104 protein-coding genes and 3 tRNA genes (1 of these 107 running past the window's edge) are annotated in these 113324 nt (G+C 72.3%); 41 read left to right on the top strand and 66 right to left on the bottom strand.

All coding sequences use genetic code 11. The annotated features are described in order from the left end of the window. Nucleotides 1–264, top strand: the 3' portion of a protein-coding gene (locus ACZDYF_RS06415) for a VOC family protein (protein ID WP_475054851.1). The gene continues 189 nt to the left of window position 1, outside the view; 264 of the gene's 453 nt are visible here — the last part of the coding sequence; its start codon lies beyond the left edge, outside the window; it ends in the stop codon at nt 262–264. 39 nt (nt 265–303) lie between these two features. Here the strand turns inward: ACZDYF_RS06415 and ACZDYF_RS06410 are convergent, their stop codons facing one another. Next, complete coding sequence (locus tag ACZDYF_RS06410) at nt 304–966, bottom strand: tyrosine-type recombinase/integrase (RefSeq protein WP_475054849.1); 663 nt, start codon at nt 964–966, stop codon at nt 304–306. Nucleotides 967–1038: 72 nt separating this feature from the next. Beyond that, entirely contained in the window at nt 1039–2253 is a 1215-nt protein-coding gene (locus ACZDYF_RS06405; RefSeq protein WP_364073091.1) for a Fic family protein, read from the bottom strand. A 93-nt stretch (nt 2254–2346) separates the two neighbouring features. Between ACZDYF_RS06405 and ACZDYF_RS06400 the strand changes: the two genes are divergently transcribed. Then, entirely contained in the window at nt 2347–3018 is a 672-nt protein-coding gene (locus ACZDYF_RS06400) for a YigZ family protein (protein WP_475054846.1), read from the top strand. Nucleotides 3019–3186: 168 nt separating this feature from the next. Here the strand turns inward: ACZDYF_RS06400 and ACZDYF_RS06395 are convergent, their stop codons facing one another. Both ACZDYF_RS06395 and ACZDYF_RS06390 read right to left on the bottom strand, forming a co-directional pair. After that, complete coding sequence (locus ACZDYF_RS06395) at nt 3187–4596, bottom strand: UTP--glucose-1-phosphate uridylyltransferase (protein ID WP_475054845.1); 1410 nt, start codon at nt 4594–4596, stop codon at nt 3187–3189. Between the two features lie 69 nt (nt 4597–4665). Beyond that, nucleotides 4666–5286 carry an L-threonylcarbamoyladenylate synthase gene (locus ACZDYF_RS06390; protein WP_191790403.1) on the bottom strand — a complete coding sequence of 207 codons (621 nt, stop codon included), beginning with the start codon at nt 5284–5286 and terminating at the stop codon, nt 4666–4668. A gap of 97 nt (nt 5287–5383) precedes the next feature. On the opposite strand from ACZDYF_RS06390, the gene ACZDYF_RS06385 reads away from it, so the two are divergent. Next, a complete protein-coding gene (locus ACZDYF_RS06385) occupies nt 5384–6136 on the top strand; it encodes an endonuclease/exonuclease/phosphatase family protein (RefSeq protein WP_475054843.1) in 753 nt (250 codons plus the stop codon). Nucleotides 6137–6308: 172 nt separating this feature from the next. Here the strand turns inward: ACZDYF_RS06385 and ACZDYF_RS06380 are convergent, their stop codons facing one another. Further along, a complete protein-coding gene (locus tag ACZDYF_RS06380) occupies nt 6309–8168 on the bottom strand; it encodes an FAD-dependent oxidoreductase (RefSeq protein ID WP_475054841.1) in 1860 nt (619 codons plus the stop codon). Between the two features lie 272 nt (nt 8169–8440). On the opposite strand from ACZDYF_RS06380, the gene ACZDYF_RS06375 reads away from it, so the two are divergent. The 3 genes from ACZDYF_RS06375 to ACZDYF_RS06365 all read left to right on the top strand — a co-directional run bounded on the left by ACZDYF_RS06375 (nt 8441) and on the right by ACZDYF_RS06365 (nt 10733). Beyond that, complete coding sequence (locus ACZDYF_RS06375; RefSeq protein ID WP_475055461.1) at nt 8441–9241, top strand: SDR family oxidoreductase; 801 nt, start codon at nt 8441–8443, stop codon at nt 9239–9241. A 182-nt stretch (nt 9242–9423) separates the two neighbouring features. Beyond that, nucleotides 9424–9843: a CBS domain-containing protein gene (locus ACZDYF_RS06370; RefSeq protein ID WP_191790400.1), complete on the top strand. Its 420-nt coding sequence runs from the start codon at nt 9424–9426 to the stop codon at nt 9841–9843. A gap of 125 nt (nt 9844–9968) precedes the next feature. After that, nucleotides 9969–10733 carry a GAF and ANTAR domain-containing protein gene (locus ACZDYF_RS06365; RefSeq protein WP_475054838.1) on the top strand — a complete coding sequence of 255 codons (765 nt, stop codon included), beginning with the start codon at nt 9969–9971 and terminating at the stop codon, nt 10731–10733. Nucleotides 10734–10772: 39 nt separating this feature from the next. Here ACZDYF_RS06365 and ACZDYF_RS06360 read toward each other — a convergent pair whose 3' ends face one another. The 3 genes from ACZDYF_RS06360 to ACZDYF_RS06350 all read right to left on the bottom strand — a co-directional run bounded on the left by ACZDYF_RS06360 (nt 10773) and on the right by ACZDYF_RS06350 (nt 13286). Then, nucleotides 10773–11501, bottom strand: coding sequence for a PAS and ANTAR domain-containing protein (locus tag ACZDYF_RS06360; RefSeq protein WP_191790398.1), 729 nt, complete (start codon nt 11499–11501; stop codon nt 10773–10775). Between the two features lie 127 nt (nt 11502–11628). Then, nucleotides 11629–11985, bottom strand: a complete 357-nt coding sequence (locus tag ACZDYF_RS06355; protein WP_475054835.1) for an ArsR/SmtB family transcription factor — start codon at nt 11983–11985, stop codon at nt 11629–11631. A gap of 5 nt (nt 11986–11990) precedes the next feature. Beyond that, nucleotides 11991–13286: an MFS transporter gene (locus ACZDYF_RS06350; RefSeq protein ID WP_475054833.1), complete on the bottom strand. Its 1296-nt coding sequence runs from the start codon at nt 13284–13286 to the stop codon at nt 11991–11993. Nucleotides 13287–13367: 81 nt separating this feature from the next. Between ACZDYF_RS06350 and ACZDYF_RS06345 the strand changes: the two genes are divergently transcribed. Beyond that, nucleotides 13368–13568: a hypothetical protein gene (locus tag ACZDYF_RS06345; protein WP_191790395.1), complete on the top strand. Its 201-nt coding sequence runs from the start codon at nt 13368–13370 to the stop codon at nt 13566–13568. 3 nt (nt 13569–13571) lie between these two features. Here ACZDYF_RS06345 and ACZDYF_RS06340 read toward each other — a convergent pair whose 3' ends face one another. The 5 genes from ACZDYF_RS06340 to ACZDYF_RS06320 all read right to left on the bottom strand — a co-directional run bounded on the left by ACZDYF_RS06340 (nt 13572) and on the right by ACZDYF_RS06320 (nt 17624). Next, nucleotides 13572–14033 (bottom strand): HNH endonuclease, encoded by a 462-nt coding sequence (locus ACZDYF_RS06340; protein ID WP_475054830.1) that lies wholly within the window; start codon nt 14031–14033, stop codon nt 13572–13574. Nucleotides 14034–14101: 68 nt separating this feature from the next. After that, nucleotides 14102–14200 (bottom strand) — tRNA-OTHER (locus ACZDYF_RS06335). A gap of 322 nt (nt 14201–14522) precedes the next feature. Next, nucleotides 14523–14987, bottom strand: a complete 465-nt coding sequence (locus tag ACZDYF_RS06330; RefSeq protein ID WP_475054828.1) for a Fur family transcriptional regulator — start codon at nt 14985–14987, stop codon at nt 14523–14525. Then, the gene (locus tag ACZDYF_RS06325) at nt 14984–15652 is read right to left on the bottom strand and encodes a GAP family protein (RefSeq protein ID WP_475054826.1); all 669 of its coding nucleotides are present in this window, start codon (nt 15650–15652) and stop codon (nt 14984–14986) included. Before ACZDYF_RS06325 ends, ACZDYF_RS06330 begins: the two co-directional genes overlap by 4 nt. Nucleotides 15653–15827: 175 nt before the next feature. After that, the gene (locus ACZDYF_RS06320) at nt 15828–17624 is read right to left on the bottom strand and encodes a SulP family inorganic anion transporter (RefSeq protein ID WP_475054824.1); all 1797 of its coding nucleotides are present in this window, start codon (nt 17622–17624) and stop codon (nt 15828–15830) included. 204 nt (nt 17625–17828) lie between these two features. Here ACZDYF_RS06320 and ACZDYF_RS06315 point away from each other — a divergent pair, with 204 nt between their 5' ends. Further along, nucleotides 17829–18116, top strand: coding sequence for an Ada metal-binding domain-containing protein (locus ACZDYF_RS06315; RefSeq protein WP_475054822.1), 288 nt, complete (start codon nt 17829–17831; stop codon nt 18114–18116). Between the two features lie 116 nt (nt 18117–18232). Next, nucleotides 18233–19345, top strand: a complete 1113-nt coding sequence (locus tag ACZDYF_RS06310) for a CAP domain-containing protein (RefSeq protein WP_475054820.1) — start codon at nt 18233–18235, stop codon at nt 19343–19345. Nucleotides 19346–19352: 7 nt separating this feature from the next. Here the strand turns inward: ACZDYF_RS06310 and mgtE are convergent, their stop codons facing one another. From mgtE to ACZDYF_RS06290, 4 genes are all read right to left on the bottom strand, one after another. Next, nucleotides 19353–20681, bottom strand: a complete 1329-nt coding sequence (mgtE, locus tag ACZDYF_RS06305) for a magnesium transporter (RefSeq protein ID WP_191790388.1) — start codon at nt 20679–20681, stop codon at nt 19353–19355. Nucleotides 20682–20761: 80 nt separating this feature from the next. Next, entirely contained in the window at nt 20762–21322 is a 561-nt protein-coding gene (locus ACZDYF_RS06300; protein WP_475054817.1) for a dihydrofolate reductase family protein, read from the bottom strand. A 109-nt stretch (nt 21323–21431) separates the two neighbouring features. Then, entirely contained in the window at nt 21432–23903 is a 2472-nt protein-coding gene (hrpB, locus tag ACZDYF_RS06295; RefSeq protein WP_475054816.1) for an ATP-dependent helicase HrpB, read from the bottom strand. 30 nt (nt 23904–23933) lie between these two features. Beyond that, nucleotides 23934–25622, bottom strand: coding sequence for an ammonium transporter (locus ACZDYF_RS06290; RefSeq protein WP_475054814.1), 1689 nt, complete (start codon nt 25620–25622; stop codon nt 23934–23936). 259 nt (nt 25623–25881) lie between these two features. Between ACZDYF_RS06290 and ACZDYF_RS06285 the strand changes: the two genes are divergently transcribed. Further along, nucleotides 25882–26259, top strand: a complete 378-nt coding sequence (locus ACZDYF_RS06285) for a hypothetical protein (RefSeq protein ID WP_475054812.1) — start codon at nt 25882–25884, stop codon at nt 26257–26259. A 107-nt stretch (nt 26260–26366) separates the two neighbouring features. Further along, nucleotides 26367–27326: a membrane protein insertase YidC gene (yidC, locus tag ACZDYF_RS06280; protein WP_475054810.1), complete on the top strand. Its 960-nt coding sequence runs from the start codon at nt 26367–26369 to the stop codon at nt 27324–27326. A gap of 21 nt (nt 27327–27347) precedes the next feature. Here the strand turns inward: yidC and ACZDYF_RS06275 are convergent, their stop codons facing one another. Beyond that, a complete protein-coding gene (locus ACZDYF_RS06275) occupies nt 27348–28556 on the bottom strand; it encodes a beta-ketoacyl-[acyl-carrier-protein] synthase family protein (protein ID WP_475054808.1) in 1209 nt (402 codons plus the stop codon). A 129-nt stretch (nt 28557–28685) separates the two neighbouring features. Next, nucleotides 28686–29234 carry a GNAT family N-acetyltransferase gene (locus ACZDYF_RS06270; RefSeq protein WP_475054807.1) on the bottom strand — a complete coding sequence of 183 codons (549 nt, stop codon included), beginning with the start codon at nt 29232–29234 and terminating at the stop codon, nt 28686–28688. 81 nt (nt 29235–29315) lie between these two features. Here ACZDYF_RS06270 and kynA point away from each other — a divergent pair, with 81 nt between their 5' ends. The 5 genes from kynA (at nt 29316) to helR (ending at nt 37549) form a co-directional block, all read left to right on the top strand. After that, nucleotides 29316–30179: a tryptophan 2,3-dioxygenase gene (gene kynA, locus ACZDYF_RS06265; RefSeq protein ID WP_475054806.1), complete on the top strand. Its 864-nt coding sequence runs from the start codon at nt 29316–29318 to the stop codon at nt 30177–30179. Further along, nucleotides 30176–31279 (top strand): amidohydrolase family protein, encoded by a 1104-nt coding sequence (locus ACZDYF_RS06260; protein WP_475054804.1) that lies wholly within the window; start codon nt 30176–30178, stop codon nt 31277–31279. The genes kynA and ACZDYF_RS06260 overlap by 4 nt, the downstream gene beginning before the upstream one ends. After that, on the top strand, nt 31276–32595 hold the full coding sequence (locus ACZDYF_RS06255) for a kynureninase (protein ID WP_475054802.1): 1320 nt from the start codon (nt 31276–31278) through the stop codon (nt 32593–32595). The genes ACZDYF_RS06260 and ACZDYF_RS06255 overlap by 4 nt, the downstream gene beginning before the upstream one ends. A gap of 137 nt (nt 32596–32732) precedes the next feature. Further along, complete coding sequence (locus tag ACZDYF_RS06250; protein WP_475054800.1) at nt 32733–35120, top strand: ATP-binding cassette domain-containing protein; 2388 nt, start codon at nt 32733–32735, stop codon at nt 35118–35120. A 179-nt stretch (nt 35121–35299) separates the two neighbouring features. Further along, nucleotides 35300–37549: an RNA polymerase recycling motor ATPase HelR gene (helR, locus tag ACZDYF_RS06245; RefSeq protein WP_475054799.1), complete on the top strand. Its 2250-nt coding sequence runs from the start codon at nt 35300–35302 to the stop codon at nt 37547–37549. Between the two features lie 72 nt (nt 37550–37621). On the opposite strand, the gene ACZDYF_RS06240 is transcribed toward helR, so the two are convergent. The 5 genes from ACZDYF_RS06240 to ACZDYF_RS06220 all read right to left on the bottom strand — a co-directional run bounded on the left by ACZDYF_RS06240 (nt 37622) and on the right by ACZDYF_RS06220 (nt 40652). Next, nucleotides 37622–38200 carry a Dps family protein gene (locus tag ACZDYF_RS06240; RefSeq protein WP_191790374.1) on the bottom strand — a complete coding sequence of 193 codons (579 nt, stop codon included), beginning with the start codon at nt 38198–38200 and terminating at the stop codon, nt 37622–37624. 102 nt (nt 38201–38302) lie between these two features. Next, a complete protein-coding gene (locus tag ACZDYF_RS06235; RefSeq protein WP_475054797.1) occupies nt 38303–38989 on the bottom strand; it encodes a DUF6766 family protein in 687 nt (228 codons plus the stop codon). Between the two features lie 81 nt (nt 38990–39070). Continuing rightward, nucleotides 39071–39523, bottom strand: a complete 453-nt coding sequence (locus tag ACZDYF_RS06230) for a hypothetical protein (protein WP_475054795.1) — start codon at nt 39521–39523, stop codon at nt 39071–39073. Between the two features lie 65 nt (nt 39524–39588). Beyond that, nucleotides 39589–40224 (bottom strand): transcriptional regulator, encoded by a 636-nt coding sequence (locus ACZDYF_RS06225; protein ID WP_475054793.1) that lies wholly within the window; start codon nt 40222–40224, stop codon nt 39589–39591. Next, nucleotides 40221–40652, bottom strand: a complete 432-nt coding sequence (locus ACZDYF_RS06220; RefSeq protein ID WP_475054790.1) for a DNA-binding protein — start codon at nt 40650–40652, stop codon at nt 40221–40223. Before ACZDYF_RS06220 ends, ACZDYF_RS06225 begins: the two co-directional genes overlap by 4 nt. A 57-nt stretch (nt 40653–40709) precedes the next feature. Between ACZDYF_RS06220 and ACZDYF_RS06215 the strand changes: the two genes are divergently transcribed. Both ACZDYF_RS06215 and ACZDYF_RS06210 read left to right on the top strand, forming a co-directional pair. Next, entirely contained in the window at nt 40710–41942 is a 1233-nt protein-coding gene (locus tag ACZDYF_RS06215; protein WP_475054787.1) for a PEP/pyruvate-binding domain-containing protein, read from the top strand. Next, nucleotides 41939–42541: a histidine phosphatase family protein gene (locus tag ACZDYF_RS06210; RefSeq protein WP_475054784.1), complete on the top strand. Its 603-nt coding sequence runs from the start codon at nt 41939–41941 to the stop codon at nt 42539–42541. Before ACZDYF_RS06215 ends, ACZDYF_RS06210 begins: the two co-directional genes overlap by 4 nt. A gap of 30 nt (nt 42542–42571) precedes the next feature. Here the strand turns inward: ACZDYF_RS06210 and ACZDYF_RS06205 are convergent, their stop codons facing one another. Together ACZDYF_RS06205 and ACZDYF_RS06200 are read right to left on the bottom strand one after the other, a co-directional pair. Further along, nucleotides 42572–43240 (bottom strand): response regulator transcription factor, encoded by a 669-nt coding sequence (locus ACZDYF_RS06205; RefSeq protein WP_475054781.1) that lies wholly within the window; start codon nt 43238–43240, stop codon nt 42572–42574. Next, a complete protein-coding gene (locus tag ACZDYF_RS06200; protein WP_475054777.1) occupies nt 43237–44415 on the bottom strand; it encodes a sensor histidine kinase in 1179 nt (392 codons plus the stop codon). The genes ACZDYF_RS06205 and ACZDYF_RS06200 overlap by 4 nt, the downstream gene beginning before the upstream one ends. A gap of 169 nt (nt 44416–44584) precedes the next feature. On the opposite strand from ACZDYF_RS06200, the gene ACZDYF_RS06195 reads away from it, so the two are divergent. The 6 genes from ACZDYF_RS06195 (at nt 44585) to ACZDYF_RS06170 (ending at nt 49153) form a co-directional block, all read left to right on the top strand. Further along, the gene (locus tag ACZDYF_RS06195; protein ID WP_475054774.1) at nt 44585–45535 is read left to right on the top strand and encodes an alpha/beta fold hydrolase; all 951 of its coding nucleotides are present in this window, start codon (nt 44585–44587) and stop codon (nt 45533–45535) included. Between the two features lie 171 nt (nt 45536–45706). Further along, entirely contained in the window at nt 45707–46123 is a 417-nt protein-coding gene (locus tag ACZDYF_RS06190; RefSeq protein WP_475054771.1) for a hypothetical protein, read from the top strand. A 34-nt stretch (nt 46124–46157) separates the two neighbouring features. Continuing rightward, nucleotides 46158–46439 carry a DUF2510 domain-containing protein gene (locus tag ACZDYF_RS06185; protein WP_475054768.1) on the top strand — a complete coding sequence of 94 codons (282 nt, stop codon included), beginning with the start codon at nt 46158–46160 and terminating at the stop codon, nt 46437–46439. A 116-nt stretch (nt 46440–46555) separates the two neighbouring features. Then, a complete protein-coding gene (gene arsB / locus ACZDYF_RS06180) occupies nt 46556–47674 on the top strand; it encodes an ACR3 family arsenite efflux transporter (RefSeq protein ID WP_475054766.1) in 1119 nt (372 codons plus the stop codon). After that, nucleotides 47671–48681: a metalloregulator ArsR/SmtB family transcription factor gene (locus ACZDYF_RS06175; protein WP_475054764.1), complete on the top strand. Its 1011-nt coding sequence runs from the start codon at nt 47671–47673 to the stop codon at nt 48679–48681. The genes arsB and ACZDYF_RS06175 overlap by 4 nt, the downstream gene beginning before the upstream one ends. A gap of 25 nt (nt 48682–48706) precedes the next feature. Next, a complete protein-coding gene (locus ACZDYF_RS06170) occupies nt 48707–49153 on the top strand; it encodes an arsenate reductase ArsC (protein WP_475054759.1) in 447 nt (148 codons plus the stop codon). A gap of 94 nt (nt 49154–49247) precedes the next feature. On the opposite strand, the gene ACZDYF_RS06165 is transcribed toward ACZDYF_RS06170, so the two are convergent. Then, on the bottom strand, nt 49248–50666 hold the full coding sequence (locus ACZDYF_RS06165; RefSeq protein WP_475054754.1) for an FAD-dependent oxidoreductase: 1419 nt from the start codon (nt 50664–50666) through the stop codon (nt 49248–49250). A gap of 75 nt (nt 50667–50741) precedes the next feature. Here ACZDYF_RS06165 and ACZDYF_RS06160 point away from each other — a divergent pair, with 75 nt between their 5' ends. Both ACZDYF_RS06160 and ACZDYF_RS06155 read left to right on the top strand, forming a co-directional pair. Beyond that, nucleotides 50742–51119, top strand: a complete 378-nt coding sequence (locus tag ACZDYF_RS06160) for an ArsR/SmtB family transcription factor (RefSeq protein ID WP_475054752.1) — start codon at nt 50742–50744, stop codon at nt 51117–51119. Between the two features lie 68 nt (nt 51120–51187). Continuing rightward, nucleotides 51188–51676, top strand: coding sequence for a hypothetical protein (locus tag ACZDYF_RS06155; RefSeq protein WP_475054749.1), 489 nt, complete (start codon nt 51188–51190; stop codon nt 51674–51676). Nucleotides 51677–51690: 14 nt separating this feature from the next. Here ACZDYF_RS06155 and ACZDYF_RS06150 read toward each other — a convergent pair whose 3' ends face one another. The 13 genes from ACZDYF_RS06150 to ACZDYF_RS06090 form a co-directional block, all read right to left on the bottom strand. Beyond that, nucleotides 51691–52386, bottom strand: a complete 696-nt coding sequence (locus ACZDYF_RS06150; protein WP_475054746.1) for a DUF6308 family protein — start codon at nt 52384–52386, stop codon at nt 51691–51693. Nucleotides 52387–52511: 125 nt separating this feature from the next. Next, nucleotides 52512–52946 carry a hypothetical protein gene (locus ACZDYF_RS06145; protein ID WP_475054743.1) on the bottom strand — a complete coding sequence of 145 codons (435 nt, stop codon included), beginning with the start codon at nt 52944–52946 and terminating at the stop codon, nt 52512–52514. 247 nt (nt 52947–53193) lie between these two features. Continuing rightward, nucleotides 53194–53267 (bottom strand) — tRNA-Pro (locus ACZDYF_RS06140). A 334-nt stretch (nt 53268–53601) separates the two neighbouring features. Beyond that, nucleotides 53602–55188 (bottom strand): ribosome biogenesis GTPase Der, encoded by a 1587-nt coding sequence (der, locus tag ACZDYF_RS06135; RefSeq protein ID WP_475054740.1) that lies wholly within the window; start codon nt 55186–55188, stop codon nt 53602–53604. A gap of 73 nt (nt 55189–55261) precedes the next feature. Beyond that, nucleotides 55262–55963, bottom strand: a complete 702-nt coding sequence (locus ACZDYF_RS06130) for a lysophospholipid acyltransferase family protein (RefSeq protein WP_475054737.1) — start codon at nt 55961–55963, stop codon at nt 55262–55264. Beyond that, complete coding sequence (locus ACZDYF_RS06125) at nt 55960–56769, bottom strand: (d)CMP kinase (protein WP_475054734.1); 810 nt, start codon at nt 56767–56769, stop codon at nt 55960–55962. The genes ACZDYF_RS06130 and ACZDYF_RS06125 overlap by 4 nt, the downstream gene beginning before the upstream one ends. Then, entirely contained in the window at nt 56766–57128 is a 363-nt protein-coding gene (gene aroH / locus ACZDYF_RS06120; protein WP_191790349.1) for a chorismate mutase, read from the bottom strand. The genes ACZDYF_RS06125 and aroH overlap by 4 nt, the downstream gene beginning before the upstream one ends. An 87-nt stretch (nt 57129–57215) precedes the next feature. Beyond that, entirely contained in the window at nt 57216–58178 is a 963-nt protein-coding gene (locus ACZDYF_RS06115) for a pseudouridine synthase (protein ID WP_138824506.1), read from the bottom strand. Beyond that, nucleotides 58175–58930 carry an SMC-Scp complex subunit ScpB gene (scpB, locus tag ACZDYF_RS06110; RefSeq protein ID WP_475054723.1) on the bottom strand — a complete coding sequence of 252 codons (756 nt, stop codon included), beginning with the start codon at nt 58928–58930 and terminating at the stop codon, nt 58175–58177. The genes ACZDYF_RS06115 and scpB overlap by 4 nt, the downstream gene beginning before the upstream one ends. A gap of 11 nt (nt 58931–58941) precedes the next feature. Then, nucleotides 58942–59910, bottom strand: coding sequence for a segregation and condensation protein A (locus ACZDYF_RS06105; protein WP_307824296.1), 969 nt, complete (start codon nt 59908–59910; stop codon nt 58942–58944). A gap of 145 nt (nt 59911–60055) precedes the next feature. Beyond that, complete coding sequence (locus tag ACZDYF_RS06100) at nt 60056–60871, bottom strand: ParA family protein (RefSeq protein WP_475055456.1); 816 nt, start codon at nt 60869–60871, stop codon at nt 60056–60058. A gap of 221 nt (nt 60872–61092) precedes the next feature. Next, a complete protein-coding gene (gene xerD / locus ACZDYF_RS06095; RefSeq protein WP_475054718.1) occupies nt 61093–62118 on the bottom strand; it encodes a site-specific tyrosine recombinase XerD in 1026 nt (341 codons plus the stop codon). A gap of 51 nt (nt 62119–62169) precedes the next feature. Further along, the gene (locus tag ACZDYF_RS06090) at nt 62170–63168 is read right to left on the bottom strand and encodes a heme o synthase (RefSeq protein ID WP_307824085.1); all 999 of its coding nucleotides are present in this window, start codon (nt 63166–63168) and stop codon (nt 62170–62172) included. A 414-nt stretch (nt 63169–63582) separates the two neighbouring features. Between ACZDYF_RS06090 and tkt the strand changes: the two genes are divergently transcribed. The 5 genes from tkt to pgl all read left to right on the top strand — a co-directional run bounded on the left by tkt (nt 63583) and on the right by pgl (nt 70435). Next, on the top strand, nt 63583–65745 hold the full coding sequence (tkt, locus tag ACZDYF_RS06085) for a transketolase (protein WP_191790346.1): 2163 nt from the start codon (nt 63583–63585) through the stop codon (nt 65743–65745). Between the two features lie 90 nt (nt 65746–65835). Further along, nucleotides 65836–66975 (top strand): transaldolase, encoded by a 1140-nt coding sequence (tal, locus tag ACZDYF_RS06080; RefSeq protein WP_475054715.1) that lies wholly within the window; start codon nt 65836–65838, stop codon nt 66973–66975. 148 nt (nt 66976–67123) lie between these two features. After that, nucleotides 67124–68665, top strand: a complete 1542-nt coding sequence (zwf, locus tag ACZDYF_RS06075) for a glucose-6-phosphate dehydrogenase (RefSeq protein WP_475054711.1) — start codon at nt 67124–67126, stop codon at nt 68663–68665. A gap of 67 nt (nt 68666–68732) precedes the next feature. Continuing rightward, on the top strand, nt 68733–69650 hold the full coding sequence (gene opcA / locus ACZDYF_RS06070) for a glucose-6-phosphate dehydrogenase assembly protein OpcA (protein ID WP_191790344.1): 918 nt from the start codon (nt 68733–68735) through the stop codon (nt 69648–69650). Further along, nucleotides 69647–70435 carry a 6-phosphogluconolactonase gene (pgl, locus tag ACZDYF_RS06065; protein WP_475054707.1) on the top strand — a complete coding sequence of 263 codons (789 nt, stop codon included), beginning with the start codon at nt 69647–69649 and terminating at the stop codon, nt 70433–70435. Before opcA ends, pgl begins: the two co-directional genes overlap by 4 nt. Nucleotides 70436–70600: 165 nt before the next feature. On the opposite strand, the gene ACZDYF_RS06060 is transcribed toward pgl, so the two are convergent. The 9 genes from ACZDYF_RS06060 to uvrC all read right to left on the bottom strand — a co-directional run bounded on the left by ACZDYF_RS06060 (nt 70601) and on the right by uvrC (nt 80561). Next, nucleotides 70601–70948, bottom strand: a complete 348-nt coding sequence (locus ACZDYF_RS06060) for an RNA polymerase-binding protein RbpA (protein WP_191790342.1) — start codon at nt 70946–70948, stop codon at nt 70601–70603. 77 nt (nt 70949–71025) lie between these two features. Then, a complete protein-coding gene (secG, locus tag ACZDYF_RS06055; RefSeq protein ID WP_191790341.1) occupies nt 71026–71268 on the bottom strand; it encodes a preprotein translocase subunit SecG in 243 nt (80 codons plus the stop codon). A 262-nt stretch (nt 71269–71530) separates the two neighbouring features. Then, on the bottom strand, nt 71531–72325 hold the full coding sequence (gene tpiA / locus ACZDYF_RS06050) for a triose-phosphate isomerase (RefSeq protein ID WP_191790340.1): 795 nt from the start codon (nt 72323–72325) through the stop codon (nt 71531–71533). A 43-nt stretch (nt 72326–72368) separates the two neighbouring features. Then, nucleotides 72369–73568 (bottom strand): phosphoglycerate kinase, encoded by a 1200-nt coding sequence (locus tag ACZDYF_RS06045; RefSeq protein ID WP_239527377.1) that lies wholly within the window; start codon nt 73566–73568, stop codon nt 72369–72371. Between the two features lie 132 nt (nt 73569–73700). Then, nucleotides 73701–74705: a type I glyceraldehyde-3-phosphate dehydrogenase gene (gene gap, locus ACZDYF_RS06040; protein WP_191790338.1), complete on the bottom strand. Its 1005-nt coding sequence runs from the start codon at nt 74703–74705 to the stop codon at nt 73701–73703. Nucleotides 74706–75148: 443 nt separating this feature from the next. Then, nucleotides 75149–76129, bottom strand: coding sequence for a DNA-binding protein WhiA (gene whiA, locus ACZDYF_RS06035; RefSeq protein ID WP_191790337.1), 981 nt, complete (start codon nt 76127–76129; stop codon nt 75149–75151). A 194-nt stretch (nt 76130–76323) separates the two neighbouring features. Beyond that, on the bottom strand, nt 76324–77286 hold the full coding sequence (locus ACZDYF_RS06030) for a gluconeogenesis factor YvcK family protein (protein WP_364072972.1): 963 nt from the start codon (nt 77284–77286) through the stop codon (nt 76324–76326). Nucleotides 77287–77288: 2 nt separating this feature from the next. Further along, nucleotides 77289–78227, bottom strand: coding sequence for an RNase adapter RapZ (gene rapZ, locus ACZDYF_RS06025; protein ID WP_475054700.1), 939 nt, complete (start codon nt 78225–78227; stop codon nt 77289–77291). A gap of 189 nt (nt 78228–78416) precedes the next feature. Then, the gene (gene uvrC, locus ACZDYF_RS06020) at nt 78417–80561 is read right to left on the bottom strand and encodes an excinuclease ABC subunit UvrC (protein WP_191790334.1); all 2145 of its coding nucleotides are present in this window, start codon (nt 80559–80561) and stop codon (nt 78417–78419) included. Between the two features lie 103 nt (nt 80562–80664). On the opposite strand from uvrC, the gene ACZDYF_RS06015 reads away from it, so the two are divergent. After that, nucleotides 80665–81150, top strand: a complete 486-nt coding sequence (locus ACZDYF_RS06015; RefSeq protein ID WP_475054697.1) for an OsmC family protein — start codon at nt 80665–80667, stop codon at nt 81148–81150. A gap of 61 nt (nt 81151–81211) precedes the next feature. Here the strand turns inward: ACZDYF_RS06015 and uvrA are convergent, their stop codons facing one another. After that, nucleotides 81212–84235, bottom strand: a complete 3024-nt coding sequence (gene uvrA, locus ACZDYF_RS06010; protein WP_475054693.1) for an excinuclease ABC subunit UvrA — start codon at nt 84233–84235, stop codon at nt 81212–81214. A 226-nt stretch (nt 84236–84461) separates the two neighbouring features. On the opposite strand from uvrA, the gene ACZDYF_RS06005 reads away from it, so the two are divergent. Both ACZDYF_RS06005 and ACZDYF_RS06000 read left to right on the top strand, forming a co-directional pair. Further along, nucleotides 84462–85169, top strand: a complete 708-nt coding sequence (locus ACZDYF_RS06005; protein WP_475054688.1) for an MBL fold metallo-hydrolase — start codon at nt 84462–84464, stop codon at nt 85167–85169. A gap of 70 nt (nt 85170–85239) precedes the next feature. After that, entirely contained in the window at nt 85240–85539 is a 300-nt protein-coding gene (locus ACZDYF_RS06000) for a YciI family protein (protein ID WP_475054686.1), read from the top strand. 115 nt (nt 85540–85654) lie between these two features. On the opposite strand, the gene ACZDYF_RS05995 is transcribed toward ACZDYF_RS06000, so the two are convergent. From ACZDYF_RS05995 to uvrB, 4 genes are all read right to left on the bottom strand, one after another. Continuing rightward, complete coding sequence (locus tag ACZDYF_RS05995) at nt 85655–86668, bottom strand: TerC family protein (protein ID WP_475054682.1); 1014 nt, start codon at nt 86666–86668, stop codon at nt 85655–85657. Continuing rightward, nucleotides 86668–87666: a TerC family protein gene (locus ACZDYF_RS05990; protein ID WP_475054679.1), complete on the bottom strand. Its 999-nt coding sequence runs from the start codon at nt 87664–87666 to the stop codon at nt 86668–86670. The genes ACZDYF_RS05995 and ACZDYF_RS05990 overlap by 1 nt, the downstream gene beginning before the upstream one ends. 297 nt (nt 87667–87963) lie before the next feature. Further along, nucleotides 87964–88386 (bottom strand): VOC family protein, encoded by a 423-nt coding sequence (locus ACZDYF_RS05985; protein ID WP_475054677.1) that lies wholly within the window; start codon nt 88384–88386, stop codon nt 87964–87966. A 61-nt stretch (nt 88387–88447) separates the two neighbouring features. Further along, entirely contained in the window at nt 88448–90547 is a 2100-nt protein-coding gene (gene uvrB, locus ACZDYF_RS05980; RefSeq protein WP_475054675.1) for an excinuclease ABC subunit UvrB, read from the bottom strand. Between the two features lie 247 nt (nt 90548–90794). Between uvrB and ACZDYF_RS05975 the strand changes: the two genes are divergently transcribed. Beyond that, a complete protein-coding gene (locus ACZDYF_RS05975; RefSeq protein WP_475054672.1) occupies nt 90795–92180 on the top strand; it encodes a choice-of-anchor A family protein in 1386 nt (461 codons plus the stop codon). A 67-nt stretch (nt 92181–92247) separates the two neighbouring features. Here ACZDYF_RS05975 and ACZDYF_RS05970 read toward each other — a convergent pair whose 3' ends face one another. From ACZDYF_RS05970 to ACZDYF_RS05960, 3 genes are read right to left on the bottom strand one after another with little or no spacing between them, the layout of a single operon-like run. Next, nucleotides 92248–92910: a pyroglutamyl-peptidase I gene (locus ACZDYF_RS05970; protein ID WP_475054669.1), complete on the bottom strand. Its 663-nt coding sequence runs from the start codon at nt 92908–92910 to the stop codon at nt 92248–92250. After that, on the bottom strand, nt 92907–93524 hold the full coding sequence (gene coaE, locus ACZDYF_RS05965; protein WP_191790323.1) for a dephospho-CoA kinase: 618 nt from the start codon (nt 93522–93524) through the stop codon (nt 92907–92909). Before coaE ends, ACZDYF_RS05970 begins: the two co-directional genes overlap by 4 nt. 16 nt (nt 93525–93540) lie before the next feature. Continuing rightward, complete coding sequence (locus ACZDYF_RS05960) at nt 93541–94005, bottom strand: MarR family winged helix-turn-helix transcriptional regulator (RefSeq protein ID WP_475054662.1); 465 nt, start codon at nt 94003–94005, stop codon at nt 93541–93543. A gap of 154 nt (nt 94006–94159) precedes the next feature. Here ACZDYF_RS05960 and ACZDYF_RS05955 point away from each other — a divergent pair, with 154 nt between their 5' ends. After that, the gene (locus tag ACZDYF_RS05955; RefSeq protein ID WP_475054659.1) at nt 94160–96073 is read left to right on the top strand and encodes an ABC transporter ATP-binding protein; all 1914 of its coding nucleotides are present in this window, start codon (nt 94160–94162) and stop codon (nt 96071–96073) included. Nucleotides 96074–96086: 13 nt separating this feature from the next. Here ACZDYF_RS05955 and ACZDYF_RS05950 read toward each other — a convergent pair whose 3' ends face one another. From ACZDYF_RS05950 to ACZDYF_RS05940, 3 genes are all read right to left on the bottom strand, one after another. Next, the gene (locus ACZDYF_RS05950) at nt 96087–96680 is read right to left on the bottom strand and encodes an NUDIX domain-containing protein (protein WP_475054657.1); all 594 of its coding nucleotides are present in this window, start codon (nt 96678–96680) and stop codon (nt 96087–96089) included. A gap of 143 nt (nt 96681–96823) precedes the next feature. After that, on the bottom strand, nt 96824–98296 hold the full coding sequence (gene rpsA, locus ACZDYF_RS05945; RefSeq protein WP_191790319.1) for a 30S ribosomal protein S1: 1473 nt from the start codon (nt 98294–98296) through the stop codon (nt 96824–96826). A 331-nt stretch (nt 98297–98627) separates the two neighbouring features. After that, nucleotides 98628–99653 carry a 6-phosphofructokinase gene (locus tag ACZDYF_RS05940; RefSeq protein WP_056652217.1) on the bottom strand — a complete coding sequence of 342 codons (1026 nt, stop codon included), beginning with the start codon at nt 99651–99653 and terminating at the stop codon, nt 98628–98630. A 131-nt stretch (nt 99654–99784) separates the two neighbouring features. Between ACZDYF_RS05940 and ACZDYF_RS05935 the strand changes: the two genes are divergently transcribed. Continuing rightward, entirely contained in the window at nt 99785–100594 is an 810-nt protein-coding gene (locus ACZDYF_RS05935; RefSeq protein WP_475054653.1) for a class I SAM-dependent methyltransferase, read from the top strand. 120 nt (nt 100595–100714) lie between these two features. Next, nucleotides 100715–100930 (top strand): helix-turn-helix domain-containing protein, encoded by a 216-nt coding sequence (locus tag ACZDYF_RS05930; protein ID WP_225226919.1) that lies wholly within the window; start codon nt 100715–100717, stop codon nt 100928–100930. A gap of 72 nt (nt 100931–101002) precedes the next feature. Here the strand turns inward: ACZDYF_RS05930 and polA are convergent, their stop codons facing one another. Continuing rightward, a complete protein-coding gene (gene polA / locus ACZDYF_RS05925) occupies nt 101003–103735 on the bottom strand; it encodes a DNA polymerase I (RefSeq protein WP_475054650.1) in 2733 nt (910 codons plus the stop codon). On the opposite strand from polA, the gene ACZDYF_RS05920 reads away from it, so the two are divergent. Next, nucleotides 103701–104147, top strand: a complete 447-nt coding sequence (locus ACZDYF_RS05920) for a hotdog fold thioesterase (protein WP_475054648.1) — start codon at nt 103701–103703, stop codon at nt 104145–104147. The genes polA and ACZDYF_RS05920 overlap by 35 nt on opposite strands. A gap of 71 nt (nt 104148–104218) precedes the next feature. Here the strand turns inward: ACZDYF_RS05920 and ACZDYF_RS05915 are convergent, their stop codons facing one another. Then, nucleotides 104219–104887 carry an N-acetyltransferase family protein gene (locus ACZDYF_RS05915; RefSeq protein WP_475054646.1) on the bottom strand — a complete coding sequence of 223 codons (669 nt, stop codon included), beginning with the start codon at nt 104885–104887 and terminating at the stop codon, nt 104219–104221. 219 nt (nt 104888–105106) lie between these two features. Next, entirely contained in the window at nt 105107–105805 is a 699-nt protein-coding gene (locus ACZDYF_RS05910; RefSeq protein ID WP_400273612.1) for an ANTAR domain-containing response regulator, read from the bottom strand. Between the two features lie 120 nt (nt 105806–105925). On the opposite strand from ACZDYF_RS05910, the gene ACZDYF_RS05905 reads away from it, so the two are divergent. Both ACZDYF_RS05905 and ACZDYF_RS05900 read left to right on the top strand, forming a co-directional pair. Beyond that, nucleotides 105926–105999: transfer RNA gene (locus tag ACZDYF_RS05905), tRNA-Leu, on the top strand. A 267-nt stretch (nt 106000–106266) separates the two neighbouring features. Further along, nucleotides 106267–106650 carry an ANTAR domain-containing protein gene (locus ACZDYF_RS05900; protein ID WP_475054644.1) on the top strand — a complete coding sequence of 128 codons (384 nt, stop codon included), beginning with the start codon at nt 106267–106269 and terminating at the stop codon, nt 106648–106650. Nucleotides 106651–106855: 205 nt separating this feature from the next. Here ACZDYF_RS05900 and ACZDYF_RS05895 read toward each other — a convergent pair whose 3' ends face one another. The 3 genes from ACZDYF_RS05895 to ACZDYF_RS05885 all read right to left on the bottom strand — a co-directional run bounded on the left by ACZDYF_RS05895 (nt 106856) and on the right by ACZDYF_RS05885 (nt 112917). Next, the gene (locus ACZDYF_RS05895; RefSeq protein ID WP_475054638.1) at nt 106856–109846 is read right to left on the bottom strand and encodes a glycoside hydrolase family 3 C-terminal domain-containing protein; all 2991 of its coding nucleotides are present in this window, start codon (nt 109844–109846) and stop codon (nt 106856–106858) included. A 157-nt stretch (nt 109847–110003) separates the two neighbouring features. Continuing rightward, nucleotides 110004–110417 carry a hypothetical protein gene (locus tag ACZDYF_RS05890; protein WP_191790309.1) on the bottom strand — a complete coding sequence of 138 codons (414 nt, stop codon included), beginning with the start codon at nt 110415–110417 and terminating at the stop codon, nt 110004–110006. A 130-nt stretch (nt 110418–110547) separates the two neighbouring features. Then, the gene (locus ACZDYF_RS05885; RefSeq protein WP_475054634.1) at nt 110548–112917 is read right to left on the bottom strand and encodes a glycoside hydrolase family 3 N-terminal domain-containing protein; all 2370 of its coding nucleotides are present in this window, start codon (nt 112915–112917) and stop codon (nt 110548–110550) included. Nucleotides 112918–113324 lie beyond the last annotated feature (407 nt).

Below are 113324 nucleotides of genomic sequence, written 5' to 3'. Positions count from 1 at the left end.
GCGCAGAAGCGCATGATCGACGACGTCGAGGTGGGCAGGCAGGTCGCGCCACGCCTGCGCGTCGCGTTCGAGGTGGCCGACACCGCGGCGGTCACGACCGACCTCGTCGACGCCGGGGCCTCGCTCGTGGCACCACCGGTCCGCACGCCCTGGGACTCCCTCAACGCGCGCCTGGACGCCCCTGCCGGCCTGCAGATCACGCTGTTCCAGGAGCTCGGCCCGCACTCGCCCCCCTCCCCCGCGGCCGATCCGCGCGAGGGGTGACCCTCCGCCGTCGGGCCCGTCGTGGCCCCGGCCGCGGGGCTAGGCCTGCGCCGGCTGCTCAGCCGGCTCACCCTCGGCCGGTGCGTGCCACGCCCGACGGACCTGCTCGAAGCGCGTCGGCAGCGGGGGGCGCACCCCGCCGTACCGCGCGTTGGTGCGCTGCACGAAGCGCCGCCAGGACAGCACCAGCCCCTGCTTCGTGATGGGCAGCCCGCTGGCCACCGTGATGCCGTTGTCGTGCGTGTGGTGGACCGTCAGGAGCAGTGCCCGCGGCACGGACCCCTCCAGCTCGGAGCACAGCTCGTCCCGGACGTCCATCCAGCGACGCAGGACCATGACCACGCCCGGTTCGAGGCGGTGCTCGCGCACGGTGCGGTGCTTGCCGTGCTGCACCACGACACTCCCCTCCCCCGCCTGGGGGCCCGTAGGCCCCAGGTCGAGCGAGTCGACCGTGCAGCGCAGCAGGTCGGAGTACCTGGCCCCCGTCGCACGGGTCAGACCGACGATGACCGCCAGGCGCACCATCTCCGGCTTGGTCGACGCGTACATGGCACCGACCGACAGCTCACGCCAGACCCACTCGGCCTCGTCCCGCGTCACCGGCGGGCGCGGGTAGCGCGGGGCGAGCGCCGGAGCGGGACCGTCCGGGCCGTCCCCGCCCGTCGAGGCTGGTGGGGGTGAGTCGGCAGCGTTGGTGACCATGGAAGCCATCCTAGCCGCTTGGCACACTTTTTTGATCAGAGGGTGCAGCGTGTCAGGGTCCGTCCGGGCTCGTCAGGCCTCGCGGAGCCGCCTCGTGAGGTCGTCGATCTCTCCCAGCACCTCGGTCGCCGCCCACACCCCGTGCCGCTGGGACGTCGAGAGCCGAGACAGGACCCCTGCTTCCGTGAGCCGATGGAGCGCCTCGTAGGCCGCCGCCGCCGAGGTCCCGGCGACCTGCCGGGCGAGATCCCCGTCGAGCACCGGATGGTCCAGCAACCCGTCGAGGAGCGCGGCCGCGGCCGACCCCGCCCGGGGACGCACCTCCCCCCGCCATGCCGCCGGCAGCTCGGACAGGTTGTCGGCCGAGATGCGCGCCTCGCGCGCCGCGGCCGACGCGCTCGTCGCCAGGTATCGCACGAACTGCGCCACGCGCCCGTCCCGGTAAGCGTTGACGCGGGCGAAGTACTCCCCCGTGTCCGCGAGCATGGCCGACGCGACCGGGACGACCAGGGTCGGGGCCAGCCCGCGCCGCCGCCACACGGCCCCGATCAGGGCACGTCCGATCCGCCCGTTGCCGTCGGTGAACGGGTGGATCGACTCGAACTGGGCGTGCGCGATCGCGGCCTGCGCCACCGCCGGAAGGTCGTCACGTCGCAGGAAGGCGATCAGGTCCTCCATGTACCCGGGCACGAGCTCGGGCGGCGGCGGCACGTGCACCGCGCCGCGCGGCGACCAGTCGGACCCGCCGATCCAGTTCTGCACCGTGCGGAGCGTTCCCGCGGTGGGCCCGTCGAGCGGGTCGTCCTTGAGGAGCGTCCGGTGGGCGGCGAGGAGGTCGTCGAGCTCGATCGTCCCCGCCCGGCCCGCCGCGTCGACGAGCCGAGACACCGCCCGCGCGGCCGCGACGGTGACCTGCGCGTCCTTCCCGGACTTCATGCCGATCGTCGCCCGGGCCAGGTCGGCCAGGCTCGCGTCGTGTCGCTCGATCCGCGACGAGGCGACGGCCTCCGTGCGCAGCAGGAACGTCGCGAACGACGAGAGGACGGGTCCGTGGACCGCGTCGAGGCGGGTGATGTCCACCGCGGCCCGCTCGATGTCCGCGGCCTCCTCGGCCGAGGGGACGTAGGCGAGGCCTGCGATCCGGGGCGGCAACGACACGGTGATCTCGCGCAGCATGCGGTCCTCGCGCGGACCGCGCGAGGTCGACGACCACGGCCTGACCTCGGCGCCGTGCGGCGGCCAGGCGGCGACCTCCGGAGCAGTCGTCCCGACACGTCCACCTGTCATGGCAACCCTTCCTTGTGCCTCATCACGTCAAGGTTATGCCCTCTAACCTTGACTTGGGCACTCTCAAGTCAAGGTTGGCTAGGCTGGGCGTCGATGGCTCCCCTCCCGCACTCCCCCGAGAAAGCGCCGCTCCCGTCGACGATCGCCGCCCCGGTCGAGCACGAGCTCGTGATCAAGAAGTCCCGCTTCCTCACGCTCCTGCACCCGGTCACGTCGGTCGCCGAGGCGGAGTCCGTGATCGCGCGCGTGCGCAAGGACCACTGGGACGCCCGGCACCACTGCACCGCGCTCGTCGTGGGGACGCACGCCGACCAGCAGCGCTCGAGCGACGACGGCGAGCCCTCGGGCACGGCGGGCATCCCCATGCTGGAAGTTCTGCGGCACCGGCACGTGACCGACCTCGTCGCGGTCGTCACGCGCTACTTCGGTGGGGTGCTGCTCGGCGCGGGCGGGCTCGTGCGCGCCTACTCGAACGCCGTGAGCGAGACCCTCGACCTCGCACCCGTGCTGCGGCGCGAGGTCATGGTCGAGGTCGCGGTCGACGTCCCGCACGCCGAGGCCGGCCGTATCGGCAACGTCCTCCACGAGTGGTGCCAGACCCGTGGCGCCGTCCTCGAGGGCACCGACTACGCGGGGTCGGCCACCTTCCGCCTCCTGGTCCCGCCCGCCGACCTCGCCGCGCTCGACGCGGACGTCGCGTCGGCGTCGAGCGGAGCGATCTCCCCCGCCGTGGGAGATCGACGCATCGTCGACGTCCCCGCCTGAGCGGCCCTGAGCGCACGCAGGGGCCCCTCCCGGGCCGCGTGACGTCGTCGGGCGGCAGGAACCCGCCCGACGACGCCACGCCCCTCCCACAGGCCGTCAGCGGTCCCGTGGGCCCCGCCAGGGCCCTGCCGCGTCCCGCCCACGGGCGGGACGCGGCGGATCACCGCGTCAGCGGGTCCCGATCCCCTCGGGTCCGACGTGCGCCCCGTCCGGGACGGTCGACGGCTCGCCCGCGTCCGCCAGGACCGCGTCCCCCTCGGCCACGACTCCGCGGCCGAACGTCCAGTCGCCCCGCACGGTGAGGCTGCGCGCCCCGCGCAACGACGGCGCGCCCTGCGCGAACCGGGCGTCGAAGTCACCGACGAGCTTGTAGTGCGCGCCGTCGAGGTCGATCAGCGGCGCCTCGACCTGCGCCGCGAGCGTGAAGTCGTCACCGAGCTCGTACACGTCCGAGCGCAGCAGCAGCAGGTCGCTCGTCGCCTTGACGGGCAGGAAGCGGCTGCGGTCGACCTCGATGACGGTCGATCCCTCGAAGACCTCGATCGCGGCGCCCATCGCCGACTCGATCTGGATCACGGGCGTCGAGGACGGGTCGGTGGGGTCGACCGTCTTGGGGTTGCGGATCAGGGGAAGCTCGAGGACTCCCCCGGTGCGGTCGAGCTCGGCGGACAGCGCACGCAGGTCGAGCCACAGGTTGTTCGTGTTGAAGTACCGGTGACGCTCGATGTCCCCGGCCGCAGCCAGGTCCTCCTCGGGCGTCTGTGCGGTCTCGCGCAGCACCAGGCGTCCGTCGGAGCGCCGCACGACGAGGTGGCCGCCCTTGCGGTCAGCGGGCGTGCGGCGCGCGACCTCGGCCGCGAACGGTGCACCCGACGCCGCGAACCACCCGGCCATGGCCGCGTCCGGAGCCGCACCGAGGTTGTCCGAGTTGGAGACGCTCGCGTACAGGTACCCCGCGTCCAGGAGCCGCTGGAGCGCCCCCGACGTCACGAGTGCCGTGTACAGGTCCCCGTGACCGGGCGGGCACCACTCCAGGTCGGGGTCGTCCGGCCACTCGACGGGCTCGAGGTCGTCCGCACGCAGCTTGGGCTCGCGGTTCTGCAGGAAGTCGAGCGGCAGACCGTCGACCGCGAGGTCCGGGTAGGCCGCGAGCGCCGCGAGGGTGTCGTCTCGCGTGCGGAAGCTGTTCATGAAGAGCAGCGGGAGGCGTGCGCCGGTGGCGGCGCGGGCGGCGCGGACCTGTCCGGCGATGATGTCGAGGAAGGTCAGGGGGCCGTGGCTGGTGTCGCGGACGGTGAGGAGCGACTTGGCGCGGTCCATGCCCATGGAGGTGCCGAGGCCGCCGTTGAGCTTGACGAGCGCGGTGCGGGAGAGGGCGGTGGCGGCGTCGTCGGGGCTGATGTCGAGGCCGTGGCGGTGGGTGACGTCGGTGAGGGGGTCGACGTCGGTCTCGGGGACGGTGCCGGTGGCGCCGCCGTCGAGGAGCTCGTAGAAGCGGCTGAAGACGTCGATCGCGGTGGGGTGGACGCCGGCGTCGGCCATCTTGTGCTGGGAGTGGGTGAGGCCCTGGCTGCTCATGGTGTCGATGCTAGGTCTGGGTGCCTGCTCGTGCTGGGCGGTCTCGTGGGGTGTCGGTCACGTCCGTGGTCACTCGAAGCGGGTGGGGTCTCCTGCGCCGACGCGGACGACCTCGGCGGTGCCGGAGGAGAAGTCGACGACGGTGGTGGGTTCGGTGCCGCAGTCCCCGGAGTCGACGACGGCGTCGACCTGGTGGTCGAGGGCTTCCTTGATCTCCCAGCCCTGGGTCATGGGTTCGTCCTCACCGGGCAGGAGGAGCGTGCTGGACAGCAGGGGTTCGCCGAGGGCGCGCAGGATGGCCTGGGTCACGGCGTGGTCGGGGATGCGGACGCCGACGGTCTTCTTCTTGGGGTGGGCGAGGCGTCGGGGCACCTCGGCGGTCGCGGGCAGGATGAAGGTGTAGCTGCCGGGCGTGGAGGCCTTGATGGCGCGGAAGGCCGCGTTGTCGATCTTGACGAGCTGTCCGAGCTGCGCGAAGTCGGCGCACACGAGCGTGAAGTGGTGCTTGTCGCCGAGGTGGCGGATGTCGCGGATGCGTTGGGTGGCGCTGTGGGAGTCGATGCGGGCGCCGAGCGCGTAGCAGGAGTCCGTGGGGTAGGCGATGAGGGCGTCGTCGCGCAGGAGCGTGACGATCTGGTCGATCGCGCGGGGCTGGGGGTCGACGGGGTGGACGTCGAAGTACTTGGCCATGGCGTGAGCCTAGGCCCGCCGCGGTGGGGCTGCCGCCGGGAGCCGGCTCGCGCCCGACGGCGAGCACGGCGGCGTCGGTGGGGGGAGAATCGGTGCGATGCGACTCGCGACCTTCAACATCCTGCACGGCCGGTCGACCAGCGACGACCTGGTGGACGTGGACCGCTTCGCCCGGGCGGTGGCCGATCTCGACGCGGACGTCCTGGCGCTGCAGGAGGTGGACCGCAACCAGCACCGTTCGGGACGGGCGGACCTGGCGCAGGTGGCGGCCGAGGCGATGGGCGCGGTCGAGCACCGGTTCGCCCCGACGCTCGACCGGCGTTCGGCGGACGGTCGGGCGCAGTACGGCGTGGCCCTGCTGTCGAGGTTCCCCGCGCTCGAGTGGCGGGTCCTGCCGTTGCCTCGCCGCCCGTGGTGGCGCCCCCTGCCCCGGGCGACCGACCAGCGGGCGCGCCGGTGGCGGCTCGACGAGCCGCGGGCGGCCGTGGTCGCGGTGGTGGCGACGCCGCAAGGTCCGTTGACGGTGGCGGCGACGCACCTGAGCTTCCTCGACGGGTGGGGCGAGCACCAGCTCGAGCGGCTGGTGAGGGGCTTGGCGGGGGCGCCGCGGCCGCTCGTCCTGCTGGGGGACCTGAACCTTCGGTCGGAGATCCCCGCGACGGTCACGGGGTGGAGCCCGTTGGCGGTCGCGCGGTCCTACCCGGTCTCGCACCCGACGTTGCAGATCGATCATGTCCTGGCCGACGGCGGGGTGCGCCCGCTCGCGCCGGGTCGGGCGGTCGACACCGGGTTGTCGGACCATCGGGCGGTCGTCGTCGACGTGGAGCTCGACGGCGCAGGAGGCTCCTGAGGCCCTTCCCCCACCGGGTCGAACGGGTGTTCGATCCGCGAGCCGACAGGCGCAGCTCGGCTCGAACACCTGTTCGACATCGACCGACCGGGCGCCGCATCCGGTCGAACATGTGTTCGACCGGGCATCCGCCGGTGGGCCGAGGGCACCTCTCCCCTGCACCGACCCTGCGTCAGGACGCGCCGCCGTGCGTGACCCGGACCACGGGAAGGCGCAGCGCCCCGGGGGCCGACGCCGGTACGAGGGGCCTGCGCGGCGCGACCGGGGCGACCCGCCGGTAGTCGCTCCCGAGCGGCGGCCGGGGGTCGGCCTCGCCCCGGTTGGGCCACAGCGCGACGGCCCGCTCGGCCTGCGCCGTGATCGTCAGCGACGGGTTGACGCCCAGGTTCGCGCTCACCGCCGCCCCGTCCAGGACGTGCAGCCCCTCGTGGCCGAACACCCGCTGGTACGCGTCGACGACCCCCGTCGCCGCACAGGCGCCGATCGCGCACCCGCCCAGGAAGTGCGCCGTGAGCGGCATGCCGAACGGTTCCCCGATGCTCCCGCCCGGCGCGCCGCCCATGACCCGGGCCAGCCGCCGGGCTGCCTCGTGCGCCGCCGGGATCCAGCCGGGGTTCGGGGCACCGTGGCCCTGACGTGAGGTCATGCGACGTCGCCCCGTCCACGTGCGTCTCGTGTAGGTCGTGAGCGAGTTATCGTGGCTCTGCATCACCAGGGCGATCACGGTGCGCTCGGACCAGCCCCGGAGGTCGAGCATGGCCGGGAGGCGACGGCGCTGCGCCCACAGCTCGCGCAACCACGCGCCGGGCGTGGGCGACGGGTCCTGGCGATCGCCGTCGTCGGGCTGCTCGCTGCCGGGTCCGCGCAGGCCGGGTCGGCGCAGGCCGCGAGCGCCGCGGGGCGTGACGAGGACGGTCTGCAGGAGGGCCATGGCGTTCGAGCCGCGGCCGTAGCGCACGGGTTCGACGTGCGTGTGGGCGTCGGGGTGGAAGGACGAGGTGATCGCGACGCCGCGCGTGTAGTCGGGCACGGGGGGGTCCGAGGGGTGAGGCCGGTCTGCGGTCGCACCCAGGAGCGCCTCGGAGTTGGTGCGCGTGAGCATCCCGAGCCGTGGCGAGAGGCCGGGGAGCGTGCCGGCGTCGCGCTGGGCGTGCAGGAGGCGCTGCGTGCCGTGCGCGCCCGCGGCGAGGACAACGTGCTCGGCGGTCCAGCGGGTGCGCCGGACGGACGCACGGTCGGTACGGCGGGAGGTGACCTCGTAGCCGCCCCCGGGCAGCGGGGCGATCCGCGTGACCGTCTCCAGGGCGTGGATCCTCGCCCCGCCGCGCTCGGCGAGGTGCAGGTAGTTCTTGACGAGGGTGTTCTTCGCGCCGTGGCGGCAGCCGGTCATGCACTGCCCGCACTCGAGGCAGCCGCGACGTTCGGGGCCCGCGCCGCCGAAGAACGGGTCGGGCACCCGGGCCCCGGGGGTGCCGAACAGCACCCCCACGGGAGCGGGGGTGAAGGAGCCCCCGACGCCCATCTCGCGGGCGACCAGGGCCATGGCGTCGTCGGCCGGCGTGCGGCCCGCGTACGTGACCACGCCCAGCATGCGCCGCGCCTGGTCGTAGTACGGGGCGAGCTCGGCCTTCCAGTCCGTCAGGTGGCCCCAGGCGGGGTCCGTGTAGAAGGCGTCGAGGGGCTCGTACAGCGTGTTGGCGTACACGAGCGAGCCGCCCCCCACCCCTGCGCCCGCCAGGACCAGGACGTCGCGCAGCCGGTGCACGCGCTGGATCCCGAGGCAGCCCAGGCGCGGGGCCCACAGGAAGTCGCGCAGGTGCCAGGAGGTCTTCGCGAAGTCCTCGTCGGCGAAGCGCCGGCCCGCCTCCAGGACCGCGACCCGGTAGCCCTTCTCGGTCAGGCGCAGGGCAGCCACGGAACCGCCGAAGCCCGACCCCACCACGAGGACGTCGACGTCGTGCGAGACGCCCCCGGGGTCGCGGCGCGCGTCCTCGCGCCCGTCCGCCCGCTCGTCGCAGCCTCCCTTGGTCATCGTGGCCACCTCGTTCTTCGGGCGCTCCCTCGCGCCCGGCAGGTGCTCATCCTGCCACCGCGGCGCCCACCCGTCGCCGAGCGGCCGGGTCGGCGCTCGTGCTGCGAGTCCGCGAGCGCCGTCCTAGCGTGGACTGGACCCGAGAACACCTCGCCCGCCGCGGGCCGCCGACCGGCGTGCGCGCGTGCGGCGACCTGAAGGAGGATCCAGTGACCGACCAGACCCCCGCCTTCCCCGCCCAGCAGCAGGAGCCCCCGGGCCTGACGCCCCCCATGAACCCGCTGCCCGACCACGGCGAGTCGTCCTACCGGGGCTCGGGCAGGCTCGCCGGCCTGCGGGCCCTGATCACGGGAGGCGACTCGGGCATCGGGCGTGCGGTCGCGATCGCGTTCGCACGCGAGGGGGCGGACGTCGCGATCGGCTACCTGCCCGAGGAGCAGTCCGACGCCGAGGAGACCGCGCGCTGGGTGCGCGAGGCGGGCCGCACGGCCGTCTTGCTGCCCGGGGACCTGCGCGAGGAGCCGCAGTGCCGCGCGCTCGTCGCCGACGCCGTCGAGCAGCTCGGGGGGCTGGACGTCCTCGTGAACAACGCCGGCTTCCAGATGGCTCGACGGTCCTCGATCGCCGACGTCACGACCGAGGACCTCGACCGGGTGCTCAAGACCAACCTGTACGCGCTGTTCTGGGTGACGCAGGCCGCGCTCGAGCACCTGGGGGAGGGCGCGTCGATCATCAACGTCTCCTCGATCCAGGCCTACCAGCCCTCCACCTCGCTCCTGGACTACGCGGCGACCAAGGCGGCGATCAACAACTTCACGGTCAACCTCGCGGCCGAGGTCGGTGAGCGCGGCATCCGCGTCAACGCGGTGGCCCCGGGACCCATCTGGACGCCGCTGCAGCCCGCGACGCAGCCGCCCGAGAAGATCGAGCAGTTCGGGGCCGACACCCCGCTCGGGCGGGCCGGGCAGCCGGCCGAGGTCGCACCGGCCTTCGTCTTCCTGGCCTCGCCCGCCGACGCGGGCTACGTCTCGGCGACCGTGCTCGGGGTCACGGGCGGCAAGCCGGTGTTCTGACGCCGCCCTCGCGACGTTCCCTCGACGCGAGGTCGGCACGGGCCCCTCACGGCGCCTGTGCCGGCCTCGCCCGTGGACCCCACGAGCCGCCCGCCTGACCGGCGCGGGCTAGGGTGGGTACCGGGCCAAGGAGCGGCTCGCCGTTCAGGGCACGGATCATGGCAGGGACCACGGAGGCGACGATGCCGACGACCATCGCACAGCTCATGTCCACGGCGTTCTGCACGGTCGAGCGCACCGCGACCGTCGCGCAGGCCGCCCGCACCATGATCGACGAGGACTCGGGTGACGCCGTCGTGCTCGACGACAGGGACGTGCTGGGCATCCTCACGGACCGCAGCATCGTGCGGGCACTGGCCGACGACGCCTCGCCGGACCACCCCGTGGGCGACCTGTGCACCGAGGACCTCGTGGTCCTGAGCCCCCAGGACCCGGCCCGGGAGGCCGTGCGGATCATGGAACGACACGCCTTGCTGCGACTGCCCGTCATGGTCGGACCGGACCTGGTGGGCATCGTCCGCCTCTCGGACCTCGTGACCGCGATCGAGCGCGGGCAGGTCACGGTCGGTGCCCGCGACACCGCGGACCTGCAGGACGCGTGAGCAGCCCCCGGGCCCCCACGCGCGGTGGCCGCCCACGGACCGCGTAGCGTTGTCCTCGACAGGTGGAGGAACGGCGCGGTCGTGCGCCGACGACCGGCCACCCCCGAGCACGAACGGGACGCACGATGACGCAGGATCTGCAGCAGACGAAGGACGACGCCCTCGCCGTCGCCACGACCGCCGAGTTCGGCACCGGGGCGAGCCCCGCCACCGCGATCGAGTCGTCGATCGCGTCGGCCGCGCGGACGCTCGCCGAGGAGCCCAGCCTCCAGGAGACGCTCGACCGCACGGTCGAGCTCGCGGTCGCGATGGTCGAGGGCTGCGACGCCGCCGGGATCTCGCTCATGACCCGCAAAGGGCGCATCGAGACCCCCGCCGCGTCGCACGACCTCGCCCGGCGCGGGGACGAGCTCCAGTACGCCCTGAACGAGGGCCCGTGCCTCGACGCGATCCGCGAGACCGACCTGGTGCGCACCAACGACCTCGCGGCCGAGCCTCGCTGGCAGCGGTGGGCCGACCAGGTCCACGCGGAGCTCGGGGTGCGCTCGATGCTGTGCGTCCAGCTCTTCACGAGCGAGACCTCGCACGGCGCCCTGAACCTGTACTCGCGCTCCACGGGCGCGTTTCCCGCCACGGCGCTGTCGATCGTCTCGACGTTCGCCGCGGTCGCCGCGGCGGCACTGACCGCCGCGCGCACCGAGGAGCAGCTCACGAGCGCCGTGCAGACCCGCACCGTGATCGGCCAGGCCCAGGGCATCCTCATGGAGCGCTACCAGCTCTCGGCGCAGCGCGCGTTCTCGGTGCTGAGCCGCGTCTCGCAGGACTCGAACGTCAAGCTCTACGACCTCGCCCGCGAGGTCGTCGAGACACGCAAGTTCCCGGTGACGTAGCCGTCGGGCCCGGGCGGGTCCCGTCCGGGCGTCGGCGGCTCAGCCCGTGACCGCTCCCTTGCGCCGGAAGAGCTGTGCGCCGCCCGGGCGGCTCACGCTGCCGGGCTCGAGGGCGGCCAGGCACGCGTCGACCCGGTCCTTGGCGCGACCGCCCAGGCCGCCGCCGGCCGCGATCGCGTCGATCAGCTCGCGTGCCACGTCGGGCAGGCGTCGGCTGCTCTCGCTCGCGTGCACGACGAGCAGGTCGAGCGCGCCGTCCGGGTCCAGCCCGTGCGAGGCCATGATGACGCCCTTGGCCTGGTCGACGACGGCGCGGTCCTGGAGACCGACCGCGACCTGGCGCGTGACCTCACGGCGCAGCGCGTCCTCGTGCGCGGCGGACGTGTCGATCATCATGCCGATCACCTCGACCACGGCCCCCGAGGCGTCGCGGCGGCCCTGACCCGTCACCGTGACGGTCCTGGTGCGCCCGCGCGCATCCACGATGCGGTGGCTGGCACTGAAGGGGCGCCCGGTGGTGCGCAGCAGCGCGAGGTCGCGCAGGACCGTGTCGCGGTCGTCGGGGTGCTTGTGCTGGACGAGGAGAGCCGCGCTCGGCACGACGGAGTCGGGCGTCAGCCCGTGCAGCAGGTAGACCTCTTCGGACCACCACCACTCGCTGGTGCGCAGGTCGACGCGGTACTGGCCGGTGGGATGGGCCCGCCCGAGGCTCAACGCCTCCGCGAGCGGGTCGCGGCGACGCCTGCGAGGGGACTGTTCGGTGGTCATGATGGCTCGCTCTCAGCACGTGCGTGTCGAGGGGCCGCTTCCTGACTCCTAGGTGCCTCACCTTAGACCGCCGCGCGCGTAGGTCAAAGCCCCGTCCATGGCGCGAGCGCCCGGCGCGAGCGGGGACTCACGCCTCGCGGACGTGGTGCGGCGGGCGCGGGTAGAGCATGTGCTCGGTGTGGTGCAGGACGTTCGTGACGAGCGCCTCGACGTGCTCGGTCGCGGGCGCGTAGTAGACGCTCGTGCCCTCGCGCCGCGACGTCACGAGATGCCCGGCGCGCAGCTTCGCGAGGTGCTGGGAGATCGCGGGGACGGGACGGTCGAGGGCCTCGGCGATCGCGGTCACCGGCATCTCGGTGCCCGTCAGCATCTGCAGCACCGCGAGGCGGGTGCGGTCGGCGAGCAGGCGCAGCACCTCGACCGCACGGTCGAGGTCGACCTCGGGGGGTGGGACGGGGAGCGAGTCACGCTGCGTGGTGGCCATCCCCCTCATGGTCCCACCCTCGCGGCGGCTCGCACGCGATCGGCGCCCGGTAGAGGCGCCTCACCGGCGACGGACCCCGGCCACAGCACGTGCGCGAGCCCGGTCGCGGCGCCCGCGACGAGGGCCAGCGCCGTCGCGGCGGCCGCCAGGCCGAGCGTCCCGAGCCACCCCGCGAGCGGGTACGTGACCAGCCAGCACGCGTGCGACGACGAGAACTGCGCGGCGAAGGCCAGGTGGAGGTGCCCTCGGTCCACCGAGCGCCGCACGAGGCGCCCGACGGGGGTCTCGACCGCCGACCACCCGGCGCCGATCGCGACCCAGGCGGCGCACACCCCGGCCACGGCGACCCCCGCGGGAGCCGCGAGCACCAGGGGGACGACGGCGCAGCCCACCGTGAGCAGGGCCGCTCCCCCGAGCATCACACGACGCTCGGGCCAGGCGCGCAGGACCCGCGGCAGGACGAGCGCGGCGGCCACCGACCCGCTGCCGCACACGGCCAGGAGGAGAGCGACGCCGTCGGGCCCCAGCCCCAGGACCGTGCGGGCGATCACGACCGTCTGGACCAGGACGAGAGCGCCCGCGGCCGCGACCGCGAGGTTCAGCGCGAGCACGGGCCGCAGCGCGGGCGTGCGCAGGAAGATCCCCGCCCCCCGGCGCACGCGCGCGCCGAACGGCCCGTCGGGCTCGGTCGCCGCGACGTGGCCGTCCGTCGTCGCGCCCGCGGCGCCGGGGACTCGCGGCAGCACGACCGTGGCCACGAGGAGCGCCGAGGCCCCGAACCCCACCGCGGTCCCCCAGAACAGCCCGGCCGGGCTCAGTGCGAGCAGGAGGACGGCCGCGAGCGCCGGGGACGCGACGGCCTCGAGGTCGTAGGCGAGCCGGGACAGGGACAGTGCGGCGGTGTAGTCGCGCTCGTCGGGCAGGACGTCGGGGACGACGGACTGGAACGTCGGCGTGAACGTCGCCGACGCGCTCTGGAGGACCAGGACGAGCACGAGGACCTGCCACACCTCCCCCACGAGGGGCAGCGCGAGAGCCACGACCAGGCGCACGAGGTCCGCGCCGACCAGGACCAGCCGCCGTGGAACCCGCGCCACGAGCGTGGCCGCGAGCGGGGCCAGGACGACGTAGGCGACCATCTTGACCGTGAAGACCGTCCCGAGGACGACGCCCGCGCGGGGGCCCGCGAGGTCGTAGGCGAGCAGGCCGAGCGCGACCGTCGCGACGCCGGTGCCCGCGAGGGCCACGACCTGCGCGGCGAACAGGCGCCGGTAGACGGGGTGCGCGAGGGCCGAGAGCATGCCCCCATCATCCTGCCTGTTTGCGCAGTCACGCAACCATGCAAGCGGTGCGGGTGGAGCCGGCCGTGGGATCCTGGAGCCGTGTCCGACCTGACGTCCCGCCGCATCCCGCCCGGTCCGATCCTCGACGCGCTGCGCACGCACCGCCACCTGCCGGACTGGGCCCTGGACGTGCCGCAGCTCGCGCTCGAGCACGCCCTGCGCCTCGCCGACGGCGACCCGCACCGGCTCGTCCTCGAGGACGACGGCACCATCCGGGTCGAGAACTCCCCGTCGCCCTGACGCTCAGCGCTTCCCGTACGGGTAGACGTCGGCGAGCACGGGCTCGAAGGGTCGCGAACGCAACGTCATGCCGGCCTCCTGGGGAGTCCGGCCCGCCTTGGCGCTGTTGCACGCCTCGCACGCCGCCACGGCGTTGAGCCAGGTCGTGGCCCCCCCCTGGCACCGGGGCACCACGTGGTCCATGGTCGTCGCAGGGCGACCGCAGTAGCCGCAACGGTGCTTGTCGCGACGCAGCAGCGCGGCGCGCGAGTACGGGACGCGGCCCGTGCGCTCGTAGACCCAGCGGGAGTGGACGTAGCGCACCAGCTCGACAGAGACCGGGCGCTGGTACGGGCCGAAGGTCTCCCCCTCGACGGCCTCCCGCACGGCCGCGACCCGGCGGTGCAGCATACGGATCGCGTGCCCGAGCGAGACACGGCCCAGGACCTGCCCGCCGCCCAGGTTGTAGATGAGGACCTCGCTCATCGACCGACTCCCTGTCTGCGACCCGCGGTACCGAGATCCTCGGCGCCGCGGGCCACCCACGTCGTCTGCGGAGAGGGCGGGAATCGAACCCGCCCCACGGGGCGCTGGTGCGCCCCGTCGCCGTCCTTGGCACATGCCTCTCCAGGGGTGCCGCCCGACTGCAGTCCGGGCGACTTGGAACCTCCACGCACACCACGGGTCCCCGTCGTGGCCAGGTTCATGTGCCTGGCTCGCCGCGCTACCACTGTGGCGCGGTCTCGTGTGCGTCAGCTCGTGCGGGCCGCCGGAGCGGCACCTCATGAGAACGGGTCAGGAGCGAGCGCCGCGCGGGCTGCCCCGACCGGCGACCGGCCTCCTGACCGGACGTGCACCACAGTAGCGGCCTGCCCCCGGGCCAGGGCAAGGGTTTTTCGGGGAGATCGCGCGCGGGTCGCGCGGACGAGCACGGTCGACCGACCCTCGTGCGTCGCGTTCCCCCCGCGGCGGACTTCACTCCCGGCAGTCCGCGCACGTGCCGGACAGCGCGACGTGCGCCGGGGCGAGCGTGAAGCCTGCCTCGGTCGAGAGCCAGGTGGTCACGGGGTCGAGCAGGTCGCCCGGCAGGTCGATGATCCGCCCGCACGAGTCGCAGATCGCGTGCAGGTGCTCGCGCACGGGTCCGCCCGGGGCCAGGTGGTAGGCGGTCGCACCACCACCGATGTGCACGTGCGTCACCACGCCCAGCGTCGTGAGCCGGTCGACCGTGCGGTAGACCGTGGCCCGGTGGATGCCCGGGTGCCGGTCGTGGACCCGGGTGCACAGCTCGTCGGCGCTCGGGTGCCCCTCCTCGGTCGCGAGGACCTCCAGGACGGCGCGGCGCGCCTCGGTCACACGGTGCCCGCCGGCCCGCAGGAGGTCGAGCGCCGCCTGGACCCGCTCGTCGGTCTGCGGCACCGCGCCCGCCGCCTCGCTCACAGCGCCGTGATCCCGTCACCGATCATCTTGGCCCCGAGCACCAGGAGCAGCACGGCCATGATGACGGCGTTGTTCTGGATCATCCAGGCCTTGAGCCCGTCGAGCAGCGTCGCTGCCCGGGCCCCCATGGCCAGGTAGATCACGACGGGGGCCGCGACCCCCAGGCTCGCCACGACGACGAACACCGCGAGGGCCCCGAGCTGCTCGGACGTCGCGGGCGTTGCGGCGGCGATCGCCGCGGCACCGGACACGACGAGCAGCAGGTTCTTGGGGTTGACCGCCCCGAGCAGGACGGCGAGGCCGAACGCCTTGACGGGCGTGAAGGCGTCGATCGCGCTCATCCACCTCGGCGGTCGGGGGCTCGCGCCCTCGTGCGGGCGTCCGCGCCACTGCGAGACCGCGAGGAGCAGCAGCAGGACGCCCAGGACGATCTTGACGACGCTCGCCCACGCCGGGGGCCCGGACGCGTCGGGCGTGGCAGCGCCGGCCACGAGCAGCACGATCGACCCGAGGGCCGCGATCCCCACGATCCACCCCAGCAGGAACGAGAAGCCGTTGGCCTTCGCCTTCCTGCTGACGAGCATCAGCACGACCGCCACGATGGGCATGGGGCTGATGAGGACCCCCACCGCGATGGGCAGGGACTGACCGACGGCTGGGCCCACGGCTCTTCCTCTCGTCGTGCGTCGCCGGTCGGCGCCGCGTCCCGGGTCTCGCGGCTGCCCGCGGGTCCGGTCATCCCGACCGTAGTGCTGCGCCCGGCCGACCGCGCGCGAAGGGCCACGGTCGACGGGCTGCGGGACGCCGCGCGGTGCGCCGGCGGCGTCGGGCAGGCGGGAGTCAGGCGGGCGACGCGCCCGCGGCGGGCTCTCCCGCGCCCCCGGCCGAGCCCGAGCCTGCGGCCGCGGCGGGCAGGAGGTCGCGCAGCGCGGTGTCGACGTCGGGGTAGGCGGGTGGCATCTCGTCCGGCCCGACGGCGCCGCGCAGGACGTCCCGCACCTGACCCACGTCGCGGGCCAGGGCCAGGCGCGCACCGACCCGGTCGAGGTCGCGGTGCAGGGTCACGAGCATCTCGGCGGCCTCGACGTCCACGAACGGCACGGTCTCGGCGTCGAGGACCACGACGCGCGGGGACGCGTCGGCGACCAGGCGCCGGACCGCCGCGCGCACGGTGTCCGCGTTGGCGAAGAACAGGCCCGACTCGACGCGCACCACGAGCGCCCCCTCGACGCCCCGGCCCCCGTCCTTGCCCGTGGCGATGCGCCGCGCGCGGTCGACCCACACGCCGTGCGAGCTGCGCACGAGCACGGCCACGTGGGGGCGTGAGGCGCGGCCGAGGAGCAGGAACAGCGAGAGGACGATCCCGAGCACGAGGCCGGGCAGGGTGTCGAACACCAGGACGCCGAGCATGGCCGCGAGCGCCGCCCAGAAGTCGTGCCGGGCCGCTCCCCCGTACAGGGCCTTGGAGCGCGGCGTCGCGAGGCGGTACAGGCGGCGCAGGGCCTTGACGTCGACGAGCTCGATCACGGCGGCGATGACGACGGCCGCGAGCGTGGCCTCGGGCAGGGACTCGAACACGGGCGTGAGGAACAGCAGCGTCAAGAGTGTCAGCGCTGCGGCGACGAGGCCCGAGACCTGGCTCTTGGCGCCCGCGCCGCCGTTGACCGCGGTCTTGGACAGGCTGCCGTTGACGACCATCCCGGACGCGAGGCCCGCGCCGAGGTTCGCGGCGCCCATGCCGACGAGCTCGCGGTTGGCGTCGATGTCGTAGCCTTCGCGCGAGGCGTACGTCTTGGCGGCACCCAGGGCCTCGGCGAAGCCCACGAGCATGACGCCCGCGGCCGGGCCGACCAGGTCGGTCCAGGTGTTCCAGTCGACGCCCGTCGGGAGGCCGAGCGCGGGGAGCCCGGCCTGGATGGGGCCGACGATGTCGACGCCGTCGTCGTCGAGCCCGAGCAGCAGGACCAGGGCGATCCCGATCCCGACCACGACGAGCGAGCCGGGCACCTTGGGCAGCCAGCGCTTGATCGCGAGGACCGCCGCGAGGGACCCCAGGCCCAGGACCACGGTCAGGGGGTGCGCCGTGCCGAGCTCGGTGAGGATCGTCCAGAGCTTCTCGAAGAAGTTCCCCTCGCCCTTGTCGACGCCCAGCAGGGCGGGCACCTGCCCGATCACGATCGTGAGCGCGAGGCCCACGATGAACCCCTTGAGCACGGGCTCGGAGATGAACGAGGCCAGGAACCCGAGGCGCGCGATGCCCGCCACCAGGCACAGGACCCCGGTCACGAGCGCGACGGCCGTGGTCAGCGCGACGAACGCGGCGTCGTCGCCGGGCCGGAAGGCGGCGACCACGCTCGCGGACAGAGCCGCGGTCGCGGACATGGGCCCCACGACCAGGTGGCGCGAGCTGCCGAACGCCGCGTACAGGATCAGCGAGGGCACCGCGGCGTACAGGCCCACGACGGGCGAGACGCCCGCGATGGTCGCGTACGCGAGCGACTCGGGCACGAGGACGGCCCACACGGTCAGGCCCGCGACCACGTCGCCCCGCAGCCAGGCCCCGCGGTATCCCTGCAGGGACGCGAACACGAACCACGGTCGCTGCGCGCGGGTGGGTGGCCTGGTGCTCGTCGGCATGCGCCCGCCTCTCGACCGTGGGCGCCGTGCGCGCCTCACGGGCGAACGTATCCGCGCGCGCCGCGGTCGGCATCAGGAAGCCCGTCCCGCCCGACGGCGCCGCTCCCCACCTCACACCCCAGCACGCCACCTCACGTCGCGCACGGCACGGGCGTCTACGAGGTCAGCACGTCCGCCCGGTCTCCCCACCCCAGGAGCGCCCCCGTGAGCACGACGCCACGGCTCTACCGACTGCTCGGACCCGACCGCGTCCCGACCCTCAGCACCGTCCCCGGGACTCTCGGCGGCCACCGACGCTCCCGGATCTACGGCCGGCTCGACTGCCCCGGCGCCGCCCGCGCGATCGCGCGCGGTGGCTACGTGGCCCATCGCGTGTTCTTCGCCGACGAGCAGACCGCGATCGCCGCCGGGTACCGGCCGTGCGCGGTGTGCCTGCGCGAGAGGTACCGCGAGTGGAGGCTCTCCCAGGCAGCCCTGGACCCGCAGGGCTGAGCGGGGCACCGAGGCGCTCGAGGCGCCGCCCGCGCGCACGAGCGACCCGGTCACGGCACAGTGGACCCGACCCGTCCTTGCCCGACCACCCGGGAGGCACCGTGCGCGCACGCCGGATGACCACGCTCCTCGTCGCGCTCACGACCCTCGTGCTGACGGTGCCGGTGGGCCTGAGCACGGGCGCACCGGCCCGGGCCTCGGGGGCCGGGGACGTGGTGGGTCTCGTGGACGGCGCGCGCTCGTCCGCGGGGCTCGCGCCCCTGGAGCACGACCCCGGGCTCGCCGGCGTCGCCCAGGCGTGGGCCGAGCGGATGGCCGCGAACGGCTCGATGAGCCACAACCCGTCGACGGGCGCGCAGATCCCTGGCGGCTGGTCCTCGTGGGGCGAGAACGTGGCGTGGTCCACCGACCCGTCGCCGTCGGGCCTGCACGCGAGCCTCATGGGCTCCCCGGGGCACCGGGCCAACATCCTGTCCTCGACGTTCACGTCGGTCGGGGTCGGGTACGCGACCGATGCCGCGGGGGGCGCCTACGTCGCCGAGGTGTTCGCCGCCTACCCCGGTGCGGCCCCTTCTGCTCCCGCGCGGCCGCCGGCGCAGGCGGCTCCCGACCGGTCGAACCGCTCGCCGGTCGCCGCGGGCACGACGGGCGGAACGGACAAAACAGGCAGGTCTGCGGCCGGCCGGCCTCGCTCCCCCCTCGGCCTGGTGCTCGGCGCCTCGGGGCCCGAGGTCCAGGCCCTCCAGGAACGACTGCGACTCCACGGCCAGGACCTCGCCGCCGACGGTGCGTACGGCCCCGCGACGTCCGCCGCGGTCGTCGCGTTCCAGGGCGCGCGGGGTCTCGCCCCGGACGGCGTCGTGGGCCCCGCGACCACGGCAGCGCTCGCCCTCGACCCGCCGCCCACCCCGGCGCCAGCACCCGCGGCTTCCGCCGGTCCCGCAGTCCCCGACGGTGCCGCGGCCGAGTCTCGCGCGACCGGCCAGCAGACGCCGGGCGACGCGACCGGCACGCGAGCCGCGGCCGCGCGGGAGACGGGCGCGACGCCGTCGGGCAGCGGGACGCCCTCCGGGAACCCGACCCCGCCGGGCGCGACGACGACTCCCGAGGTCCCGGCCTACGGCTGGGTGATCGCCGCCCTCGCGGTCCTTGCCGCGATGTCGCTGAGCGTCGTGGGCGCGCGCCGCCGGTCCGCGCAGGTCCGAGGTGCGCGGCCCCCGCAGGACTGAGCGCGCCTCAGATACCCAGGACCACCTTCGCGACCGAGAAGTAGATGACCAGCCCCAGGGTGTCGACGAACGTCGAGATGAAGGGCGCCGCGACGATCGCCGGGTCGATACCCACGCGGCGCGCCAGGATCGGGATGCTCGACCCGACCGTCGTCGCGAGCACGCACACCCCCACGACCGTGATCGCGAGCACCTGCGCGATCGACACCCCCGCGACCCAGGCCGCCGGACCGAAGCCGACCGCGGCGAGCACCGTCCCGAGCAGGAGGCCGGTGAGCATCTCGCGCCCCACGACGCGCAGCAGGTCGCCGCGGCGGATGTCACCCACCGCCAGCGCGCGGACCACGGTCGTCGCGGCCTGGGACCCTGCGTTCCCGCCCGTGCCGATGAGCAGCGGGATGAACAGCGCGAGCGCCACGACCGCGTCGAGCTCGGCCTCGAAGTAGCTCTGCACCCCGACCGTGAGGCTCGCCGCGACGATCAGCAGCAGGAGCCACACCACGCGCGCCCGCACCAGCCCCAGGACCGAGACGGTCAGGTACGGGCGGCGCAGCGGCTCCGAGCCACCCACGCGGGCAGAGTCCTCGTCGTCCTCGGCCTCGAGGATGCGCATCGCGTCGTCGACCGTGAGCACGCCCAGGAGGCGGCGTTCGTGGTCGACCACGGGCACCGCGACGTACCCGCCGTCGCGCACGACGTTGGCCGCGTGCTCCTGGTCGTCGGTCGCCTCGACCGTCACGGCCGGGGACATGACGTCCTCGACCAGGGCGTCCGGGTCGCTCACGAGCAGCCGGCGCAACGACACGACGCCCTCGACCACGCGCCCGGCACCGAGGACGGGCACGGTGTAGATCGTCTCGACGTCGTCGCCCGCCCGGCGCAGCGCGTCGAGGGCCCCCGCGACGCTCGTGCCGCGCCGCACCGACGCCACCCTGGGGGACATGCGCCTGCCCGCGCTGTCCTCGGGATACCCGAGCAGCGCGGTCGTCAGGGCCCGCTCGTCGGGCCCGAGCCCGCCCAGGAGCCGGGCCGCGACACCCGCGGGCAGCTCGTCGAGCAGCGACGCCCGGTCGTCCGGGTCGAGGGCCGCGAAGATCTCCGCGGTCGCCTCGGACCGCAACGCCTCGACGAGCTCCGCCTGGATCGCCGGGTCGAGGTCCTCGAAGACCTCGACCGCGCGCCCCTTGGGCAGCAGGCGGAACGCGACCGCGCGCCGCTGGTCGCCCAGGCGCCCGAGCTCGTCGACGACCTCCTGCGTGTCCATGCTCGCGATGCGGTGCTGCAGGTCCTCCAGGTCGTGGGGTCGCTCGGTCCGGGGCTCGGAGTGTGCGCGCATGGCCCCACCTTCTCAGGACGGCCGACCACAGGCCCGGCGGAGACGGCACGACGTGACGAGGCCCACGGCACGGGAGGGCGTCAGCTCGCGACGCGGTACCTCGTGTAGACCACGCCGCCCGTGAAGCGGCGCTCGTCGAGCAGCTCGAGGTCGAGCCGGACGCCCGCGGGGTAGAAGGACGTGCCGCCGCCCACCAGCACCGGGTGCACGAACACCCGCACCTCGTCGACGATCCCGGCCGCGAGCGCCTGCGCGGCCAGGGTCAGTCCGCCGATGCCGACCTCGCGCTCGGCGCGGTCCACGAGCGCGCGGGCGGAGACCGGGTCGAACGACCGCTCGACGCGCGTGCGCGCCAGGCCCGGGTCGTCGAGCGTGGTCGAGTACACGACCTTGTCCGCGTCGCGCCAGATGCGCGCGTAGTCACGGACGGCGGGCGACTCGTCGTCGAGCATGGCGGGGTCGTCCCACACGCGCATGACCTCGTAGACCCGGCGCCCCAGGAGGAAGGTCCCGACGGAGCGCTCGAGGTCGTCGACGAACGCGTGCACCTCCTCGTCGGGGGTGCTCCACCCGAACGAGCCGGAGGCGTCGGCGACGTAGCCGTCGAGGGACATGATGCCGGTGCAGGTCAGCCGTGCCACGGTGCGCTCCTCGCCGGGTTCCGTCGCGGTCCGTCCCAGCGTAGGCCGGTGGCCGCGCAGGCGCTGCGCCGTTCGGGGGCAGCGCCGCTCGGCGGCAGCGCGGACCCGATCAGGCCGTCGGGTCCTCGGGCCAGTCGTGCTTGGGGTAGCGGCGGCGCAGCTCGGCGCGCACCTGCGCGTACCCCGTGCCCCAGAACGACTCGAGGTCCGCGGTGATCGCGGCGGGGCGCCTGGCCGGGGAGAGCAGGTGCAGCAGCACGGGCACGCGGCCGTCGGCGACGCGGGGCGTGGCCCGCCCCCCGAAGGCGTCCTGCACCTTGACGGCGAGCACGGGCTGGTCCCCGGTGTAGTCGAGGCGGGCGCTGCGTCCCCCGGGCAGGTCGACGCGCACGGGGGCGAGCTCGTCGAGCCGGCCCGCCGCGGGCCACGGCAGCAGGCGCCGCAGGGCGCTGGTCACGTCGAGGCGCTGGAGGTCGGCGGCCTTGCGGACCTTGGCGAGGTCGGGCCCGAGCCACGCGTCGAGTCCCGTGAGCAGGGCCTGGTCGGACACGTCGGGCCACGGTTCGCCCAGGGCGCGGTGCAGGAACGCGAGCCGGTGCCTCAGCTCGCGCGCGGGCTCGCGCCAGGGCAGGACGTCGAGGCCCTCGCGCTCGAGCCCGGTCCGCAGCGCCGCGACGACCTGGTCGGCGGGCGGGTCGGCGACCTTCTGCGAGGCGATCTCGATCGCGCCGAGCCGCGTCGTGCGCCGCGCCTGGATGCGCCCGCCCGACCACGTGACGGTGTCGTCGTCGCGCAGGGCCGCGGACGCGGCCTCGTACGCGAGGTCCTCGTCGACGGGTGCGGCCGAGCGGATCGTCGCGTCGCGCCTGCCGGCGCCGCGGTCGGCGTCCGCGACGGCGAGCCAGTCGTACCCCGCGAGCGGGGACCCGGGCGGCAGCGCGGCCCCGGTGCCCGAGACCATGAGGTACGTCGACCCGTTCGGCCGCCTGCGCGCGACCCGGTCGGGGTGCGCGAGCGCGACGACGAGCCCGACCGCGAGGTCCAGGCTCAGGTCCTCGCGGCGTCCGCCCCCCGGCGCGGGAACGAGACCCTGGAGCCGCTCGGCCTGCGCGCGCCACGCCCCGCTCGCCGGGCCGCCCCGCCGGGCGTCCCGCAGGGCGGCGACGAGGTCCGCACCGCGTGCGCGCACGTCGTCGGACAGGAGGGCCACCACCTCGGCGGCGAGCCGCGGCCCGACGACGTCGCTCGCGTCCAGCAGGGCCCGCGCGAGCCGGGGGTCGGCCGGGACGCGCGCGATCTCGCGCCCCCGAGGCGTGACCGTCCCGTCCGGATGAACGGCGCCGAGCGCCTCGAGGGTCCCGCGCGCGACCGTCATCGCGGCCGCGGGCGGGGCGTCGAGGAGCGCGAGCCCCGCCCCGTCCGGGCTCCCCCAGGACGCGAGCTCGAGCGCGAACGCGACGAGGTCCGCGGTGAGGATCTCGGGCGTCGGGTGCGCGACGAGCTGGGCGTGCTCCCCCGGCGACCAGCAGCGGTACACGGCCCCCGGTCCCTCACGTCCGGCGCGCCCGGCGCGCTGCTCGGCCGCCGCACGGCTCACGCGGACCGTCACGAGACCCGCGAGGCCGCGCCGGTGGTCGGTGCGCGGCTCGCGGGACAGTCCCGCGTCGACGACCACCCGCAACCCGGGCACGGTGAGCGAGGACTCGGCGACGGCCGTGGAGACCACGACCCGGCGGCGTGGCCCGGGCGTCAGGGCCAGGTCTTGCTCGCGCGCGGGCAGGCGCCCGTGCAGAGGACGCACGTCGGCGTCCAGGCCGGACAGACGGCGCGCGACGCCGTCGACCTCGCCCGCGCCGGGCACGAAGACCAGCACGTCGCCGGACTGCTCGGTCAGCGCCCGGCGCGTGGTCGCCGCGACGTGGTCGAGGAACGCGCGCGGTACGCCGCGCTCGCCGAGCCGCGGCCCGGGCGACGGCGCCCACACCTCCTCGACGGGGAACAGGCTGCCGTCCGCGACCACGACCGGCGCGGGGAGCCCGTCGCCGAGGAGGCGCGCGGTGCGCTCGGCCTCGATCGTCGCGGACATCGCGACCAGGGCCAGGTCTGGCCGCAGGGTCGCCCGGACGTCGACCAGCAGGGCGAGGGTCAGGTCGGCGTCGAGGTGCCGCTCGTGGACCTCGTCGAGCACGACGACAGCCACCCCTGCGAGCTCCGGGTCGCGCTGGAGGCGGCGCAGCAGGACGCCGGTCGTGACGACCTCGACGCGCGTCTCGGGACCCGTCCGGGACTCCCCGCGCACCGCGAATCCCACCGTGCTCCCGACCGGCTCGCCGAGCAGGTGCGCGAGCCGGCGGGCGGCAGCCCGCGCGGCGATACGGCGCGGCTGGGTCACGACGACACGCCCCGCGGGCAGGGCGGCCGCGAGCGCCGGCGGGACGAGGGTCGTCTTGCCCGTGCCCGGCGGAGCCTGGAGCACGGCGACCCCCCGGTCCCGGACGGCGTCGGTGAGCTCGGCCAGGTGGTGGCGGACCGGGAGATCGGGCGGGGAGGCGAGCAGGCGGGCGATCGGGTCCGGGTCCACGGGGTCATTCTCCCCCGCCCCGGTCCCGGGTCAGCTCCCGGCGGCCGCCACGAGCGGGAGCACCAGGGGCGAGCGCAGCCCCACGGCGTGCTGTGTGAGGAGCGCGACGACCGCCGGCACGTCACCACGGCCCGCGCAGAGGTCGACGCGCAGGCGGCGCGCGAAGCGGGTGCGCTCGGTCGACTCGCGGAAGCGCAGGGTCGGGGCGTCGGCCACGACCTCGTTGACCTCGCAGACCTGGATGGCCCATGCCCCAGCATCCTCGAGGGCGGTCGTGAGGGCGTCGAGGTCCGCCGAGTCGAACGTCGCGGACAGCACGACGGCGTCGGTCGCCGCGGGGCCGGAGACCTCACCGGCGGCGGTCGCGGCCGCCGCTGCGGCAGAAGCCGCGCGCTCGCCGCGAGCCACCGTGCTGGACCCGACCGGGGCCGACGCCGTCCCCGTGGCGGACAGGCCCGAGACCTGCCCCAGCGTGTACGCGTTCGCCCCCTGCTCGACCTCGTCCATGCCGAACTGCTGCCCGGGCGCCACCTTGAGGCCGGCCGTCCGGTCGACCCCGAACGCGATGACCAGCGTCACCACGAACGAGAACGCGACCACGACGACCAGGGCGAGCGCCTGGGCGCCCAGCAGGTCGAGCCCCCCGCCGAAGAAGAGACCGTCGGCGCCGGCGTCGTTGATCGCGCGCTCCCCGAAGAACCCGAGCAGCAGCGAGCCCAGGATGCCGCCCACGAAGTGCACCGCGATCACGTCGAGCGCGTCGTCGAACCGGCACACCTTCTTGAGCCCGAGCGCGAACGTGCACACGACGCCCGCCGCGACCCCGATCACGAGCGCGGACAGCGTGCTGACGTATCCCGCGCAGGGGGTGATGGTCGCGAGCCCCGCGACGCCGCCCGTGACGGCACCGATCACGGTGCCCTTGCCCGTGCGCCAGCGCTCCATGAGCAGCCAGGCCCCCATGGCCGCGGCCCCCGCGACGTGCGTGTTGAGGACGGCCTGGGCCGCCACCCCGTTCCCCTGGAGCGAGCCGCCGCCGTTGAAGCCGAACCAGCCGAACCACAGGATGCCCGCGCCGGCCACGGCGAGCGGGATGGAGTGCGGGATCGACCCCGCCTCGGGCCACCCCTGCCGACGCCCGACCACGACGAGGACCGCGAGCGCCGCGGCCCCGGCCGCGGCGTGCACGACGATCCCACCCGCCCAGTCCTGCGCCCCGAGCTGCGCGAGCCAGCCGTCCGGGTTGAACAGCCAGTGCGCGACGAACGGGTAGACGAGCACGGACCACAGGGCGAGCGTCACGACCCAACCGACCGTCCGCAGGCGCCCCACCGTCGCCCCCGTGAGGAGCGCGGGCGTGATGATCGCGAACATCATCTGGAAGGCGACGAACGCGAGGGTCGGGATGGCGACGTCGCCGTCGACGACGTGCAGAGCGGGGGTCGGGGCCGTGTCGAGGCCCGTGAGCCCGAACAGGCCCAGGTCCCCCATGAAGCCGTTCCCGATGTCGTCGCTGAACGCGATGCTGTAGCCCACCAGGACCCACGTCAGCGTGATGACGGCGATCGGGACGAGGTTCTGCTGCATGATCGCGAGCACGTTGCCGCGTCGGACCAGTCCCGCGTAGAAGAGCGCGAGCCCCGGCATCATGAACAGGACGAGCGCCGCGGACACGAGCACCCAGACCGTGTCGCCGCTGTCGACCACCAGCTCGGACATGAGACCTCCCGAGGACGTCCCGGGCGCGTCGGCACGCCGGGGTGCAGGGGCGCGTCGGTCAGCACGGGCGGCGGCGCGCAGGACAGCAATGCGGATCCCCGTGGGGCGAGGACCCGGGACGTGCAGGACCCCGGTCGGGTCGGGGCTGCGGGTCCTGCGAGCATCGCACGAGCACCGCGCGCGCGACACCGGAACGGGTGGACGCCACGCTAGTCTGGGCGGGACGAGCGACCGACGACGAGCGCAGGAGGTGGGGAACGTGCGGGCAGACCATGTCGTGCGGGGCGCCACCTCGCTGCGCGCGCGCTACGACCGGCTGACCGCGACGTCCTCGGCCCGGGCCGTGGCCCTGGTGCCGCTCCTGGCGGTGCTGGCGCTCGCCGTCGGGCAGTCGTTCGGTACGTCGTCGCTGGGGGGCGTGATCTCCCTGCTCGGTGCCGCGACCCTCGCGGCCACCGCCGGGGCGCTCGGGGTCGCGCTCGCGTGCGTCGCGGTCGCGGTCCTGCTGCTGCTCGCGGTGCCCGTCGGCCCCGAGCCCGTGCCGCTGCCCGCACCTGTGCGCCAGCACAGCCCGACGACCCCCGGACGGCCCCAGCCGCGAGCGCCGGGAGCGAGCCCGCTCCCGCGCACCGCCTGACCTCCAGCACTCCCCCGAGCCGTCGTCGGCCCGGGGCACCTGCCGGTCCCTGCGGAACTGGCGCGGGAGCTCCATGCTCCCCCTCCCCTCCACCGCAGGAGTCCACCGTGCCCGTCGTCGATGCCCTCACCCATGCCCTCTCCGCGCTCGTCCACCCCATCCAGCTGGTGGTCGCCTGGATCCTCGTCCACCTCCACTCGGCGCTGACCGCGCTCGGCCTCGACCCTGCCGGGGGTGCTGCGTGGAGCCTCGCGATCGTCGGGCTGGTCGTGATCGTCAAGGTCGTGCTCCTCCCGCTCGTGGTCGTGCAGGTCAGGGGCATGCGGGCGATGCGCCAGGCATCTCCCGAGATCCGCCGGATCCAGGAGAAGTACCGGGGCACGAGCGACCCGGCGAGCCGCGACGCGGCCCGCCGCGAGCAGCAGGAGCTCATGGCGCGCACCGGCGCCAACCCGCTCGCGGGCTGCCTGCCGCTGCTCGTGCAGGCGCCGGTCCTGTTCGCGCTGTACTCGGTGCTCTCGGGGATCGGTCGCCAGGTGCCCGTCGGGGCGCTGACCGGTGACCTGGTCCGTGAGGCCGACGCCGCGACGCTCCTCGGCGCCCCCTTGTCGGGGACGTTGGCCGGGGCCTTCACGGGCGGTGCTCCTACGGGCGTCCTGGCGGGCGTCCTGGTCCCCGCCCTGCTGATCGTCGCGATGTACGCCGCGCAGGTCCTGACCCAGCGGCTGAGCGCTCGCGCCAACCCGGTCGACACCACCCCGCTGGCGCGGCAGCAGGGCATGCTCGCGTTCGTGCTGCCCGCGGTCTCCGCGGTCGTGGCGGTGGGCTTCCCCGTGGGCGTGGTCCTGTACTGGGCGACGTCGTCGCTGTGGGGGCTCGGGCAGCAGCTCGTGGTCGGTCGCCTCGTCCCGTCGGGCGACGGCGACCAGGACGTGGCGCGGGCGGCCCGTCCCGCGGCGGCCGAGGTCCCGGCCGGTGAGCCCACCGGACCCGCTGTCCCCGCGCGCGTCGGCGGGCAGCGACGGCAGCCGCGTCGCGGCACGACGAGGAAGGCCCGCCGGAGCTGATGCCGGGGCCGCCCGACGTCCTCAGTCGCGCGAGACCACGACGCTCACGCTGTGACCGCCGAACCCGAACGCGTCGACCAGCGCGTGCCGCGCCGTCGTCGGACGGGCGGTCCCGTGCACCACGTCGAGGTCGATCGCGGGGTCCGGGGTGTCGAGGTTGAGCGTGGGCGGCACCGTGCCGTCGCGCAGCGCGAGCAGCGCGACGACGACACCGAGAGATCCCGAGGCGCCGAGGAGGTGACCGGTCGCACCCTTGGTCGAGGTCACGGGCGGCGGGTCGGGCAGGGCCGACCGCAGCGCGTCGGCCTCGTTGCGGTCGCCCACCAGGGTCGAGGTCGCGTGGGCGTGGACGAGACCCAGGTCGCCGGGCGACAGCCCGGCCGAGCGCAGCGCGAGCGTCACGGTGCGGGCCTGGTTCTGGGGGTCGCCGCCCACGATGTCGTAGGCGTCCGAGGTGAGCGCGGCCCCCGAGACCACGCCCAGGACGTGGGCGCCGCGCGCCCGGGCGTGCTCCTCGGACTCCAGGACGACGACCGCCGCCCCCTCGCCCATGACGAAACCGTCGCGCGCGGCGTCGAACGGGCGCGAGGCGCGCTCGGGCTCGTCGTTGCGCGTCGACATGGCGCGTGCCTGGGCGAAGGCCGCGAGGGAGAACGCCTGCACCCCTGCCTCGACTCCCCCGCACACGACGACGTCGGCGGTCCCCGCGAGGATCATCTCGCGCGCCGTGGCGATGGCCTCGCTGCCGGCGGCGCACGCGCTGACCGGGGCCCGGGCGCCGGCCCGGGCGCCGAGGTCGATCGAGAGCCAGGCGGCGGGGCCGTTGGCCATGAGCATGGTCACGGCGTGCGGGGAGACCCGGCGGTGCCCGTCAGCGTCGAAGAGGCGGCTCTGGGCGAGGGTCGTGGCGATGCCTCCGTTCGCCGAACCGACCACCACGGCCAGACGTTCGGGGTCGACGTCCGGGCTCCCGGCGTCGGCCCACGCCTCCCGGCCCGCGACGAGCGCGAGCTGTTCGGCGCGGTCGGTGCGGCGCAGCAGCCGCACGCCGAGCGGCTCGGCGAACGCGTCGTCGACGCGCGCAGCGATCCTCACGGGCAGGTCACGTGCCCACTCGTCGGAGATCGCCCGGACGCCGTGGTCCCCGCGCACGAGGGCTTCCCAGGTCCCTCGGCCCGTCGACGACAGCGGTGTCACCGCGCCGATACCTGTCACCACTGCTCGTGTCATGGTGCCTCCCCGGTCGTGCACGCGTGCCCGGCCAGGTCGCCGCACGTGCCTGCCTGCACTGTAGGACGCGCGTCTCAGACCTGCTTCCCGCACACGGGCGAGGACTATCCGTCGGCCCCCGGGGCGTGGCTAGGGCGCGTGCGCCATGGCGCGCTGCGGACCGGCGTCACCGCCGAGGTAGCGCCCACGGTCGACGAACCCGCCGCGCGCGTAGGCACGCAGCCCGGCGACGTTCTCCTCGTTGACGGTCAGCACGACGGCCTCGAACGGCTCGCGTCCCAGGCGCTCGGCGAGCCGGGCCGCGAGCGCCGACAGGGCGGCCGCCACGGCGGTCCCGACGCCCTGCCCCTGGTACGCCCGGTCGACGAGGAACCCGCGGAACAGCACGACGTCGCCGGTCGCGGCCCCGTCGAGCAGCGCGACGACCTCGGTGGGCGCGCCGCCCGGGTGCAGGACGCCGAGCCCTGCGACCTCGTCGCCGCGCGAGACGACCAGGAGGTGGCGGCCGGGGTCCGCCTCGGCGAGGGCCACGATCTCGGCAGCCGACGAGACAAACCGGTCCTGGCCCGGTGCGGCCGTGACCCCGCGCAACCGGCCCAGCATCTCCTCGCGGGACGCCCGGTCCTGCGCGAGGTCGTCGAGAAGGAAGATGCGGGTCCGCCCGGTCTGCCTGTCCACCCGGCGACGGTACCCCGCGGCACACGCTCGCCCGGCACCGGACTCGTGGCACCCGCCGCCCGCGGCCCCTACTCTCGGGGGATGACAACGCCGTCACCGGGCAGCGAGCGCCCGCTCGAGCCCGACATCGTGACCGACCTGCGCGAGCAGATGACGTACGGCTCGTACCTGCACCTGGACACGCTCCTGGACGCGCAGGCCCCGGTCAGCGACCCCGCCCACCACGACGAGATGCTCTTCATCGTGCAGCACCAGACGACCGAGCTGTGGCTCAAGCTGGTCCTGCACGAGCTGGTCTCGGCGCGCGCGCTCATCGCGGCCGACGACCTCCAGTCCGCGCTCAAGCGCATCGCGCGGGTCAAGCACGTCCAGCGCACGCTGACCGAGCAGTGGTCGGTCCTGGCGACCCTCACGCCGAGCGAGTACGCGCAGTTCCGCGGGTTCCTGGGCCACGCGTCCGGGTTCCAGTCGTGGCAGTACCGCGCGGTCGAGTTCCTGCTGGGCAACAAGAACGCGCGCATGCTCTCGGTGTTCGACGCCGAGCCCGCGGCGCGCGCCGAGCTCGAGCGCCTGCTGCACGAGCCGAGCGTCTACGACGAGTTCCTGCGCTACCTCGCGCGGCACGGCCACGACGTGCCGGCCCGCGTGCTCGAGCGCGACGTCACGCAGGGCTACACGCTCGACCAGGACCTGGTCGAGACCTTCCGCACGATCTACGACGACCCCGAGGGCAACTGGCTCGCCTACGAGAGCTGCGAGGAGCTCGTCGACCTCGAGGACAACTTCCAGCTCTGGCGCTTTCGTCACATGAAGACCGTGCTGCGCATCATCGGGACCAAGCGCGGCACGGGCGGGTCGAGCGGCGTGGGCTTCCTCGAGAAGGCCCTCGACCTGACGTTCTTCCCCGAGCTGTTCGCGGTGCGCACCGAGATCGGCCGGGCGTGAGCGCTGGACCGGAAGAGCGCGCCGCGGTCACCTTCGCGGTCGACGCCCGCTGGGAGCGGGGCACGGGATGGACCGGCCCGACGGCGGTCGTCGCCACCCCGGGCGGCTTCCGGTCGCGCGTGGGTACCGACCCCGCCCCGACCCGTCGCCTCGAGGGCGTCCTGCTGCCCGGCTTCCGCGACGCCCACGTCCACCTGGCGCTGGTCGACGCCGGGGCCCTGCGCCAGGGCGGCCTCGCCGCGGTCGACGACCTGGGCGGCGACCCGGCGGCCCTCGCGGCGCTCGCGGTCCGCTCGGCGTCCTCCTCAGCACTGCCCGAGGTCCGCTTCGCCGGGGCGTTCCTCACGGCCCCCGGCGGCTACCCGTCGGACCGGTCGTGGGCCCCGCCGGGGTCCGTCGAGGAGGTCGCCGGCCCCGAGCAGGCCGCGGCCGCGGTCGACCGGCAGGTCGCCGCGGGGGCGAGCTTCCTCAAGGTCGCCCTGCACGCGGACGCGGGTCCCGTGCCCGACGACGCGACCCTCCGCGCGCTCGTGGGGCGGGCGCACGAGCGCGGGGTGACCGTGGTCGCGCACACCGAGGGCGCGGGCCAGGCCGAGCGGGCACTCGTGGCGGGCGTGGACCGGCTCGCGCACTGCCCCTTCAGCGAGCGGCTGCCGGGCGACTTGGTGACGGCGGCCGCACGCTCCCAGACCTGGGTCAGCACGCTCGACGTCCACGGCTGGGGCTCCCCGGCAGCCCCGTACGCGGTGGCCCTCGACAACCTCACGCGGTTCGTCGCCGCGGGCGGGACGGTCGTCTACGGGACGGACCAGGGCAACGGCCCGCTGCCCGTCGGGGTCGACGAGCGAGAGCTGACGGCGCTGCTCGCCGCCGGGCTGACACCGGAGGACCTGCTGTGCGCCCTGACGTCAGGTCCGGCACCGGTCGCACTCACGCTCGTCCCCGGGGACCGCCCGGAACCGGGCGCCCCGGCCGAGCAGGTCGCCGCGTGGCTCGCGCGGGCGGGCGTGCTCACGCCCCACGACCTGCTGGGCCGCGCACCGGCGCGCACCCTGATCAGACCCGACCCGCCCGCCCCGTCCCCAGGAGGCCGCCCATGACCAGCACCACTCCGCCCGTCCGCCCGTCGGCGGCCCCTGCGGCCGGTCCTGCCGAGCGCGCCGCAGCGCTCGACGCCGCCGACCCGCTCGCCCGGTTCCGGGACGAGTTCGTGCCCTCCGACGACGTCGTCGCCTACCTCGACGGCAACTCTCTGGGGCGTCCCACGCGCGCGAGCGCCGAGCGGCTCGCGCGCTTCGCGACCGAGCAGTGGGCCTCGCGTCTCATCCGCGGCTGGGACGAGTCCTGGTACGACCTGCCGCTCGCGATCGGCGACCGGATCGGGCAGACCGTGCTCGGCGCGGCGCCGGGCCAGACGTTCGTGGGCGACTCGACGACCGTGATCCTCTACAAGCTCGTGCGCGCGGCGCTCGACGCCCGCCCGGGGCGCACCGAGATCGTGGTCGACACCGGGAACTTCCCCACGGACCGGTTCGTGCTCCAGGGCGTCGCGGCCGAACGGGGCGCGACGCTGCGCTGGCTCTCCCCGGACCCCGACGCGGGCGTGACCCGGGACGAGGTCGCGGGCGTCGTCGGGCCGCAGACCGCGCTCGTGGTCCTCAGCCACGTCGCCTACCGGTCCGGGTTCCTCGCCGACGCGGGCACGATCACGCGCGTCGCCCACGACGCCGGGGCGCTCGTGCTGTGGGACCTGTGCCACTCCGCGGGGGCCGTGCCCGTCGCGCTCGACGCCTGGGACGTGGACCTCGCGGCGGGCTGCACCTACAAGTACCTCAACGGCGGTCCCGGGTCGCCCGCGTTCGGGTACGTGCGCGCAGAGCTCCAGTCGGCGCTGACCCAGCCGATCCAGGGCTGGATGGGCAGCGACGCGCCGTTCGAGATGGGCCCCGAGTATGCACCCCACACCGGGGTACGGAGGTTCCTGAGCGGTACGCCCGCGGTCGTCGGGATGCTCGCGATGCAGGACATGCTCGACCTGCTCGACGAGGCGGGGAACGTCGCCGGGGCCGACGCCGTGCGGGACAAGTCGGTCCGGCTCACCACGTTCGCGCTCGACCTCGTGGACGAGCTCCTGGTGCCCCTGGGGGTGCGCGTGGCCTCGCCCCGCGACCCGGCCCGGCGCGGGGGCCACGTCACGATCGACCACGCCGCGTTCGAACGCGTGATCCCTCGCCTGTGGGCGCAGGGGGTCATCCCCGACTTCCGCCGGCCCGACGGCCTGCGGCTCGGGCTCTCGCCCCTGTCGACGAGCTTCGCCGAGGTGCAGGTCGGGGTCGAGGCGATCCGCGCAGCCCTCCTCGAGGAACCCTCGCCTGGGCCTGCCGACGCTCCCGCGGACGTGGCGCCGTCGGGCTGAGCCACGCACCGCCCGGCGCACGCGGCGTCGCGCCCCCCTCGCCGCGTCGGTGCCTGGACCTAGGCTGGGGCGGACGAGAGACGACATGCCCGGCCGCAGGTTCTCGCGTGCCTGCCGACCCGACAGATGGAGAGACCATGAGCACGGTCACGAGGACGGACGAGTCGTCCGCACTGCCCCTTGCCGACAGCCACGACATGATCCGCGTGCAGGGCGCACGCGAGAACAACCTCAAGGACGTCAGCGTCGAGATCCCCAAGCGCCGGCTCACCGTCTTCACCGGTGTCTCGGGCTCGGGCAAGAGCTCCCTGGTGTTCGGCACGATCGCGGCCGAGTCGCAGCGCATGATCAACGAGACGTACAGCGCGTTCCTGCAGGGCTTCATGCCCTCGCTCTCGCGGCCCGAGGTCGACCATCTCGAGGGTCTCACGACGGCCATCATCGTCGACCAGGAGCGCATGGGGGCCAACCCGCGCTCGACGGTCGGGACCGTCACGGACGCGAACGCGATGCTGCGCATACTGTTCAGCCGCCTCGGGCAGCCGCAGATCGGCTCGCCCCAGGCGTACTCGTTCAACGTGCCCTCGGTGTCCGGCAGCGGCGCGATCACGATCGAGCGGGGTGGCAAGACGCAGGCCGAGAAGGCGACGTTCCACCAGCTCGGCGGCATGTGCCCGCGCTGCGAGGGCATGGGCAACGTCAACGACTTCGACCTGACCGCGCTCTACGACGACAGCAAGTCCCTCGACGAGGGCGCGCTCACGATCCCCGGCTACTCGATGGACGGTTGGTACGGGCGCATCTACCGCGGCTCCGGGTTCTTCGACGCGACCAAGCCGATCAGCACGTTCACCAAGCGCGAGCTGCACGACCTGCTCTACAAGGAGCCGACCAAGATCAAGGTCGACGGCATCAACGTCACGTTCGAGGGCCTGATCCCCAAGATCCAGAAGTCCTTCCTGTCCAAGGACGTCGACGCGATGCAGCCCCACATCAGGGCCTTCGTCGAGAAGGCCGTGACGTTCCAGACCTGCCCCGAGTGCCACGGGACCCGCCTGAACCCCGAGGCGCGGTCGTCGAAGATCGCGGGCAAGAGCATCGCCGACGCGTGCCAGATGCAGATCACCGACCTCGCGGAGTGGGTCCGCGGCCTCGACGAGCCGTCGATGGCCCCGCTGCTCAAGGGCCTGCAGCACCTGCTCGACTCGTTCGCCGAGATCGGGCTGGGGTACCTCTCGCTCGATCGACCGTCGGGGACCCTGTCCGGCGGCGAGGCCCAGCGCACCAAGATGATCCGGCACCTCGGCTCCTCGCTCACCGACGTCACGTACGTCTTCGACGAGCCGACCATCGGCCTGCACCCGCACGACATCGAGCGCATGAACTCCCTGCTGCTCCAGCTCCGGGACAAGGGCAACACGGTCCTCGTCGTCGAGCACAAGCCCGAGGCCATCGCGATCGCGGACCACGTCGTGGACCTGGGCCCGGGCGCGGGCACCGCGGGCGGCGAGATCGTCTTCGAGGGCACGCTCGACGGCCTCCGAGCCTCCGACACCACCACGGGCCGCCACCTCGACGACCGCGCGACGCTCAAGGAGGCCGTGCGCCCCCCGAGCGGGCAGCTCGAGATCCGGGGGGCGAGCGAGCACAACCTGCGCGACGTCGACGTCGACGTGCCGCTCGGCGTGCTGTGCGTCGTGACGGGCGTCGCCGGGTCCGGCAAGAGCTCGCTCATCCACGGGTCCGTCGCGGGGCGCGAGGGCGTCGTGGTGATCGACCAGAGCGCGATCCGCGGCTCGCGGCGCAGCAACCCCGCCACGTACACGGGCCTCCTCGACCCGATCCGCAAGGCGTTCGCCAAGGCCAACGGGGTCAAGCCCGCGCTGTTCAGCGCCAACTCCGAGGGCGCCTGCCCGGTCTGCAACGGCGCGGGCGTCATCTACACCGACCTGGGCGTCATGGCCACGGTCGAGACCACGTGCGAGGAGTGCGGCGGCAAGCGGTTCCAGGCGGCCGTGCTCGAGTACACGCTCGGCGGGCGCAACATCGCCGAGGTGCTCGCGATGTCCGTGACGGACGCCGAGAAGTTCTTCGCCGACGGCGACGGGCGCATCCCCGCGGCCCACTCGATCCTGAGCCGGCTGGTCGACGTCGGACTCGGATACCTGAGCTTGGGCCAGCCCCTCACGACGCTGTCCGGCGGTGAGCGCCAGCGCATCAAGCTCGCGACGCAGATGGGCGCCAAGGGCGACGTCTACGTCCTCGACGAGCCGACCACGGGCCTGCACCTGGCCGACGTCGAACAGCTCCTCGGGCTCCTCGACCGGCTCGTCGAGGCGGGCCGGTCGGTCATCGTGATCGAGCACCACCAGGCCGTCATGGCGCACGCGGACTGGATCATCGACCTCGGTCCGGGCGCCGGGCACGACGGTGGTCGCATCGTCTTCGAGGGCACCCCCGCGGACCTCGTCGCGGACCGCTCGACCCTCACGGGCGAGCACCTCGCGGCGTACGTGGGCGGCTGACGACCGCGGGACGGGTGGGCGCTCCGGGTGAGCGCACACGGTGAGCACGGGAGTGGCGGGCAGGTCCGCGGACCTCCCGCCACTCTCAATCTATAGCGCACCGGGGGGCTTGCGGCAAGGCCCCCGTCGGGGCGCACGATGGTCGGCCCGAGGCCAGAACGACGGAACGAGCCACAGCCATGACCCCCTCGAGCACGAGCGTGTTCGCCCTCCCTGCCCGCCTCTCCCTCAAGGCCGACCCGGCCCTCGTCGACCGCGACGAGCAGCACTTCGCCGCCATCTCGGCCAGCCTCGACGAGACGACCAGGGACGTGTCCGCGCGCCTCGACGCGGCCCGCAGGTCGCCCGGCGGCAGCGGGACGCTCGCCCTGGAGCGCGACCAGGAGATCCACCGCCTGTCGTCGCGGCTACGGACGCTGCGCCGCTACGGCGTGGACCTGTGCCTGGGCCGCATGGTCGCCGAGGACGGCGCCGAGCCCGTGTACGTCGGGCGCCTGGGCCGCATGGTCGCCGAGGACGGCGCCGAGCCCGTGTACGTCGGGCGCCTGGGCCTCACGGACCGCGCGGGTCGTCGCCTGCTGGTCGACTGGCGCTCCCCCACGGCCGCACCGTTCTTCAGCGCGACGAGCGCGCACCCCTTGGGGCTCGCCAGCCGCCGCCGGTACCGCTGGAAGCAGGGGCGCATCAGCGACTACTGGGACGAGGTCTTCACGACGGACGGCACGGCCGCGGGCCTCGCGTCCCACGTGACCCTCGACGACCAGTCGGCCTTCATCGCGAGCCTGGGAGCCGAGCGGACCCCGCGGATGCGCGACGTGCTGGGCACCATCCAGGCCGACCAGGACGCCATCATCCGTGCGGGTTCGGACGGCGCCCTCGTGGTCGACGGCGGGCCGGGCACGGGCAAGACCGTCGTGGCCCTGCACCGCGCGGCGTACCTGCTGTACGCCGACCCGCACGTCGGACAGCACCGGGGCGGGGTGCTCGTCGTCGGGCCGCACCAGCCGTACCTCGACTACGTCGAGGACGTCCTGCCGAGCCTGGGCGAGGAGGGCGTGCAGACGTGCACGCTGCGCGACCTCGTCCCCGAGGGCGCGAAGGCCACGGTCGAGGCAGAGCCGGCCGTGGCCCGCCTCAAGGCGTCCGCCCGCATGGTCGCGGCGATCGAGCCCGCGGTGCGGCTGTACGAGCGTCCTCCCCGGACGGGCACGACCGTCGAGACCCCGTGGCTCGACCTGCGGCTCGGCGCCGACGACTGGGCCGAGGCGTTCGACGCCCCTGACCCCGGCACGCCGCACAACGAGGCGCGCGACGTGGTCTGGGAGGCGTTGATCGAGATCCTGATGGACAGGCTCGGCGACGGGCAGGGCGACGACGGGCTGCCGCTCGACCTCGTGCGCCGCTCCCTGGTGACCCACCGCGACCTGGCGAAGACCCTCAACAAGGCCTGGCCGCTCCTGGAGCCGACCGACCTGGTCGGCGACCTGTGGGACGTGCCCGCCTACCTGAGGATGTGCGCGCCCTGGCTCACGCCGGACGAGGTCCGGTCGTTGCGGCGCGACGAGCCGCAGGCCTGGACGGTCTCGGACCTCCCCCTCCTGGACGCGGCACGGCAGCGGCTCGGTGACCCCGAGGCGTCGCGCCGCCGTCGCCGGCACGCAGCGCAGGTCGCGGCGGAGCGTGAGGAGATGAGCAACGTCGTCGACCACCTCATCGAGACCGACGACTCGGAGCTGCAGGTCATGTCGATGCTGCGTGGTCAGGACCTGCGCGACGCCCTGGTCGACGACGCGTCCTGGCCGGACGTGACACCCGACCGGCTCGCGGGACCGTTCGCGCACGTCGTGGTCGACGAGGCGCAGGAGCTCACGGACGCCGAGTGGCAGATGCTGGCGCTGCGGTGCCCGTCGCGCAGCTTCACGGTCGTCGGGGACCGCGCGCAGGCGCGGCACGGGTTCACCGAGTCCTGGCGCGAGCGGCTCGAAGGCGTCGGCCTGTCGCAGGTCGACGTGGCGTCGTTGACCATCAACTACCGGACGCCGCAGGAGGTCATGGCCGAGGCCGAGCCGGTCATCCGGGCCGCGCTGCCGGACGCCAACGTGCCGACGTCGGTCCGCAGCGGCCATGCGCCTGTCCTGCACGGCGCTCCCGAGGACCTGGACGCGATCCTCGACCGGTGGCTCGCCGAGCACCAGGGCGTCGCGTGCGTCGTCGGCGCCCCGGCGTTCCCGGCGACCGAGCGCGTGCGGTCCCTGACCCCGGTGCTCGCGAAGGGGCTCGAGTTCGACCTCGTGGTCCTGGTCGACCCCGCGTCGTTCGGCGAGGGCGACGGCGGCATCGCGGGCGCCGTCGACCGCTACGTCGCGATGACCCGCGCGACCCAGCAGCTCGTGATCCTCACCCCCGGGAACGCGCCGCTGTCGGCCTGAGCGCGCGCCCACCGTGCGGACAGCACGGAGCCCCTCTCCCCGTACGGGGAGAGGGGCTCGGTGTCGTTCGGGTCAGGCTTCCTTCTTGGCTGCGGACTCCGCCTTGCGGGCCGCACCGGTCTCGGTCGTCGCCCCCGAGGTCGAGAGCTCGCCACCGGAGGACTCGAGGTGCGCACGGACGAACCAGTGGAAGAGCTCGAGCTCGTGCAGGTGACCGACCAGGAGGTCGTTGGTCACGGTGTCGAGCTCCTCGGTGTCGGCGGCCGCCTTGCGGTGGTCGGCGATGACTCCCTGGTAGACCTCGTCGAGCGCACCCAGGTGGGCGATGGTCGACGCGCGGCCCAGGCTGTAGTCCTCCCAGGTACGCTCGGCGACGATCGCGCCCGGCGTGCCGCGCGGCGGTACGCCGAGGGTGGCGATGCGCTCGGCCGTGGCGTCGACCATGGCACGGACAGCGTCGACCTGCGGGTCGATCATCTCGTGGACGGCGATGAAGTGCGGTCCCACGACGTTCCAGTGGATGTGCTTGAGGGTCAGCGCCAGGTCGTTGAGCGCGTGCAGACGCTTCTGCAGGATCGCGGCGATCTTCCCCCCGTCCTTCAGGGTCAGCGACGGGACGGTGTACTCGGGCATCTCCTTGCGGACAGCCATGTATTCCTCCTCGGTGCTCGGTCCATCAGCGCCTTGCGCTTCCCCCATCGTGGCCCGGGTGCCGTGCGCTCGCAGGTCGAGGCGTCGTGATCGCCGTCACGCTCATCCCTCGACGCCGGTGGCCGTGTGGGAGGTCCCGACGGGCTTGGACTCGGGTGACCCGCGCTCGCGCAGGTAGATCGAGAAGGCGACCATGCACGCCACCGCGAGGAACTCGGACTGCCAGTTCTGCAGCGTCCGGCCCCAGAAGTCGGGCAGGGTCAGGTACTGGCCCCAGGTGACGGGGTCCTCGAGGTCACGCATCGCGGCCTCGTTGTACGTCACCGAGCCCGCGATCGACTGTGCGAGCCAGCTCAGCGCGAAGATCGACCCCATGACCAGGCTCAGCGAACGGGAGTAGAGCGCGAGCCGCCAGCCGCGGACCCGTGCCCACGGCGGGGACTGCGGCGTCGAGAACTCGGCGACGTGCTGCGCCTCGTCGGACTCCCGCCCGGCCTGGCCAAGGGGCTTGGACTCCGGGGAGCCCTTCTGCACGAACCACACGGTCGCGAGGACGTAGAGCAGGAACTGGAGGAACTCCGACTGCCAGTTCTCGGTCACGTCCACCGCGAACGCCGAGGTCGTCACGTACTGCCCGAGCGTGATCGGGTCGAGGCCCGCCGAGGCCTGCTCCTGGTTGTAGAACGCGACCCCGAACACGGCCTGCCCCGCGAGGGCGAGCACGAAGATCGTGACGAACACGAGCGTGAGCCCGTTGTCCCGCAACGCCGCCGGCACGCGCGCGCTCATCGCGCGAGCAGCCCGACCGTGAGGAACCACACGAGAGCGAGGAGGACCCCGCCCAGGAGCCCGAAGAAGACGCCGCGCACGTCAGCCCCCGTCCAGGAGGCAGTCGTAGGGGCGGTCGGGACGCGGGACGCACCCTGTCGCCGTGACGCGCCACGAGTCCCCCGACACCGCGAGGAACGTGACCTCGCCGCCCAGGAGGACCTGCGCCTGACGACCGGCCACGGTGACGGACGAGTCGCCCGGCGCCTCCTCGACGCGCCGGGCCACGGGGCCCAGCACGAGGCCCGCCTCGCCGTCGATCAGCGCCTGGTCGCACGACGACGCCGCATCCTGCTCGAACGACTCGCGCGTCGCGGGGGCGAGCAGACCGCACGCCGTCGACGGGTCGTGGGCGCTCAGCGCCGCGAAGAACTCCTGGGTGACCGCGACGGCGTCGTCGGCGCCCGGGACCGGGCCGCACCCGGCGAGCACGAGGCCCATCGTCGCTCCCGCGAGGGCGACGCGCCCTCGACCCTCACCCCACAGGACGGACATACCCGGACGGTAGCGGCCCGAGCGACCCTCCGCCCGGCGAACGGCGACGATGCTCCGCTAGGACCTCACGCGGTCGTCGCGCGGTCGATCCCGAGCGTCGCGACGAGGTCCTCGTGCAGCTCGAACCACACGCGGTGGCACGAGTCGACGTCGGTGCCGTCGACCCAGCCGCCCTCCCCCGCGCGTGCCCGGCGCAGGGCCGTGGAGAAGCGCTCGTCGTACCCGCCGAACCGGACCAGGACGTCGCCGAGCCACCGCGCGAGCGGGGCGAGGGCGTCGTCGAGCGCGGTGAGCTCGTCGAGCACCGCAGCGTCCCAGGCCGGGTCCGCGTGGTCGTTGGGGGCCAGCCGCGCTCCCGGCACGGGCCGCAGCTGCCAGTCGGTGCACGCCCGCTGGAGGCGCGCGTTGAGCGGCAGAAACTCGCGGTGGGCGTGGCGGACGTCGTCGGCCCGGCCCGTGGCGGCAAGCTCGGCCGTGAGCCGGCGCTCGCCCTCGACCCTCCCCGCCTCGGTCAGCGCCCAGCCGCTCAGGTCCGCGAACGCGGACCGTCGCACCCATCCGTACGCCTCGAAGTCGCCGAGCAGCTCGTCGGTATCGGCCGGGTCGAGGTCGAAGCGGCGGGCGAGCGTCGCGGTGTCGGCGAACCCGCAGACGCGGACCGCGTGCAGGACGAGCAGGTCGACCGGGGAGTCCTGGGTCACGCGCGGCCCTCCTGCCGTGCCGTGAGCCGGTGGAAGTGCTGCTGGCACGCCTGCGGGGAGTTGAAGCCCATCGCGTCGGCGATCTGGGCCCAGGTCAGGCCTGCGCTGCGTGCCGTGAACAGCAGGCCGCTCTCGAGGCCGTCGACCTCGGCGCGCGCGGCGGGCAGCAGCGCGAGGGCGTCGAGGAGGTGCTCGGGCGGCAGGTCGGTGGACCGCCAGAGCGCGAACCGTGCGAGGTCCACGGCCGACGGCGGCACGGACGCGGGCTGCCACGGCCGGGGCTCGAGCCCGTCCGCGCCCTGGGCGAGCAGGTGGGTGCGGGCGTCGTGCTCGCGGCGCGCCTGGGCGTGGTCGGCCCGAGCGGCGTGGGCAGCCCGCGCGGTCGAGGCGTCCTGCACCTCGGGAGCGGTGTCGTCGTTGCGTGGCATGCGACGATCCTGCACAATCAACGAAATGTTGTCAACGATCTATTGAAGGCGGTTCGGGTGCTCGTCCCACTGGAGGAGGCCGCGCGCGGGACGTGCGGCGGCAAGGCCACGGCGCTCGGCGCGCTGCTGCGGGCAGGACTGCCCGTCCCCGACGGCTTCGTGGTGCCGTTCGACGCCTACCGGGCGGCGGTCCCCGACGACGTGCTGCGCGACGCCCTCGCCCCCGCCCTGCGGGCGCTCGGTTCGCCCCCCGTCGCGGTCCGGTCCTCGGCCACGGGCGAGGACACGGCCCGGGCCTCGGCGGCAGGGCAGCACGAGAGCGTGCTCGCGGTCCAGGATCCCGACGACGTCGCGCACGCCGTCCGCGCCTGCTGGGCCTCGCTGCACTCGCCCCGGGCGGTCGACAACCGGGCGGGGCTCGACGCACGGGGCGAGACAGGCGGCGAGGACGGCGCGACGCCCGACGAGCCCGCCATGGCCGTGCTCGTCCAACGCCTGGTCGACGCCGAGGTCTCCGGGGTCGTGTTCGCGTCTGACGACCCGGGCGTCACGACCGTGATCGAGGCGTCGTGGGGGCTGGGCCCCTCGGTCGCGGGCGGCACGGTCACGCCCGACACCTATCGCGTCGTGGCGCACGAGACCCTCGGTCGCGGGGCCGTGCGCGTGTCCTCGCGCGTCGTCGCCGACAAGCGGACGCGTCTCGACCGGGACGGTAGTCGTCTCGTGGCGCGCGACGTGCCCCCGGACGACCGTCGGCGACCCACGCTCGACGACGTGACCGCCACCCGGCTCGCCCGGCTGGGGTGGCATGCGGCGGACCTCCTCGGCGGGCCGCAGGACGTCGAGTGGGCGCTCGCCGACGGCACGCTCTGGATCGTGCAGGCCCGGCCGGTCACGGCTCCGCTCCCGGCTTCTCCTGCCGACGTCTCGGGAGACGCACCCCGGCGCGGCGCCGCGAACCTGCTCCGCGGGACCGCGGCAAGCTCCGGCGTCGCGACGGGACCGGCCCGGATCGTCCGCGGCCCGGCCGACTTTCCGCGCGTACGCGCCGGCGACGTCCTCGTGTGCCCCTTCACCGACCCCGCCTGGACTCCCCTGCTGCGCATCGCTGCGGGGGTCGTCACGGAGACGGGAGGCGTGCTGTCGCATGCGGCGATCGTGGCCCGCGAGCGCCGCATCCCCGCCGTCCTGGGAGTCGTGGGGGTCACCGGGACCATCGTCGACGGCAGCGTCGTGACCGTCGACGGCGAGGCCGGGACGGTCACGACCGCACCAGGAGGGCTCCGATGAGCGCCCGGCACCTCTACCTCGCCCGCCACGGGGCGGCCGACGCCCTCGGTGAGCTGACCGACGCGGGGCGCCGCCAGTCGGACCTGCTGGGCGAGCGGCTCGCGCACGTGCCGGTGACCGCCGTCTGGCACTCGCCGCTCCCCCGGGCGGCCGCGAGCGCCGCCGTCGTCGCGCGACACCTGCCGGGCGCGCGGGTCGCGGAGGCGGCCGAGCTCGTCGACCACGTGCCGTACGTGCCCGCGCGCTCCGAGACGCCGGAGTCCTGGGCGGGGTTCTTCGACGGCTGGGACGAGGTCGAGGCGGCCGCGGGTAGCCGGGCCGCCGACGCGCTGGTCGCGCGCTTCGCGGCACCGCCGGACCCGGGCACCGTCGATGTCCACGAGGTCCTGATCACGCACGACTACCCGATCGCCTGGCTCGTGCGCCACGCGCTCGGCGCACCGCCCGAGCGCCGGCTCGGCCTGAACAGCGCGAACACGGCGCTCACGGTGATCGACCTCCGCCCGGGGCTGCCGCCGGGGCTCGTGATGTTCAACGACCTGAGCCACCTGCCGGACGAGCTGCGCTGGACGGGGTTCCCGGGCGGGCTGCGCCCGTGAGGACTCTCAGGGCTGACCACCGACCGAGGCTCAGGATCTCGCGGTGACGAGACCCGACTCGTAGGCGAGGATCACCAGGTGCGCGCGGTCGCGCGCGTGGACCTTCGCCATGATGCGGTTGACGTGCGTCTTGGCGGTGTGGGTCGAGATCACGAGCTCGGTGGCGATCTCCTGGTTCGTCAGCCCTCGGGCGACGAGGAGGAACACCTCGCGTTCGCGCTCGGTGAGGCGGGCGAGCCCCTCGCCCTCCCACGCGTCCGCTCGCGGTGTCTGCCGGTGCACGAAGCGCTGGACGAGCGCCTGCGTCGCGGCCGACGACAGCAGCGCCTCCCCCAGGTGGATCGTATGTACCGCGCGCACGATGTCCTCGGGCTCGGCCCCCTTCCCGATGAACCCGCTCGCGCCCGCCCGCAGGGCTGCGACGACGTACTCGTCCTCCTCGAACGTCGTCAGGACGAGCACCCGGGTTGCGCCGCCCGCGGGGCCGGCGCAGATCTGCTCGGTGGCCGCGATCCCGTCGAGCTCGGGCATCCGGATGTCCATCAGGGCGACGTCGGGGGCTGAGGCAGCGACGGCGCGGACGGCCTCCCGGCCGTTCGACGCCTCGCCGACGACCTGGATCCCGCCGCTGTCGGTGAGGATGTCGCGCACGGCCTGGCGCACCAGCGGTTGGTCGTCGACGACGAGCACGGTGATCATCGCCGCGGCTCGCTCGCTGCGGCGACCGCGGCCGGTTCGGCGGGCAGCTCGATGTCGAGCCGGAACTCGCCGTCCGCGCGCGACGTCTCGACCCGTCCCCGCACCGACGCGACCCGCTCCCGCAGGCCGCGCAGCCCGTGCCCGCTGGTGGGGACCGCGGCGGCCCCCGCGCGCAGGGGGCTCGCCACGGTCAGGGCGAGCACGCCGTCGCGGTGACGGAGCTCCACGACGGCCCGGTCGCCCGCGCCGTGCTTGTGGGCGTTGGTGAGTCCCTCCTGGAGGGCGAGGTAGGCGACGTGGTCGCTCGCCGGGGTCAGGACGCTGCCGCCCGGGTCTCGCCGGACCTCGACCCCCAGGCCGACGTCGGCGAACCGTGCGACCAGGGCGTCGAGCTGGTCGAGCCCGGCCTGCGGGTGGAGGTCGGGGCGCTCGCCGTCGCCCTCCGCGCGCAGGAGGGCCATGAGCCCGCCGATGTCCGCGAGGACCGTGCGCGACGCGCTGCGGATGGTCGTGAGCGCCTCGCGCGCGCGGTCGGGCCGGGTCTCGAGCGACGAGGACGCCACGCCAGCGCTCAGGCTGATCACCGAGATCTGGTGCGCGACGACGTCGTGCAGGTCGCGGGCGATGCGCACCCGCTCCTCGACCACGCGCCGTCGGGCCTCCTCGTCGCGACCCTGCTCCGCACGTTCCGCACGCTCCGTGACGGCCGCGAGCGCCTCGCGCCGCGACCTGGTCGCGTCGCCCATGGCGCCGGCGAGGACGACGAGCGTCACGAACTGCGTCGCCCCCGGGTCGAAGTACTCGCCGCCGAACGGGACGGCGCTCACGAGGAACACGACGAGCGCGGCCACGCCCACGCACGCGAGCCCGACCGTGCGGCGTGTCCTGTTCGCGACCGAGAAGGCCGTGATCATGACGGCGACCAGCGCCCCCGGGGCCATCGTGCCCGCGAGCGCCACCGCGACGGTGCAGACGACGCTCACCCCGAGCGAGGCGATCGGCTGTCGTCGGCGCAGCGGCACCATCGCGACGGGCACGAGCGCGACCAGCATGAGCGGGCCCCGCGTACGGAAGTCCTCGTCGGGGAACGGCAGGACACCGACGAGAACGACGACGGCGATCGCGACGACGTCGCCGACGGGGACCGCTGCTGCGGCGGAGCGGAGTGACGTCACTCCCCCAGTATCTCGGCTGGTACGAGACGCCGGATCGCCCGCGAGGGTGACGTGCGCGTACCGCGATCGCGGTACGCAGGTGTCCGCGCCGGGCTGACGCGCGCGGTCGGCCGGGCCACGATGCTGGACCGACGGCGGAGCGCACCGGGTGCTCCGTGGAGAGGAACGCGTGAAGAAGCCTGCGAAGAGAGCTCTCGTGGCCGTGGCGGCCGTCGGGGCCGTGCTGGTGCTCGGCCTGGGCACGACGAGCGTCGTGAACGCGGTCGCGACCAGCCAGGAGCGCGACCGGATCGAGACCTACGGACAGACCGTGACGGTCGACGGTCGGCAGATGAACGTCCTGGTCACCGGGAGCGGCCCCGTGGACGTGGTCCTGCTGCCGGGCTTCGGGACCGCGTCGCCCGTCCTCGACTTCGAGCCGCTCGTCACGGACCTCGCCCAGGACCACCGGGTCCTCGTCGTCGAACCCTTCGGCTACGGCCTGAGCGACGGCACCGACGTCGAGCGGACCACGGAGAACGTCGTGGCCGAGGTCCACGAGGCGCTCCAAGAGCTCGGCCTCGACCGCTACGTCCTCATGGGGCACTCGATCGCCGGGATCTACGGCATCGAGTACGCCGCGCGCTACCCCGACGAGGTGACGGCGTTCGTCGGGATCGACACGAGCGTCCCCGGCCAGCCGCACATGGACACGGAGTTCCCCACGGGCCTCCTGGCCGCGGCCAAGAACCTCGGCCTGGCCCGTGTCCTCACCGCGGTCGGCGGCGACGGGCTCGACGGATCCGTGTACTCCGACCACGCGCGCGAGCAGATGACGATGCTCGCCCACCGGAACTCCCTGCGCCCCACCTACCTCGACGAGATGTCGCACATCGCCGCGAACTTCGAGCGCGCGCTCGGCACGACGTTCCCGGCGGACCTGCCGCTGCTGCTGTTCGTCGAGGCCGACAACGCGACCAACCCGGAGTGGCTCGCGCTGCACGAGGAGCAGGCCGCGAGCGTCGAGGACGGCACCGTGGTGCCCGTGCCCGGCGCCCACTACCTCCACCACACGCACGCTCCGCAGATCGCGGCCGGGTTCCGGGAGTGGGAGGCTGCTCGCGCGCTGACGACGGGCTGAGGGTTGGGCTGGACTGCTGGGCGGCGGCGCGACGGCGCGGGATGCTCGCGGAGCGGGCGGTACCGTGTGCGGGTGAACGGACGATCGCCCCGACGGGGAACGAGACGCGGACGTGCGGACGGTCGCCGACCGCTCGCCCCCGTGGCGCAGACGCGCCGGGCAGGCCTGCTGATGACCACGGTCTGCGTGGGCCTCGGAGCTCTCGTCGTCTGGCGGGGCGGGGACGAGATCCTGGCGGGGAACTTCGCGGTGCTCTTCCTCCTCGGACTCTGCCTCGTCGGGACGACCGGATCGGTCGCCCTGACGCTGTCCTCGCCGCACCGGGAGCGCCTGTACCGCGTGGCGGAGTTCCTCGGACGCGCGTGCGTCGTGGCGTTCTTCGCCTGCGTCGTCGTGTTCGGTCTCGTCGTTCCGGCGGTCCTGGTCTCGCCGGGCTCGGGCAAGGCGCCCGACACGGTCGGCGAGGCCCAGATGCTCGCCCTGTGGACCCTCGTGGTCTTCGTGGCCGTCACGGGCTCGGCGATCATGGACAGGCGTCGAGCCCGACGGCGAGGCGACGACGACCCCGCGACCGACGAACGATCGTGAGCAGCTCCATGACGTGGTGGCGAGGAGGAGACGCATGACGTACCAGCCGGGGTGGTATCCCGACCCTCAGGACCAGCGGCGGGTGCGCTGGTTCGACGGAATCCGTTGGACCGAGCACTGGCAGCCTGGTGCGGTCCCACCCCCCGCGCGTCCACGGACGATGGGCGGGGGCACGATCGCGCTGATCGTCGTCGGCGCGATCGTGCTCCTGGTGGCGATGGTGGTCATGGTCGTGGTCGTCGTCGCCGTGTTCGCAGGCTTCGCCGACATCGTCCAAGGGGTCGTGTGCGGCGAGGCCCCGCACTACTGCACCTAGATCCTCACGCCAGCGGCAGACGTTGGCCAGCGGATCCCGAAGCACAGTCTGCCGGTTCCGATCTCGACGAAGCCTTGGCGATCTATATCGATACATGCAAATATAGAGAAATGTCGATGCAAGCTGTGCAGAAGCCTACGTCCTCGAGCATTCTGAGTGCCGGGCGCCTGTCGACGCTCGACCGGTGGCTGCCCGCGTGGATCGGTCTCGCGATGGTCGCCGGCCTGCTGCTGGGCCGGTTCGTCCCGGCTCTGTCGGACGTGCTGGCCTCGATGGAGGTCGGGGGAATCTCGGTGCCGATCGCGATCGGCCTGCTCGTGATGATGTACCCGGTCCTGGCCAAGGTCCGCTACGACAAGGTCGCCTCGGTCACCGGGGACAAGAAGCTCCTCATCTCGTCCCTGGTCCTGAACTGGCTCGTGGGCCCCACGCTGATGTTCGCCCTGGCGTGGATCTTCCTGCCGGACCTTCCCGAGTTCCGCACCGGCCTGATCATCGTGGGCCTGGCCCGGTGCATCGCGATGGTGGTCATCTGGAACGACCTGGCCTGCGGGGACCGGGAGGCCGCGGCGGTCCTGATCGCGATCAACTCCGTCTTCCAGGTCCTCGCGTTCTCGCTGCTGGGCTACTTCTACCTCACGATCTTGCCCGGTTGGCTGGGCCTGGACACCGCCGGGCTCGACATCTCCATGGGGCAGATCGCGCTCAACGTCCTGGTCTTCCTCGGGATCCCGCTCGTGGCCGGGTTCGCCTCGCGTCTGATCGGTGAGCGCGCCAAGGGCCGGGCCTGGTACGAGGACACGTTCCTGCCCGTGATCGGGCCCTGGGCCTTGTACGGGCTGCTGTTCACGATCGTGCTGCTCTTCGCCCTGCAGGGCGAGGCCGTGACCTCCAACCCGCTCGACGTCGCCCGCATCGCCTTGCCGCTGCTGGTGTACTTCGCCGTGATGTGGGGCGTGGGCATCGTCACCGGCAAGGTCCTGCGCCTGGGGTACGCGAAGTCCACGACCCTGGCCTTCACCGCGGCCGGGAACAACTTCGAGCTCGCGATCGCAGTGGCCATCGCGACGTTCGGCGCCGCCTCCGGCCAGGCTCTGGCCGGGGTGGTCGGTCCGCTCATCGAGGTCCCGGTCCTGGTGGGCCTTGTCTACGTCTCCTTGTGGATCGCCCGCCGCTGGTTCGCCGTCGACCCCTACGTCACCTCGGTGGCCGAGCCCGAGAAGGTGACCCCATGACCACGACCCCCCTGCCCCTGACGGTGCGCGACCCGGAGTGCGGCCCCCGGATCGAGTCCCACGCCATCGGCGCCGACATCGCCACCGTCGTCGCGACCGCGCTCAAGGCCCTGGCCGAGCCGCTGCGCCTGCGCATGCTGTCCTTCATCGCCACCGCCCCGGCCGGCGAGGCGTGCGTGTGCGACCTGGCGGCCCTGACCGACGTGTCCCAGCCGACCGTCTCCCACCACCTCAAGGTGCTGCGCGACGTCGGGGTCCTGGCCTCCGAGCGGCGCGGCACCTGGGTCTGGTACCGCATCACCCCCGGCTACAAGGCGGCCGTGACCACCCTGCTGGACTCCTTCGCCCCCGCAGCCCTCGAGGCATCGGTCACCCAGGAGGTGCTGCGCGGGCTCGAGGACGTCGACCCGGCCCTGGACCACCTGGCCACCGAGCTCGCGACCACGTTCCCCGGCGTGCGCTTCGACGTCGTCCAGCGCGTCGTGCGCGAGTCCTACACCGACCTGGCACGCTCGGCGAAGGTCTCCGCTCACCTGGTCCCCCTCACCGAGCGCTTCGCCCGCCAACGACTGGCCGACATCACCCGCGAGCCGACGGACCGACCTCAGGTGCTGTTCGTGTGCGTCGCGAACGCCGGCCGCTCCCAGCTCGCCGCTGCCCTCGTGCGCCACTACGCCGGTGACCGCGTCACCGTCCGCTCCGCCGGCTCGACCCCCGCCGCCGAGATCCACGCCGGGGTCCGCGCAGCCCTCGACGACATGGGCACCGCCCACGACGCGTTCCCCAAGCCGTTGACCGACGACGCCGTGCGCGCGGCCGACGTCGTGATCACCATGGGCTGCGGCGACGTGTGCCCGGTCCTGCCCGGCAAGCGCTACGAGGACTGGCTCGTCGGAGACCCCGCCCTGGCCTCCCCGGCGGGTGTCGACGCGATCCGCGACGAGCTCGACACCCGGGTCCGCGCCCTGCTCACCGACCTCCTGCCCGACCTCACCCTGCCCGCCTGACCACACCGCCCTCCCGGAGAACCTCATGACCACCCAGAACACCCCCGCCGACAAGCCGTCCGCCCTGTTCGTCTGCGTCCACAACGCAGGCCGCTCCCAGATGGCCGCCGGGTTCCTGCGCGCCCTGTCCGGCGGGGCCGTGGAGGGCCGCTCGGCCGGGTCCATGCCCGCCGACCAGATCAACCCCGTCGCCGTCGAAGCCATGCTCGAAGCCGGGATCGACATCCGCACCCAGACCCCCAAGGTCCTGACCACCGAAGCCGTCAAGGCCTCCGACGTCGTGATCACCATGGGCTGCGGTGACGTCTGCCCCATCTTCCCCGGCAAGCGCTACGAGGACTGGAAGCTCGAAGACCCCGCCGGGCAAGGCATCGAGTCCGTGCGCCCCATCCGCGACGAGATCCGCACCCGCATCCTGACCCTGCTCACCGAGCTCGGCGTCGAGCCCGTCGAGATCCCCGCCACCGCCTGACCCCAGGCTCACCGAAGGGCCGGACGCGCACGCGTCCGGCCCTTCGTATGCGTGCTCACGCCGCTCGGGGGAGCGCCTGGGGACCTGCCTGCCCTCAGGTGCTGGACGGCGCTGGCTCGTCCCCGGAGCGACCGTGCAGCACTCCGGTCGCGAACCCGGAACCGGTCGGCGCCCCGAGGGTGACCAGCTGGGGCTCGGCGGGCGTCGTCCCGCAGCACGAGCCGCCGGTCTCGTCCTCGGCCTCCAGCGCCAGATCGGTCGAGCACACACCGGTGGCGGGCAGGTTCAGCTGGACCAGGTCCGCCGCGGCCCGGTCGCCCGCGAGGGCGGCGGCGATCGAGCGGACCTGCTCGTACCCGGTGGCCAGCAGGAACGTCGGGGCCCGTCCGTAGGACTTCATCCCGGCCAGGTAGAACCCGTCGTCGGGGTGCTGGAGCAGCTTCTCCCCGTGCGGGGGCACCGTGCCGCACGAGTGGAAGTTCGGGTCGATGAGCTCGGCCAGGCGGCGCGGGGACTCGACCACCGGGTCCAGGTCCAGGCGCACCTCACGCAGCATGTCCAGATCCGGGCGGAACCCGGTCGCGTTCACGATCGCGTGGACCTGCAGGTCCAGCACCTCCTCGCGCGAACGGCCCAGGACCCGCACCGTGGCCTGGCCGGGGACGAGCTCCTCGATCGAGGTCCACCTCACCAACGTCAACCGGCCCGCCTCCACGGCGGCCTGCAGGCGCGTACCCAGCAGCCCGCGCGCGGGCAGCTCGTCGTCGGCCCCGCCGCCGAACAGGCGCCGCGCCGAACCGCCGCGGATCGCCCAGGTCACCGTGGTGCCCGGCGCGGACTCCGCGAGCTCGACCAGGGACAGCAACGTGTTCGCTGCCGAGTGCCCCATCCCGACGACGAGCGTGTGCTTGCCTGCGAACCGCTCACGGGCCGCACCCAGGACGTCGGGCAACGGGCCCGTGACGAACGCCTGCGCCTGAGCCTCACCGAGAGCGGGCAGACCGCTGGTCCCCAGCGGGTTGGACGTCGTGAACGTCCCGGACGCGTCGATCACCGCGCGGGCCAGCACGTCCTCGACCTGCCCGTCCGCCCTCACGGTCCGCACCCGGTACGCGCGTCGCTCCCGGCCCAGGGACCGGGTCCTGTCCGCGCCGTCGCGCGCCACTGCCAGCACCCGCGTCCTGGTCCGCAACCGCGACGCGATCTGCTCGGTCGCGGCCAGCGGCACCAGGTACTGGTCCACGAGCTCCCCGCCCGTGGGGAGCCGGTCCAGGTCCGGCGGGGTCCATCCGGTGGGCTCGAGCAGGCGTCGCGCGGCCTCGTCGATGTCGTAGCGCCACGGCGAGAACAACCGCACGTGGCCCCACGACGCCACCGCCGCGCCCGGCCCGTCGCCCGCCTCGAGCACGACCGGCTCCAGCCCCCGCTCCAGCAGGTGGGCGGCCGCGGCCAGCCCCACCGGTCCCCCACCGATCACCACGACCGGAAGATCCGCACGCACGACCTCGCTCATCACCACTCCTCGCATCGACAACCATCAATGAACGCCACGTCGACAACGTATCCATAAACTTCGATACGTGGCAAGATGGGCTCCGTGACCACGACGACGGACCTGCCCCTCGCTCCAGCCGGCACGGCTGGGGCCGCCTGCTGCGCGCCGCTGGTTCGCCAGGCCGCCGACCCCCAGACCGCGCGCGACCTCGCGCGCACCTTCAAGGCCCTGGCTGACCCCACCCGGGTCCAGCTGCTCTCGATCGTCGCCTCCCACGACGGCGGCGAGGCCTGCGTGTGCGACCTCACCGAGCCCGTCGGCCTCTCCCAGCCGACCGTCAGCCACCACCTGAAGATCCTCGTCGACGCCGGCCTCCTCACCCGGGAGCAGCGCGGACGCTGGGCGTACTACTCGCTCGTCCCCGGCGCCCTCACCGCGCTCGCCGACACCTTGACCGAGACGACACGCTGAGCCCCCCGACGTCGGGCGGGCTCGCTCGCGGTCGCACCAGGTCGCGTGCACGGCCGTAGCCTCGGGTCATGAAGAGAACCCTTGCGGCCGTCGGAGCGCTCACCGTCCTCATGGTCAGCGCCTGCTCCGGAGGCGATCCTGACCCCGAGCCCTCCGAGACTTCCCCGTCGTCGGCCTCCGCCACGATCGAGGTCGAGCTCACCACGGACGTGGTCGTCGACGACGACGGCTCGGTAACGGTGACCGCGCAGTCGAACCTGCCCGACGGAACGGAGCTGGATGGGTCGGTGTCGGCCGAGGACGTGTTCACGGCGCAGGACCGGGCCGTGCTGCAGGACGGCACCGCCACGTTCGGCCCTTTCTCGGCGAAGGGCGAGGCCCTTCCGGCCGGCGCCTACGCGGTGCGCGTCACCATGCCGATCGCGCGCAACCAGCCCGAGCAGGTCACGGCGATCATCGGCGAGCACGGCGAGAACTTGACCGGGCCGCAGGTGAGCACCGAGGACGGCACGGGCGACGCGGTGGTGGCGACCAGCGAACCGCTCATCATCCCCTGACCGCCGACCCCGACTCAGCGCATCGAGTGCATCCACAGGGCGACATCGAGCAGCCGCAGGTCGCTCGTGTCGAACACGCACGTGCGCCCACCTGCCTCGGCAGCAGCGCGCGCCCGCGTCAGTGCCTCCTCGATCGCGTCGATCACGGCTGGATCCGCGACGAGCGAGCGGATGACCTGGATCTCCAGCCGCCCGTCCCGGGCGAGCTCCAGCCCGAGCAGACGGCGGACCTTCGTGTCGCGCACCGGCAGCAGTCGCGGGCGCTTGCGTGCGGCCAGCTTCGCCGCGGTCACCCACGGGTCGGACGTTCCCTTCGTCGTCGGTTCGGCCAGCGCGACACGGGCCGTGTTCGTCAGTGCCCAGGCCGCGTCGAGGTCGGTCACGGTCGCGTCCACCAGATCCGTGGTGGGCGACGCGGCGGACAGTGCGGCGAGCAGACCGTCGCGCAGCGGGCCTTCGGCCAGGACGCGCCGCGTCGCTGCGGGCCCGACCTGGACCGAGAGCATCGTCAGCGCATGCAGGTCGGCGGCGGTGACGTCCATCGGGTCGTTCGGGTCGATGGACGCGAAGGTCGCCCCCGCATAGTTGCCCGCCACGTCGTAGTACCGATCGAAGCGGACCGCTCGCAGAGCGTCGAGCGCGGTGCGGCGGGCGTCGTCGAGCAGACCGTCGGGGACATCGGGCCAGCCGGAGGGCACGGGTCGGAGCATGCCGTCACCATAGTGGCATCCGATCACCTCACCGGACGACGTGGCGCCGGTGCCCGTGGCAGCACGAGGAGCGGCCGGAAAGATGCACGCCAGCCCCTCGGGATGCGGGGCAGTCTTCGCAGTCCTCAGCCGCCGGTGAACATGGAGATGGTCAGCTCGGAATCGACCGCCTGGCAAGGCTCGAAGAGAGCGTCGAGGGCATCACGCCAGGCGTCCGACCTGATGACGGTGGGTTCGGTCCTCGCCCAGGACTCGACCGCGGGGACAGCCTCCTGCAGGTCGGCGACACCTTGGCTGACGGCGCTGTCGCCGCTCGAGGGGATGCGGTACAGGACATGTGTCGCGACCTCGTACCAGCCCTGCTGCTCCTGGACGGCCACGCGGCCCTCGCTCAGGGCGATGTCCGCGTTCTCCACGATCGACATGACGTCGGAGACGGCCGCGCACGCGGCGGCGTCCTGCGCCACGTCGCCCTCGGGTGCGTCCGCCTGGCGCACTTCTGTCGTGGGGTCGGGCTGGGCGGTGAGAGCACCGCTGCAGCCCGCCATCATCGTTGCCACGAACACCAGAGCCGATGCTCCAATCGCCTGCTGTCCTCGCATGAACGCACCCCCGTCGTGACCGTGTGCCCCTGAGGGTACACATTCCGTCCGATGCGATGCGGTTCCGCAATGCGCGGGACCCGGTCTCCGGCCCGGGCCCGAAGTTCGGAGGCCCGTTCCACGAGCCTCCGCAGACCCACCCGCCACACGTCGATCACACGACGAGAGGCCCGGAATCTCAACGATTCCGAGCCTCTCGCTTCTGTCGGGCTGACAGGATTTGAACCTGCGACCCCTTGACCCCCAGTCAAGTGCGCTACCAAGCTGCGCCACAGCCCGTGAGCCCCGGAGGGCTTCACCAGCCCTTCAGGGCCGAGAGAAACAATACCCCACTTTGGGCGTGCTCCGTGCATCCTCGCTGGTGAGTGGCACGGGTCACGCACGTCCGGGGAGCTCCCGGCCGCGTCGCAGGCCCCGTCGAGGCCGCGCCCAGCGCGCCACCAGCGCTCGACCAGGACACCGTCAGATCCCACCCAGTCCCAGCACGCCCCCAGCGCTTCCCAGAAACGCCCAGGAGGGCCGCGCGAGCCTTCCGGCACGCACGGCCCTCCCGTGGGTCTCTCGACGCCTCACACGGCCCGCTGGAGCCCCACGGGCCCCGGCTGGAGGTGCGTCAGCGCTTGCGCTTCTCGCGCACGCGCACCGAGATCTCGATGGGCGTGCCCTCGAACCCGAAGGTCTCGCGCAGGCGACGCTCGATGAAGCGGCGGTAGCCGGCCTCGAGGAAGCCGGTCGCGAAGATCACGAAGCGCGGCGGGCGCGTGGACGCCTGGGTCGCGAACAGGATGCGGGGCTGCTTGCCGCCGCGCAGCGGGTGGGGGTGGGCCGCGACGAGCTCGCCCAGGAACGCGTTGAGGCGCCCGGTGGGGATGCGCTTGTCCCACGACTCGAGCGAGCGCTCGAGCGCGGGCACGAGGCGGTCGGTGTGCCAACCGGTGCGGGCTGAGACGTTGACGCGCGGCGCCCACTGGATCTGCACGAGGTCCTTCTCGATCTCGCGCTCCAGGAAGGGGCGACGGTCCTCGTCCATGAGGTCCCACTTGTTGTAGGCGATGACGAGGGCGCGCCCGGCGTCGACGACCTGGGAGATGACGCGCGTGTCCTGCTCGGTGAGCGGCACGGACGCGTCGACGAGCACGACGGCGACCTCGGCCTTCTCGATCGCGGCCTGGGTGCGCAGCGAGGCGTAGAAGTCGGCGCCCTTGGTCTGGTGCACGCGGCGGCGGATGCCGGCGGTGTCGACGAACCACCACGGGATGCCCTTGAGGAGCACGAGCTCGTCGACGGGGTCGCGCGTGGTGCCGGCGACGGAGTCGACGACGACGCGGTCGGCGCCCGCGACCTTGTTCAGGAGCGAGGACTTGCCGACGTTGGGGCGGCCGACGAGCGCGACGCGGCGGGGGCCGGACGGCAGGACGACGGCGTGCTCGGAGACGAGGGGCAGCGCCTCCATGGCGGCGTCGAGCAGGTCACCGGTGCCGCGCCCGTGCAGGGCGGAGACGGGGTGCGGCTCGCCGAGGCCCAGGCTCCAGAGCTCGGTCGCGTCGGCCTCGCCGCGTGCGCCGTCGACCTTGTTGGCGCACAGCACGACGGGCTTGCCGGACTTGCGGAGCAGCTTCACGACGCGCTCGTCCGTGGCCGTGGGGCCCACGGTCGCGTCGACGACGAACACGACGGCGTCGGAGAGCGCGATGGCGACCTCGGCCTGCTCGGCGACGCGCGCCTCGATGCCGGCGACGTCGACCTCCCAGCCGCCCGTGTCGACGAGGGTGAACTGGCGTCCTGCCCACTCGGCCGGGTAGGAGACGCGGTCGCGCGTGACGCCGGGCTTGTCCTCGGTCACGGCCTCGCGGCGGCCGAGGATGCGGTTGACGAGCGTCGACTTGCCCACGTTGGGGCGGCCGACGATCGCGAGGACCGGCAGCGGCGCCTCGGGCTCGAGGTTGCCCTCGTCGTCGTACTCGCCGGACAGGAGCGCCATGTCCTCGTCGGCGAGCTCGTAGTCCTCGAGGCCGGCGCGCAGGGCGCGCTCGCGGGTCTCGTCGTCCTGCTCGTCCCCCTCGGCGGCGAGCAGTGGTTCGGTGGTGTCCTCGGGCTGCCCGACGACGTCGCTCGCCTGGTCGATCGTCTCACCGGGGGTCTGCGACACCTCGTCGAGGGATGCCTGGGCATCGGGCTGTGCGTGGTCGGGTGTGGTCATGGCGACCATTCTCCCAGCAACCGGGCAGTTCTCCGAACGAGGACCGTGCGCGACACGCCCGGAGTGCACGACGTCACTGCGCGGGGCGTCCTCCGGGGAGGAGGCGCTCGGGTCCGTCGACCGGCAGCGCGATGCTCGAGCGGTCCACGGCGCCGGTCACGAGCGTCGCGAGCGCGGCCCGGATCTGCTCGTTCGCGGCGTCGAGGGCGGCCTTGCCGCGCAGGCCGTCGGCCTTGTCGACGACCACGGGCGCGCCGAACTCGACGTACAGGCGGCGACGGAATCCGGGAACGCGGTTGACGCCGTCACCGGTGCGACGCGTGCCGAGCACGGCGACGGGGACCACGGGCGCGTGGCCGTTGAGCGCGAGCCAGGCCACGCCGGCGCGCGCCGACGTGGCGTCGCCGCGCCCGCGGTTGCCCTCGGGGAACACGCCCACTCCCCCGTCGCGCCGCAGGACCGCGAGCGCCGTCACGAGGGCCGATCGTCCGCCGCGGCGGTCGACGGGGATCTGCCCGGCTGCGCGCAGGATCCACCCGACCGGGCCGACGAACATCTCCTCCTTGACGAGGACGTGCAGGGGCCGGGGTGCGACGCCCAGCACGAGGGGTCCGTCGACGAGGCCCGTGTGGTTGGCGGCCAGCAGGACGGGTCCTGTGGCGGGGACGCGGTCGGCCCCGACCACACGGGTGTCCCAGATCACACGTGCGAGGAAGCGCCCCACCCACCGGGACCAGGCGGGCCCGGTGGGAGAGGGGACGTGCGGGGTGCTCACCGAGCGGTCCCCTCGCCCCCTCCGGCGGTGGTGGCCGTGGCGTGCTCGACGACGTCGAGCACGGCCTGGACGGTCTGCTCGAAGTCGAGGTCGGACGAGTCGACCGTCACGACGCCGTCGGCCGCGACGTGGAACTGCGAGACGGTCGAGTCGTCGCGGTCGCGGCGCAGCACCTGGTCCTTGGTGGCCTCGACGGCAGCCGCGTCGGCCGCGCCGTGGACCTCGAGCGAGCGGCGGGCCAGGCGCGCCTCCTCGCTCGCGGTGAGCAGGATGCGCACGTCGGCGTCGGGGGCGACGACGGTCGTGATGTCGCGCCCCTCGGCGACGATGCCGCGCCCGCCGGAGAAGCTCGTGCCGGCGCTCTCCGAGGACGCCGCGAACGTCGAGGAAGCCGAGGAAGCCGCCGCCGACGACTCTGCCGCGATGATGACGCGCTGCAGGCGCCGCAGCTCGGCGCGGACCGCGAGGTTCGTGGCCACGGCGCTCACGGCCGTGGAGATCTCGGTGGTGCGGATCGCCTCGCCGACGTCGGTGCCGTCGACGTGCACGGTCGGCGCGGCCGGGTCGATGCCCATGACGAGCGGCATGACGTCGACGGCCGCGGCGACCGCGGCCTGGTCGGCGAGGTCGACGCGCTCCTCGAGGCACCACCAGGTCGCGGCGCGGTACATCGCGCCCGTGTCCAGGTAGGCGGTGCCGAGGCGCTGCGCGACGGCCCGCGACACGCTCGACTTGCCGGACCCGGAGGGCCCGTCGATCGCGACGACCAGCCCGCACCCCTCGGCACGGGTACCGTCCGCGCTCACTGGGCCAGGTCCTTGCGCAGCGACGTCGCCCCGTGCAGGTACACGTGCTGGACGTCGGCCCGCGGCACGTCGACCTCGGCGTGCGCCATGAGCCGCACCACGCGGGGCAGCGCCCCGGGCACGCCGATCTCGACCGCGCACATGAGGGGCACGTCGCCGAGCCCCATCTCGCGGGCGGCGGCGGCCGGGAAGTCCGCCACCAGGTCGGGCGTGCAGGTGAAGAAGATCGAGATGAGCGACGCGGTGTCGATCTCGTTGGCGTCGAGGACGGCCTGGACGAGCTCGCGCGTGCGGTCGAAGAGGTGCTCGCGCTCGTCGACGTCGAGCTGCGTGGCGCCCCGGATGGCCCGGACGGGCATGGGTACTCCTTCGTACGGGAGGGTCGGGTCGAGCGTAGCGCCGCCCCGGGAGCGCGTGAAGACGCGGCTCCCGGGGCGGGAGGATTGCTAGAGCCCGACCTCGCTCATGAGGGTGCCGAGCTCGGTGCGGCCCAGGACACGGGTAGCGCCGGGGCGCAGGTTGCCCAGGTGGATCGACCCGATACGGGTGCGCACGAGCCGGGTCACGGGGTGGCCGAGCTCCTCGAACATGCGGCGCACGATGCGGTGGCGGCCCTCGTGGAGAACGACCTCGACCATGCTGGCCTGCGGGGTCGTGTCGACCACGCGGTAGCGGTCGACCTTGGCCGGGCCGTCCTCGAGCTCGATGCCGTGCAGCAGCTTGTTCGCGACGTTGCCCGCGACGCGGCCCTCGACCGACACGAGGTAGGTCTTGGAGACCTCGTACTTGGGGTGCGAGAGACGGTTGGCGAGCTCGCCGTCGTTCGTCAGGAGCAGCAGGCCCTCGCTGTCGGCGTCGAGGCGCCCGACGTGGAAGAGGCGCTCGGGGCGCGTCGCGACGAACTGCGTGAGCGCGGGGCGGCCCTCGGGGTCGTGCATCGTGGAGACGACGCCGAGCGGCTTGTTGAGCGCGATCGTCACGAGCGACTGGTCGAGCTGGACGCGCATGCCGTCGACGTGGATCACGGCCTTCTCGGGGTCGACGCGGACGCCGAGCTCGCGCACCACGACGCCGTCGACCTCGACGCGGCCCGCGGCGATGAGGTCCTCGCACGCGCGGCGCGAGCCCAGGCCTGCGGTCGCGAGGACCTTCTGGAGACGCACGCCGTCGGCGACGTGGACGTCGCGCTGGGGTCCCTTGGGCGCGGCCGGACGGCGCGGCGGCTTGCTCTTGCCCGCCTGCGGGTCGCCGGCCCATCCGCGGCCCGCTCCCGAGCGGGGGGCCGAGGAGCGCTGACCTGCCGGCCGGCCACCGCCTGCGTGACCACTGCCCGGTCGACCGGTGCCCGAGGAGTTCTCGGACCGCTGTCCTCGGGCGGCCGGTCGGCCACCCTCGCGTGCGCTGCTCATGATGTTCCTTCGTCGTTCGTGCTGGGTCGAGCGCCGTCGGGCAGGGCCGACGTCCACGGCTGTGCGCGGTCGCTCCCACCCCCGGACGCTCCGAGTGTGCTGTCGGCGGCGTCGACGATGGAGTCGACGTCCGGCAGGTGCGGCGCGAGGGCGGGGAGCTCGTCGAGCGACGAGAAGCCCATGCGCTCCATGAAGTATCCCGTGGTTCCGTACAGGACCGCACCCGTCGAGGGATCCTGGCCGACCTCCGCGACGAGCCCGCGGGTCGTGAGCGTCCGTACGACGCCGTCCACGTTCACGCCGCGCACGGCCGAGATCTGGCCGCGCGTGACCGGTTGACGGTACGCGACGACCGCGAGGGTCTCCAAAGCGGCCTGCGTCAGGCGCGCGCTCTGGCCCTCCAGGAGGAAGCGCCCGACGACGTCCGCGAACACCGGCGCCGAGTACACACGCCACCCGCCGCCCGCCTGGCGCAGCTCGAAACCGCGGGGCCGTCCGCCCAGCTCGCCGCGGTACTCCGCGGCCAGCTCGCCCAGCAGGTCCTCGACCTCGCGCTGGGGCAGCCCGAGGGCGGTCGCGAGCTGGACCGCGGGGATGGGCTCGTCGGCGACCATGAGCACGGCTTCGAGGGCCGCGAGCGCCCCGCCCGGCAGGTGCTCGGCGCTGAACGCGGGCGCGTCGTCCGTCTGTGCGCCGCGCGCAGCGAGTGCGGCGTCCGCGGTGTCCGCGGTGTCCGCGGTGTCCTGGGTCATGCTCTCCTCGTTCATGGGTCCGTCCGTGTCGTGGGGTGCACGACCGTGGCAGGGGGGACGTCGGTGTCGTCGGCGTCGAACTCCCCGCCCACGGCATCGAGCGAAGCGCCGTCCTCGTCGTCCGCACCGTCGCTGCCCGTCCAGCGGACCGTGAGCTCGCCCAGCGCCTCGACCTGCTCGAACGCGACGAGCCCCTCGCGGAAGAGCTCGAGCAGCGCCAGGAAGCGCGCGACGACGACGAGCGTCTCGCCGGCGTCCGCGACGAGCACGCGGAACGACGCGGCCCCCTCCCGCCGCAGCAGCCCGACGACGAGGCTCGCCTGCTCGCGCACGCTCACCGCGGGCGCGTGCAGGTGGGTCAGGGACACCCCGGGCGGCGGCGGCTTGGGCTCCATGGCCTTCGCCGCGAGCGCCGCGAGCTGCTCGGGGCCGAGCTTCCACACGAGCTCGGGCAGCATGGCCGCGAGGTGCGGCTCGAGCTGCACGATGCGCGGGAAGCGGCGCCCCTCGGTCGCGAGCCGGTCCGCGATGACCGCGGAGACCTGCTTGTAGGCGCGGTACTGCAGGAGCCTGGCGAACAGGAGGTCGCGGGCCTCGAGCAGCTCGAGGTCCTCGGCGCTCTCGACGTCCCCGGTGGGCAGCAGGCGGGCGGCCTTGAGGTCGAGCAGGGTCGCGGCCACGAGCAGGAACTCGCTCGCGGTGCCGAGGTCCCAGCCGGGGTGCCCGCCGCGCCCCGGACGGGGGCGACGTGACCTGGCGACGGGAGCGCCGGCGTCGGGCACCGCTCCCCCGGGCGGGACCGGACCCGTCTCCGCGCGCGCGGCCTCCTCGGCCTCGCGCGCGAGGCGTTCGGCCGTGCGGATGTACGCGATGAACTCGTCGGTGACCTGCGCGAGAGCGATCTCGGTGATGTCGAGCTTGTGCTTCGCGATGAGCGAGAGCAGGAGGTCGAACGGGCCCGAGAAGTTCTCGAGGTGCACCTCGAAGGCCGGGTTGCCGTTCCGGTCGGTCGCCGGGGCCGGGAGTGGCGCCTCCGAAGCGTCCTGCGCGTCGGTCGACGGTGTCGTGGCGGAGGCGGGCTGCTCGTCCTGCGGGTCGGCGGCCCGGGTGGCCGCCGGTGCGGTGTCAGGCAGCGTCGCCACGGGCGACCAGCTCGCGGGCGAGCTGACGGTAGGCCACCGCACCCGGGTGGGACGGCGCGTAGACCGTGATGGGCTCGGCCGCGACCGACGCGTCGGGGAACTTCACGGTCCGCCCGATCACGGTGTGCAGGAGCTTGTCACCGAAGGCCTCGTGCACGCGCGCCACGACCTCGCGCGAGTGCAGGGTGCGCGAGTCGAACATGGTCGCGAGGATCCCGTCGACCTCGAGGCGCGGGTTGAGGCGGTCACGGACCTTCTCGATGGTCTCGACGAGCAGCGCGACGCCGCGCAGCGCGAAGAACTCGCACTCGAGCGGGATGAGCACCCCGTGCGCCGCGGTGAGCGCGTTGACCGTCAGCAGCCCCAGGGAAGGCTGGCAGTCGACGAGGATCACGTCGTACTCGTCCTGCACGGGGCGCAGGACCCTGGCCAGGACGGACTCGCGCGCGACCTCGCCCACGAGCTGGACCTCGGCCGCGGACAGGTCGATGTTCGCGGGGAGCACGTCGAGCCCCTCGACGGCCGTCGGCACGATGACCTCGCGGATGTCCGCGCCACGCTCCATGAGCAGGTTGTAGACCGTGCGGTCGAGCTCGTGCGGGTTGACGCCGAGGCCCACCGAGGCGGCGCCCTGCGGGTCGAAGTCGACGAGCAGGACCTTGCGACCGTACTCGGCCAGCGTCGCGCCCAGGTTGATGGTCGTGGTCGTCTTGCCGACCCCGCCCTTCTGGTTGCACATCGCGATGATGCGTCCCGGCCCGTGCGTCGCGAGCTGCGCCGGCACGGGGAACTCGGGGATCTCGCGGCCGACCGGATCGACGCGGGGGGCGTTGTCGGGTGCGACGGACGCACCACCGTCGGCGGCGCCCGCGGCCGTGGCGACGCGTGCGTCGTACGGTCCGGCGGCGTCCTGGATCTCGCTCGGGGCCTGGCTGCTCACGTCCGCCACGGTACCCCAGGGGCTCGCGCACGACGCGTGCACGCGCCGGAGTGGCGCGAACCCGCGCGGCACGCCGAGGGTCAGCCCAGCGCCCGCGGGTGGGCCGACGCGTAGACCTCGCGCAGCGTCTCGCGCGTCACGAGCGTGTAGATCTGCGTCGTCGTGACCGACGCGTGCCCCAGGAGCTCCTGGACCACGCGCACGTCGGCGCCGCCCGCGAGCAGGTGCGTCGCGAACGAGTGGCGCAACGTGTGCGGCGAGATCCGCTCGGGGTGCTCGAGCCCCGCACGCTCGGCCGCGGTGCGCAGGACGGCCCACGCGCTCTGTCGGCTCAGGCGCGCGCCGCGCGTGTTGAGGAACACCGCGGGCGTCCCGCGTCCCGTCGCGGACAGAGCCGGGCGCCCCCGCACGAGGTACGCGTCGAGGGCTCGCACCGCGTACGACCCCACGGGCACGACGCGCTCCTTGGCCCCCTTGCCGAACAGCCGCACGGCCCCCGAGCCCAGGTCGAGGTCGTCGACGTCGAGGCTCACGGCCTCCGAGATGCGGGCACCCGTGGAGTACACGAGCTCGAGCAGCGCGCGGTCCCGCAGCGGTCCCGGCCCCTCCCCCGCGCCGGCGGCCTCGAGGATGGCCTCGACCTCCTCGGTCGAGATGGCCTTGGGCAGCCGCTTGCCCTGCGCGGGCGGGCGCACCTCGGCCGACGGGTCGGAGTCGGTGTGCCCCTCGAGCGCGCAGAACCGGTGCCAGCCGCGCACCGCGGCCACCGAGCGGGCCGTCGACGACGGCGAGAGGAGAGCGGCGCCGTCGGCTCCCGTGCGGACCGTGGTGACGTACTCCGCGACGTCGGCCGGCGTCACGTCGGCGGGCTCCGTGCGGCCGCGGGCCGCGAGGTAGGCGGCGTACCGGGCGAGGTCGCGCCGGTAGGCCGCGACGGTGTTCTGGGACAGCCCGCGCTCGACCGTCAGGTGCGCGAGGTACTCGCGGACGGCCCGGTCGAGGGCCGCGGGCAGTTGCGGGGCTGCGGGGGTCTCCAGGGTCGCGGGCCCCTCAGGCACGTCCTGCCCGACGACGAGCGCAGGCTCCCCCGCAGCGGCACGCGTCATCGCGCACCGGCTGCTGGGTGGTCGGTCATCCCGTGCGTCCCGGGTCGGCCGTCAGAAGGGGAGGAACACGTCGACCGCGACCGCGACGAACAGCAGGGTCAGGTACGTGATCGAGGCGTGGAACACCTTCATGGCCCCGAGCTTGCCCTTGGTCGGGTCGTTCGCCCGGCGCAGCATCATGACGCACAGCGCCAGGAACCAGGCGCCGAGACCGATCGCGACCACGCCGTAGACCCAGGTCATGGGCGCGAGCCACCACAGGGCGAGCGACGAGGCGATCATCGCGACCGTGTAGCCGATCATCTCGCGGGCGACCTTACGGTTGTCGGCGACGACGGGGAGCATCGGGACGCCCGCGTTGGCGTAGTCCTTCTTGAACTTGATCGACAGCGGCCAGTAGTGCGGCGGCGTCCAGAAGAAGATCACGAGGAACAGCGCGACCGCGGACCAGCTGAGCGAGCCGGTGACCGCGGACCAGCCGATGAAGACCGGCATGCAGCCCGCGATGCCGCCCCACACGATGTTCTGCGGCGTGCGGCGCTTGAGGATCATGGTGTAGCCGACGACGTAGATCGCGATGGCCGCGAACGTGAGCCAGGCCGAGGGGGCGTTGACCAGCAGCGCGAACCACAGCAGCGCGATCACGCCGAGCGCCGTCGCGAACACCAGCGCAGCACGCGGCGAGATCTCGCCCGTGACGAGCGGGCGCCGCTTGGTGCGGTTCATGAGCTCGTCGATGTCGCGGTCGATGTAGCAGTTGAAGACGTTGGCCGACGCCGCGGCGAGCGTGCCGCCGACGAGCGTCTTGACGACCAGCCAGAAGTCCGGGAAACCGCCCTGGGCGAGGATCATGGTGGGCAGCGTCGTCACGAGCAGGAGCTCGATGATGCGCGGCTTCGTCAGGGCGATGTACGCACCGATCGTGCTGCGGATCCCCGCGACGGCGCTGCCGTCCGCGGCGACCCGTGACTGTCCGGCGACCTGCGCGGTCGCGGCAGGACGAGACGGAAGACCCGTCTCGTCGATCGGTGCCTGGCTCGTGGTGTGCACGCGCTTCGGGGTTCCGTTCTGGCGAGGAAAGCTGGGGGGCGTCGTCCGGCAGTCGGTGCGTGTCTGCTCCGACCCGCTGGACATCCGTCCTATGTTACGTCGGCCCCTCCGTCGCCGCCGCCTTCCGGCTCGTGCAAAAGTGTGAGATCCGACCGAAATCCACGTGGTGGGCGGGGCAGGGCGCCGTCCGGGGGTCCGCGTATAGGCTGGGTGGAGCAACCGACGGCCTGGTGCCCCGGTGGGCACCCCGAGGGCTCCGACCCGCGGCACCCACCGTCGCGACCGGCCGGTCGCCTGCTCGGCCCCCCGCTCCCCCTGTGAGCGACCGGGTGCGTGCGACGGAATAGTTCATCGGTTGATCTTTGTTGTTCCGACGATGATCCGGGGCCAGGCTCCGGACGGGAAAGAGGTCCGGTGAACGCGTTCGTTCCTGCCAACCAGCCCCTCGAGTGGTCCCCCCTGGACGACCAGGCTGTCAAGACCATCAAGGCCCTCGCGGCGGACGCCGTCGAGAAGGTCGGCAACGGCCACCCGGGGACCGCGATCTCCCTCGCCCCCGCCGCGTACCTGCTCTTCCAGAAGGTCATGCGCCACGACCCCGCCGACTCGCACTGGGTCGGCCGCGACCGCTTCGTGCTCTCCGCGGGCCACTCCTCGCTCACCATCTACCTCCAGCTCTTCCTCGCCGGCTACGGCCTGGAGATCGAGGACATCGAGGCGCTGCGCACGTGGGGCTCCAAGACCCCCGGCCACCCCGAGTACAAGCACACCAACGGCGTCGAGATCACCACGGGCCCCCTCGGCCAGGGCCTCGCGTCCTCGGTCGGCATGGCCATGGCGGCCCGCCGCGAGCGCGGCCTGCTCGACCCGTCGACGGCTCCCGGTGAGAGCCCGTTCGACCACCACGTGTACGTCATCGCCTCGGACGGCGACCTCCAGGAGGGTGTGACCTCCGAGGCCTCGTCGATCGCCGGCCACCAGCAGCTCGGCAACCTCATCGTGATCTGGGACGACAACAAGATCTCGATCGAGGACGACACCGACATCGCGTTCACCGAGGACGTCCTCGCGCGCTACGCGGCCTACGGCTGGCACACCCAGAAGGTCGACTGGACGCAGGGCGGCACGGGCTACGCCGAGAACGTCGACGAGCTCGCCGCGGCCGTGGCCGCCGCGCAGGCCGAGACCGGCAAGCCCTCGATCATCGCGCTGCGCACGATCATCGGCTGGCCCTCGCCCACCAAGCAGAACACCGGCGGGATCCACGGCTCGGCCATGGGTGCCGACGAGATCCGCGGCCTCAAGGTCGAGCTCGGCCTCGACCCCGAGAAGACGTTCGACGTGCCCGCCGAGGTCCTGGCGTACACGCGGGCCGTGGGCGAGCGCGGCGCCGAGCTGCGCGAGCGCTGGGACACCGCGTTCGAGGCCTGGAAGGTCGCCAACCCCGCAGGCCACGCGCTGCTTCAGCGCCTCGAGGCCCGCGAGCTGCCGGCCGGCTGGACCGAGTCCCTGCCGACGTTCGAGGCCGGCAAGGACGTCGCGACGCGCGCGGCCTCGGGCAAGGTCCTCACGGCCCTGGCCGACACGTTGCCCGAGCTCTGGGGCGGCTCGGCCGACCTCGCCGGCTCGAACAACACGACCATGGACGGCGAGCCCTCGTTCGTCCCCGCCGAGCACGCGACCAAGAAGTTCCCGGGTCACGAGTACGGCCGCACGCTGCACTTCGGCATCCGTGAGCACGCCATGGGCTCGATCCTCAACGGCATCGTCCTGCACGGCGGCACCCGCGCCTACGGTGGGACGTTCCTCACGTTCTCCGACTACATGCGCCCCGCGGTCCGCCTCGCGGCCCTCATGGAGATCCCGTCCACGTTCGTCTGGACGCACGACTCGATCGGCCTGGGCGAGGACGGTCCCACGCACCAGCCGATCGAGCACTTCGCCGCGCTGCGCGCCATCCCCGGCCTCGACGTCGTCCGCCCGGCCGACGCCAACGAGACCGCGTGGGCCTGGCGCACGATCCTCGAGCACACCGACCGCCCGGCCGGGCTCATCCTGACCCGCCAGAACGTCCCGACGTTCCCCCGCGGCACGGACGGCTTCGCCGACGCCTCGGGCACCGCGAAGGGCGGCTACGTGCTGCTCGACACCGAGGGCACGCCCGACGTGATCCTCATCGGCACGGGCTCGGAGGTCCAGCTCGCGGTCGAGGCGCGCGAGCAGCTCGCGGCCGAGGGCATCGCGGCGCGCGTCGTGTCGCTGCCGAGCCGCGAGTGGTTCGACGCGCAGGGCCCCGAGTACCGCGAGAGCGTGCTCCCGGCCGCCGTCAAGGCCCGCGTCTCGGTCGAGGCGGGCATCGCCCAGGGCTGGCGCGACCTGGTCGGCGACGCCGGCCGCTCCGTGAGCCTCGAGCACTACGGCGCGTCCGCGGACTACAAGATCCTCTACCGCGAGTTCGGGATCACGTCCGAGGCCGTCGCCGCCGCCGCCAAGGAGTCCATCGAGTCGGCTCGCACCGGCGCCGCTCCCGGCGGTGTGGCGATCCCCTCGGTCGGTGGCACTGGCGACCAGCTCTGACCATCCGTAGATTCCAGGAGGGGGCGGGTCTCGCCCGCCCCCTCCTGGGACGTCCGTGAGGACGGCCGCCAGACGACGAGAGGGAGAACCGTGACCGTGCACCACAGCGCAGCGCCAGCACCCGTCCGCGAGCTGTCGGAGGCAGGTGTCTCCATCTGGTTGGACGACCTCTCCCGAGAACGGCTGCGCAGCGGCGGGCTCGCCGATCTCACCACCTCCCGTGCCGTCGTCGGCGTCACGACCAACCCCACGATCTTCGCGGGCGCGCTCGCGAAGGGCGACGCCTACGACGCGCAGCTCACCGAGCTCGCCACCGCCGGGACCGACCTCGAGTCCGCGGTCGAGCGGATCACGACCGACGACGTGCGCGCGGCGGCCGACGTCCTGCGCCCCGTGTACGACGCGACCGACGGCGTCGACGGCCGCGTGTCGATCGAGGTCGACCCGCGCCTGGCGCGCGACGCCGACGCGACCGTCGCGACCGCCGTCCGGCTGTGGCAGACGGTCGACCGCCCCAACGTCCTCATCAAGATCCCCGCGACCGTCGAGGGGCTCGACGCGATCGAGCGCACCCTCGCCCAGGGCATCAGCGTCAACGTGACCCTCATCTTCTCCCTGGACCGCTACCGCCAGGTCATGGACGCGTTCCTGTCCGGCCTCGAGCAGGCACGCGACGCCGGGCACGACGTGACGCGTATCGCGTCGGTCGCGTCGTTCTTCGTCTCGCGCGTCGACTCGGCCGTCGACTCCGCCCTGACCGCGATCGGGACCCCCGAGGCACTCGACCTGCGCGGCCGCGCCGCGATCGCCAACGCGCGGCTCGCGTACGAGGCCTACGAGCAGGTCGTCCAGACCGACCGCTGGCGCGCCCTCGAGGCCGCGGGCGCCCACCCGCAGCGCCCCCTGTGGGCGTCGACGGGCGTCAAGAACCCCGAGTACCGCGACACCATGTACGTCGACGAGCTCGTCGCCCCGGGCGTCGTGAACACCATGCCGCAGGCCACTCTCGACGCGTTCGCCGACCACGGCGTCGTGCTGGGGAACACGGTCGCGGGCACGTACACAGCCTCGCGCTCGGTCCTGTCCACCATCGAGTCCTTCGGGGTCTCGCTCGACGAGGTCACCCAGCACCTCGAGGTCGAGGGCGTCGAGAAGTTCGAGGCGAGCTGGTCCGACCTCCTCGCGACCGTCTCTGACGGCCTGGCCCGCGCGCGCGGCGACGCGTCGTGACCCACGCCTTCCACCGGGGGCCCACGGAGGTCGGCACGGTCGTGGACGACTCCCGGGCACGCGCCGACCACCGCCTAGGCTCTATCCCGGTCCGCAGGACGGACCTTTCGACCATTCCAGCCCACGCCGACGAGAACGGTGACATCAGTTGAGACCGGCAAAGATCAGCGCAGAGCACAACCCGCTGCGCGACCCGCGTGACCTTCGACTCCCCCGCATCGCCGGGCCCAGCGGCCTCGTGATCTTCGGCGTCACGGGCGACCTCGCCCGCAAGAAGCTCATGCCCGCCGTGTACGACCTCGCCAACCGCGGGCTCCTCCCGCCCGGCTTCGCGCTCACGGGCTTCGCCCGCCGCGACTGGGAGGACCAGGACTTCGCCAAGGTCGTGCGCGAAGCCGTCGAGCAGTACGCGCGCACCCCGTTCCGCGAGGCGACCTGGAAGCAGCTCGCCGAGGGCATCCGGTTCGTCCAGGGCGAGTTCGACGACGAGCAGGCCTTCGAGCGCCTGCGCACCACGGTCGAGGAGCTCGACAAGGAGCGCGGCACGGGCGGCAACCACGCGTTCTACCTCTCGGTCCCCCCGAGCGCGTTCCCCCTGGTCTGCGAGCAGCTCTCGCGCTCGGGGCTCTCGCGCTCGGGCGAGGACGCGTGGCGCCGCGTGGTCATCGAGAAGCCGTTCGGCCACGACCTGGCCAGCGCACGTGAGCTCAACGACGTCGTCTCCAAAGTCTTCTCGCCGGACTCGGTCTTCCGCATCGACCACTACCTGGGCAAGGAGACCGTCCAGAACATGCTGGCGCTGCGGTTCGCCAACCAGCTCTACGAACCCATCTGGAACGCGAACTACGTCGACCACGTCCAGATCACCATGGCCGAGGACATCGGCATCGGCGGCCGCGCGGGGTACTACGACGGGATCGGTGCGGCGCGCGACGTCATCCAGAACCACCTCGTCCAGCTGCTCGCGCTCACCGCGATGGAGGAGCCCGTCTCGTTCGACGCCGAGTCGCTGCGCGCCGAGAAGCTCAAGGTGCTCTCGGCCGTGCGTCTCCCGCGCGACCTGGGACGCCACACCTCGCGCGGCCAGTACTCGGCCGGGTGGCAGGGCGGCGAGGAGGTCGTGGGGTACCTCGAGGAGGACGGCATCTCGCCCGAGTCCACGACCGAGACGTTCGCCGCGATCCGCGTCGACATCGACAACCGCCGCTGGGCCGGGGTCCCGTTCTACCTGCGCACGGGCAAGCGCCTGGGCCGCCGCGTGACGGAGATCGCGGTCGTCTTCAAGTCGGCGCCGCACCTGCCGTTCGAGTCCTCCGCGACGTCCGAGCTCGGCAAGAACGCGCTCGTGATCCGCGTCCAGCCCGACGAGGGCGTGACGATCCGCTTCGGCGCCAAGGTCCCCGGTACCGCGATGGAGGTCCGCGACGTCACCATGGACTTCGGCTACGGGCACGCCTTCACCGAGTCCTCCCCGGAGGCTTACGAGCGCCTCATCCTCGACGTCCTCCTGGGCGACCCGCCGCTCTTCCCGAGCCACGAGGAGGTCGAGCTGTCCTGGAAGATCCTCGACCCGATCACGGCGTTCTGGGAGTCCAAGGGCGCTCCGGAGCCGTACCGCTCCGGCACGTGGGGCCCCGCCTCGGCCGACGACATGATGGCTCGCGACGGTCGAACGTGGCGGCGTCCGTGACCGCGACCGCACCGATCTCCCGCCTGCCCCGGATCCCCGGCCGGACCTCGAACTGGAGCCTCACCTCATGATCATCGATCTCCCCGAGACGACGACCAATGCGGTCAACAAGCGCCTCGTCAAGCTGCGCGACGAGGGCGGCGCCGTGGCGCTCGGCCGCGTCCTGACCCTCGTCGTCCTGGCCGAGGAGGCCGACGTCGAGGACGCGGTCGCCGCGGCCAACGGCGCCTCGCGCGAGCACCCCTGCCGCGTCGTGGTCGTCGCCCCGGCGAACAAGCGCACGTCCGCCCGGCTCGACGCCCAGATCCGCATCGGCGGCGACGCGGGGGCCAGCGAGGTCATCATCCTGCGCCCGTCGGGCCCGCTCGTCGCGCACAGCGACACCCTCGTGATGCCCCTCCTGCTGCCCGACGCCCCGATCGTGGCCTGGTGGCCCCGCGAGACGCCCGACAACCCCTCTGCGGACCCGGTCGGCCAGATGGCCCACCGCCGCATCACCGACGCGGTCAACGCGGGCAAGTCGCTCCAGACGCTCCAGCACCTGAGCAGGAGCCACCACCCGGGCGACACCGACCTCGCGTGGACCCGCGTGACCCTGTGGCGCGGTCTCATCGCGGCAGCGCTCGACCAGCCGCCCTACGAGTCCGTCACGGCCGTCGAGGTGGAGGGCGAGGAGCACCACCCCTCGGTCGACATCCTCGCGGCGTGGCTCGCCCAGCAGCTCAGGTGCCCGGTCAAGCTGGTCCGTCGTCGCGGCGTCGAGGGGATCACGAAGGTGACCCTCGAGCGCAAGGGCGGCGCGATCGTGCTGTCCCGGCCGGACGGCCGCATCGTGACGCTGACCCAGCCGGGCCAGCCCGACCGCCGCATCTCGCTGCCGCTGCGGCAGCTCGAGGAGTGCCTGACCGAGGAGCTGCGCCGGCTCGACCCCGACGAGGTCTACGGCGAGGTCCTCACCAAGGGTCTCGCGAGGATCGGCGAATGACGGCCGGCACGGGTGCCGACGCGCGCGCGCACGGGGCGCGCCTCGTCGTCGTGCACCCCGACGCGGGGGTCCTCGCCGAGGCCGTCGCGGCTCGGCTGCTGACCCGCATCCTCGACATCCAGTCCGTCCGCACGCCCGTCCACGTCGTCCTCACGGGCGGTACGGTCGGGATCCGGTCCCTCGCCGCCGTCGCCGCGCACCCCGTGCGCGACGCGGTCGACTGGACCGGCGTCCACCTGTGGTGGGGCGACGAGCGCTTCCTGCCCACGGGCGACCCCGAGCGCAACGAGACGCAGGCCCGCGAGGCTCTCCTCGACCACCTGCCGACCCTGCCCCCGCAGAACGTGCACGTCATGCCCGCGCCGGGCGACGGCGTCGGGACGCCGGAGGTGTCGGCCGCGCTCTACGCGGACGAGCTCTCCCGCTTCACGCCCGACGGCGGTGCGCACCTTCCGTTCGACGTCCTCCTGCTGGGCATGGGCCCGGACGGGCACGTCGCCTCGCTCTTCCCCGAGAACGCGGCGCTCGACGCGGACGGTGCCACGACCGGGGTGCACGACTCCCCCAAGCCGCCGCCCGAGCGCGTGTCGCTGACGTTCTCCGCGATCCAGGCCGCGCAGGAGGTCTGGGTCGTGGCCGCGGGGGCGGAGAAGGCCCCCGCGGTCGCCTCCGCACTGGCGGGCGACCCCGTGACGACGACCCCGGCAGCCGGGGCGCTGGGCACCCAGCGCACGCTGTGGCTCGTCGACCTCGCGGCGAGCCAGCACCACGCGCTGAGGCACTGACAGCCGGCGGACCGGACCAGACGACGGCACGGCGCACCGGCAGGCGCAGCCGACGACAGCACAGCGGGCCCCGTCCTTCTCGGACGGGGCCCGCTGTGCTGTGTACAGGCCCTGGAGGGCCCCCTTGCTGTGGGTGCGGACCGTTCACGGCCACACGAGCACTGCCTAGCGGCCGCGGCGTGCCCGGAGCGCGGCGAGCGCCTCGTCGAGGAGGGCAACGCCGTCCTCGTCGCTGCGGCGCTCCTTCACGTACGCGAGGTGCGTCTTGTACGGCTCGTTGCGCAGCGCGCTCGGCGGGTTCGCCGGGTCCTGCCCCCCGGGCAGTCCGCAGCGCGGGCAGTCCCAGGTCTCAGGAGTGACGATCTCCACCTCGGACGAGAAGCTCGGACGCGTCTCGTGTCCGTTGGCACACCAGTAGGAGACCCAGACACGTGGGGCGACGTCGCCCCGCTCCGTCTCTCCCAGCGGGCCGGCACCGACGCGCGACCCCTTGATAGCACTACCACCAGCCACGACTTCACTCCCCTGACTCACGACCGCCCGCGTACCGGGACGGTTCCACACCCTGTGCCGACGGCGTCGGCGCCGGGTCAGCTGACCTTCTGGATGAGCCCCAGAAGGATGATCACGACGGTCCAGGTGATCGCGAACGTGACGGTGATGCGGTTCAGGTTGCGCTCGGCCACGCCGGAGCTGCCGGCGCTGCTCGAGATACCGCCGCCGAACATGTCGGACAGGCCGCCGCCCTTGCCCTTGTGCATGAGCACGAGGAGGGTCAAGAAGCCGCTGGTGATGACCAGCAGGATCTGGAGAATGATGCGCAGCGCGTCCACGAGTACGTCCTTGGCTCTGGGTCCACGTCGAGAAGTCGAGAGCGGACCGCAACGGGTGTCCTGGACCGACCTGAGGCACAGGTACGGCACCGAGGACAAGGGTAGGCGACGCGGGCCCGATCCGACGAACCGTTCCGCCCGGCGGTCGATGCTGCCGGTCGGGACGCCACGCCCCAGGGGCTACCGCGAGAAAAGGCCACCGCTCGCGCGGTGGCCACGCTGCCGGGCCGCGCCGTGCGGCGCGACCCGGCAGCGAAGGGGCTCAGGCCCCGTGGTGCGATTGGAAGCGCGCGATCTTCGCGAACTCCTCCGGGTCGAGGCTCGCGCCGCCGACCAGGGCGCCGTCGACGTCCTGCTCCTTCATGAGCTCGGCGATCGACGAGGACTTGACCGAGCCGCCGTAGAGCACGCGCACGGCGTCTGCCACCTCGGCCGAGTACAGCTCGGCGAGACGGGCACGGATCGCGCCCGCGACCTCCTGAGCGTCCTGCGGCGTGGCGACCTCACCGGTGCCGATGGCCCAGACGGGCTCGTACGCGATGACGACCTTGGCGGCGTCCTCCGCGGACAGGCCCTCGAGCGCGCCGTCGACCTGCGCAAGCGTGTAGGAGACCTGCTCGCCGGCCTTGCGGATGTCGAGCGCCTCGCCGACGCAGATGATCGGGACCAGACCCTGCGCGAGCGCGGCCTTCGACTTGGCGTTGACGAGCGCGTCGTCCTCGCCGTGGTACTGGCGACGCTCCGAGTGGCCGATCGCGACGTAGGTCACGCCCAACTTGCTCAGGAACACGGGCGAGATCTCCCCCGTGTAGGCGCCCGAGACGTGCTGCGAGACGTCCTGCGCGCCGTACGTCAGCTCGAGCTTGTCGGCGTCGACCAGCGTCTGCACGCTGCGCAGGTCCGTGAACGGGACCAGGACGGTGACCTCGACGGCCGAGAAGTCGTGCTTGGCGTCCTTGAGGGCCCAGGCGAGCTTCTGGACCGTGTGGATGGCCTCCTGGTGGTCCAGGTTCATCTTCCAGTTGCCCGCGATGAGCGGGGTACGTGCATCAGTCATGGTGTGTCTACCTTCTGTGAGCCGTGAGGCTGCGGTGGTGGGGTCAGGCCTCGAGGACTGCGAGCCCCGGGAGGGACTTACCCTCGAGGAACTCCAGGCTCGCGCCGCCACCGGTCGAGATGTGGCTGAAGCCGGCCTCGTCGAAGCCGAGGATGCGCACTGCCGCGGCGGAGTCGCCACCGCCAACGATCGTGAACGCGCCGTTCGCCGTCGCGTCGACCAGGGCCTGCGCGACGGCACGGGTGCCGCCGGAGAACGCCTCGAACTCGAAGACGCCCGCGGGGCCGTTCCAGACGACCGTCTTGGCGTCCACGATCTTGCTCGCGAAGAGCTTCTGCGAGTCGGGACCGATGTCCAGGCCGATCTTGCCGTCCGGGATCGCGTCCGCGGGCACGACCTCGTAGGGAGCGTCGGCGGCGAACGAGTCCGCGGCGAGGATGTCCGTGGGCAGGACGATCTCGACGCCGGCCTTCTCGGCGTCCGCGAGGTAGCCCTTCACGGTGTCGATCTGGTCCGTCTCGAGGAGCGAGTTGCCCACCGAGTAGCCCTTGGCCGCGAGGAACGTGAAGACCATGCCGCCACCGATCAGCAGGCGGTCCGCCTTGGTCAGCAGGTTGGCGATGACACCGAGCTTGTCGGAGACCTTCGACCCGCCGAGCACGACGACGTAGGGGCGCGCAGGGTCCTCGGTCGCCTTCTTGAGGGAGTCGACCTCCTTGAGGACCAGCTCGCCGACCGCGGACGGCAGCACCTTGGCGATGTCGTAGACCGACGCTTGCTTGCGGTGCACGACGCCGAAGCCGTCGGACACGTACGCGTCCGCGAGCGAGGCGAGGTCCGCGGCGAGCGACTCGCGCTCTGCGTCGACCTTCGAGGTCTCCCGAGCGTCGAAGCGGATGTTCTCGAGCAGCGCGACCTCGCCGTCCCCGAGCGCGGCGACCGTGGCCTTGGCGGACTCGCCGACGGTGTCGTCGGCGAGCGTCACGGGGGCACCGAGCAGCTCGCCCAGGCGGGCCGCGACGGGAGCGAGGGAGTACTTGGCGTCGGGCTCACCCTTGGGACGTCCGAGGTGCGCGGTCACGACGACCTTCGCACCGGCGTCGGTCAGCCGCTTGAGCGTGGGGAGCGCGGCGCGGATGCGGCCGTCGTCCGTGATGGTCGTCCCGTCGAGGGGGACGTTGAAGTCCGAGCGGACGAGCACGCGCTTGCCGCGCAGGTCGCCGAGGGAGTCGATGGTCTTCATGAGCACACTCCTGGTCTGAACAGGGTCGAAACAGGTCACGTCACACATGACTGCGTCCGCGTGCATGGGCGGCCAACCGGGCCGGCCACGCACGCGGACGCAGAATTCACCTCACGTCACGAAGGACGGAGATCAGAGACGAGCACCCACGTACTGCGTGAGCGAGACGAGCGAGCTGGAGTAGCCCCACTCGTTGTCGTACCAGGCGACGACCTTGACCAGGTCGCCGCTCACCTTGGTGAGCTTCGAGTCGAAGATCGAGGTGTGCGGGTCCGTGACGATGTCCGAGGAGACGATGTCGTCGTCGACGTACTTCAGGACGCCCTTGAGGGGGCCCTCAGCAGCAGCCTTGACCGCAGCGTTGACCTCCTCGACCGTGACGGTCTTCGAGGCGGTGAAGGTGAGGTCCGTGGCCGAGCCCGTGATGACGGGGACGCGCATCGCGAAGCCGTCGAGCTTGCCCTTGAGCTCGGGGAGCACGAGGGCGACGGCCTTGGCTGCACCGGTCGAGGTGGGGACGATGTTCTGCGCGGCCGCACGGGCACGACGCAGGTCCTTGTGGGGGCCGTCCTGGAGGTTCTGGTCACCCGTGTACGCGTGGATCGTGGTCATGAGACCGCGCTCGATGCCGATCGCGTCGTTGAGGGCCTTGGCCATCGGGGCGAGGCAGTTCGTGGTGCACGACGCGTTGGAGATGATGTGCTGCGTCGCGGGGTCGTACTGCTCGTGGTTCACGCCGACGACGAAGGTGCCGTCCTCGTTCTTCGCCGGAGCGGAGATGATGACCTTCTTGGCGCCGGCCTCGATGTGAGCCTTGGCCTTGGTCGCGTCGGTGAAGAAGCCGGTCGACTCGATGACGATGTCAGCACCGAGCTCGCCCCAGGGCAGGTTCGCCGGGTCGCGCTCCTCGAGGGCACGGATGGCCTTGCCGTCGACGATGATGTTGTTCTCGTCGAAGTCGACGCTCAGCGGGAAACGACCCAGGACGGTGTCGTACTTCAGCAGGTGCGCGAGCGTCTTGTTGTCCGTGAGGTCGTTGACACCCACGATCTCGATGTCCGCCCCCGACGCGATGATGGCGCGGAAGAAGTTACGTCCGATACGACCGAAGCCGTTGATACCGACGCGGATGGTCACAATGCCCTCCTCAGGGCGCGCCGGTGTTTCCGACGCACACGGTTGATGCCGAACGATCACGTACTACGGCGTACGTAGGTGGTAACGGCGAAGTACTCCCCCACTGGATGCCTCGCGGCGTGGACTCCGGGAATCTCGCAGGGCCACAGCGACAGCTGCGACTCAACAGGGTCCCGAAGACCTCAGTGAAGGAGCACGTCTTTGTCACCTGACATCCCCGATCCTATACCCGATCCTCCCCATCCCGTGACCTGGAGGCGGATCTGAGACGCCCACGGACGCACCGTGGGAATGTGACCGGGGTCCGAGACCGACGTCACACCGGGCGTGTCGCGCGCCGGGCGCCGACGACGCGACGAGGGACCCGCACCGTGCGGTGCGGGCCCCTCGTCGGCGTGTCGTCGGGGCCTGCAGGCACCGCGGGCGCGCGTGGCGCGGACCGCTCAGACGTCGAGCAGGTCCGGGCTCAAGCCTGCCTCGGTGTCGGGGATCCCGAGCTCGGCCGCGCGCTTGTCGGCCGTGGACAGGAGCCTGCGGATACGACCCGCCACGGCGTCCTTGGTCAGCGGCGGTTCGGCGAGCTGCCCCAGCTCTTCGAGAGAGGCCTGCTTGTGGGCGAGGCGCAGCTCCCCGGCCTCCCGGAGGTGGTCCGGCAGATCAGGACCCAGGATCTCGAACGCGCGCTCGACCCGGGCCCCCGCCGCCACGGCGGCACGCGCCGACCTGCGCAGGTTCGCGTCGTCGAAGTTCGCGAGCCGGTTTGCCGTCCCGCGCACCTCGCGGCGCTGCCGCCGCTCCTCCCAGACGACCACGGTCTCGTGGGCCCCCAGACGGGTCAGCATCGCGCTGATCGCCTCGCCGTCCCGGATCACGACGCGATCCACCCCGCGGACCTCGCGCGCCTTCGCGGCGATCCCGAGTCGCCGGGCGGCGCCGACCAGCGCGAGCGCGGCCTCGGGCCCCGGGCAGGTGACCTCGAGGGCAGACGAGCGCCCCGGCTCCGTCAGCGAGCCGTGCGCGAGGAACGCGCCGCGCCACGCCGCCTCGGCCTCCCCGACCCCCGCCGAGACCACCTGCGGAGGCAGCCCGCGCACGGGGCGGCCCCGGTTGTCGAGCAGGCCCGTCTGTCGGGCGAGCGACTCGCCGTCCTTGACGACCCGCACGACGTACCGGCTGCCCCGGCGCAGCCCCCCGGCCGAGACCACGATCAGCTCGCTGGTGTGCCCGTACACGTCGCTGATCGTCTGCCGGAGCCGGCGGGCGGCGATCGCCGTGTCCAGCTCCGCCTCGATCACGATGCGCCCCGAGATGATGTGCAGCCCTCCCGAGAACCGCAGCGTGGCAGAGACCTCCGCCTTGCGGCAGGAGGTCTTGTCCACCTTGAGTCGCGCGAGCTCGTCCTTCACCTGTGCCGTCAACGCCATGGCGACATCCTCCCATCAACGAGCAACGATCGTGACCGCCTTCTGCCAGGAGCCGCCGTACGACGCGCCCCCGCGCCGATCGCACGGCTGACGCCGGTCGTGCCCGCATAGGGGCCGGGGGGCGCTGTCGCCGATCGACGGCCGACGGTCGGCTCGGCACCTCCCACGGACCGGTCCCCGGGGGCGGTCGCGGCTCAGCGGGTCGTGGTGCCCACGTCGCCGAGGAACCCGTCGAAGACGTCGCGCAGGGCGGCCGCGAGCCGCAGCGCGTCGTGCTGCGGCGTGCCGTCCGACCTGCCCACCTGGCGCAGCAGCAGCCGGGCGCCCGTGCGCGCCGACTCGTCCGCGAGCAGGCCGACGTCCTCGGCCGCGCTCGGGTCGGCGATCACCGCGTCGATGCGCAGGCTGGGTGCGTGCTTGTGCAGCGCCTCGAGGTGGTCGGTCGCGGTCAGGCCGTAGGTCTCGCCCGACGTGTTCGAGAGGTTGAGGACGACGCAGCGCCGGGCAGTGGTCTCGTGCAGCGCGTGCGCGAGCTCGGGGACCAGCAGGTGCGGCATGACCGAGGAGTACCAGGAGCCCGGTCCCAGGATCACCCAGTCGGCCGCCATGACGGCGTCGACCGCCTCGGGGCACGCGGGCGGGTCGGGCGGCACGAGCCGCAGCTGCTCGATGCGGTCGCGGGTCACGGCGACCTGGCTCTGCCCCACGATCGTCCTGAGCCCGTGGTCGGTCCGCACGTCGGCCTCGATCCCGAGGGGCACCGCAGCCATGGGCAGGACCCGGCCGCGCGCACCGAGGAGCTTGCCCACCCAGTCGAGGCCCGCGACCGGGTCGTCGAGGAGCTCCCACAGCGCGACGATCAAGAGGTTGCCGACCGCGTGCTGGTCCAGGTCGCCGCTCGAGGAGAACCGGTGCTGCAGGACCGAGCTCCACGTCCGGCCCCACTCGGAGTCGTCGCACAGCGCCGCGAGCGCCATGCGCAGGTCGCCGGGCGGGAGCACACCGAGCTCGGCCCGCAGCCGACCGGAGGACCCGCCGTCGTCGGCGACGGTCACGACCGCCGTGATGCGGTCGGACATGAGGCGCAGCGCGGAGAGCGTCGCGGACAGGCCGTGCCCGCCGCCGAGTGCTACCACTGCCGGGTTGTCGAGGGTCACGACTACTCCTTGCCGAGGTCGCGGGCCGTCACGGTGACGCGCTGCCCGACGGCGCGCAGCCGTTGGGCGAGGACCTCGGAGATCGCGACCGACCGGTGCTTGCCTCCCGTGCAGCCCACGGCGATGGTCACGTACCGCTTCTCCTCGGCCAGGTACCCGGCCAGGACGGGCTCGAGCGCGCTGACGTACCGGTCGACGAACTCGAGCGCCCCGGGCCGGGCCAGGACGTAGTCCCGGACGGGCGCGTCGCGCCCGGTGAGGTGCCTCAGCTCGGTGATCCAGTAGGGGTTGGCGAGGAACCGCATGTCGACGACGTGGTCCGCGTCGAGCGGGATGCCGTACTTGAAGCCGAACGAGACGACGTTGATGCGCAGCGTGTCCGGGGTGCCCTCGGCGACGGCCGCGCGGACCTCCCGTGCGAGGTCGTGGACGTTGAGGTCCGAGGTGTCGATCACGACGTCGGCGCGCTCCTCGACGCTCGCGACCAGGCGCCGCTCCTCGGCGATCCCGTCCAGGATCCGCCCGTTGCCCTGCAGCGGGTGCGGACGCCGGACCTGCTCGTATCGACGCACCAGGACTTCGTCGGACGCGTCGAGGAACAGGATCCGGTAGAAGACCCCGGCGTCGCGCAGGTGCTTGAGCACGTCGAGGAGGTCGGTGAAGAACCCCCCGCCACGGACGTCGACGACGGCCGCGATGCGCTGCACGCTGGACCCCGCGCGCGTCATCATGTCGACGAGCGGGACGAGCATGCGGGGCGGCATGTTGTCGACCACGTACCAGTCGAGGTCCTCGAGCACCGCAGCAGCGCGCGATCGTCCGGCGCCCGACATCCCGGTGATCACGAGGACCTCGGCGTCGGAGCGCGCGGGCGCGTGGGTGGTCGCCTCGATCGCTGGGATGCCCTGCGGGACGGTCGTCGGGGAGGGTTCGGTGCTCATGCCACCAGCATGCCAGCCGGTCGCGCGCGGGCGGGCCGGACCGGCGTCGGGCACTTCTCGGGCGTGTCCTGCTCTCCGGCCGAGAGCTCGAGACCGGCCGCCCCCGCGCCGCGGGTCACCGGCAGGCCCTCTCGCCCGACGGCGCCGGGCCCCCGGGCGACGCGGCCGCCGGGCGCGCGCGGGGACGGCTCATGCGGGCGCCGCCTCCTCGGACGAGGGGGACGCCGGCGCGGCCGCCTCGAGCGCGTCCGTCGGCGACGCCGGCGACTCCGCCTCGGGAGCCGCCGCCCCCCCGGGTCCTACGGTTCCGGCGGCGGTCGGGCTCGCCGGACCGAGCGCGGCGACGACGGCCGCGGCAGTCGCGGCACCCATGCCGGGCACGGTCGCGATCTCCTCGGCCGACGCCGCACGCAGCCGCTTGAGGGAGCCGAAGTGCGTCAGGAGCGCCTTCTTGCGTGCGGGCCCGAGGCCCGGGACGTCGTCGAGGGCCGAGGCCGTCATGGCCTTGCCGCGCTTCTTGCGGTGGTAGGAGATCGCGAACCGGTGGGCCTCGTCCCGGACACGCTGGAGCAGGTACAGCCCCTCGGAGCTGCGCTGCAGGATCACGGGGTAGTCCTCCCCCGGCAGCCACACCTCCTCGAGCCGCTTCGCGAGGCCGCACAGCGCGACGTCGTCGATCCCGAGCTCCGCGAGGGCCCGGGCGGCGGCGGCGACCTGGGGCGGTCCGCCGTCGACCACGACGAGGTTGGGCGGGTACGCGAAACGGGCGGCACGGCCCGCAGGTGCGTCCGCGCCCACCTCGCCCGAGCGTGGGACGTACCCCGCCGCGACGGCGTCCGCGTCCCGCGCGGTGTCGTCGTCGGCCCCCAGGTCCATCTCGACGTCCGTGGCCTGCGAACGGTCGGCGAGGTAGCGCTTGAAGCGGCGCGTGATGACCTCGTGCATGGCCGCGGTGTCGTCGCGGGCGCCCAGCCCCTCCGGGCCGCGGATCGCGAAGTGCCGGTACTCGCTCTTGCGCGCGAGCCCGTCCTCGAAGACGACCATCGACGCGACCTGGTGGGTCCCCTGCGTCGTCGACACGTCGTAGCACTCGATGCGCAGCGGCGCGGTCTCCAGACCCAACGCCTCCTGGATCTCGCGCAGCGCCTGGCTGCGCGTGGTCAGGTCGCCCGCACGGCGGGTACGGTGCAGCGCGAGGGCGTGCTCGGCGTTCTTGTGCACCGTCGCCGCGAGCTCGCGCTTGTCACCGCGCTGCGGCACCCGGACATCGACCTTGGCGCCCCGCAGGCCCGTGAGCCAGGCCACGACCTGCTCGGTGTCGGGCGGCAGGACGGGCACGAGCACCTCTCGGGGCACGATGCTCGACGACGGGGTCGAGGAGTCCCCGAGGGCCTCGTCGACCGAACCGTAGACCTGCTGCAGGAGGTGCTCGACGAGCTCGGCGTCGGTCACGTCCTCGACCTTCTCGACGATCCAGCCACGCTGCCCGCGGATGCGGCCACCGCGCACGTGGAAGACCTGCACCGCGGCCTCGAGCTCGTCGCCAGCGAGCGCGAAGATGTCCGCGTCGGTCGCGTCGCCGAGCACCACGGCGTTCTTCTCCATGGCGCGCTCGAGCGCGAGGATGTCGTCGCGCAGACGGGCGGCCTGCTCGTACTCCATGGCCGCCGCGGCTTCCTTCATCTTCGCCTCGACCCGGCGGATGAACTTCGCGGTGTCGCCAGCCATGAAGTCGCAGAAGTCCTCCGCGAGCGCGTGGTGGTCCTCGGGCGTGATGCGTCCCACGCAGGGGGCGGAGCACTTGTCGATGTAGCCGAGCAGGCAGGGCCGGCCGGTCTGCTGGGCACGCTTGAAGACGCCCGCGGAGCACGTGCGGACCGGGAAGACACGCAGCAGCAGGTCGAGGGTCTCGCGGATGGCCCACGCGTGCCCGTAGGGGCCGAAGTAGCGGGTCCCGGGGCGCTTGGCACCGCGCATGACCTGGGCGCGCGGGAACTGCTCGCCCAGGGTCACGGCGAGGTAGGGGTAGGACTTGTCGTCCCGGTACTTCACGTTGAACCGGGGGTCGAACTCCTTGATCCACGAGTACTCGAGCGCGAGGGCCTCGACCTCGGTCCCCACGACCGTCCACTCGACCGAGGCGGCCGTCGTGACCATCGTCTGGGTGCGGTAGTGGAGGTTCGTCAGGTCCTGGAAGTAGCTGCCGAGACGGGCGCGCAGATTCTTCGCCTTGCCGACGTAGATGACGCGGCCGTGCTCGTCGCGGAAGCGGTACACGCCCGGTGACGTGGGGATCTCTCCCGGTGCGGGGCGGTACGAGGACGGATCAGCCATGTCCGCCAGCCTAGGACAGTGCACCCACAGTCACGTCCCTGCGCCGACGCTCGCACGTGACGCCCGTCACACACGAACGCCCGACCGCCGCTAGGGTGACGGCATGGGCGCCCTTCACTCCTATGCCGCGACCGTCCGCTGGACCGGCGCGGGCCAGACCGGAACGACCACCTACACCGCGTACAGCCGGGACCACGACGTCGACCTCACCGGCCGACCGACGCTCCCCGGCTCGGCCGACCCCGCGTTCCGGGGCGACCCGAGCCGGTACAGCCCCGAGGAGCTGTTCGTCGCGAGCCTCTCGCAGTGCCACATGCTGTGGTTCCTGCACCTCGCGTCAGCGGCGGGGATCGTGGTGCGCGAGTACACCGACGAGGTGACCGGCACCATGCGGGTCGAGTCCGCCGGAGCCGGGCAGTTCGCGGACGTCACGCTGCACCCGCACGTGGTGGTCGACGACGGCCCCGACGTCAGCGACGAGGCCGTCGCCGAGATCCACCGACGTGCCCACGACCACTGCTTCCTGGCGCGCTCCGTGAACTTCCCGGTGCTGCTCGAGCCCGCGCCGCTGCGCACGCACGCGGCCTGAGCCTGCACCCGGTCGGACGACAGCCGGCCGAGGTCCGACGGTCGACGTCCGCCGGTCGATGTCACTCGGTCGCGGGCTCGGCCTTCCTCGTGGCGGCGGACGCCTTCACGGTCGACGAGCTCTCCGTGGCCGCAGCCGTCGTCGACGACTTGCGCGCGGCCGTCTTCCTCGGCGCCTTCGCCGCCGTCTTGCCCGTCGCGGCCTTGGCCGGGGACTTCTTGGGCAGGGGTGCGACCGGGATGGGGTCACCCGTGAGGACCTCGGCGAGGAACCGACCCGTGTGGCTCGCAGGGACCGCGGCCACCTGCTCGGGCGTACCCTCGGCGATGACCCGCCCACCGCCGGACCCACCCTCCGGTCCCATGTCGATGACCCAGTCGGCATTCTTGATGACATCGAGGTTGTGCTCGATCACGAGCACCGAGTTGCCCTTGTCGACGAGCGACTGGAGCACCGCGAGGAGCTTGCGGATGTCCTCGAAGTGCAGGCCCGTCGTCGGCTCGTCGAGCACGTAGATGGTCCGGCCCGTCGAACGCTTCTGCAGCTCGCTCGCGAGCTTGACGCGCTGGGCCTCGCCTCCTGACAGCGTGGGCGCGGGCTGCCCCAGGCGCACGTACCCGAGGCCGACCTCGGAGAGGGTCTTGAGGTGGCGCGAGATCGTCGGGACCGCGGCGAAGAACTCCGAGGCCTCCTCGATCGGCATGTCGAGCACGTCCGCGACGGTCTTGCCCTTGAAGTGCACCTCGAGCGTCTCGCGGTTGTACCGCGCGCCGTGGCAGACCTCGCACGGGACGTAGACGTCCGGCAGGAAGTTCATCTCGATCTTGATGGTCCCATCACCCGAGCAGGCCTCGCAGCGACCGCCCTTGACGTTGAAGGAGAACCGGCCGGGCGTGTAGCCACGGACCTTGGCCTCGCTCGTCTCGGCGAAGAGCTTGCGCACGTGGTCCCACACCCCCGTGTAGGTCGCGGGGTTGGACCGCGGGGTCCGGCCGATGGGCCCCTGGTCGACGTGGACCACCTTGTCGAGGTTCTCGAGTCCCGTGATCCGACGGTGACGCCCTGCGACCTGACGGGCTCCGTTGAGCTCGTTGGCGAGCACGGTGTAGAGGATCGAGTTGACCAGCGTGGACTTGCCGGACCCCGAGACGCCGGTGACCGCGGTCAGGGTGCCGAGCGGGAAGCTCACGTCGATGCCCTCGAGGTTGTGCTCGCGCGCACCGACGACCGTGATCCGACGGTCCTTGTCGACAGGGCGGCGGGCGGCGGGCAGCGGGATGCTGCGACGCCCGGAGAGGTAGGCGCCCGTGACGGACTCGGGCGCCTCCAGGAGGCCTGCGTAGTCGCCCGAGTGGATCACGCGTCCACCGTGCTCGCCGGCGCCCGGGCCGATGTCGACGATCCAGTCGGCCGCCCGGATGGTGTCCTCATCGTGCTCGACGACGATGAGCGTGTTCCCGAGGTCCCTCAGCCGGGTCAGGGTGTCGATGAGCCGGCGGTTGTCCCGCTGGTGCAGACCGATGCTGGGCTCGTCGAGGACATACAGGACACCGACGAGCCCCGAGCCGATCTGCGTCGCGAGACGGATGCGCTGCGCCTCACCTCCTGAGAGGGTCCCGGCCGGACGCTCGAGCGAGAGGTAGTCCAGCCCGACGTCGAGCAGGAAGCCCAATCGGGCGTCGATCTCCTTGAGGACCTCGGTCGCGATGGCCTTCTGGCGCGTGCCCAGCTCGAGCGAACCGAGGAACGCCGCGGCCTCGCGCAGCGGGAGCCTGCAGACCTCGGCGATGGACTTGTCCCCCACCTTGACGGCGAGGACCTCGGGCTTGAGACGCGTGCCCTGGCACACCGGGCACGGCGTCTCGCGCATGTAGGCCTCGTACTTCTCCTTGGACCACTCCGACTCGGTCTCGCCGTGGCGGCGCTCGAGGAACGTCACGACGCCCTCGAAGCCGGTCGAGTACTGACGCTCGCGCCCCCAGCGGTTCTTGTACCGGACGTGGACCTCGTGGTTCTGGCCGTAGAGCACCGCCTGCTGAGCACGCTGAGGCAGGGCGCGCCACGGCACGTCCATGGAGAAGCCCAGGTCCGAGGCGAGCGCCGTCAGGACGCGGTGGAAGTACTCCGAGGAGATCTGCGCCCAGGGCGCGACCGCGCCCTCGGCGAGCGACTTCTCGTCGTCCGGGACGACGAGGTCCGGGTCGACCTCGAGGCGGAAGCCGATACCCGTGCACTCGGGGCACGCACCGTAGGGGGCGTTGAACGAGAAGGTGCGCGGCTCGATCTCGTCGAGCGTGAGCTCGTGGTCGTTCGGGCACGCGCGCTTCTCCGAGAACCGGCGCTCGCGTTGCGGGTCGTCCGCGTCGGCGTCGACGAGCTCAACGACGACGAGCCCCCCGGCGAGCCCGAGCGCGGTCTCGACCGAGTCCGTGAGCCTGCGCTGCACGCCCTCGCGCGAGACCAGACGGTCGATCACGACCTCGATGTCGTGCTTGAGCTTCTTCTCGAGCGCCGGCGGGTCCGTGAGCTGGACGACCTCCCCGTCCACGCGGGCGCGCGCGAAGCCCTTCGACTGCAGCTCCTTGAAGAGCTCGCTGTACTCCCCCTTGCGACTGCGCACCACGGGAGCGAGGACCTGGTAGCGCGTACCCTCGGGCAGCTCCAGGAGACGGTCGACTATCTGCTGCGGCGTCTGGGCCTGGACCTTCTCGCCGCAGACCGGGCAGTGCTGGGTGCCGGCGCGCGCGAAGAGCAGGCGCAGGTAGTCGTAGACCTCGGTGATGGTGCCCACGGTCGAGCGCGGGTTGCGGTTGGTCGACTTCTGGTCGATCGAGACCGCGGGCGACAGGCCCTCGATGAAGTCGACGTCGGGCTTGTCCATCTGCCCGAGGAACTGACGGGCGTACGCCGACAGCGACTCGACGTAGCGACGCTGCCCCTCGGCGAAGATCGTGTCGAACGCGAGGGAGGACTTTCCGGACCCGGAGAGTCCCGTGAAGACGATGAGCTGATCCCTCGGCAGGTCGAGGTCGACGTTGCGGAGGTTGTGCTCACGGGCACCAGCGATGACAAGGCGGTTGCTCACCGAAGCATCGTAAGCCTCGCCCCTGACATTCGCACACCTGTTCGACCGACGTCACCGGTGCCGAGGGTCCTGCGGTTCCTGTCGAAGGTCGGCCCCGGCGGTCTGACCTGCTCCTGGACGGCGCTCCGGGTCCCGCCACGGGCGTGCCAGACTCGGCACGAGAGGCTCGTCACACCGGCGGCCGGTCGTCCGTCAGGACGCCAACCAGCACAGCGAGGAGATCGGCGTGGGATACACCGGAGACGTCACGGTCGCGGGACCGAGCGACCTGCGGGTGCTGGACGAGGTCGAGGTCCGCAAGCTCGCCGTCGGGCCCGCCGCGAACAACGCCTACCTCCTGACCTGCCGCGGGAGCGGCGCCCAGCTCCTCGTCGACGCCGCCGCCGAGCCCGACCGGCTCCTCGAGCTCGTCCGGGAGGGTTCGTCGACCGCCCGCCTCGACCTCGTCGTCACGACGCACAGGCACCTCGACCACCTCGGGGCGCTCTCCTCGATCGGCGCGGCCACCGGCGCGCGGCTCGCGGCCGGCGCTCCCGACGCGGAAGCCGTCGCCGAGGCGACCGGCGCGACCATCACGCGCCACCTGCACGACGGCGACACGATCGTCGTCGGCCACCTCACGTTCGAGGTGGTCGCCCTGCGAGGTCACACCCCCGGCTCGGTCACGCTCGTCTACCGCGAGCCCGAGCACGCGAGCGCACCGGACGCCGTGCCCGGCCGAGCGCACCTGTTCACGGGGGACTCGCTCTTCCCGGGCGGCCTCGGGAGCACGTCGAACGACCCGGACCGCTTCGCGATGCTCTACGCGGACGTCACCACCCGGCTCTTCGACAGGTTCGACGACGCCACCTGGGTCTACCCGGGCCACGGCGCGGACACGACGCTGGGGGCGGAGCGCCCCCACCTCGACGAGTGGCGCGAGCGCGGTTGGTAGGACACCGGTCGCGCGACCGAGCGGGCCGACGACGGACCGCCACCACGCCGGATGGTGCTTCAATGTCGCCATGCCGATCTTCGCCGTGACCTACACGTACGCCGACAAGCCCGCCGTCCTGGACGAGTTCCGCCCCGAGCACCGTGCGTTCCTGCGCGGGCTGCTCGACGAGGGCACGCTGCTCGCCTCCGGACCCCTCGCCCAGGACGCTGCCAACCCCGCGGGCGCGCTGCTGCTCGTCGACGCCCCGGACGAGGCCTCGGTCGCGAGCACGTTCGACGCCGACCCGTTCGCCCGCGAGAACGTCATCACGCGGCGCACCGTGCGCACGTGGTCTCCCGTCATCGGCCCCTGGGCCGACCGCGCCTGAGCGTCGCCGCCGCCGGACGGAGCGCCCGACTCCCCGTCCACGAACGCGGACGGCCCGTCTCCCCGGAGGGAGACGGGCCGTTCTCACGGGGCGAGCAGCGCCTGCCGAGACGCGCCTACGAGGCCGCGTCGACGTCGTCGGGCAGGGCCTCGTCCTTCTGCTGACCACGCGTGCGCAACAGGCTGGCCACCGTCGTGACCCCGAGCGCACCCAGGATGACCACGAGCGAGAGCCAGATCGGGACCGTCGGGACGGCCTCGATGTGCTGCCCGCCGTTGATGAACGGCAACGTGTTCTCGTGCAAGGCCTCGAGGATCAGCTTGATCCCGATGAAGCCCAGGATGACCGCCAGCCCGATCGGCAGGTACACCAGACGCTCGAGCAGGCCCCCCAGCAGGAAGTAGAGCTGCCGCAGCCCCATGAGGGCGAAGACGTTCGTCGTGAACACGATGAACGGGTCGTGCGTGAGCCCGAAGATCGCAGGGATCGAGTCGAACGCGAAGAGCAGGTCCGTGCTGCCGATCGCGAGGAACACGATCAGCATGGGCGTGAAGAGCCGCTTGCCGTCGACCACGGTGCGCAGCCTGCCACCGTCGTACGTCGGCGACAGCGGCAGCACCCGGCGCAACGACCGGATGAGCCGGTTCTCCTGGTACTCCTCCGGCTCGTCCCCACCCGCGACCAGCTTGATCGCGGTGTAGATCAGGAACGCGCCGAAGAGGTAGAAGACCCACACGAACTGGGCGATGATCGCGGCGCCGGCGAGGATGAACGCCCCGCGCAGCACGAGCGCGACGATGATCCCCACCATGAGCACCTTCTGCTGGTGCTCCCGCGGCACGGCGAACCTCGTCATGATGATGACGAACACGAAGAGGTTGTCGACCGACAGGCTGTACTCCGTGAGCCAGCCCGCGTAGAACTCGACCGCGGGAGCACTGCCGCCCACGAGGGCGACGAGGCCGCCGAAAACCAGTGCCAGGGCGACGTAGAACGCCACCCACAGGCCGCTCTCCTTCATCGACGGCACGTGCGGGCGACGCCCCACGACCACCAGGTCGACGAGCAGGAGGACGACGAGGGCCGTCAGGGACGCCGCCTCGAACCAGAACGGCAGCTCGTGCTGCATCAGTAGGTTTCCTTCTCCAGGCGACGACGGTCGCTCTTGTCCTTGGCGAGGCTCGCGACCGTCGTGATGGCCAGCGTGACCAGGATGAAGCTGAGGGAGACGGCCGTCGAGATCTCAGGGATGACCGTGACGTGCTCGCCACCGTTGATGAACGGGATCTCGTTCTTGTGCAGCGCGTGGATGAGGAGCTTGATCCCGATGAAGCCGAGGATCGCGGCCAGGCCCCAGGCGAGGTACACGAGCCGGTCGAGCAGGCCGTCGATCAGGAAGTAGAGCTGGCGCAGGCCGAGCAGCGAGAACGCGTTGGCCGCGAAGACGAGGAACGTCTCCTGCGTCAGGCCGAAGATCGCGGGGATCGAGTCGACCGCGAACAGCAGGTCGGCGCTGCCGATGGCGATCATCACGATGAGCATCGGCGTGATGTAGCGCTTGCCGTCGATCTTCGTGAACATCCGGTCCTCGACGTACGCGTCCGTCGTGGGGAAGAAACGACGCGTCAGGCGCAGGACGCCGTTCTCCTTGTACTCCTCGTCCTCGTGCTCACGCGCGCTCTTGACCTGCGTGTAGGCGGTGTAGATGAGGAAAGCGCCGAAGATGTAGAAGACCCAGCTGAAGTTCTCGATCAGCGCGGCGCCCAGGAAGATGAAGATCGTACGCAGGACCAGGGCGATCGTGATGCCGATCAGCAGGACCTTCTGCTGGTACAGCCTGGGCACCCGGAAGCTCGTCATGATGAGGACGAACACGAAGAGGTTGTCGACCGACAGGCTCTTCTCGGTGATGTACCCGGCGAAGTACTCCCCGCCGTAGACCGAGCCGAAGTAGGCCCAGATCCCGACCCCGAAGAGGATCGCGACCCCGACGTAGCCGGCGGACCACCACGAGGCTTCCTTGAGCGTGGGGGCGTGCGGGGTGCGGACGTGGCCCACGAAGTCGAAGGCCAGCATCGCGAGGATCATGCCGACCGTCGCGACCCACATCCAGACAGGAACATCCATCACACATACCTCCGGTACGTAGCGTCGAGTACCGAAGGTCTCTTCCGCCCTCGCGGTCACCGATCCACGCGAGGGCGGATCGCGAGAGGTGACCGTGCAGGACCGGTGACACCGGGCCGACGACTGCGCCGACCGTGATGACGACATCACCGTTCTAGGAATACTCCCCTTCAACTGGGCAAGCATAGGGCATGGCACGAGGCGAGCACCCACGCCTCCCACAACCACCTGGGCGCGGCGAACCTTCCCGGGTGTGCCTCGCCCACACCTCGCACCCACCCGCTCCTCGGGCGATCGTCACTGCACGCAGAACTCGTTGCCCTCCGGGTCCTGCAGGACGATCCAGAACTCTCCGTTCTCGTCCATCTCCTGGAGCACGGACGCGCCGAGCGAGACGAGGTGGGCCGCGTGCGACCGGACGTTGCCCACCCGCTCGGCCCCGTCCCCCTCGACCCCCACGTCGATGTGCATGCGGTTCTTGGCGGCCTTCGGCTCGGGGACCTGCTGGATGAAGATCCGCGGCCCCACGCCGTCCGGGTCCACCACCGCGTAGAACGCGTTGTAGCGGTCCGGGCTCATGCCCCAGGCCGCCATCGCGGCCTCCCAGTCCGCGAAACCCTCCGGCGGCGGCTGCTCGACGTAGCCCAACGCCTCGCACCAGAACGCACCCAGACCCCGCGGGTCCGCTGCGTCGAACGTGATCTGGACCGTGCGTGCCATGGCATCCCTCGTTCTGTCGCTCTCGCCGGGCCGGCAGCGCCTGCCCGGGCGGGCCCACCTCTCAGGCGGTGGCCGACTGCATCTGCCGCAGCTCCTTCTTGAGCCCGGAGATCTCGTCGCGCAGTCGCGCCGCGAGCTCGAACTGGAGCTCGGCCGCCGCCGCGTGCATCTGGTCGCTGAGCTCCTGGATGAGGTCCGCGAGCTCACCGGCCGCGACCCCCGCCAGCCGGTTGGCGGTCGTCGCGCCTTCTTTGGGGCCGCCCGGTACAGGAGCGCGCCCCTTGCCGGGCTGCCGGTAGCCGCCCGCGAGGAGCTCCTGGGTGTCGATGTCCTCGCGCGCGAGCATGTCCGTGACGTCGGCGATCTTCTTGCGCAGCGGCGTGGGGTCGACGCCGTGCTCGAGGTTGTACGCGACCTGCTTCTCCCGGCGGCGGGTGGTCTCCTCGATCGCCTGGGCCATGGCCGGCGTGATCTTGTCGGCATACATGTGGACCTGGCCGGACACGTTACGAGCCGCACGCCCGATCGTCTGGATGAGGGACGTGCCGGAGCGCAGGAAGCCCTCCTTGTCGGCGTCGAGGATCGCGACGAGCGACACCTCGGGCAGGTCGAGCCCCTCACGGAGCAGGTTGATGCCCACCAGGACGTCGTACTCCCCCATGCGCAGCTCGCGCAGCAGCTCGACGCGGCGCAGCGTGTCCACCTCGGAGTGCAGGTACCGCACCCGGACGTCGCGCTCGAGGAAGTAGTCCGTGAGGTCCTCGGACATCTTCTTGGTCAGGGTCGTGACCAGCACGCGCTCGTTGCGCTCGACCCGCTCCCGGATCTCGTGCAGCAGGTCGTCGATCTGCCCCGTGGTCGGCTTGACGACGATCTCCGGGTCGACCAGGCCGGTGGGCCGGATGATCTGCTCGACCACGCCGTCGGACATCGAGAGCTCGTACTTGCCCGGGGTCGCCGAGAGGTAGACCGTCTGCCCGATCCGTTCGACGAACTCCTCCCAGCGCAACGGCCGGTTGTCCATGGCGCTCGGCAGGCGGAAGCCGTGGTCGACCAGGTTGCGCTTGCGCGACATGTCGCCCTCGAACATCGCCCCGATCTGCGGGACCGTGACGTGGGACTCGTCGATCACGAGGAGGAAGTCCTCGGGGAAGTAGTCGAGCAGCGTGTGCGGGGCGGTGCCCGCCGCTCGACCGTCGATGTGCCGCGAGTAGTTCTCGATCCCGGAGCACGAGCCGATCTGGCGCATCATCTCGATGTCGTAGGTGGTCCGCATGCGCAGGCGCTGCGCCTCGAGCAGCTTGTTCTGCCGCTCGAGCTCGGCGAGCCGTTGCTCCAGCTCGGCCTCGATCGAGGTGATCGCACGCTCCATGCGCTCCGGTCCCGCGACGTAGTGCGTCGCCGGGAACAGGTTGACGCTCGTCTCCGAGCGGACCACGTCTCCCGTGAGCGGGTGGAGCAGGTGGATCGCCTCGATCTCGTCGCCGAAGAACTCGATCCGGATCGCGAGCTCCTCGTAGACGGGGATGATCTCGACCGTGTCGCCCCGCACGCGGAACGTCCCCCGGGTGAAGGCCAGGTCGTTGCGCGTGTACTGCATGGTGACGAACTGGCGCAGCATCGCATCACGCTCGACCTGGTCGCCGACGTCGAGACGGACCATGCGGTCCACGTACTCCTGCGGCGTGCCGAGGCCGTAGATGCACGACACCGAGGCCACCACCACGACGTCTCGACGGGTCAGGAGCGAGGACGTCGCGGAGTGGCGCAGCCGCTCGACCTCGTCGTTGATCGAGGAGTCCTTCTCGATGTAGGTGTCCGTCTGCGCGATGTACGCCTCGGGTTGGTAGTAGTCGTAGTAGGACACGAAGTACTCGACCGCGTTGTTGGGGAGCAGCTCCCGGAACTCGGTGGCCAGCTGGGCGGCGAGGGTCTTGTTGGGAGCCATGACCAGGGTGGGGCGCTGCAGCTCCTCGATGAGCCACGCCGTGGTCGCGGACTTCCCGGTACCCGTCGCACCGAGCAGCACCACGTCCTTCTCGCCCGCTCGCAGCCTCTGCGAGAGCTCGGCGATGGCGGTGGGCTGGTCACCGGACGGCGTGTAGTCGGAGATGACCTCGAACGGGGCGACGGTGCGCTGAAGATCGGTGACGGGACGCATGGTTCCACGGTACGGCGAACCACCGACAAGCGAACTATCGACCGCCGCTAGCCCACGGTCGACGAACGCGCGACCCGAAAGCGGACTTTCACCCGGCAAGGGATTTGGCGTGTCGCGACGGGGCCCAATACTGTGCCGGTGATCCTCGCGCATCTCCTGATATCCCCTGACAAACCAGACGTCGGGCCATCCTGGACCGTGGATTAGTACGTAGACCTTACTTTCGGCCTCGACCCCGGAGACATCGATGTTCCTCAGCCCGACGCGCAGGACCCCCCAGCGCACCCTCCTCGGCGCGCTCGCCACCGGCGCCCTGACCACCGGCCTGCTGGGCCTCGGCGCGGCCCCGGCCCTCGCCGCCACGCCGCTGCCCGCGACCGCGCTCGGCAACGAGTGCCCCGACTTCACCGGCGGCCTCACGAACACGCCGCTGTTCACCGACAAGGGCGTGGCCGTGTTCGTCGGCGGCGACTACACCGCGCTGGGCGGGGCCAAGGAGTCCGAGGGCGTCCTCGTCTCCCAGGGCTCGGTGACCATCGACACGGGCGACCTGATGAACCTCGGGGTCGTCGGGGCCGGTTCCCAGTTCACGCCGGCGAGCGGCAGCGACATGGTCCTGGCCGCAGGTGCCGTGACCGTCAAGTCCGGACGGGTCGAGGTCGCCCACCGGCTCGACAAGGGCGGCAACGTCGTCGCCGGAGGCGCCATCGAGGGGACCTTCGAGCTCAACGGCGGCAAGAAGACCCCGCACTCCTCCGTGCCCGCACCGCAGGCCAAGGCCCTCCGGACCGAGCTCGGCAAGGTCTCGGCCGACCTCGCGAGCAAGCCCGCGACCGGCAGCCTCGCCGGCAAGGTCCTCACGGGCGACGGCTCGTCCGCGGTGCAGGTCTTCGACGTCTCCGCGGAGCAGGTGGCGGGCCTCGGCGGCGAGGTCACCTTCCAGAACGTCGGCACGTCCGCACCCATCGTCGTCAACGTCTCGGGCGCCACGCCGGACCTCTCGCTGAACTACATGGCGTCGGGCAGCGACCGGATCGACGCAGGGACCGCCCTCGGCAAGTGGGCCCCTCGTATCCTCTGGAACTTCCCCGACGCCACGAACCTCACCATGACGAGCAGCAGCCAGACGGTCGGTTCGATCCTCGCCCCGCAGGCCGACGTCGAGCAGAAGACCCACACCAACGGTCGCCTGTACATCGGAGGCGACCTGACCTTCGGGGGCCAGGGCGCCAGCGGCGGCCTCGAGCACCACAACTTCCCGTGGATCGGCTCGGCGACGCTCGGTTGCGACGTCCCGCCGGCCACCGTGACCCCGCCGGTCACCGAGACCCCCCAGCCCCTCACGCCCGGCGAGAAGACCCCGAGCACGCCGGTCCCGGCCAACCCGGTCGTGCCTCCGACCGCCACGCCGCCCACGGTCACGGTGGACAAGGCCGCCCCGGTCGCCGACCCCAAGCCGTCGCCGGGCGCCACGGCGCCCGCGAAGGCCGCTCGGACCGCGACCGGCCAGGAAGAAGGCGGCCTCGCGGCCACGGGCGCGCAGACGGCGCTGATCGTCGCGGTCGCTGCGGCCCTCCTCGCGGGCGGTACCTGGCTCGTCCTGCTGGCTCGCCGCAAGCGCGCCACGAGCTGACCCTCTGCTGAACGACGGCCGAGGGCCCCGGGGAGATGCTCCCCGGGGGCCTCGGCCGTCCGACGCGTCAGTGCTCGGCGCCCGCCGAGACCGTCCGCGGGGCGTCGCGCGCGAGCCGACCGTCGAGGTCGGCCAGCGCCGTCTCGACGACGACCCGCAGGGCGCGGACGACGGCCGCGAGCGGCAGGGACCCGGCGTCGGGCAGGGGGCTGCCCGGCTCGCTCACGGCAGGCACGTGCACGAACCCGGCCCGGACCTCGTCCCGGCCGTCCGCCCAGCGCGCGAGGTCGTAGAAGGTCGCGTTGCACACGTACGTCCCCGCGGTGCCCGACACCGCGACAGGTACCCCGGCCTCGCGCACCGCGACGAGCGACGGCTTGAGCGGCAAGGTCGTGAAGTAGGCGGCCGGGCCGCCCTCGACCACGGGCACGTCGACGGGGGCCGAGCCCTCGTTGTCGGGGATGCGAGCGTCGACCAGGTTGATCGCGACCCTCTCGAGGCGGACCGCGTCCGCCCCTCCCGCGAGCCCCACGGCCACGACGACCCGCGGCCGGTGCTCCTGGATCGCCGCGAGCAGGGCGGGCCAGGCTCCGGCGAAGGTGCACGGCAGCTCGACCGCGACGAGCGGCTCGTCCGCGTCCCACGCGTCGCGCAGTGCGCTCACGGCCTGCCAGGAGGCGTTGGTCGCGGCGCCGTCGAACGGCTCGAAACCCGAGAGCAGGACGGTCATGCGAGCTCTTCCGCGGTCTCGCGCACGACGCGCTCCCACAGGGCGTCGACCTCGGCACGCAGGGCCTCGGGCGTGCCGCTGCCGTCGAGCGTGACGTCGGCGACCGCGAGGCGCTCGGCGTCGCCGGCCTGCGCGGCGATGCGCGCCCTGGCCTCGTCCTCGCTCATGCCCCGTGAGGTCACGAGGCGTCGGAGGCGTACGTCCTGCGGGGCGACGACCACGGCGACGAGGTGGAACGACTCGGCCTGGCCGGTCTCCACGAGCAGCGGGATGTCATGCACGACCACGGCTCGCGGGTCGCGCGCCGCGACGAGGGCCTCTCGCTCGGCCGACAGACGCCGGACCTCCGGGTGGACGATCGCGTTGAGCCGGCGCCGTGCCTCGTCGTCGCCGAACACGATGGTCCCCAGTCGTGCCCGGTCGAGCGACCCGTCGGGCGCGAGGACGCCGTCGCCGAAGGCTTCGACGACCTCCTCCAGACCCACGGTGCCGGGCGCGACGGCCTCGCGCGCGAGCACGTCGGAGTCGATGACGCAGGCCCCGAGCTCGGCGAACCGGTCGAGGGCCACGGACTTTCCTGCTGCGATCCCGCCGGTCAGGCCTACGCGAAACATGGGTCCATCCTGCCAGTCATGCCCCGTGCGCACGCCCTGGGGAGGCTCCGGCCTCCCCCGCCACGACGCGTAGCAGCCGCAGGAGCTCGTGCCGGTCGTCGGCGTCGAGGCGCGAGAGCAGGGTGCCCGCACTCGTCTCGCGCTCGGCGGCGACCGCCGCGAGGGTCTCCCGTCCCTCGTGGGTCAGCTCGACGAGCGTCGCACGGCGGTCGGTGGGGTCGGGCAGCCGGCGCACGAGCCCGGCGGCCTCCGCGTCGTCGACCTTGGTCGTCACGGACCGGGGGGCGACGTCCAGGATGCCGGCGAGCGCGCCGGGGCGCTGCGGCCCTCCGCAGCGGTCGAGCACCCGGAGCATGCGGTACTGCCCGGGCGTGGTCCGGGCACGCTCGAGGCGCTCCCCCGCCTCTCTGCGGACGGCGCGCATCGCGGCGTGCAGGAGGGTGAGGAACTCGGCGTTCTCGGCGTCGAAGTCTGTCGTCACAAGCACGAGACTAGTCGCCCGACGGCCTCTTGTGAACCAACTCATGGTGAGGTAGGCTCACTAACGGCGTCGAGGCCCCTCCTCCGCCGCCCCTCCCCCTCCGACCCCTGGAGGCCTCGTGTCCTTCCCCTCGTCCTTCGGTGGCGGCTCCGGCATGCGCACCTTCCGTCAGGACTCGTCCGTGGCCAAGCAGCGGCTGCACCGCGGCACGGTCCGGCGCATCCTCGGCTTCGCGCGCCCCTACAAGGCGCAGCTCGGGGTGTTCCTCGTGCTCATCGCCCTCAACGCCGCGGCCGGCGCCGTGACCCCGCTGCTGTTCAAGTCGCTCATCGACAACGGCATCACGGCCGGTCGCGTCGACGTCGTCGTCGAGATCTCGCTCGTCGTCGCCGGGATCGCGCTCGCGTCCGGCCTGCTGAGCATCGGGGAGCGCTGGTTCTCCGCCCGGGTCGGCGAAGGCCTCATCTTCGACCTGCGCACGGCAGTGTTCGACCACGTGCAACGCATGCCGCTCGCCTTCTTCAGCCGGACCCGCACCGGAGCCCTCGTCCAGCGTCTCAACGGCGACGTCCTCGGAGCCCAGCAGGCGTTCACGTCGACGCTGTCCAACGTCTTCTCGAACCTGCTCACGGTCGTGTTCGTGCTCGCCGCGATGCTCTCGATGTCGTGGGAGCTGACCCTCATCGCACTCGCTCTGCTCCCCGTGTTCGTGCTGCCCGCCCGCTGGGTCGGCCGCAAGCTCGCCGGCATCACGCGCGAGAGCTACGCCCTCAACGCGGACGCCGCGCAGATGATGAACGAGCGCTTCAACGTCGCGGGCGCGCACCTCGTCAAGATCTTCGGGCGCCCCGAGCAGGAGTCGGCGACGTACGCCGACCAGGCCGGGCGGGTGCGCGACATCGGCGTGACCTCGGCCATGTACGCGACCGTGTTCCGCGTCGCCCTCACGACGGTCGCCTCGGTCGCCGTCGCGATCGTCTACGGGCTCGGAGGCGTCATGGCCATCCGGGGCACGCTCACCGTGGGGGTCGTCGTGGCCCTCACGGCCTACCTCGCCCGCCTCTACGGACCGCTCACCGCGCTGTCCAACGTCCAGGTGGACGTCATGACCGCGCTCGTGAGCTTCGAGCGCGTGCTCGAGGTCCTCGACCTCGAACCGTCCGTCACCGACGCCCCGGACGCGCGCGACCTGTCCGACGACGTCTCCCACCACGGCGCGAGCCTCGCCCTCGAGCACGTCACCTTCCGCTACCCCGGCGCCGCCGACGTCTCGCTCGCCTCGCTCGAGGCCGTCGCGACAGTGAGCTCCGACCCGACGAGCGACACCCTCACCGACGTCACGTTCGAGGTCCCCGCTGGCGCGATGGTCGCGATCGTCGGCCCCTCGGGAGCGGGCAAGACGACGATCTCCCAGCTCGTCACGCGCATGTACGACCCCACCAGCGGCGCCGTGCGCATCGCCGGGCGCGACCTGCGGGAGGTCACCCAGCGCTCGCTCCAGGACACCGTGGGCGTCGTCTCCCAGGAGGCTCACCTCTTCCACGACACGATCGCAGGCAACCTGCGCTACGCCAGGCCGGACGCCACCGACGCCGAGCTGTGGACCGCGCTGCGCCAGGCGCACGTCGCGGATCTCGTCGAGTCCCTGCCCGCCGGGCTCGAGACAGTGGTCGGCGACCGCGGCTACCGGCTCTCGGGCGGCGAACGTCAACGGCTCGCGATCGCGCGCCTCTTCCTCAAGGCGCCGGCCCTCGTCGTGCTCGACGAGGCGACCGCCCACCTCGACTCCGAGTCCGAGGCGGCCGTCCAGCTCGCGCTCGACGCGGCGCTCGACGGGCGGACGTCCCTCGTCATCGCGCACCGTCTGTCCACCATCCGTCAGGCCGACATGATCGTCGTGCTCGACCAGGGCCGCGTCGTGGCGACCGGTACCCACACCGACCTCCTCGTCAGCGGCGGGCTCTACGCCGAGCTCTACCGGACGCAGTTCGCGACGCGGGACACGGTGAGCCCGCCGTCCGACGAGACGGTCGGTCCCCAGGACGACGAGGAGAGCATGGCGGTCTGACGGGAGACCGAGGTCAGGCGAACCGGCCGAGCCACAGCCCTGCGAGGGCGAGGGCCGCGATCGTCTCGCCGTCACGGACGGTCCCCCGGGAGATCATGCCGAGCACCTCGTGGAACGGCACGACCTCGACGCGGGAGATCCCCTCCTCGACCTGACTGGCGGACTGCCCCCGCGCCGCGCCCGTGGCGTCCGACGCGTCACCGGCCGCTCGCCCGGGCAGCGGCCCCGTCAACCCCCGAGCCACGAACACGTGCTCGGGGGCTTTCGCGAGCCCGTTGAGGGCGTCCATACCCCCGACCCGCACCCACTCCCGGGCACGGAGCCCCGTCTCCTCGAACAGCTCACGCTGGGCGGCGACGAGCGGCTCCTCCCCGTCGCTCGCGCCGGCGGGCACCTCGATCGAGAGCGCGTCCGTGGCGTAGCGGTGCTGCGTCACGAGGACGACCTCGTCGTCGTCGGTGAGGGCCACCACGAAGACCGCGGGCCAGCGCAGCTCGACGACGCCGTAGATGCCCGGCGCCCCGTCGGGGCGGATCACCCGATCCTCCCGCACCCTCATCCACGGGTTCTCGTACGCGGTGCGGGAGCTCTCGGTGATCCACGGCATCGTCCCAGCCTAGACGGCGATCCTCGCCCGTGGTCCCGCCGACGGCCTGCGCACGCGCCCCACCCCGGGCACGACGAAGGCCCGCCACCCGAAGGTGGCGAGCCTCGTCATGACATCACCCCAGCCCGGAGGCCGGGAGGAGATCAGTTACCGGTGAGCTTCTCGCGCAGAGCGGCAAGAGCCTCGTCCGAGGCCAGCGTGCCGGCAGCCTCTTCCTGGACCGGGGTCGAGGAGTAGGTGGCAGCGGAGCTGGCGGACGACTCGCCCGAGGTCGCAGCCTCGTCGTCGGCCTTGAGAGCCTCGGCGACCTGCTTGCGGTGAGCCTCCCAGCGCTCGTGAGCCTTCGCGTACTGCGACTCCCACGTCTCGCGCTGCGCCTCGAAGCCCTCGAGCCACTCGTTGGTCTCGGGGTCGAAGCCCTCGGGGTACTTGTAGTTCCCCTGCTCGTCGTACTCGGCAGCCATGCCGTACAGCGCGGGGTCGAAGTCGTCCGACTCCGGGTCCACGCCCTCGTTGGCCTGCTTGAGCGACAGCGAGATGCGGCGACGCTCGAGGTCGATGTCGATGACCTTGACGAAGACCTCGTCACCGACGTTGACGACCTGCTCGGGCAGCTCGACGTGGCGGACAGCCAGCTCGGAGATGTGCACGAGGCCCTCGATGCCGTCCTCGACGCGCACGAACGCACCGAACGGGACGAGCTTCGTGACCTTGCCCGGCACGACCTGACCGATGGCGTGCGTCCGGGCGAAGGTCTGCCACGGGTCCTCCTGCGTCGCCTTCAGCGACAGGGAGACACGCTCGCGGTCGAAGTCGACGTCCAGGACCTCGACCGTGACCTCCTGGCCCACCTCGACGACCTCGGAGGGGTGGTCGATGTGCTTCCAGGACAGCTCGGAGACGTGCACCAGACCGTCGACGCCGCCGAGGTCCACGAACGCACCGAAGTTGACGATCGAGGAGACGACACCGGGGCGCACCTGGCCCTTCTGCAGGGTCTGCAGGAAGGTGGAGCGAACCTCGGACTGCGTCTGCTCGAGCCACGCACGACGCGACAGGACGACGTTGTTGCGGTTCTTGTCGAGCTCGATGATCTTCGCCTCGATCTCCTTGCCGACGTACGGCTGGAGGTCGCGGACGCGGCGCATCTCCACCAGCGACGCGGGCAGGAAGCCGCGCAGGCCGATGTCGAGGATGAGGCCGCCCTTGACGACCTCGATGACGGTGCCGGTGACGACGCCGTCCTCTTCCTTGATCTTCTCGATCGTGCCCCAGGCACGCTCGTACTGAGCGCGCTTCTTGGAGAGGATCAGGCGACCTTCCTTGTCCTCCTTCTGGAGGACGAGGGCCTCGACTGCGTCACCGACCTTGACGACGTCCCCGGGGTCCACGTCGTGCTTGATGGACAGCTCGCGGGAGGGGATGACGCCCTCGGTCTTGTAGCCGATGTCGAGGAGAACCTCGTCACGGTCGACCTTGACGATCGTGCCTTCGACGATGTCACCGTCATTGAAGTACTTGATGGTGGCGTCGATGGCGGCAAGGAAGTCCTCTTCGGTGCCGATGTCGTTGATGGCAACCTGAGGTGCGGACTTCGCGGGGGTGGAGATGGTCATTGAGTTCGATGCTCCGATGCGGACAGGAAGTAGTTCGGATAGGGATGCTGCTGTGGTGGCCGCCACCGGTGACCTCCGCTCCGAGCACGGAACGGCCCCGCCACGACGAACACGACGGACGCGTCACGTCTCAGGCAGGAGGTAGGGCGGTAGGCGCACTGCACCGTCAGACATCCTATCGACGGAAAGGCGACCGGGTCAAAGGGAGCCGTATCGGTGCACACGCTCTCACCCGTTCGACGTCGCGCGTGCCGGTCGGTGGCCCGTCGACCGACGCACGACGGCCGCTCGTGGGTGCCACGAGCGGCCGTCCGCGGTGCGGGAGCGTGCGTCAGGACAGGGCGTGCGCGACCCGCAGCAGCTCGGCAGGCACGTGCTTGACCTTGCCCGCGATCTCGTCGAGCGGGACGAGGACGACGCTCTCCCCGCGCAGCGCGGTCATGACCTTCGACTCCCCGCGCGAGATCGCGTCGACCGCGGCCACGCCGAAACGGCTGCCGAGAATGCGGTCCGTCGGGGTGGGCTCCCCGCCACGCTGGACGTGGCCGAGCACGGTCAGGCGCGTGTCGAACCCCGTGCGCTTGGCGATCTCGGCCGACACCCGCTCACCGATCGAGCCCGCGATGATCTCGCCGTACTTGCCGAGCTCCTGGGTGAAGTTCATGCTGCTGCCCTCACGCGGCACGGCACCCTCGGCGACCACGACGATCGAGAAGTTGGCGTGCGCACGGTGACGGTGGCGCAGGAACTTCTCGATGGCGTCCATGTCGAACGGGTCCTCGGGGGCGAGCACGACCTCGGCACCGCCGGCGATGCCGGCGTTGACGGCGATCCAGCCCGCGTGGCGGCCCATGACCTCGACAACCATGACGCGGTTGTGGCTCTCCGCGGTCGTGTGGACCCGGTCGATCGCCTCGGTCGCGATGTTGACGGCCGTGTGGAAGCCGATCGACAGGTCGGTGCCCTCCACGTCGTTGTCGATCGTCTTGGGGATCGCGACGATGTTGACGCCCGCGTCCGCGACCTTGCTCGCGGCGTGCAGCGTGCCGTCGCCGCCGATGCAGATCATGGCGTCGAGACGCTCGGCCTCGACCGTCGCGAGGACCGCGTCGATGCCGCCGTCGGAGGCGTGCGGGTGGAAGCGGGCGGTCCCCAGGAGGGTTCCGCCCACGGGCAGCACGTTCCGGATGTCCTGGCGTCCGAGCGGGATGATGTCGCCGTCGACGACCCCCTTCCACCCGTTGCGGAACCCGATGATCGTGTGTCCGTACTCGCCCATCCCCTGCTTGACGACAGCCCTGATGGCCGCGTTCAAACCGGGGCAGTCCCCGCCACCTGTGAGCAGACCGATGCGCAACTCGAACCTCGTCTCGTGATGAGTGATCGTCGGAAGGCGGACCAGCGCCATCGCTCGACCGACCAGCCCCCACCCTATCGATCACCTGGGGCGATGCCGCGGAACGACCCTCCTCGCGAGACGATGGATGCATGACGGATGAGACGATCGGGTCGGTCGGGTACCGCGACGTGCCCGCGGAGCAGGGCGGGGCCGCGGGCCGCACGTGGTGGGACGCCAACGCGCAGGAGTACCTCGACGAGCACGGCGACTTCCTCGGCGCGGTGGACTTCTGCTGGTGCCCCGAGGGGCTGCGCGAGTCGCAGGCCCACCTCCTGGGCGACCTCGACGGCCGCCGCGTGCTCGAGGTCGGAGCGGGCGCGGCGCAGTGCTCGCGCTGGCTCGCGTCGCGCGGCGTCGAGGTCGTCGCGACCGACGTGTCGGGCGGGATGCTCGCCACGGGTGCACGGCTCAACGCGTCGACGGGCATCACCGTGCCGCTCGTGCAGGCCGACGCGCGCAGGCTCCCGTTCGCGGACGCGAGCTTCGACGTCGCGTTCACGTCGTTCGGGGCCATTCCCTTCGTGCCCGACGCCGCCGCGATCCACCGCGAGGCCGCTCGCCTCCTGCGTCCCGGCGGGTCGTGGGTGTTCTCGGTGACCCATCCGTTGCGCTGGGCGTTCCCCGACGACCCGAGCGAGCACGGCCTGACGGCGCACCGCTCGTACTTCGACCGCCGACCCTACGTCGAGACCGACACGTCCGGTCGCGTCGCGTACGCCGAGTACCACCGGACGATCGGGGACCACGTGCGTGAGGTCGTGAGCGCAGGGCTCGTGATCGAGGACGTGGTCGAGCCCGAGTGGCCGGCCGACAACCAGGAGGTCTGGGGCGGCTGGGGGCCGGTCCGCGGCGCCTACCTCCCAGGGACCGCCATCTTCCGGACGCGCCGGGCGGGCTGACGCGGGCGAGGTTCCGCGTCGGAGCTGTCAACATGGGTTGACGCAGTGCCAACCGTCAACCTATGTTGACACAGTGGCCACGGCCACCCGACCGGAGGACACCCCATGAAGGAGCCCGACATGACGATGCTCGTCCGCGCGGCCGACGACGACGACCCGCTGCGTGCCCTCGCGGCGCTGCGCGAGCTGCGGTCCGAGGCCGACCGCCGCGAGGCGCTCGTGGTGCGCCGCGCCCGTTCCCGAGGCGTCTCCTGGGCCGCCATCGCGACGATCCTCGGTGTCAGCCGCCAGGCCGTCCACAAGAAGTACGGCGGGTCCCGGTTCGCCCGGTCGTGAGCCCGCAGCGACGAGCAGGCCTCCGCCGTCGTCGGGCAGCGCTGCAGCCTCCCGACGACGGCCGACCGGACCTCAGTGGCCCGCGTCGTGCCAGGTGCGTCCCGCACCCACCGAGACGTCCAGCGGGACCGAGAGCTCGGCCGCCGCACCCATCTCCCGGCGCAGGAGCTGCTCGACGGTGTCCCGCTCCCCCGGTGCGACCTCGACCACGAGCTCGTCGTGGACCTGCAGGAGCAGGCGCGAGCGCAGGTCCTGCTCGTCGAGCGCGCGCTGGACGCCCAGCATCGCGACCTTGATGATGTCGGCCGCGCTGCCCTGGATGGGGGCGTTGAGCGCCATGCGCTCCGCCATGTCGCGACGCTGGCGGTTGTCGCTCGTGAGGTCGGGCAGGTAGCGACGACGCCCCAGGATGGTCGCGGTGTACCCGGTGACCCGGGCCTCGTCGACGACGCCCGTGAGGTAGTCGCGCACGCCGCCGAAGCGCTTGAAGTAGTCCTCCATGAGGCCCGCGGCCTCGCCCACCGAGATGTTGAGCTGCTGCGAGAGGCCGAACGAGGACAACCCGTACGCCAGGCCGTAGGACATCGCCTTGATCTTGGACCGCATCGCTGGGGTGACCTGGTCGGTCGGGACGTCGAACACGCGCGATCCCACGTAGCTGTGCAGGTCCTCGCCCGAACGGAACGCCTCGATGAGGCCCTCGTCGCCCGACAGGTGCGCCATGATGCGCATCTCAATCTGGCTGTAGTCCGCGGTCAGCAACGTCTCGTAGCCCTCGCCGACCACGAACGCGCGGCGGATCCGCCGACCCGCCTCGGTGCGGATGGGGATGTTCTGCAGGTTCGGGTCCGTCGAGCTCAGCCGCCCCGTCGCCGCGATCGTCTGCTGGAACGTCGTGTGGATGCGCCCGTCGGGAGCGACGGACTTGAGCAGGCCCTCGACCGTCTGCCGCAGGCGCGTGGCGTCGCGGTGCGCGAGCAGGTGCTCGAGGAACGGGTGCCCCGTCTTGGCGAACAGGTCCGCGAGGGCTGCCGCGTCCGTGGTGTAGCCGGTCTTGATCTTCTTGGTCTTGGGCATGCCGAGCTGGTCGAACAGGACTTCCTGGAGCTGCTTGGGCGAGCCCAGGTTCACCTCGCGGCCGATCACGTCGTAGGCCTCGGACGCGGCGGTCGCGACGAGCTCACCGAAGTGCTTCTCGAGCTCGGTCAGGTACTCGACGTCCGCAGCGATGCCGCGCGACTCCATGCGAGCGAGGACGTCGACCAGCGGAAGCTCGAGATCCCTGAGCAGGTGGTCCGCGCCGCGGTCGCGCAGCTCGCCCACCAGGACCTCCGAGAGGTCGAGGACGCCGACGGCGCGTACGGCGTCCCGCTTGTCCTCGCCCGAGCCGTCGAGCGAGAGGTCGAGCGCCCCCTGGGGCTCGTCGACCTCCTCGACCCGCAGCTCGCGCTTGAGGTGCCGGATCGCGAGGTCCCCCAGGTCGTAGCCGCGCTGGTCGGGGTGGCAGAGGTAGGCCGCGAGCTCGGTGTCGAACACGACACCCTGCAGGTCGAAGCCGCGCGCGGCGAGCTCGTGCCACGTGCCCTTGGCGCCGTGGACCACCTTGGGCGCGTCGGCGTCCGCGAGCCACGCGGCCAGGGCTTGCTCGTCGACGACCGCGACGTCGGCGAGGTCGACCGCGACCGCAGCGGCGCCGTCGTCCGCCACGGCGAGCGACCACGCGTCACCGCCCACGGGGGCGGCCTTGCCCGCCACCACGAGCCCGACCGGGCGCTCCTTGCGCGCGGTGAGCCAGCTGCCGAGCTCACCCTGCCCGAGCGCGGCGAGCGAGACGTCGAAGCCCTCCTCGACGTCCTCCTCCCCCTCCGGGGCGAGCGCGAACAGGCGCTCGCGCAGGGCCGTGAACTCCAGGGCGTCGAACACGCGGTGCATCGCCTCGCGGTCCCAGGGCTGGGCCAGCAGGTCGTCCGGGCCGAGCGGGAGCTCCATGTCCGTCAGCAGGGCGTTGAGCTGCCGGTTGAGGCGCACCTGGTCGAGGTTGGCCCGCAGGTTCTCCCCCGCCTTGCCCGTGATCTTGTCGGCCGAGGCCAGCACGCCGTCCAGGCCGTCGTACGCGTTGATCCACTTGGCCGCCGTCTTGGGACCCACGCCCGGGATGCCGGGCAGGTTGTCGCTGGTCTCCCCCACGAGTGCGGCGAGGTCCGGGTAGCGCTCGGGCGGGACGCCGTACTTCTCGAGGACCGCGTCCGGGGTCATGCGCGCGAGCGTCGAGACACCGACCTTCGGGTAGAGCACCGTCACGTCCTCGCGGACCAGCTGGAAGGAGTCGCGGTCGCCCGAGCAGATCAGGACCTCCATGCCCACGGCCGCGGCCTGGGTCGCGAGGGTCGCGAAGATGTCGTCCGCCTCGAAGTTCTCCTTCTGCAGCACGGGGATGTTGAGCGTCGCGAGGATGTCCTTGATGAGTGGGACCTGACCCTTGAAGGGCTCCGGGCTCGCGTCGCGCGTGCCCTTGTAGGTCGGCAGGACCTCGGTGCGGAACGAGGCTCGCCCGGCGTCGAACGCGACCGCGACGTGCGTCGGCTTCTCGTCACGCAGCAGGTTCGTCAGCATCGAGACGAACCCGTAGACGGCGTTCGTCGACTGGCCGGTGGTCGTCGAGAACTTCTCGACCGGCAGGGCGAAGTAGGCCCGGTAGGCCATCGAGTGTCCGTCGATCAGCAGGAGGCGAGGTCGCGCAGTGGTGGTCACGAGTGCAAACCTATCCGCTATGACTGACACGCACGGAGCCGAGAGCCCGACCATCTCCCCCGACGACGCAGCGCTCGAGGCGCTGCGCGCGAGCACCGTGGGCACCCTCATCGAGCGCATGGGCATCACCCTCGACGACGTCGCCCCGGACCGCGTGACCGGCAGCATGCCGGTCACCGGCAACACCCAGCCCGCCGGTCTGCTGCACGGCGGCGCCTCGGTCGTGCTGGCCGAGACCCTGGGCTCGATCGCGGCGCAGATCCACGCGGGCGAGGGGCGCGCGGCCGTGGGCATCGAGATCAACGCCACACACCACCGTGGCGTGCGCTCGGGCTCGGTGCACGGCGTCGCGACGGCGCTGCACCTGGGACGGACCACCGCGAGCTACGAGATCGTGGTGGTCGACGACGAGGGGAGGCGCGTGTGCACCGCGCGCCTGACCTGCATGGTGCTCGACGGGCGCTGAGGCCCGCCCGACCACCAGGCGCACGAAGGGCCCGGCTCGAAGGATCGAGCCGGGCCCTTCACGTGTCGGGGTCAGCGGGTCGCAGGCTCGCTCACGAGCGGGGCGTCGAGACCCGCTGCGGCCTCGCGACGGTAGTCGTCCTGGAAGGCGCGCAGGTCGACCGGACCCGTCTGACCGTCGGTCCGCGCCTTGCGACGGCGTGCGATGAGGTCCTCAAGACTGCGCGCGCCACGGCGCAAGGTGCCCGAGTCCGCGGCGAGCCGTCGCTGGAGCACCGACGTCGAGACGACACGATGCCCGGCGGCGGGTGCGAAACCGAGCCGCGCGAGAAACCGCTGCACGCCCCGGGAGCCCGGGATCGGCACCGAGAAGACGTCGATCGCGCCGTGCTCGGCTGCGAGCTCCGCGGTCGCCGTGAGCAACGCGTGGCCTACCCCGCGTCGCCGCGCGTCCTGCGACACGTAGAGCGCCTCGATGTACAGGCTGGGCTCGTCGTTGAAGAGGTGCGGGTCGAGCACACGGGCGAGGAGGAAGCCGACCGGGACGTCGTCGTGGAACGCCACGAGCGCCGTGCCGCCGGGGACGGACAGCAGCACCCGGAGCTGGCGGACCAGCTTGGACTCGTCCGAGAGGCAGACCTGAGGACCGGCCGCGGACTCGCGACGCGCCTCGGCACAGAGTGCAGCGACACCAGGGAGGTCGTTGCCGATCGCAGGCCTGACCACTACTGCTGCACGCACGTGGAACCTCCTCGTAGGATCCTCCGACCTCGGAGCACCCCGGCGGCAGCAGAACTGTCTGCCACCGACGAGCGCCCCCGGTCATCGATCGACTGATGCTTCGTGGGAGTCCGGATCGTCGAACTCATCGTCCTGGACACCTGTCCATGACGATAGCCTTCTTGAGCGTCCCGAACAAAGAGGCTGTTCACGACCCGGTTCGCGACGTGCCGCACCGGATCAGGCGCCGCCGACCTGCTCGATGACGGCGTCCGCGACCTCTCGCATCGTCAGACGACGGTCCATGGACGTCTTCTGGATCCAGCGGAACGACTCGGGCTCGGAGAGACCCATCTTGGTCATGAGCAGACCCTTCGCGCGGTCGACGCGCTTACGGGTCTCGAACCGCTCGGCCAGGTCCGCGACCTCGGACTCGAGCGCGCTGATCTGCGAGTAGCGGGAGATCGCGATCTCCACGGCGGGCAGCAGGTCCGCGGGGCTGAACGGCTTGACGACGTACGCCATGGCGCCGGCGTCGCGCGCGCGCTCGACCAGCTCGGTCTGCGAGAACGCCGTCAGCAGCACGACGGGAGCGACGTGCGCCTTGCCGATGCGCTCGGCCGCCGAGATGCCGTCGAGCTCGGGCATCTTGACGTCCATCACGACGACGTCGGGCTTGAGCTCGAGCGCGAGCCTGACCGCGGTCTCGCCGTCCCCCGCCTCGCCGACGACGTCGAAGCCCGCCTCGCGGAGCGTCTCGACGACGTCCATGCGGATCAGCGCCTCGTCCTCCGCGACGACGGCACGGCGGGCAGGGCGAGCGCCCGACGGCGCAGCGGGCGCCTCGGCCTCGGCGCTCGGTTCGGGCTTGATCAGGGGGGGCAGGTCGAGCGGTGCCGTGGCATCGGGCTGCGCGTTGTCGTCACTCACGTCCCTCATCGTAGTGGGAGAACACCCCGTTCGCCCCGCGCTGTGGGTGTGATTCTCGTTTCGTCCCGGTTCTGTGGTTCGATGGTCCACGCACCGCTGCGGGCTCCTCGTGGTCCCCGGACGGTCAGTGCCCCGGTAGCCCAACCGGCAGAGGCGTTCGGCTCAAACCCGATCCAGTGTGGGTTCGAATCCCACCCGGGGCACCCCCACGATGCAGGTCAGCGCGTTGACGCCTGGCCTGCATCGTCGTTCATGAAGCCGGACAGGGCCCGGTCCACCCACCCTGCGCGCCGGAGCCCCCCGAAGAAGGTCCCACGCGCCTTGTCCGCCACGTCGCATCCGGGTCTCCTCCCGATGGCGGCCCTCTCGACCTCCGGTCGATCGAATATCGACTTTCGCTCGAGGTGGGAGCGCGCACGGTGCGAGAACGTGAAGAGACGCCCCAGGGGCATGGACGGACCGTGTGCCTCGTGGGACAGGGACGGCGGGACTGCGACACGCACGAGGTCGTCGAGGTCATGGGGTACCTCGCCGACCTCACGACAACCCTCGCTCAGCTGGCCGAGGTGCTCGCAGGCGAGCAGATCCGTACTGCGGCCGAGCACCGCGCCACGATCGAGCAGGCGAAGGGCATCCTCGCGCCCACGTGCGACGTGAGCACCAGCCCCGCCTTCAGCGTCCTGCGGGCCGCGTCGAACGACCACGACGTGCCCCTGCGCAGGCTGTCGGGGTGGGTCGTCGAGCTGGCCGAACGGCTCCCGGTCGCCGAGGAACATCGGCGATCGGTGCACGCTCTCCTGGACCGACCGTGCCAGCCGCAGCCGGAGGCGGCCGTGCTCGAACGACCGGCCTGACCGACAGGTCGCCGCACCCCCGCCGTCGGGCGGCGCCCGCCCGCCTCCCCCGACGCCGTCCCCCGCGGGGGACGAGGAGACCACGAAGAAGGCCGGGCGGCCGACGGGACGCGCTGGAACACGCACCGTCGGCCGCCCGGCCGTAGGAACCCCGGTCCGTCGTGCCCGTGTCGGGGGACCACCCGCACGACGGACCGAGGCGGTCTCAGGAGTCGGCGCCGACGGCCACCCGCTCCGGTGTGGCAGCCGGAGCCTCGGCCTTGCGGTGCCGCAGCACACGCCGCGTGACCATGAACCCGCCGGCCAGCACCAGGAGACCGATCAGCACGGTCGCACCGATCTGGATGTAGACCCAGGTCGGCGGCGTGTAGGTGACCGTGGCCCCGGGCGCTAGCCCGTTCATGGCGTTCGAGTTGGCGACCGTGAACAGGATGTTGTGGGTCGCCTCACGGATGTCGCTGACCGCCTTGGCCGACGTCGTGTCCACGAAGGACTTCGACGGCTGGAAGGTCAGGGTCAGGTCCGTGCCCGCGCTGATCCCCTGGTTCGGGCTCATGTAGGGGTACAGGTTGAAGTCCGAGATCGCGAAACCTTCGAAGCCCCACTCGGTGCGCAGGACGTTCGTCATGAGCGCCTCGGAGCCGCCCGCCCAGGTGGCGCCGATGCGGTTGAACGAGCTCATGATGCCGCCCGCTCCGATCGTCGTCTCCGAGATCGTGCCGTTCTCGTCGGACACGTACTGCACGTCCATCGTGATGTTCTTGACGGCCATCTCGAACGGCTTGAGGTAGATCTCGCGGATCGTCTGCTCGTCCGCCCAGGTGGCGATGCCGTTGTTGACGCGGTTCGTCTCCTGCTCGTTGAGGGCGAAGTGCTTGAGCGCCGTGTAGACGCCCTTGCTCGCGGCACCGTTGGACACCGCGGTCGCCATCGCACCGGAGAGGAACGGGTCCTCCGAGTAGTACTCGAAGTTGCGGCCGCCGAACGGCGAACGGTGAAGGTTCATCGCGGGCGCGTACCAGCCGTTGATGTCCTTGAACATCGCCTCGTTGCCGAGCATCTCGCCCATCGCCCTCCCGAGCTCGACGTCCCACGTCTGCGCGATGAGGAACTCCGACGGGTAGGCCACACCGTTGATCGAGGAGTTGATGAACGAGGAGAACCCCGCGGGGCCGTCGGGCTCGACGGTCTGCGGCTTGGCGATCGAACCGATCGCGGCCGTCTGGTAGGCACCGTTGAGGAGCATGCTGGTCATGTCACCGACCGAGACCGAGTCGAGCAGCTCGTCCCACTTCGGGTCGTCCTTGGGCAGACCACGCATGTCGACGAGAGTGAGGTCCGTCTGCGCGCCGGTCGTGGGCATCTCGCCCTCGAACGCTGCCGCCGCGGCCTCGTCGTCCCAGGGCTGGAAGCCCTCCTGGACCGCCTCGTCCGCGACGAGCATGTCCGCGGTCGGAGCCTTCGGGAACGTCCCGGCGAAGTCCGCGCGGGACATCGAGAGGATCTTGCCCTCGGTCGGCTCGGTGCTGAACGCCGCCGAGACGTCGTCGAACTGGTTGGTCACCGGAGCGAGGTCCGTCGCGCGGTGGTCGTCGCCCGAGTACACGACGTCGGAGTCGACCGTGTAGGTGATCGGCGTCGTGCCCGGGGCGACCGTGTGGGAGTCGGTCCGCAGGGTGATGCTGTAGTCGCCCGCCTCGAGGACGTACGCCTGGTTGCCCAGGTGGTCGTACGAGGCCATGTCCTCGACCGCGAGGTCGATCGTCACGGTCTCGCTCGCGCCCGGCTCGATCAGCCCCGTCTTGGTGAACCCACCGAGCACGACCTCGGACTTCTCGATCCCGCCGTCCGTGTAGGGAGCGGTGTAGTAGAGCTCGACGACGTCCTTGCCCGCCGTGGCGCCCGTGTTGGTGACCTCGACGGTCACGGAGATCTTCCCGTCGACCGCACCGGCCTCGGTGCTGACGACGTTCCAGGCGAAGCTCGAGTAGCTCAGGCCGTACCCGAAGGGGTAGACGACCGCGTCGTCATAGTCGATGAAGCCCTCTGCCGCCGCGGTCTCGTAGTAGCGGTAGCCGAAGTAGATGCCCTCGGCGTAGTTCACGAACGGGGCGTCGGAGGTCAGCGTCGCGTTGGAGGTGGCCTTCTCGATCGCCGGGACCGGGAACGACGCCTCGATGTTGTCGTAGACGAAGCCGCCGAAGTTGGCGAAGGTCGGGTCTGCCGTGAAGTCTGCGGCCCACAGGTCCGAGGTGCGACCCGACGGGTTCACGTCGCCCGCCAGGATGTCGCCGAGCGCGTCGAGGCCCGTCGCGCCGGGCGAGCCGGCGAGCAGGATCGCGTCGACCCCGGGGTCGTCCTGGAGGTCGCCCATCTCGATGGTCGTCGAGGCGTTGACCACGACGACGACCGTCTCGAAGCTCTCCTTGGCCAGCGCGATCAGGTCACGCTCGTCCTTGTTGAGCTCGAGCTGGTGCTGTCCGGGCTCGGCGTTCTCGTCCCAGTCCGCCATGTCCTGCGTGAGGTCACCGCCCTCACCGCCCGGACGCCCGACGTAGACGACGGCCGCGTCGGAGTACTGCGAGAACGACGAGGCCTGCGCCTCGTACTCGCTCACCGGCATCTCACCGATGTAGTAGGTCGAGATGTCGGGGCGGTCCATCTCGATGTAGCCCCGGGGGTTCTCCGCCGCGAACGCCTCGATCGTGGTGAAGACCTGGTCGTTGACCTCGAACCCGGCGTTCTCGAGGCCGGCACGTGCCGTGACCGCCGAGTTCGTGTCGACCGACCCCGAGCCAGAACCGCCGAACACGGGGTCCGCTGCCGCGCGACCCAGCATCGTGACGCGCGAGCTCGGCGCCAGCGGCAGCGCTCCGGCATCGTTCTTCGCCAGGACGATCCCGCCGGCCGCGATCTCCTCGACGAGCGTCTTGGCCGCAGCGTCGACCTCGTCGATCGACCCGAAGTCGGACGTGTAGTACTCGGTGTCCCAGTCGGCCGACTCCGCCGCGTTCGTGAACTCGTACGTGCCGGAGCCGAACTGGGACGCGACCCAGCCGCCGGCGACGTTGAGCGCGACGTTCGCGACGACCGTCACGACGGTCACCGTGGCGAGCGTGGGTGCCCAGATCCACAGGTACTTCTTGTTCGACATCGGCTTCTTCTGCCGATCGGCGTTCTTCGCCTTGGCGTTCACTGCATTCCTCCTCGAGTGCGGGCAGCGATCAGATCATGGGTGGGATCGTCGGCTGTGCGCCGCGGACGTGACGCACTGCCAGCGTCTCGTCGTGATTGGTCGACGGCCCGGCCCCGCGGACGTCGTCTGGCCAGGGACCGGGCGGTGCTCCGCAGAGCTACTCCGACACCTCGGAGATCTTCCCGTCCTGGTCGATCTGCCACGTCTGGCCGGTGGCGGCCGAGTCGCCCTCGATCGTGAACTTGCCGTCCTTGATGTCGACCGTGCCCTGCACGCGCGACGCGGCGTCCGAGGCCGTGTAGGGCACGACGAGGAGGCCGTACTTGACGGTCGGGGCCTTGACGTCGCTGGCAAGCATAATCTGGGCCCAGGAGTCGTCCTCGGCCAGGGCGTCCGCCACGGCCGTCTTGGCGTTCTCGAGGTCGTCCTTGATGTCGACGTCGGCTGCCTGCTCCGCGGAGGCGTTCGCGCCCGAGTCGCCGTCGCCGCTGCCGCAGGCGGTGAGGCCGAAGAGCCCCGTCAGACCCAGCACGACGCCGAGGCCGGTGGTCAGCACCTTGTTCTGCTTCACTTCTGCTCCTTGGTGAGTTCTGGCCGCGAGCACGTCCCGCGGCCTTGCGGGTGCACCGGGGCGTCCACGGGGACGCCCGGGTACCCGGGTGGCCGGCGGCGCGAGCCGCCGGCCACCCGGTGCGCGGCCGTCAGTCCGTGATCGGCCCCGCGAAGTTCAGGCCGAAGCCGTAGTCGTACGAGCTGCCCGCGGCGTCCGTGTAGGGCGTCATGTCCTTGGAGACGTCCTCGAGCTGCGCCTCGACCGTGTCCATGTCCTTCGGGAACTGGATCGGCAGGCGGCCCTTCGGCTCGTAGAGGCCGAGTGCGACCTCGATGAGCGCCTGGTCGCTGGTGCCGAAGCCCACGACGATGGCGTCGGACTTGCCCTCGAACTCGGTCGGGACGACCGGGTTGATCGCCTTGAGGACCGTGATCACCGGGATGTCCTTGCCGGTGGCCTCGACAGCAGCCGTGGCACGCTCGAACGCGTCCAGGTCGGACTCGTTCGCGATCTTCGAGGTGTTGCCGAAGTACGAGCGGTTCTGCTTGGTGCCGTCGGCCAGGATGTCGCCCGAGAGGGAGACCTTGCGGACGTTCTCGCCGTCCGCGGTGTACGGACGGTACTGCAGCGACAGCGGGTACCAGGTGTCGTTCTCCAGGTCGTGACCGATGTTGGAGAAGTTGCCGCCGTTGTCCGGGGAGTCCATGCCCACCAGGACGACGTCGACGTCGGAGAGGTCGGGAGCGGTGTAGCTCGACACGACACCCTCGGCGTCGGTCACGGCCTCGTCGGTGACGACCTTGCCGAAGTACTTCTCGGCGGTCTCGATGTCGATGCTCGGTGCCTCGGTGTACTCACCGGGACCGAACGCGCTGGGGAAACCGGTGTTGAAGTTGCGCGGGATGTAGACGGTCTTGTCCTTCCAGTCCGCGGCGTCCGTGGCCGAGATGGTCTCGCCGTCGTTCTTGAGCATGACCACCGAGTCGAGCTGGGCCGCGTAGCCCGCCTCGACCTTGTCGTCGCTCGCGAGGACTTCCTTCGACTGCTCGAGGTCGAGGAACGGGTTCTCGTACAGGCCCGGGTTGAAGAACATCGTGAGGATGCGTGCGCCGGACTCCTGGAAGCGGGTCTGCGCGTCCTCCTCGAGCTCGCCTGCCTCGAACTTCTGCTGCCACAGGTCGGCGGCCTCGAGGATGTGGGTCGCGTCGTTGACGCCACCGAACATGTCGTGGCCGGTGCCCAGCACCTTGAGGTAGCGCTCGGCCGGGGTGAGGCTCTCGGCGCCCCAGGCCATGCCGAACATCTCGCCCTCGTCGTCGGCGCCGCTCATGACGCCCCAGTCGGTGACCACGACGCCCTCGTAGCCGGCGTCCTTGCGGAGCTGGTCCATGCGGTCCTGGTCGTACGCCGTGCCCATGCGGTCGGTGAACTTCGGCTCACCGTTCGCGTCGAGCGCGATCGAGTACGCGGTCATCACTGCCGCGGAGTCGAGCGAGCCGAGGAAGGCCTGCTGCTGCGCCGCGATGTTGTCGCCCGGGTAGACGCCGTACTTGCCGGCGTCGGTGTGACCCTCGCGGCCACCTTCGCCCGGACCGTCACCGGACCAGTGCTTGATCATCGCGTTGACGGACTCCGGACCCCACTGGTCCGTGCCCTCGCTGCCCTGGTAGCCGTCGACGTACGCCGCGGCCAGCTCGGTGTTCTGGTCGGCGTCCTCGCCGAACGTGCCGCCCACGCGGAGCCAGCGCGGCTCGGTCGCGAGGTCGATCTGCGGCGACAGAGCCGTCGTCAGGCCGAGCGCACGGTACTCCGCCGAGGACATCTCGCCGAAGTTCTTGGTGTGCTCGGTGTTGAACGTCGCGGCGAGACCCAGGTTCGACGGCCAGCGCGAGATGTCCGCGCCCTCGGCGTTGTAGCCGCCGGAGCCCGCGGTCGAGCGCGGGTCGGACGCGAAGTTCACCGGGACGTACGGGGTGCCCTCGGCTGCGAGGGTCTCCGTGTAGGCCTGCATCGCGTTCGCCCACTTGACCGTCGCGTCGGCGTCGCTCGCGCCGGCGTGCAGCACGTTGCGCAGGTTGGAGTCCTTCAGGTACTCCTTCTGAGCGTCGGTGAGCCCGTCCGCCTGGGAGCGCTCGTGCGAGCTGAAGAGCATCAGGCCTGCGATCTGCTCGACCGACATCTCCTGTGCGAGGTCGGCGGCGCGGTCCTGAGCGGTCTCGCGCCAGTCCTCCCACGTGTCGAGCGTCCCGTTGGCGTTCATGTCCTTGAACGCGACCTTCTTGCCGTCGACCTCCTCGGTCAGGAGCTCGATCCCGCTGTCGGCGCCGTAGGAGAGGACCGGGCCGTCGCCGGGGTTCGTCACGACGACGAAGTCGGTCTTGCCGTCCGTGACCTCGCGGGTGGTGAAGGCGTTCCCGCCCTTGGTGTCGTTCTCGTCGGAGGTGCCGCTGGTGCAGCCCGCAACCGCGATCAGGGCGATCGCCGAGAGCGCCGCCGCTCCCTTGGCCCCTCTGGTCATCCTCTGGCCTCGTCGTGCCGTAGCCGTAGTCTTCATCGACATCCCATTTCGTCGCGCTTGCGGGTGTACACGTGTGTGTCTCCTTCGACTCTTCAAGTGCTGCCGCGCCCTAGATGCCCCCTCGTGGCAACATCGGTCGTGCGGACCTGGTCGACATCGGAGTCGGTCCCTGTCCGGACGACGCTGCGCTGCGCATGGCACACGCGGTGTCCCATCAGCGGAGCCCAGCGGACTCATCACAGCGCGGTTCCCGACGGCCTCCGGACCGTTCTGCACAACCTGTCGATTTCAGTGCACAACCTGTCGCCGGAGCGGGCTCCTTCGCCCGATGGCGGTGCTGTCGGCGCGCAGGGCGCGCATGGTGAAGGGCCCGGCACCGTGGTGGTGTCGGGCCCTTGGGGGGAGAG

It is taken from the genome of Oerskovia sp. PE-21s (assembly GCF_056158145.1).
Note: the sequence above shows the minus strand (reverse complement) of the source record. Positions and strands in the feature narration are given on the sequence as shown.

Coding starts and splice junctions, on each gene's coding strand:
- ACZDYF_RS06410 (WP_475054849.1), bottom strand. CDS start 966: ATGGTCACCAACGCTGCCGACTCACCCCCACCAGCCTCGACGGGCGGG.
- ACZDYF_RS06405 (WP_364073091.1), bottom strand. CDS start 2,253: ATGACAGGTGGACGTGTCGGGACGACTGCTCCGGAGGTCGCCGCCTGG.
- ACZDYF_RS06400 (WP_475054846.1), top strand. CDS start 2,347: ATGGCTCCCCTCCCGCACTCCCCCGAGAAAGCGCCGCTCCCGTCGACG.
- ACZDYF_RS06395 (WP_475054845.1), bottom strand. CDS start 4,596: ATGAGCAGCCAGGGCCTCACCCACTCCCAGCACAAGATGGCCGACGCC.
- ACZDYF_RS06390 (WP_191790403.1), bottom strand. CDS start 5,286: ATGGCCAAGTACTTCGACGTCCACCCCGTCGACCCCCAGCCCCGCGCG.
- ACZDYF_RS06385 (WP_475054843.1), top strand. CDS start 5,384: ATGCGACTCGCGACCTTCAACATCCTGCACGGCCGGTCGACCAGCGAC.
- ACZDYF_RS06380 (WP_475054841.1), bottom strand. CDS start 8,168: ATGACCAAGGGAGGCTGCGACGAGCGGGCGGACGGGCGCGAGGACGCG.
- ACZDYF_RS06375 (WP_475055461.1), top strand. CDS start 8,441: ATGAACCCGCTGCCCGACCACGGCGAGTCGTCCTACCGGGGCTCGGGC.
- ACZDYF_RS06370 (WP_191790400.1), top strand. CDS start 9,424: ATGCCGACGACCATCGCACAGCTCATGTCCACGGCGTTCTGCACGGTC.
- ACZDYF_RS06365 (WP_475054838.1), top strand. CDS start 9,969: ATGACGCAGGATCTGCAGCAGACGAAGGACGACGCCCTCGCCGTCGCC.
- ACZDYF_RS06360 (WP_191790398.1), bottom strand. CDS start 11,501: ATGACCACCGAACAGTCCCCTCGCAGGCGTCGCCGCGACCCGCTCGCG.
- ACZDYF_RS06355 (WP_475054835.1), bottom strand. CDS start 11,985: ATGGCCACCACGCAGCGTGACTCGCTCCCCGTCCCACCCCCCGAGGTC.
- ACZDYF_RS06350 (WP_475054833.1), bottom strand. CDS start 13,286: ATGCTCTCGGCCCTCGCGCACCCCGTCTACCGGCGCCTGTTCGCCGCG.
- ACZDYF_RS06340 (WP_475054830.1), bottom strand. CDS start 14,033: ATGAGCGAGGTCCTCATCTACAACCTGGGCGGCGGGCAGGTCCTGGGC.
- ACZDYF_RS06320 (WP_475054824.1), bottom strand. CDS start 17,624: ATGCCGACGAGCACCAGGCCACCCACCCGCGCGCAGCGACCGTGGTTC.
- ACZDYF_RS06310 (WP_475054820.1), top strand. CDS start 18,233: ATGACCACGCTCCTCGTCGCGCTCACGACCCTCGTGCTGACGGTGCCG.
- mgtE (WP_191790388.1), bottom strand. CDS start 20,681: ATGCGCGCACACTCCGAGCCCCGGACCGAGCGACCCCACGACCTGGAG.
- ACZDYF_RS06290 (WP_475054814.1), bottom strand. CDS start 25,622: ATGTCCGAGCTGGTGGTCGACAGCGGCGACACGGTCTGGGTGCTCGTG.
- ACZDYF_RS06275 (WP_475054808.1), bottom strand. CDS start 28,556: ATGACACGAGCAGTGGTGACAGGTATCGGCGCGGTGACACCGCTGTCG.
- kynA (WP_475054806.1), top strand. CDS start 29,316: ATGACAACGCCGTCACCGGGCAGCGAGCGCCCGCTCGAGCCCGACATC.
- ACZDYF_RS06255 (WP_475054802.1), top strand. CDS start 31,276: ATGACCAGCACCACTCCGCCCGTCCGCCCGTCGGCGGCCCCTGCGGCC.
- ACZDYF_RS06250 (WP_475054800.1), top strand. CDS start 32,733: ATGAGCACGGTCACGAGGACGGACGAGTCGTCCGCACTGCCCCTTGCC.
- helR (WP_475054799.1), top strand. CDS start 35,300: ATGACCCCCTCGAGCACGAGCGTGTTCGCCCTCCCTGCCCGCCTCTCC.
- ACZDYF_RS06240 (WP_191790374.1), bottom strand. CDS start 38,200: ATGGCTGTCCGCAAGGAGATGCCCGAGTACACCGTCCCGTCGCTGACC.
- ACZDYF_RS06235 (WP_475054797.1), bottom strand. CDS start 38,989: ATGAGCGCGCGCGTGCCGGCGGCGTTGCGGGACAACGGGCTCACGCTC.
- ACZDYF_RS06230 (WP_475054795.1), bottom strand. CDS start 39,523: ATGTCCGTCCTGTGGGGTGAGGGTCGAGGGCGCGTCGCCCTCGCGGGA.
- ACZDYF_RS06220 (WP_475054790.1), bottom strand. CDS start 40,652: ATGCCACGCAACGACGACACCGCTCCCGAGGTGCAGGACGCCTCGACC.
- ACZDYF_RS06210 (WP_475054784.1), top strand. CDS start 41,939: ATGAGCGCCCGGCACCTCTACCTCGCCCGCCACGGGGCGGCCGACGCC.
- ACZDYF_RS06205 (WP_475054781.1), bottom strand. CDS start 43,240: ATGATCACCGTGCTCGTCGTCGACGACCAACCGCTGGTGCGCCAGGCC.
- ACZDYF_RS06190 (WP_475054771.1), top strand. CDS start 45,707: ATGACCACGGTCTGCGTGGGCCTCGGAGCTCTCGTCGTCTGGCGGGGC.
- ACZDYF_RS06185 (WP_475054768.1), top strand. CDS start 46,158: ATGACGTACCAGCCGGGGTGGTATCCCGACCCTCAGGACCAGCGGCGG.
- arsB (WP_475054766.1), top strand. CDS start 46,556: ATGCAAGCTGTGCAGAAGCCTACGTCCTCGAGCATTCTGAGTGCCGGG.
- ACZDYF_RS06175 (WP_475054764.1), top strand. CDS start 47,671: ATGACCACGACCCCCCTGCCCCTGACGGTGCGCGACCCGGAGTGCGGC.
- ACZDYF_RS06170 (WP_475054759.1), top strand. CDS start 48,707: ATGACCACCCAGAACACCCCCGCCGACAAGCCGTCCGCCCTGTTCGTC.
- ACZDYF_RS06165 (WP_475054754.1), bottom strand. CDS start 50,666: ATGAGCGAGGTCGTGCGTGCGGATCTTCCGGTCGTGGTGATCGGTGGG.
- ACZDYF_RS06160 (WP_475054752.1), top strand. CDS start 50,742: ATGGGCTCCGTGACCACGACGACGGACCTGCCCCTCGCTCCAGCCGGC.
- ACZDYF_RS06155 (WP_475054749.1), top strand. CDS start 51,188: ATGAAGAGAACCCTTGCGGCCGTCGGAGCGCTCACCGTCCTCATGGTC.
- ACZDYF_RS06150 (WP_475054746.1), bottom strand. CDS start 52,386: ATGCTCCGACCCGTGCCCTCCGGCTGGCCCGATGTCCCCGACGGTCTG.
- der (WP_475054740.1), bottom strand. CDS start 55,188: ATGACCACACCCGACCACGCACAGCCCGATGCCCAGGCATCCCTCGAC.
- aroH (WP_191790349.1), bottom strand. CDS start 57,128: ATGCCCGTCCGGGCCATCCGGGGCGCCACGCAGCTCGACGTCGACGAG.
- ACZDYF_RS06115 (WP_138824506.1), bottom strand. CDS start 58,178: ATGAGCAGCGCACGCGAGGGTGGCCGACCGGCCGCCCGAGGACAGCGG.
- scpB (WP_475054723.1), bottom strand. CDS start 58,930: ATGACCCAGGACACCGCGGACACCGCGGACACCGCGGACGCCGCACTC.
- xerD (WP_475054718.1), bottom strand. CDS start 62,118: ATGACGCGTGCCGCTGCGGGGGAGCCTGCGCTCGTCGTCGGGCAGGAC.
- opcA (WP_191790344.1), top strand. CDS start 68,733: ATGATCATCGATCTCCCCGAGACGACGACCAATGCGGTCAACAAGCGC.
- pgl (WP_475054707.1), top strand. CDS start 69,647: ATGACGGCCGGCACGGGTGCCGACGCGCGCGCGCACGGGGCGCGCCTC.
- tpiA (WP_191790340.1), bottom strand. CDS start 72,325: ATGACTGATGCACGTACCCCGCTCATCGCGGGCAACTGGAAGATGAAC.
- ACZDYF_RS06045 (WP_239527377.1), bottom strand. CDS start 73,568: ATGAAGACCATCGACTCCCTCGGCGACCTGCGCGGCAAGCGCGTGCTC.
- whiA (WP_191790337.1), bottom strand. CDS start 76,129: ATGGCGTTGACGGCACAGGTGAAGGACGAGCTCGCGCGACTCAAGGTG.
- rapZ (WP_475054700.1), bottom strand. CDS start 78,227: ATGAGCACCGAACCCTCCCCGACGACCGTCCCGCAGGGCATCCCAGCG.
- uvrC (WP_191790334.1), bottom strand. CDS start 80,561: ATGGCTGATCCGTCCTCGTACCGCCCCGCACCGGGAGAGATCCCCACG.
- ACZDYF_RS06015 (WP_475054697.1), top strand. CDS start 80,665: ATGGGCGCCCTTCACTCCTATGCCGCGACCGTCCGCTGGACCGGCGCG.
- ACZDYF_RS06000 (WP_475054686.1), top strand. CDS start 85,240: ATGCCGATCTTCGCCGTGACCTACACGTACGCCGACAAGCCCGCCGTC.
- ACZDYF_RS05995 (WP_475054682.1), bottom strand. CDS start 86,668: ATGCAGCACGAGCTGCCGTTCTGGTTCGAGGCGGCGTCCCTGACGGCC.
- ACZDYF_RS05990 (WP_475054679.1), bottom strand. CDS start 87,666: ATGGATGTTCCTGTCTGGATGTGGGTCGCGACGGTCGGCATGATCCTC.
- ACZDYF_RS05985 (WP_475054677.1), bottom strand. CDS start 88,386: ATGGCACGCACGGTCCAGATCACGTTCGACGCAGCGGACCCGCGGGGT.
- uvrB (WP_475054675.1), bottom strand. CDS start 90,547: ATGCGTCCCGTCACCGATCTTCAGCGCACCGTCGCCCCGTTCGAGGTC.
- ACZDYF_RS05975 (WP_475054672.1), top strand. CDS start 90,795: ATGTTCCTCAGCCCGACGCGCAGGACCCCCCAGCGCACCCTCCTCGGC.
- ACZDYF_RS05970 (WP_475054669.1), bottom strand. CDS start 92,910: ATGACCGTCCTGCTCTCGGGTTTCGAGCCGTTCGACGGCGCCGCGACC.
- coaE (WP_191790323.1), bottom strand. CDS start 93,524: ATGTTTCGCGTAGGCCTGACCGGCGGGATCGCAGCAGGAAAGTCCGTG.
- ACZDYF_RS05955 (WP_475054659.1), top strand. CDS start 94,160: ATGCGCACCTTCCGTCAGGACTCGTCCGTGGCCAAGCAGCGGCTGCAC.
- ACZDYF_RS05950 (WP_475054657.1), bottom strand. CDS start 96,680: ATGCCGTGGATCACCGAGAGCTCCCGCACCGCGTACGAGAACCCGTGG.
- rpsA (WP_191790319.1), bottom strand. CDS start 98,296: ATGACCATCTCCACCCCCGCGAAGTCCGCACCTCAGGTTGCCATCAAC.
- ACZDYF_RS05935 (WP_475054653.1), top strand. CDS start 99,785: ATGACGGATGAGACGATCGGGTCGGTCGGGTACCGCGACGTGCCCGCG.
- ACZDYF_RS05930 (WP_225226919.1), top strand. CDS start 100,715: ATGACGATGCTCGTCCGCGCGGCCGACGACGACGACCCGCTGCGTGCC.
- ACZDYF_RS05920 (WP_475054648.1), top strand. CDS start 103,701: ATGACTGACACGCACGGAGCCGAGAGCCCGACCATCTCCCCCGACGAC.
- polA (WP_475054650.1), bottom strand. CDS start 103,735: ATGGTCGGGCTCTCGGCTCCGTGCGTGTCAGTCATAGCGGATAGGTTT.
- ACZDYF_RS05910 (WP_400273612.1), bottom strand. CDS start 105,805: ATGAGGGACGTGAGTGACGACAACGCGCAGCCCGATGCCACGGCACCG.
- ACZDYF_RS05885 (WP_475054634.1), bottom strand. CDS start 112,917: ATGACCAGAGGGGCCAAGGGAGCGGCGGCGCTCTCGGCGATCGCCCTG.